At 45.2% G+C, this 115,343-nt stretch carries 92 protein-coding genes, 4 tRNA genes and 2 pseudogenes (2 of these 98 only partly in view); 74 read left to right on the forward strand and 24 right to left on the reverse strand.

Annotated features, from left to right (window positions below):
• The 6 genes from RUMAL_RS02945 to RUMAL_RS02970 form a co-directional block, all read left to right on the forward strand.
• On the forward strand, window positions 1–456 hold the final stretch of the coding sequence (locus tag RUMAL_RS02945; RefSeq protein ID WP_013497320.1) for a serine/threonine protein kinase. The gene continues 888 nt to the left of window position 1, outside the view; 456 of the gene's 1,344 nt are visible here — the last part of the coding sequence; its start codon lies beyond the left edge, outside the window; the stop codon is at window positions 454–456.
• A 32-nt stretch (window positions 457–488) separates the two neighbouring features.
• Complete coding sequence (locus RUMAL_RS02950) at window positions 489–1,304, forward strand: vWA domain-containing protein (protein WP_013497321.1); 816 nt, start codon at window positions 489–491, stop codon at window positions 1,302–1,304.
• Between the two features lie 33 nt (window positions 1,305–1,337).
• Entirely contained in the window at window positions 1,338–2,243 is a 906-nt protein-coding gene (locus RUMAL_RS02955; RefSeq protein ID WP_013497322.1) for a PP2C family serine/threonine-protein phosphatase, read from the forward strand.
• 49 nt (window positions 2,244–2,292) lie between these two features.
• Entirely contained in the window at window positions 2,293–3,279 is a 987-nt protein-coding gene (locus RUMAL_RS02960; RefSeq protein WP_013497323.1) for a GGDEF domain-containing protein, read from the forward strand.
• Between the two features lie 28 nt (window positions 3,280–3,307).
• Window positions 3,308–4,780, forward strand: a complete 1,473-nt coding sequence (locus tag RUMAL_RS02965; protein ID WP_013497324.1) for a hypothetical protein — start codon at window positions 3,308–3,310, stop codon at window positions 4,778–4,780.
• 235 nt (window positions 4,781–5,015) lie between these two features.
• Entirely contained in the window at window positions 5,016–5,483 is a 468-nt protein-coding gene (locus RUMAL_RS02970; protein ID WP_013497325.1) for a hypothetical protein, read from the forward strand.
• A 156-nt stretch (window positions 5,484–5,639) separates the two neighbouring features.
• Here the strand turns inward: RUMAL_RS02970 and RUMAL_RS02975 are convergent, their stop codons facing one another.
• The 4 genes from RUMAL_RS02975 to glmU all read right to left on the reverse strand — a co-directional run bounded on the left by RUMAL_RS02975 (window position 5,640) and on the right by glmU (window position 10,819).
• Entirely contained in the window at window positions 5,640–6,173 is a 534-nt protein-coding gene (locus RUMAL_RS02975; RefSeq protein WP_013497326.1) for a hypothetical protein, read from the reverse strand.
• Between the two features lie 236 nt (window positions 6,174–6,409).
• Entirely contained in the window at window positions 6,410–7,876 is a 1,467-nt protein-coding gene (locus RUMAL_RS02980; protein WP_013497327.1) for an SGNH/GDSL hydrolase family protein, read from the reverse strand.
• Window positions 7,877–8,282: 406 nt separating this feature from the next.
• Window positions 8,283–9,239 carry a hypothetical protein gene (locus tag RUMAL_RS02985; RefSeq protein WP_013497328.1) on the reverse strand — a complete coding sequence of 319 codons (957 nt, stop codon included), beginning with the start codon at window positions 9,237–9,239 and terminating at the stop codon, window positions 8,283–8,285.
• A 164-nt stretch (window positions 9,240–9,403) separates the two neighbouring features.
• On the reverse strand, window positions 9,404–10,819 hold the full coding sequence (gene glmU / locus RUMAL_RS02990) for a bifunctional UDP-N-acetylglucosamine diphosphorylase/glucosamine-1-phosphate N-acetyltransferase GlmU (RefSeq protein WP_013497329.1): 1,416 nt from the start codon (window positions 10,817–10,819) through the stop codon (window positions 9,404–9,406).
• A gap of 480 nt (window positions 10,820–11,299) precedes the next feature.
• On the opposite strand from glmU, the gene RUMAL_RS22665 reads away from it, so the two are divergent.
• From RUMAL_RS22665 to RUMAL_RS03015, 6 genes are all read left to right on the forward strand, one after another.
• Window positions 11,300–11,428: a hypothetical protein gene (locus RUMAL_RS22665; protein WP_013497330.1), complete on the forward strand. Its 129-nt coding sequence runs from the start codon at window positions 11,300–11,302 to the stop codon at window positions 11,426–11,428.
• Between the two features lie 200 nt (window positions 11,429–11,628).
• Complete coding sequence (locus tag RUMAL_RS02995; RefSeq protein ID WP_013497331.1) at window positions 11,629–12,072, forward strand: hypothetical protein; 444 nt, start codon at window positions 11,629–11,631, stop codon at window positions 12,070–12,072.
• 34 nt (window positions 12,073–12,106) lie between these two features.
• Entirely contained in the window at window positions 12,107–12,514 is a 408-nt protein-coding gene (locus RUMAL_RS03000) for a hypothetical protein (RefSeq protein ID WP_013497332.1), read from the forward strand.
• Between the two features lie 141 nt (window positions 12,515–12,655).
• The gene (locus tag RUMAL_RS03005; RefSeq protein ID WP_013497333.1) at window positions 12,656–13,018 is read left to right on the forward strand and encodes a GntR family transcriptional regulator; all 363 of its coding nucleotides are present in this window, start codon (window positions 12,656–12,658) and stop codon (window positions 13,016–13,018) included.
• Window positions 13,015–13,947, forward strand: coding sequence for an ABC transporter ATP-binding protein (locus RUMAL_RS03010; RefSeq protein WP_013497334.1), 933 nt, complete (start codon window positions 13,015–13,017; stop codon window positions 13,945–13,947). Before RUMAL_RS03005 ends, RUMAL_RS03010 begins: the two co-directional genes overlap by 4 nt.
• Complete coding sequence (locus tag RUMAL_RS03015; RefSeq protein ID WP_013497335.1) at window positions 13,919–15,505, forward strand: hypothetical protein; 1,587 nt, start codon at window positions 13,919–13,921, stop codon at window positions 15,503–15,505. Before RUMAL_RS03010 ends, RUMAL_RS03015 begins: the two co-directional genes overlap by 29 nt.
• 64 nt (window positions 15,506–15,569) lie before the next feature.
• Here RUMAL_RS03015 and RUMAL_RS03020 read toward each other — a convergent pair whose 3' ends face one another.
• From RUMAL_RS03020 to RUMAL_RS03035, 4 genes are all read right to left on the reverse strand, one after another.
• Complete coding sequence (locus tag RUMAL_RS03020; protein WP_473241517.1) at window positions 15,570–17,063, reverse strand: sodium:solute symporter family protein; 1,494 nt, start codon at window positions 17,061–17,063, stop codon at window positions 15,570–15,572.
• A 387-nt stretch (window positions 17,064–17,450) separates the two neighbouring features.
• Complete coding sequence (locus RUMAL_RS03025) at window positions 17,451–19,127, reverse strand: glycoside hydrolase family 36 protein (protein ID WP_013497337.1); 1,677 nt, start codon at window positions 19,125–19,127, stop codon at window positions 17,451–17,453.
• 2 nt (window positions 19,128–19,129) lie between these two features.
• Window positions 19,130–20,518 (reverse strand): MFS transporter, encoded by a 1,389-nt coding sequence (locus RUMAL_RS03030; protein WP_013497338.1) that lies wholly within the window; start codon window positions 20,516–20,518, stop codon window positions 19,130–19,132.
• A 39-nt stretch (window positions 20,519–20,557) separates the two neighbouring features.
• Window positions 20,558–21,214 (reverse strand): TetR/AcrR family transcriptional regulator, encoded by a 657-nt coding sequence (locus tag RUMAL_RS03035; RefSeq protein WP_013497339.1) that lies wholly within the window; start codon window positions 21,212–21,214, stop codon window positions 20,558–20,560.
• A 158-nt stretch (window positions 21,215–21,372) separates the two neighbouring features.
• Between RUMAL_RS03035 and RUMAL_RS03040 the strand changes: the two genes are divergently transcribed.
• The 6 genes from RUMAL_RS03040 to ilvB all read left to right on the forward strand — a co-directional run bounded on the left by RUMAL_RS03040 (window position 21,373) and on the right by ilvB (window position 28,835).
• Window positions 21,373–22,827, forward strand: coding sequence for a DUF6937 domain-containing protein (locus RUMAL_RS03040; protein WP_013497340.1), 1,455 nt, complete (start codon window positions 21,373–21,375; stop codon window positions 22,825–22,827).
• A gap of 201 nt (window positions 22,828–23,028) precedes the next feature.
• A complete protein-coding gene (locus RUMAL_RS03045) occupies window positions 23,029–24,084 on the forward strand; it encodes a M15 family metallopeptidase (protein ID WP_013497341.1) in 1,056 nt (351 codons plus the stop codon).
• Between the two features lie 60 nt (window positions 24,085–24,144).
• A complete protein-coding gene (locus RUMAL_RS03050) occupies window positions 24,145–24,633 on the forward strand; it encodes a hypothetical protein (protein WP_013497342.1) in 489 nt (162 codons plus the stop codon).
• 112 nt (window positions 24,634–24,745) lie between these two features.
• Window positions 24,746–25,420: a response regulator transcription factor gene (locus RUMAL_RS03055; RefSeq protein WP_013497343.1), complete on the forward strand. Its 675-nt coding sequence runs from the start codon at window positions 24,746–24,748 to the stop codon at window positions 25,418–25,420.
• Complete coding sequence (locus tag RUMAL_RS03060; protein ID WP_157865469.1) at window positions 25,404–26,873, forward strand: sensor histidine kinase; 1,470 nt, start codon at window positions 25,404–25,406, stop codon at window positions 26,871–26,873. The genes RUMAL_RS03055 and RUMAL_RS03060 overlap by 17 nt, the downstream gene beginning before the upstream one ends.
• Window positions 26,874–27,137: 264 nt before the next feature.
• Window positions 27,138–28,835, forward strand: coding sequence for a biosynthetic-type acetolactate synthase large subunit (gene ilvB, locus RUMAL_RS03065; RefSeq protein ID WP_013497345.1), 1,698 nt, complete (start codon window positions 27,138–27,140; stop codon window positions 28,833–28,835).
• Window positions 28,836–28,939: 104 nt separating this feature from the next.
• Here the strand turns inward: ilvB and RUMAL_RS03070 are convergent, their stop codons facing one another.
• From RUMAL_RS03070 to RUMAL_RS03080, 3 genes are read right to left on the reverse strand one after another with little or no spacing between them, the layout of a single operon-like run.
• On the reverse strand, window positions 28,940–29,584 hold the full coding sequence (locus RUMAL_RS03070; RefSeq protein ID WP_013497346.1) for a potassium channel family protein: 645 nt from the start codon (window positions 29,582–29,584) through the stop codon (window positions 28,940–28,942).
• A gap of 35 nt (window positions 29,585–29,619) precedes the next feature.
• Window positions 29,620–30,267 carry a hypothetical protein gene (locus tag RUMAL_RS03075; protein ID WP_013497347.1) on the reverse strand — a complete coding sequence of 216 codons (648 nt, stop codon included), beginning with the start codon at window positions 30,265–30,267 and terminating at the stop codon, window positions 29,620–29,622.
• A gap of 20 nt (window positions 30,268–30,287) precedes the next feature.
• A complete protein-coding gene (locus RUMAL_RS03080) occupies window positions 30,288–31,685 on the reverse strand; it encodes a TrkH family potassium uptake protein (RefSeq protein WP_013497348.1) in 1,398 nt (465 codons plus the stop codon).
• 452 nt (window positions 31,686–32,137) lie between these two features.
• Between RUMAL_RS03080 and RUMAL_RS03085 the strand changes: the two genes are divergently transcribed.
• The 12 genes from RUMAL_RS03085 to RUMAL_RS03140 all read left to right on the forward strand — a co-directional run bounded on the left by RUMAL_RS03085 (window position 32,138) and on the right by RUMAL_RS03140 (window position 47,450).
• Entirely contained in the window at window positions 32,138–33,181 is a 1,044-nt protein-coding gene (locus tag RUMAL_RS03085) for an ABC transporter substrate-binding protein (RefSeq protein WP_013497349.1), read from the forward strand.
• Window positions 33,138–34,682: a sensor domain-containing diguanylate cyclase gene (locus tag RUMAL_RS03090; RefSeq protein ID WP_242837697.1), complete on the forward strand. Its 1,545-nt coding sequence runs from the start codon at window positions 33,138–33,140 to the stop codon at window positions 34,680–34,682. The genes RUMAL_RS03085 and RUMAL_RS03090 overlap by 44 nt, the downstream gene beginning before the upstream one ends.
• Before the next feature lie 126 nt (window positions 34,683–34,808).
• Window positions 34,809–40,556: a DUF3320 domain-containing protein gene (locus RUMAL_RS03095; RefSeq protein WP_013497351.1), complete on the forward strand. Its 5,748-nt coding sequence runs from the start codon at window positions 34,809–34,811 to the stop codon at window positions 40,554–40,556.
• On the forward strand, window positions 40,543–41,025 hold the full coding sequence (gene lepB / locus RUMAL_RS03100) for a signal peptidase I (RefSeq protein ID WP_013497352.1): 483 nt from the start codon (window positions 40,543–40,545) through the stop codon (window positions 41,023–41,025). Before RUMAL_RS03095 ends, lepB begins: the two co-directional genes overlap by 14 nt.
• Before the next feature lie 118 nt (window positions 41,026–41,143).
• Entirely contained in the window at window positions 41,144–41,926 is a 783-nt protein-coding gene (locus RUMAL_RS03105) for a transporter substrate-binding domain-containing protein (RefSeq protein ID WP_013497353.1), read from the forward strand.
• Window positions 41,927–41,991: 65 nt separating this feature from the next.
• The gene (locus tag RUMAL_RS03110) at window positions 41,992–42,681 is read left to right on the forward strand and encodes an amino acid ABC transporter permease (protein WP_013497354.1); all 690 of its coding nucleotides are present in this window, start codon (window positions 41,992–41,994) and stop codon (window positions 42,679–42,681) included.
• The gene (locus RUMAL_RS03115; protein ID WP_013497355.1) at window positions 42,668–43,396 is read left to right on the forward strand and encodes an amino acid ABC transporter ATP-binding protein; all 729 of its coding nucleotides are present in this window, start codon (window positions 42,668–42,670) and stop codon (window positions 43,394–43,396) included. The genes RUMAL_RS03110 and RUMAL_RS03115 overlap by 14 nt, the downstream gene beginning before the upstream one ends.
• A gap of 344 nt (window positions 43,397–43,740) precedes the next feature.
• A complete protein-coding gene (locus tag RUMAL_RS03120; RefSeq protein ID WP_013497356.1) occupies window positions 43,741–44,214 on the forward strand; it encodes a glutathione peroxidase in 474 nt (157 codons plus the stop codon).
• A gap of 1 nt (window position 44,215) precedes the next feature.
• A complete protein-coding gene (locus RUMAL_RS03125; RefSeq protein WP_013497357.1) occupies window positions 44,216–45,325 on the forward strand; it encodes a radical SAM/SPASM domain-containing protein in 1,110 nt (369 codons plus the stop codon).
• Between the two features lie 137 nt (window positions 45,326–45,462).
• A complete protein-coding gene (locus RUMAL_RS03130) occupies window positions 45,463–46,098 on the forward strand; it encodes an epoxyqueuosine reductase QueH (protein ID WP_013497358.1) in 636 nt (211 codons plus the stop codon).
• Between the two features lie 208 nt (window positions 46,099–46,306).
• Window positions 46,307–47,287 carry a dockerin type I repeat-containing protein gene (locus RUMAL_RS03135; protein ID WP_013497359.1) on the forward strand — a complete coding sequence of 327 codons (981 nt, stop codon included), beginning with the start codon at window positions 46,307–46,309 and terminating at the stop codon, window positions 47,285–47,287.
• A 90-nt stretch (window positions 47,288–47,377) separates the two neighbouring features.
• Window positions 47,378–47,450, forward strand: a tRNA-Thr gene (locus RUMAL_RS03140).
• Between the two features lie 113 nt (window positions 47,451–47,563).
• Here the strand turns inward: RUMAL_RS03140 and RUMAL_RS03145 are convergent.
• Window positions 47,564–47,652: transfer RNA gene (locus RUMAL_RS03145), tRNA-Ser, on the reverse strand.
• Between the two features lie 186 nt (window positions 47,653–47,838).
• On the opposite strand from RUMAL_RS03145, the gene RUMAL_RS03150 reads away from it, so the two are divergent.
• The 3 genes from RUMAL_RS03150 to RUMAL_RS03160 are packed head-to-tail and all read left to right on the forward strand — an operon-like array spanning window position 47,839 to window position 51,787.
• Window positions 47,839–49,566 (forward strand): ABC transporter ATP-binding protein, encoded by a 1,728-nt coding sequence (locus RUMAL_RS03150; RefSeq protein ID WP_013497360.1) that lies wholly within the window; start codon window positions 47,839–47,841, stop codon window positions 49,564–49,566.
• On the forward strand, window positions 49,566–51,401 hold the full coding sequence (locus RUMAL_RS03155) for an ABC transporter ATP-binding protein (RefSeq protein WP_013497361.1): 1,836 nt from the start codon (window positions 49,566–49,568) through the stop codon (window positions 51,399–51,401). The genes RUMAL_RS03150 and RUMAL_RS03155 overlap by 1 nt, the downstream gene beginning before the upstream one ends.
• Window positions 51,402–51,433: 32 nt before the next feature.
• Window positions 51,434–51,787 (forward strand): hypothetical protein, encoded by a 354-nt coding sequence (locus tag RUMAL_RS03160; protein WP_013497362.1) that lies wholly within the window; start codon window positions 51,434–51,436, stop codon window positions 51,785–51,787.
• A 50-nt stretch (window positions 51,788–51,837) separates the two neighbouring features.
• Here RUMAL_RS03160 and RUMAL_RS03165 read toward each other — a convergent pair whose 3' ends face one another.
• A complete protein-coding gene (locus tag RUMAL_RS03165; RefSeq protein WP_013497363.1) occupies window positions 51,838–52,728 on the reverse strand; it encodes a DUF445 domain-containing protein in 891 nt (296 codons plus the stop codon).
• Window positions 52,729–53,025: 297 nt separating this feature from the next.
• Between RUMAL_RS03165 and RUMAL_RS03170 the strand changes: the two genes are divergently transcribed.
• The 4 genes from RUMAL_RS03170 (at window position 53,026) to gap (ending at window position 57,553) form a co-directional block, all read left to right on the forward strand.
• Window positions 53,026–54,396, forward strand: coding sequence for a carboxyl transferase domain-containing protein (locus RUMAL_RS03170; RefSeq protein ID WP_013497364.1), 1,371 nt, complete (start codon window positions 53,026–53,028; stop codon window positions 54,394–54,396).
• A gap of 31 nt (window positions 54,397–54,427) precedes the next feature.
• Window positions 54,428–54,799 carry a biotin/lipoyl-containing protein gene (locus RUMAL_RS03175; protein ID WP_013497365.1) on the forward strand — a complete coding sequence of 124 codons (372 nt, stop codon included), beginning with the start codon at window positions 54,428–54,430 and terminating at the stop codon, window positions 54,797–54,799.
• A 44-nt stretch (window positions 54,800–54,843) separates the two neighbouring features.
• Window positions 54,844–56,241, forward strand: coding sequence for an oxaloacetate decarboxylase subunit alpha (locus tag RUMAL_RS03180; protein WP_013497366.1), 1,398 nt, complete (start codon window positions 54,844–54,846; stop codon window positions 56,239–56,241).
• A 271-nt stretch (window positions 56,242–56,512) separates the two neighbouring features.
• Window positions 56,513–57,553 carry a type I glyceraldehyde-3-phosphate dehydrogenase gene (gene gap / locus RUMAL_RS03185; protein ID WP_013497367.1) on the forward strand — a complete coding sequence of 347 codons (1,041 nt, stop codon included), beginning with the start codon at window positions 56,513–56,515 and terminating at the stop codon, window positions 57,551–57,553.
• A gap of 58 nt (window positions 57,554–57,611) precedes the next feature.
• Here gap and RUMAL_RS03190 read toward each other — a convergent pair whose 3' ends face one another.
• The gene (locus RUMAL_RS03190) at window positions 57,612–58,460 is read right to left on the reverse strand and encodes a hypothetical protein (protein ID WP_013497368.1); all 849 of its coding nucleotides are present in this window, start codon (window positions 58,458–58,460) and stop codon (window positions 57,612–57,614) included.
• An 85-nt stretch (window positions 58,461–58,545) separates the two neighbouring features.
• On the opposite strand from RUMAL_RS03190, the gene RUMAL_RS03195 reads away from it, so the two are divergent.
• From RUMAL_RS03195 to RUMAL_RS20490, 5 genes are all read left to right on the forward strand, one after another.
• A complete protein-coding gene (locus RUMAL_RS03195; protein ID WP_013497369.1) occupies window positions 58,546–58,752 on the forward strand; it encodes a helix-turn-helix domain-containing protein in 207 nt (68 codons plus the stop codon).
• 85 nt (window positions 58,753–58,837) lie between these two features.
• The gene (locus tag RUMAL_RS03200) at window positions 58,838–59,656 is read left to right on the forward strand and encodes a serine carboxypeptidase (RefSeq protein WP_013497370.1); all 819 of its coding nucleotides are present in this window, start codon (window positions 58,838–58,840) and stop codon (window positions 59,654–59,656) included.
• The gene (locus RUMAL_RS03205; protein ID WP_013497371.1) at window positions 59,650–60,240 is read left to right on the forward strand and encodes a dipicolinate synthase subunit B; all 591 of its coding nucleotides are present in this window, start codon (window positions 59,650–59,652) and stop codon (window positions 60,238–60,240) included. The genes RUMAL_RS03200 and RUMAL_RS03205 overlap by 7 nt, the downstream gene beginning before the upstream one ends.
• Window positions 60,241–60,337: 97 nt before the next feature.
• On the forward strand, window positions 60,338–61,423 hold the full coding sequence (locus RUMAL_RS03210; protein ID WP_013497372.1) for an AAA family ATPase: 1,086 nt from the start codon (window positions 60,338–60,340) through the stop codon (window positions 61,421–61,423).
• 832 nt (window positions 61,424–62,255) lie between these two features.
• On the forward strand, window positions 62,256–68,744 hold the full coding sequence (locus tag RUMAL_RS20490) for a dockerin type I domain-containing protein (protein WP_013497373.1): 6,489 nt from the start codon (window positions 62,256–62,258) through the stop codon (window positions 68,742–68,744).
• Window positions 68,745–69,070: 326 nt separating this feature from the next.
• Here the strand turns inward: RUMAL_RS20490 and RUMAL_RS20495 are convergent, their stop codons facing one another.
• The 3 genes from RUMAL_RS20495 to RUMAL_RS03230 form a co-directional block, all read right to left on the reverse strand.
• Window positions 69,071–70,525, reverse strand: coding sequence for a S1C family serine protease (locus RUMAL_RS20495; RefSeq protein WP_013497374.1), 1,455 nt, complete (start codon window positions 70,523–70,525; stop codon window positions 69,071–69,073).
• A 102-nt stretch (window positions 70,526–70,627) separates the two neighbouring features.
• Complete coding sequence (locus tag RUMAL_RS03225) at window positions 70,628–70,918, reverse strand: hypothetical protein (RefSeq protein WP_013497375.1); 291 nt, start codon at window positions 70,916–70,918, stop codon at window positions 70,628–70,630.
• Between the two features lie 126 nt (window positions 70,919–71,044).
• Window positions 71,045–71,518: a C-GCAxxG-C-C family protein gene (locus RUMAL_RS03230; RefSeq protein WP_013497376.1), complete on the reverse strand. Its 474-nt coding sequence runs from the start codon at window positions 71,516–71,518 to the stop codon at window positions 71,045–71,047.
• A gap of 272 nt (window positions 71,519–71,790) precedes the next feature.
• Between RUMAL_RS03230 and RUMAL_RS03235 the strand changes: the two genes are divergently transcribed.
• A complete protein-coding gene (locus tag RUMAL_RS03235) occupies window positions 71,791–72,483 on the forward strand; it encodes an iron-sulfur cluster assembly scaffold protein (protein ID WP_013497377.1) in 693 nt (230 codons plus the stop codon).
• Window positions 72,484–72,497: 14 nt separating this feature from the next.
• Window positions 72,498–73,496: a GGGtGRT protein gene (locus RUMAL_RS03240; RefSeq protein ID WP_013497378.1), complete on the forward strand. Its 999-nt coding sequence runs from the start codon at window positions 72,498–72,500 to the stop codon at window positions 73,494–73,496.
• Window positions 73,497–73,606: 110 nt separating this feature from the next.
• Here RUMAL_RS03240 and RUMAL_RS03245 read toward each other — a convergent pair whose 3' ends face one another.
• A complete protein-coding gene (locus RUMAL_RS03245) occupies window positions 73,607–74,197 on the reverse strand; it encodes an AAA family ATPase (RefSeq protein ID WP_336470109.1) in 591 nt (196 codons plus the stop codon).
• Between the two features lie 677 nt (window positions 74,198–74,874).
• On the opposite strand from RUMAL_RS03245, the gene RUMAL_RS03250 reads away from it, so the two are divergent.
• The 24 genes and pseudogenes from RUMAL_RS03250 (at window position 74,875) to RUMAL_RS03350 (ending at window position 103,428) form a co-directional block, all read left to right on the forward strand.
• The gene (locus RUMAL_RS03250) at window positions 74,875–75,528 is read left to right on the forward strand and encodes a DUF4349 domain-containing protein (protein WP_013497379.1); all 654 of its coding nucleotides are present in this window, start codon (window positions 74,875–74,877) and stop codon (window positions 75,526–75,528) included.
• A gap of 52 nt (window positions 75,529–75,580) precedes the next feature.
• Window positions 75,581–77,266 carry a hypothetical protein gene (locus RUMAL_RS03255; RefSeq protein ID WP_013497380.1) on the forward strand — a complete coding sequence of 562 codons (1,686 nt, stop codon included), beginning with the start codon at window positions 75,581–75,583 and terminating at the stop codon, window positions 77,264–77,266.
• 40 nt (window positions 77,267–77,306) lie between these two features.
• Complete coding sequence (locus tag RUMAL_RS03260; protein WP_013497381.1) at window positions 77,307–78,833, forward strand: tetratricopeptide repeat protein; 1,527 nt, start codon at window positions 77,307–77,309, stop codon at window positions 78,831–78,833.
• Entirely contained in the window at window positions 78,820–79,140 is a 321-nt protein-coding gene (locus RUMAL_RS03265) for a hypothetical protein (RefSeq protein WP_013497382.1), read from the forward strand. The genes RUMAL_RS03260 and RUMAL_RS03265 overlap by 14 nt, the downstream gene beginning before the upstream one ends.
• 111 nt (window positions 79,141–79,251) lie before the next feature.
• On the forward strand, window positions 79,252–79,605 hold the full coding sequence (locus RUMAL_RS03270; RefSeq protein ID WP_013497383.1) for a hypothetical protein: 354 nt from the start codon (window positions 79,252–79,254) through the stop codon (window positions 79,603–79,605).
• 24 nt (window positions 79,606–79,629) lie between these two features.
• Entirely contained in the window at window positions 79,630–79,944 is a 315-nt protein-coding gene (locus RUMAL_RS03275) for a hypothetical protein (RefSeq protein WP_013497384.1), read from the forward strand.
• A 251-nt stretch (window positions 79,945–80,195) separates the two neighbouring features.
• Window positions 80,196–81,359 (forward strand): hypothetical protein, encoded by a 1,164-nt coding sequence (locus tag RUMAL_RS03280; RefSeq protein ID WP_013497385.1) that lies wholly within the window; start codon window positions 80,196–80,198, stop codon window positions 81,357–81,359.
• Window positions 81,346–84,876, forward strand: a complete 3,531-nt coding sequence (locus tag RUMAL_RS03285; RefSeq protein ID WP_013497386.1) for an FtsK/SpoIIIE domain-containing protein — start codon at window positions 81,346–81,348, stop codon at window positions 84,874–84,876. Before RUMAL_RS03280 ends, RUMAL_RS03285 begins: the two co-directional genes overlap by 14 nt.
• Window positions 84,877–84,879: 3 nt before the next feature.
• A complete protein-coding gene (locus tag RUMAL_RS20500; RefSeq protein ID WP_013497387.1) occupies window positions 84,880–86,754 on the forward strand; it encodes an FtsK/SpoIIIE domain-containing protein in 1,875 nt (624 codons plus the stop codon).
• The gene (locus tag RUMAL_RS03295; protein WP_013497388.1) at window positions 86,754–87,092 is read left to right on the forward strand and encodes a hypothetical protein; all 339 of its coding nucleotides are present in this window, start codon (window positions 86,754–86,756) and stop codon (window positions 87,090–87,092) included. The genes RUMAL_RS20500 and RUMAL_RS03295 overlap by 1 nt, the downstream gene beginning before the upstream one ends.
• 9 nt (window positions 87,093–87,101) lie before the next feature.
• A complete protein-coding gene (locus tag RUMAL_RS21645; protein WP_013497389.1) occupies window positions 87,102–87,272 on the forward strand; it encodes a hypothetical protein in 171 nt (56 codons plus the stop codon).
• Window positions 87,273–87,295: 23 nt separating this feature from the next.
• A complete protein-coding gene (locus RUMAL_RS03300; protein ID WP_013497390.1) occupies window positions 87,296–89,215 on the forward strand; it encodes a serine/threonine protein kinase in 1,920 nt (639 codons plus the stop codon).
• 13 nt (window positions 89,216–89,228) lie between these two features.
• The gene (locus RUMAL_RS03305; protein WP_013497391.1) at window positions 89,229–89,588 is read left to right on the forward strand and encodes a hypothetical protein; all 360 of its coding nucleotides are present in this window, start codon (window positions 89,229–89,231) and stop codon (window positions 89,586–89,588) included.
• A gap of 17 nt (window positions 89,589–89,605) precedes the next feature.
• Window positions 89,606–95,470, forward strand: coding sequence for a hypothetical protein (locus RUMAL_RS03310; protein ID WP_013497392.1), 5,865 nt, complete (start codon window positions 89,606–89,608; stop codon window positions 95,468–95,470).
• Between the two features lie 199 nt (window positions 95,471–95,669).
• Window positions 95,670–96,662 carry a LacI family DNA-binding transcriptional regulator gene (locus tag RUMAL_RS03315; protein WP_013497393.1) on the forward strand — a complete coding sequence of 331 codons (993 nt, stop codon included), beginning with the start codon at window positions 95,670–95,672 and terminating at the stop codon, window positions 96,660–96,662.
• A 189-nt stretch (window positions 96,663–96,851) separates the two neighbouring features.
• Window positions 96,852–97,971: pseudogene (locus RUMAL_RS22810) on the forward strand (PTS transporter subunit EIIC); the annotation flags it as partial.
• A gap of 87 nt (window positions 97,972–98,058) precedes the next feature.
• A complete protein-coding gene (locus RUMAL_RS22815) occupies window positions 98,059–98,685 on the forward strand; it encodes a PTS sugar transporter subunit IIA (protein WP_336470110.1) in 627 nt (208 codons plus the stop codon).
• A 29-nt stretch (window positions 98,686–98,714) separates the two neighbouring features.
• Window positions 98,715–99,641 (forward strand): annotated as a pseudogene (locus RUMAL_RS22325) (glycoside hydrolase family 32 protein); the annotation flags it as partial.
• 171 nt (window positions 99,642–99,812) lie between these two features.
• Window positions 99,813–100,055: a GH32 C-terminal domain-containing protein gene (locus RUMAL_RS22330; RefSeq protein ID WP_242837788.1), complete on the forward strand. Its 243-nt coding sequence runs from the start codon at window positions 99,813–99,815 to the stop codon at window positions 100,053–100,055.
• Window positions 100,048–101,010, forward strand: a complete 963-nt coding sequence (locus tag RUMAL_RS03330; protein ID WP_013497394.1) for a carbohydrate kinase family protein — start codon at window positions 100,048–100,050, stop codon at window positions 101,008–101,010. Before RUMAL_RS22330 ends, RUMAL_RS03330 begins: the two co-directional genes overlap by 8 nt.
• Window positions 101,011–101,024: 14 nt before the next feature.
• Window positions 101,025–101,285, forward strand: a complete 261-nt coding sequence (locus tag RUMAL_RS03335; protein WP_013497395.1) for an HPr family phosphocarrier protein — start codon at window positions 101,025–101,027, stop codon at window positions 101,283–101,285.
• 23 nt (window positions 101,286–101,308) lie between these two features.
• A complete protein-coding gene (gene ptsP / locus RUMAL_RS03340) occupies window positions 101,309–102,943 on the forward strand; it encodes a phosphoenolpyruvate--protein phosphotransferase (protein ID WP_013497396.1) in 1,635 nt (544 codons plus the stop codon).
• Between the two features lie 313 nt (window positions 102,944–103,256).
• Window positions 103,257–103,333 (forward strand) — tRNA-Met (locus RUMAL_RS03345).
• Between the two features lie 20 nt (window positions 103,334–103,353).
• A tRNA-Glu gene (locus RUMAL_RS03350) sits at window positions 103,354–103,428 on the forward strand.
• A gap of 118 nt (window positions 103,429–103,546) precedes the next feature.
• Here the strand turns inward: RUMAL_RS03350 and RUMAL_RS03355 are convergent.
• The 5 genes from RUMAL_RS03355 to RUMAL_RS03375 all read right to left on the reverse strand — a co-directional run bounded on the left by RUMAL_RS03355 (window position 103,547) and on the right by RUMAL_RS03375 (window position 108,594).
• Window positions 103,547–104,737 carry a tyrosine-type recombinase/integrase gene (locus tag RUMAL_RS03355; RefSeq protein ID WP_013497397.1) on the reverse strand — a complete coding sequence of 397 codons (1,191 nt, stop codon included), beginning with the start codon at window positions 104,735–104,737 and terminating at the stop codon, window positions 103,547–103,549.
• A gap of 114 nt (window positions 104,738–104,851) precedes the next feature.
• Window positions 104,852–106,384, reverse strand: a complete 1,533-nt coding sequence (locus RUMAL_RS20515) for a plasmid recombination protein (protein WP_050793253.1) — start codon at window positions 106,382–106,384, stop codon at window positions 104,852–104,854.
• A gap of 164 nt (window positions 106,385–106,548) precedes the next feature.
• Window positions 106,549–106,731, reverse strand: coding sequence for a hypothetical protein (locus RUMAL_RS03365; RefSeq protein WP_013497399.1), 183 nt, complete (start codon window positions 106,729–106,731; stop codon window positions 106,549–106,551).
• 3 nt (window positions 106,732–106,734) lie between these two features.
• Window positions 106,735–107,031 carry a helix-turn-helix domain-containing protein gene (locus RUMAL_RS03370; protein ID WP_013497400.1) on the reverse strand — a complete coding sequence of 99 codons (297 nt, stop codon included), beginning with the start codon at window positions 107,029–107,031 and terminating at the stop codon, window positions 106,735–106,737.
• Between the two features lie 102 nt (window positions 107,032–107,133).
• Window positions 107,134–108,594 (reverse strand): YfjI family protein, encoded by a 1,461-nt coding sequence (locus RUMAL_RS03375; RefSeq protein ID WP_013497401.1) that lies wholly within the window; start codon window positions 108,592–108,594, stop codon window positions 107,134–107,136.
• A gap of 278 nt (window positions 108,595–108,872) precedes the next feature.
• On the opposite strand from RUMAL_RS03375, the gene RUMAL_RS03380 reads away from it, so the two are divergent.
• The 6 genes from RUMAL_RS03380 (at window position 108,873) to RUMAL_RS03400 (ending at window position 114,501) form a co-directional block, all read left to right on the forward strand.
• The gene (locus tag RUMAL_RS03380; RefSeq protein ID WP_013497402.1) at window positions 108,873–109,868 is read left to right on the forward strand and encodes a hypothetical protein; all 996 of its coding nucleotides are present in this window, start codon (window positions 108,873–108,875) and stop codon (window positions 109,866–109,868) included.
• Window positions 109,869–110,020: 152 nt separating this feature from the next.
• Window positions 110,021–110,899, forward strand: coding sequence for a DNA adenine methylase (locus RUMAL_RS03385; protein WP_013497403.1), 879 nt, complete (start codon window positions 110,021–110,023; stop codon window positions 110,897–110,899).
• A gap of 16 nt (window positions 110,900–110,915) precedes the next feature.
• Window positions 110,916–111,089, forward strand: coding sequence for a hypothetical protein (locus RUMAL_RS21525; RefSeq protein WP_013497404.1), 174 nt, complete (start codon window positions 110,916–110,918; stop codon window positions 111,087–111,089).
• Between the two features lie 93 nt (window positions 111,090–111,182).
• Window positions 111,183–112,040 carry a type II restriction endonuclease gene (locus tag RUMAL_RS03390; protein ID WP_013497405.1) on the forward strand — a complete coding sequence of 286 codons (858 nt, stop codon included), beginning with the start codon at window positions 111,183–111,185 and terminating at the stop codon, window positions 112,038–112,040.
• Window positions 112,040–113,758: an AIPR family protein gene (locus RUMAL_RS03395; RefSeq protein ID WP_013497406.1), complete on the forward strand. Its 1,719-nt coding sequence runs from the start codon at window positions 112,040–112,042 to the stop codon at window positions 113,756–113,758. Before RUMAL_RS03390 ends, RUMAL_RS03395 begins: the two co-directional genes overlap by 1 nt.
• Window positions 113,758–114,501, forward strand: coding sequence for a TRM11 family SAM-dependent methyltransferase (locus RUMAL_RS03400; protein ID WP_013497407.1), 744 nt, complete (start codon window positions 113,758–113,760; stop codon window positions 114,499–114,501). The genes RUMAL_RS03395 and RUMAL_RS03400 overlap by 1 nt, the downstream gene beginning before the upstream one ends.
• A gap of 177 nt (window positions 114,502–114,678) precedes the next feature.
• On the opposite strand, the gene RUMAL_RS03405 is transcribed toward RUMAL_RS03400, so the two are convergent.
• A protein-coding gene (locus RUMAL_RS03405; RefSeq protein WP_013483548.1) for an IS1595 family transposase crosses the window boundary here: on the reverse strand, window positions 114,679–115,343 show its 3' portion. It continues 211 nt past the right edge of the window; only the last 665 of its 876 coding nucleotides appear in the window; the start codon falls outside the window, past its right edge; it ends in the stop codon at window positions 114,679–114,681.

Here is a 115,343-nt window from a genome sequence, read left to right on the forward strand (position 1 = left end):
CAGGGTATAACCGATCCGAACAAGCGTATAATCGAGAATGAATGGCAGAAGCTGTTTATTCGCCTGAGAAGTGAGATAATCATGTGCGTATGCGGCAGGACGAATTTCACTTCCATGTTCTCAAAAGTTGATGAAAAGACTTTCCGCTGCCCCAAGTGCGGTGCTGAGTTCCTGACACTCGGTTTTGACAACAGGGATAACAGGATGCCTTTGTATGTCGGATGCAGATTCTACAAGTGTGAGATCGATCCTGACTGCGATGATTTCCTGACCGTGGCGGGTGAACTGGTGGAGAACAAGCTGAAACCCGGTGTGCTCGGTATAAAGAACTGTACCGAGGATACATGGCAGGCTAAGCTCCCTGACGGAAAGTACTATCCCATACAGCCCGGTAAGGGCTTCCCGATCTGGAAGGATCTTGAAGTCGACTTCGGTAAGGTCAAAGCCGGTATGTAACAAAATTTAAAGGAAAGGGCGTATAAAGATCTATGAATAATAATCTGAATTCTGATGTTAAGGAAAACACCACAGTCGACGATCTGCTGGATTTCGATGACGATGATCCCCTGGGTGCGACTGCGGTATCTAAAAAGAGCCTCGTAATATTCTTCCTGATCGATACTTCAGGAAGCATGAAGGGCAAGAAGATGGGTCAGCTCAATACCGTTATGGAGGAGCTTATACCCGAGATAAGAAAAGTCGGTGAGGCTGATACCGATGTTAAGGTAGCAGTACTGACTTTTGACACTGATGTAAAGTGGATGTACTCCGCTCCTATCTCCATTGAGGATTTTGAGTGGGCAAGACTTGGTGCACAGGGCGTTACAAGCATGGGTGCTGCATTTACCGAGCTGGCAGCCAGAATGTCAAGAAACAGCTTCCTGAATTCGCCTTCGCTGTCATTCGCACCTGTAATGTTCCTGATGACAGACGGTTATCCTTCGGATGACTACAAGTCGGGTCTGAAGGCACTGCAGACCAACAGCTGGTACAAGTTCGGTCTGAAGGCTGCACTGGGTATCGGTGATGAGGCTAACGATGAGATGCTGGCTGAATTCACAGGTTCCAAGGAAACTGTTGTTCATGCTTACACAGGCGGACAGCTGGCTTCGATGATCAAGATCATCGCGGTAACAGCTTCGCAGATAGGAAGTAAGTCGATGACGCTTTCCGATGAAACTAATGAGGAGCTCAGTGAGGAGGATGTATACGCTGCAAAGCAGAAGATGCTCGGTCAGCAGATACAGGAACTGGTAGGCGATCAGACGGACGGCAGTGACGTTCCTTACGATACGGGCTGGTAAAGCGACGGTCATCGGAAGGAGTGTAGTTTAGAAATGTCTTTTAATGGCTTTAGCCAATCTGTTATGGGTGCCAGCCATGTGGCAAAGGGTATAGTTTGCCAGGACAGCTCGGCACACAAGATAACAGACCGTTACGCTATAGCTGTGGTGGCTGACGGTCACGGAAGCAAGAAACACTTTCGCAGCAACATAGGCTCGCAGTGCGCTGTTGAGGCTACTATCGAGACTATTGAAAGGTTCTATGAGAAAGCGGACGAGTTTGAAGCTAATATGCCAAAGAACCACAAGATGATAATCAGAAATATCGAAAGGCAGATAATCGCAACATGGAACAACAAGGTGATGAAGCATCTTGAGGAACATCCTGTTACGGCTGTTGAAAAGAAGCCCTTTACTCCCGAAGAGTTTGAAAACATCAATCCCGAGCAGTACTACGGTACTACGCTTATCGCTGCTGTTGCGGGTGTGGATTTCACTTTCGGTGTACAGATAGGCGACGGCAGCTTTGTTGCGATATTTGAGGACGGCGAGGCTATAATGCCCATGGAGTATGAGGAAGCGAATCCCGCCAACATAACATCCTCTATGTGCAACGCCAATGCAGCTTCGATGTTTGAAAGTTTCTATGTAGACGACAAGCGTCTTATAGCGATGTTCTCATCTACCGACGGACTTTATACCTCCTTCGGAAGTGAGTACGACTTCAGGGATTATCATGTGATACTGGCATCTCAGCTCAGCTCGCCTGTGCTCGAGGCATCGGTAGTAAAGAATATAACAAAAAGGTCTCATTTCGGTACAGAGGATGATATATCCCTGGCTTGCGTATATGATGTTGAATTCGCGGCTGAGAAGGAACCTCTGCTGAAGGAAATGATAGACAGAAATAAGAGGCTTGCGGCTGAAAGAAAAGCAAAGCTTCATACCGCAAACTTTTGACCGGGATATCGGTTAACTAAATTATAGGTGGATACAGGAGTAATTTGAAATGGATAAGAAAAAAGAAACCAAAAATTGGATAATTGTGATCGTAGGTATAGTAGCATATCTGTTATGCAGTGTATTACAGGCAATGCTGAGCCGTAAAGGTGCGATGGCAGCACAGGAAGCTGCTAAGAAAGCAGGCGAGGCAGCAAAGGCCGCTGTACAGAGCGGAAATAACCCGATAGCCGGTGTTATATCACAGATACAGGTCGTTGTAACAGTAGTTCTCGTACTGTTTGCTCAGAAGAAGGGCTTCATAACAGCTTTGGTACTGAATTCTATAAATACATTGTACACACTGATATTCCAGATGATCATTCCTGGCAGCACAAAAGCAATGCCCGGTGTTGTAGTAACACTGATCTCTATCGGTATCGCTTCGGTCATCTATTTTTACACAAGCAAGACAGAGAACATGAACGAGGAGCTCCAGAAGAGCTATCACGAGGCTATTGAACAGAATCGTATCATAGAGGAGCAGGGCGAGACCCTCAAGCACATGGCTTACTATGACAAGCTGACAGGTATGCCCAACAGAGAGAGCTTCATGGAGAATCTTGAAAGACAGATCAGAAACAGCGGCGACTGTGTTATGATCTATATTGATCTGGACGATTTCAGACGTATAAACGATAACTTCGGTCATGCAATAGGTGATGAACTGCTGAAGCAGTATTCCGAAAAGATCAAGAACTACTGCGGCGACAAGGCATTTGCAGCAAAGATCGGCGGCGATGAGTATGGTATCGTTCTCGGCAGCGGAATGACCAATGAGGCTATATACCAGTACGCTGCAGGTATAAGTGGTATCTTCGGCGATCCTATCACTATGGGCGGTAATGTTTATACAGTTGCAGCAAGCTACGGTGTAGCAAGCTTCCCCGAGAGCGCTATGACAGCAGACGATGTATTCAGATGCGCTGAAACTGCAATGTTCAACGCTAAGGAAAGCGGTAAGAACCAGCTTTGCTTCTACACTAACCGCGGTTGATTTTTAGGCAAGTTCACAGGAAAGGCAGTTGAATACGATTATGGAAATCAAGGAGCTTTACGATCTTGCGAAACAGTATGCTGAGCTTATAACAAATAATAAGCCCAATTATGTTTCGGAAAATGAGTCGGCTATATGCGTTATAGTTGACAATAACGACCAGCCAATCACAGGTATCACCACTGTTACCGTAAGAGGCGGCATGGTCGAGGTTATCCCCGCAGAGACAGTTGCAGTAAAGAGATTTATCGATCACTGTGGTGATGCGCCTGCAAAATACATTGTTACAATGCTCTTCAAGAACTACGAGGTCATTGAGACAGGAAAGGTCAGCCTGCTTATGCTTGGACAGACCAATGCTGCCAACGGTGAATGCGTTGTTATGACCTCAGCTGAAGACAGTGTTAAACTGAAGGAAGTAGTACTTGTTTCGGCTGTAGATAAGTCATCTTCTTCCGAAGGTTCTCTTGTTGCAGAAGCTACTGCGGCAGCAGAAGAAGCACTTGCGGCTGGTGAAGCTCCTTCCGTTGAAAATGCGGCTGAACCCAGCATGGAAGACCTGATGAACGGCTTTGATGTTGATACTACTTCGACAGAACAGGCTGCATCTGAGCCAATGGGCGCACCTGCAGAATTTGCTGACGGATTCAGCGTAGATTCAAGTAATCCTTTCTTCGAGGAAGCAGCTACTGCTCCCGATTCTGAAGTTAAAACTATCGACAGCGGTGTTAAGTCAATGTTTGACCAGCCCGAGGATGCTACAAGACAGGGCGCTGCAGGCTTCAATATCCCTCAGGGAGGTTATCCTCAGCAGGGAATGACAATGCAGGGCGGCTATCCTCAGCAGGGCATGGGCTTCCCTCAGCAGGGTATGCAGCAGAGCGGCTATCCTCAGCAGGGCATGGGCTATCCTCAGCAGGGTATGCAGCAGAGCGGTTATCCTCAGCAGGGAATGCAGGCAGGCTATCCCCAGCAGGGTATGGGTTATCCTCAGCAGGGAATGCAGGCAGGCTATCCCCAGCAGGGTATGGGTTACCCCCAGCAGGGAATGCAGGGCGGCTATCCCCAGCAGGGTATGGGCTATCCCCAGCAGGGAATGCAGCAGGGCGGCTATCCTCAGCAGGGCGCAGGTTATCCCCAGCAGGGAATGCAGGGTGGTTATCCTCAGCAGGGTACAATGTTTAATACCGGTACAACTACCACAGGCGGATTTCCTCAGGCAGGCGTAATGCAGTCCATGATGAAGATGCCCGGTGTAGGACAGACTTCGATACAGGTATCTGAGTCTGCAACATCTATTCCTGTAAGCCAGAACATCAAGTCTTTGAACACTGATGAAATCTCAAAGTATTCATCAAGTGCAGCTGAGCCTGATGATGACGAAGATGAGGATGACGGCACTATGAGCAGAGAAGATATGCTCAAGGCTGCCAAGCAGAAAAAGAAGAATGCCAAGCTAAATGCCAACTTCAAAAAGAAGATGAGAGATTCAGGATTCTGATACCAAAAATATAAAGCCATAGTATTTCCGATGTTTGGTCGGAAATACTATGGCTTTTTTGTTGACAATACATGAATAATGTGATATAATCATATTCGGCTGTCCTGACGGCACTCCTTTTTATTAGCTATACGATAATAAATGTATATCGTTATACCGGCATAAGAAGTGATGTTCTATATGGATGACCATAATTATTAATACAGTCGGAATACATTACACGGAGGAGATCGTTATGCCACAGATGAACAAAGGTGGAAAGTTTATATTCGGAAAATCGTTGATAAGGGAAGATGGTGTTATCAGGCTTCCGGAACAGGCAATAAGTGAATACGACATAACTTCGGAAGGAAGGGTCTATCTGTTTACCGGCAGCAAGAGCACAGGCGGATTTTGTGTGACACGAAAGGGTCTGCTTGAACCGTCTTTGCTTGGACACATACTGAGAGAAACTGACGGACTGAAGGATTATACAGCTGAACAGGGTAAATTCATCAAGTATAAAGGACGTTCATATTCATGGACGAATATCACTGATGACGGAAAGATCATTTTGTCAAAAGAGATGATGTCATTTCTGAAGATCGAACCGGGTATGAAACTACTATCTATACGCAGCAGTGACATAGCTTTCACGATGGGTGCATATGGTCGGCTTTTAGAGGAATCCATGAAACACGAGGATGAGATACCGGTGTTCTGAGCAAGATGTACTTATGTTTTGAAGCTGATCTGACACAGTATGATCTTTTATTGTAACTGATCGTTGAACGTTAACAGACTTTATAGTGCGGTGTTAGTGGGAATATTCAAACAGGCATAAAAAAGCCATGCAGCATATATCTGCATGGCTTTAAGTTTACTTGAATTGTACGCCCCAGTCGGAACTGATCTTGCTGTAAAGATTCAGCTTAACGCGGCTCTTCTGCCAACGGAAGAAGTAGGATACACCGCAGAATACGATAACAGTACCGATAGCTGCAATGACGATACCCAGTACAGGCTTGATAACGAATATACCAAGACCCCACAGTGCCAGTGTCAGTACTACGATTATAGGCAGAGCAGAAGTGATAAAGCTTCTGTCAGTTACCTTGATGTAATTCTGTATCTCCTTGAGATCGAAAGCCTCATAGTGTCTTGCTATGAAATTGTCAGGTCTTGCCCAGGTGCAGAATTCCTTGACGTTATTGAACTTTGCAGCGTAATCTCTGAAAGAGTAACCCTTACCAACGTCGGTAACACGGTATTCTACCAGATAACCATCCTTCTTACGATCCTTAACATCAAGAACGTGAATAATACTTCCCGGCTCAGCCTGAGCTTTCATGGGTTTAGTCACAAGAAACTTTCTGTCAACAGCTTCATCCAGATTGTTGAGCATATATGTCATAACTATCTTCCTTCCCTGATCATATACTTGCTATAATTCACATGGTCTGAGCCACGATAAATTCTATATATATCCGTATATATATTATAGCACATTATTTTCTAAATTGCAAGTAATTTTGAAAATTTTTCACAATTATTATTATAAAGAAACGTCGTTTAAAAGACCCGCGGTATATGTGCAATTTGATTGCATATATACAGCAGAGTGAATACTGTGATTTGATCTGTGATCATTTATTTTTTACGCTTTGATGCTATAACAGCGCCTCCCATCAATGCGATCATAGCCATTCCTCCTGCCATGCCTGTGGTGGGGTTATCTTCGGATTGAATCGGGTTCGTGGTTGTTCTGAAGCTTGAAGTACTTTCAGAAACTGACGAAGCTGAAGATGTGGAACTCACAGCAGATGAAGTACTGCTTTCGGATACATCGCTCTCAGGATCACTACTCTCGCTCTGATCGGAAACATTATCTGCGGGCTGTTCATGATACTCACCTACCGTAAGATCATCCGGGGTATGTGTAAGTGTGCCGTCATCGGGCATAGGACCCAGATCCCAGCCCATGATACCGGCGATGAACGGCCCGAGTTCGTTTTCTGCAACGCGGGTATTGCTTGCCGCCAAAGGGTGATAGTCAACACCATAGCCTTCCTGTGCAGGATCTATCTGCCCAAGCTTTAAGGTATATACCTCCTTATCACCTGTATCCGACTTATACTCATCTACAGCATTTTTGATCTGTGGGTAGAGTTCAGCACCCATCATGCCAAGTGTACATACGATCTTCGCATCGGGAGAACATTCTCTTACAAGCTTCAGAAGATCGGTATAGCTGTCTTCAAATTTCTCCTTCTCATTTTCGTGGCTGTCAAAATATGTCCAGTCGTTAGTACCCAGATCTATAACGATACAATCGGGCTGATACTGTGAATGATCCCAGTCAAAATCCTGTATGGGCACATAATCCTGTGAGGATATACTGTTCCAGGTATTAAGGCTGGTCTTTCTGTAGTACTTTTCCATGGTATGATCCCTGCTGCCGCCGTAGTTGCACCATACTCCGCAGCCGCTCATTGAGAACAGATCAACATCGGAATCAAACATCGATGCGATCTGATAAGCATAGGTCTTTGAAGCATCCTCGCTGAGGGTGGAGAACTTGTTGTTCTCACCTGTTGAGGGATCCTTCAGGGGAAGATCTATACCGTATCCGCAGGTTATGGAATCACCGATAAATTCAAGCTTACGCTCTTTGGCGGAAGTGGGTTTTATGGTGGATCCGGCATCAGTTTCGATACTGTCTATACCCAGTTCGGATTGCATGGATTCGGATAGTTTTATCAGCCTGACTGTATTCTCACCCTCTGCAAGAGGCACAGTCACGCTGCCCTTTTTGGAGGATCCCCCTATAAGACCTCTCTGATAAAGCTGACCGTTCAGGTAAACACCGATACGTGTAGGGTCACCCGAAACATTCAGGTTGAAAGTTACCTGAGTGCCTGTGACGGTAAATTCAACACCTGAAACAGAATTTGCCAGCCACAGTGAGTCATCATTATAAACTGTTCTGCCCAGTATCCTTACATTATCCGGCACTGCCTCACAGAATGCTGTCTTGCTTTCTTCGGCAGATACGGGGAGGATGCTTGCTGCAAGTGCTGCAGAGCATAGTCCTGCGAAAAATCTGCTTATTTTCATATCCTTATTTCCTTTCTTGAAGTGCCTGACAGCGGGACTTCCGGTACCCGCAGCCGAACACACTGCACATCATACAAATGCTACGATAACAAGGGTATATCTTTCTATTTCATATTATACCATACTCCACAGAATAATCAAGAGGTTTTAATTAGATTTGGTTAATTTCACATCATTCTTGTGCACATCTTACAAATTCAAAGCCTGACTTTTATCAAATAAATATTTAAATGATCAAACTAATATCGGCTTGAAGAATAGCTTGAAAGCAGACAGATACTGCGTATAAGTAAAGATATCAGCTGCCCATATTCCTATATTATTACCAGAGCGGATAAAATAATACTGCCTGCTCTATACTCAGTATAAAGCAGGCAGAAAAGAATCGACTATGCTGTACAGACCTTTATTCGCTGAGGTTTATAACACCGTTGGCGCGAAGCTGTCTGAGGAAGGTCAATCTTGCGATATCCTTACATTCGGGTCTTATCATATAATACATATAGTGTTCAAGAAGATTGAAGGTCTCATATGTTCTGCCCTCTATCTTGAACTGGGTGAATCCCATGGGAACGTATTTGTTCCATATATCATCGGGGGTGATATGGGTGCTGAGGTCTTGTATATCAAAAACAGTCCTGCTAACGCTGGGACATTTATCGAAGCGCTTTATTTCGGGGTGCTGCTTATAGAAGCTGTCGGGGGAATAAGCGGCATTCGGGTGCTTTTTAACATGGTTAGCGTAATCTATCTGCTGCAGACCGATAGCCCTGTAATGTTCGGAACGATTGACACAGCCCGGGTCACAGCAGGCATTGACGAGTATCTCGCACTTATCCTTATCGGGTATCTTTTCAAGCACATCGAATTTATTGTTAAGGTCATAGTCTATAACGACTATATGATAATCCTTTTCAACTTCGGAATAAAGTGTGTCGGGGTCGGTTATACGCTTGCAGGTGGAGCTTGTCAGCTTGTATTTGGGATACTGTTTTCTTATATACTCCTCAAGTATCGGAGAAAAAACGATAGCCTCATTAAGTCCGTTGTTGGCAACGTTCATCACCATATTGCAGAAATCATCGCTGAGGTGTTTTTTCTCGATCATAGGATTTGTAAAAGTGAATCTGAGAGGGATGCCCCTGTCATTGAAAGCACTGAGAACAGTTTTGACATAATCCTTGTCACAGTAGCCGCCGCAGAACCTGCCGCCGTTCCAGAGGGAGGGTGGGAAACATCCGTATACAGAAGCTATCTCCACGCCATCACGGAAATACTGCGGACATCGTTTTAGCATCTCCGCAAAGATAAGATTGAATCTGAAATGACCGGCAAAATCAGGTAAATGGAATCGTACTCTCATAATAATTTCCTTTCATACTTTTTTTGATATGGCTATCCCACGCTTTGAATAACATTATACCATATCTCAAAGGAAAAGTAAAGACATCTGCGGTAAAGGATCACTATGCAAAAAGCGCTCACGAACGGGCGTGAGCGCTTAGGATATGCATTTTACCGCATTTATCAGTCTTTATGAGCATCCTCGAATTTCTTGGTGCGGGCTGCCAGCTTTTTCTTGGCATAGTCTTCTTTAATGACAGCCTGACCGCGTTCGATAGCAAGTGCATCTGCCGGGACATCGCCTGTAATGGTTGAACCTGCAGCTGTATACGCACCTTTGCCGATGCATACGGGCGCAACCAGATTGGTATTGCAGCCGATGAATGCATTGTCCTCAACTACTGTGCGGAATTTTTTCTCGCCGTCATAATTGGCTGTAGCCACACCGCAGCCGAAGTTAACGTTGCTGCCCACATCGGAATCGCCTACATAAGTAAGGTGGGATACTGCAGTGCCTTCACCGATAGTGGAATTTTTGATCTCCACAAAATCGCCTATCTTTACGCCCTTGCATATATGAGAATCGGGGCGCAGCTGAACGAAGGGACCTATCTTGGCATTGTCATCAACTATGGCATCGTAAGCCTGAACATTGTTGAGTACCACGCCGTTGCCGATCGTTGTGTTTTCAAGTATACAGTTCCTGCCGATAATGCAGTCTTCACCGATGACGGTATTGCCGCGAAGTTCAGTACCGGAGTCTATGCGGGTGCCTCTGCCGATGGTAACGTTCCTTCCGACGGATACACCGTCAAGACAGGTAAATTCTATGCCGTCATCGAGCCACCTGTTGATGATCTCCATCCTTGCGATATCGTTCAGTTTCAGCAGACCGCGTCTGTCATTAGCACCGAGAGCCACGTTGGGATTGAGGGATATGAAGGCATCAGCTGCCTTGCCCTTGTTTATCATAAGCTCAACGCAGTCTGTCAGGTAGTACTCGCCCTGGGAATTATTGGGCTTGATCTCGAACAGCACTTCCAGCAGATCTGAGGTCTTGAACCAGTAGCAGCCCGAATTGATCTCCTTTACAGAGAGCTGGTCGGCGTTGCAGTCCTTATGTTCAACTATACCCGATATCCCGTGTTTGGTGCGGATAACCCTGCCATAGCCTGTTGCATCTTCTACTACGGAAGTAACTACAGTAACACCGCAGTTATTCTGGATATGAAGCTTGAGAGCGCCCTCGATGGTAGCTGCATCGACAAAGGGAGCATCACCGCAGAGAACAAGGGTATTTCCGTCATAATTAGCACGAAGGAATTCCTCAGCCATCATAACGGCATGACCTGTACCAAGTCTTTCAGACTGTAGTACGGTGCACACCTTTGCTTTTGATGATCTGTTTTCAACAAAAGCATCTATCTGCTCGCCTGCAAATCCTTTGACTATACATATCTCATCGAGTCCTGCTTTTTCGCAGGCGCTCATTACCCATTCTATCATGGGCTCGCCAAGCACACTGCAGAGTGCTTTGGGCGAATTTATCTTCATGCGCTTGCCCTGGCCGCCTGCCAGTATGATAACGTTATTTGACATATTCAATCACCTTCTCCTGATTTTTGCCGTCAACCACCCTTTCACGGACGGCATATCACACATCTATTATAATACTTTCAAACTGTGAAGTCAATATTAAATTTTATCGAATTTTGTGCCTTATAAGCCCATGTTTCCGTTATAATAATGCTTTGGTACAGTACACTGCAGGGTGGTGTACTGTGGGTGTACTACATGGTGTACTATGCTGTGGGCGGTGCAGTACACCTGTGATGAGGCAGAAATGTTTGATACGAGGTATAACTTTTGTGCGATGTGCTGTATTGTTCAAAGTTTACAACATTGTCGATTGTGTGTAGTGCTGAAAATGCATGAAGGGTATTGACAAATTGAGGCAGTGGTGGTAAACTCTAAGTGTACTACTACAGATAATACACCTAGTACACGCAGGACAAATGAAACGAAACAACAAGACAGCGCCCTCTATAAAAAGATGACAGGGCAGAAAGGCAGGACAACATGAGAGAACTTATGATATTTGCAGTGAGCGTTCTGGGAGTTTGCATACTTCTGGCAGGACAGGAATTCAGAAAGGTACGCGAATGGAAGATGACGGAAGAGGACAGCGAAGAAGAAATGGGGATATGACATACTGATGTTGAACACGGTATACTGAGAGAAAAAAAGAGAAAAGACACAAGCGCCGATGTGACAGAAAATAAAGATAACAGCATTACATCGGCTTACAAGACGGGAGACAACAAAACGAAAAATAATGTGAGCATGAGAAGACAGAACTCATCAGCGATGAAAGCTGAAGGGTGCAGAATGAAAGAACGGAGATAAGTATGAAAATAGCAGCATTATCAGCAGCAGTGATCATGGCGTTCACGCTTACAGGTTGCGGAGAAAAGACCAGTGTTGATATAGATGTATCATCTGAAAAATATGTCGGAAATGAATTACCGCATACGGTACACAGTCTGGAGGTCACTCTCGAAGCACAGGGCAAGATACCCGACAAGATAAGATATTTCGGGGATAAGAACTGTGATGATGAGATGCTGAAGAAACTCAAGGAAGAAGGAGCACTTGAGGAGGACAGCAAAGCTGTGGAATGCATAGGCTACGAGGTGGATTATCATTACTCCAAAAACCCGATAGTGATGCTGAGGGGAACATTGGGCGGAAAATATGATACTGATAAGCACGAAGGCACGCAGTTCTGGTTCGCGAGAGAAAAAGACGGCGAATGGGAGTGTGTAAGTTCGGAAACAGTTATTTTGGAATGATGCCCGGCAGGCGGCTGATAAGGAGAAAAATGATATGAAAAAAGTAATGCGATATGTAAAACTTTACGCGCTTGTGATGGTAATGATAACGGCAGTACTTATGACCGGATGCTATGCAGACGGCAGGGGAACATATTTTCCTGACAGCGCTGAGATGCAGAAAAATCTTTCAGGCAAAGGGTATGATGTGAGCGTGGAGAAAACCGACAATGGCGAACACCTTATTGGCGGCAGGAAAGACACGTTCATAGAGTTCTACTGGCTTGATTCTGCTGATGATGCAAAAACGCTCTCCGATGAACTGGCATCGCGTCACTCCGACTATAAGGAGCTTCGCAGTATCACCAACAGCCAAGAATACGGCAACATAGTGTTCTGCTCAAATGGTTCGGCGATGGACGATGCAGGCATACAGATAATTGAAGTTAAAGTGGATGACTGAAGTCACCGATATAAGGATCAACCTGAGTATACACTATATAAAGAGATCGCTGAACGCAATAGTTATATCAGTTCGGCGGGCGTGTACGCAGGTGTTAAAATGTTAACAGACAACAAAACATAAACGAGAGGAGGAAAGCTCTTGATAAATATAGACCTTACAGGCAGAGTGCCCATATACGAGCAGATATGCAACGGCTTCGCGGAACTTATAGGAAACGGAGCTCTGCAGGAGAATGACAAGCTGCCCGGGGCGAGAACGCTGGCGAAGGAACTGGGATTGAATCCCAATACCGTAGCTAAGGCTTACAGCAGGCTTGAGCATGACGGGATAATCTATTCCGTTGCGGGCAAGGGCTGTTTTGTAGCCAAGCAGAAAGGGCATATAGAAAGAAAGCTTTTTGAAGATTTTGATGCAGCGGCATCTGCGGCACTGAGGGCGGGTGTGACCGTCGTAGAGCTGAAAGACAGACTGGACGCTTTGCAGAAGGAGGATAACAAATGATAGACATTAAAGATGTCACGATGGTATTTGAGAAGGGCAGGGATGATAAAGAAAATTTTGTTGCCCTCGATCATATATCCATCGAGATACCCGAGGGGTGCATATACGGATTTCTCGGTTCAAACGGCGCAGGCAAATCCACGCTGATGAGAATGATGTGCGGGGTATACCCCTGCAGCAGCGGAAGTGTCAGGATTGATGATACTGAGGTATACGACTCCCCTGAAGCCAAGGGAAAGATATTCTTCGTGAACGATGAAACGATACAGTATGCAAACTTCACCCTTAAAGACCTGAAAAACTACTACGCGAGCTATTATCCTGAGTTTTCCGAGGAAGTGTTCGACAGACTTACAAGCAAGCTGGAACTTCCGCTGAACAAGAGAATGTCACAGTTCTCAAAGGGTATGAAAAGACAGGCGGTAGTTGTGGCGGCACTTAGCTGCAAGACCAAGTACATAATGCTGGACGAAGCTTTTGACGGACTTGACCCTGCTATGAGAAAGATAATCAAGACCATGATAGTCGATGAGCTTATGGACAGGGGAGCTACGATGATAGTATCTTCCCATAACGTAGCCGAGATAAACGAGCTTTGCGACAGGGCGATGCTGATACATAAGGGACACCTGATATTTGCCGATGAGATAGATGAGATCAAGAGTGGTTTCTGCAAGATTCAGCTGGCGCTGAAGGACAGGCAGATGACAAAGGAAATGGCGGAGCAGTCAGGGCTGGAGATAATGCAGTTCTCTTGCATCGGCAGTGTGGCACAGATGATAGTGCGCGGCGCTGCGGATGAATGCCTTGCAAAGCTGAAGGGACTGTCACCCATACTGCTTGAAGCAGTACCGCTGACATTAGAGGAGATATTCATATACGAGCTGGAGGTGAGAGGCTATGGCGCAGACATACTTAAAGAAAATTGAGCTGGCCTCAAAGGCGGAATACCGCAACGGACGCAAGATAAGGCTGATGATACTGATAATCACTATTGCTGCAGCATTGTTTGAAGCAAGTGATTTCACGGTAAGTAATAATTATGAATATGGTGCAGTGACAAAGTATTCTCCCAATTTTGACGGATTTTTCGGACTTTTCCTGATGTTCGTTGCAGCAGCCTTCGGTGCGTTTGCGGTATTCGGAGTTTTCAGTGATCTTACCAACAAGCAGACCGCGGATGTTCAGCTCTCACTGCCCATGAGCGCTAAGGACAGATATCTTTCAAAGCTGCTGGCTGTGGCAAAGCTGCATATACTGCCTTTGCTTGGTGCGGGTATATTCGTTATCATAGCAGGTGCGATAAAGGGCGACGTGATAATGGGTCAATGTATATCGTATCTGTTACAGCTGCACTGTGTGATACTGGCTGAGGCACTGTTCGTTGATGCGATATGCATATTCTGCATGAGCTGCTGCGGCGCTAAGGCAGAGGGTGTATATACCTCGATCATAACAGGACTTTGTGCGAGCATGACCCCGTTTTTGGTATTCAATTTCACGATAGAAAGATTTTCGGGCGTATATCTGGGCGACGATGAAAGCGGAAAATATTTTGCATCCTTCGGCGCACTGGTAGGAATGTGCATACCTGATACGGGGATATTTGATGCAACGGCTGAGCGTATAACTGTTCTGTTTATCAATATTTTACTCAGCTGTCTGCTGATATTTGTCACATTCTTTATTTACCGCAAGCGTGACGGAAGACATGTCGGTAAGCCTATGGTATATGACTTGTTCATGGAGCTTTTCATGTTCACGGGTCTGTTCACACTGTTTACCATGTTCTCGTACGCAAAAAAATGGGGCATCGGACTCACTGTTGCGCTGATAATCTATCTTGTGATAAGGATCGTTGCTGCAAGGGCTAAGATAACTCCCGTGACATTCTTGACATGGCTTCTAAAATACGGTGTCAGTCTAGCGGCGTTCGTGATAATAATGGCTGTGGGCTTTTTCACAGGCGGTTTCGGACACTATAAGCTGCGCATAAAGAACACATTGAACGATACTGTAAGGCTCAGTGCAAATTACTACTCAGACGATATTTGTTCATTCTATCAGTCATATCATATAGAAGAGAAATACAGAGAAAACATGGGCTCGAACAATAATGTCGTTATCGATGGTGAGCCTTCTGATATGATAAGTCAGGCTGAAATGGATGAGAAGATCACTAAGCTGAATGCGCTGATAGACAAGTATTACGACATCACCGACAGAGATTTTGAAGATTTCAAAGGAGTGATGTTAAATGGAAGTAATTACTATGACGACAGACTGAGAGAAAGGACTAATGTAAATATAAGCATAAGTGATGACAGTGACTTTGATTCTAGAAGAAAAATTATTCACCGAAATGATTTCAGTGTTTTATTCGATATCCCTGAGGAGAAGCAAGATGAATTTATCAGAGAGGTCGGAGAGATAATACCTCAGACAGAGGTTGACTCCAACCGGCGTATTTACGAAGATGAGTATTGATAACAGCATATAAAGATACCCCCGCGGTCTGCTGACCACGGGGGTATTAGCATTTAAGTTATCATTACTTGTAGCACTCGAATGCAGCTTCGGCAGCTTTCTTGTCCTCGTCGTTGGACTTAGTGATAAGGCTCACAACAGGAACAACTATCAGACCGAACAGCATCGCAAATGCACCTGCGTTAACAGGTGAAGCCAGTGCAAGACCGCCAAGTGTCTTGGGTGCATCGGGGATAACACCGAAGGTGTAGATCATCATGTGAACAACAGTTATGCCCACGCCGCAGATGAAGCTTGCCATAACAGCCGCCTTGGTAACGCCTTTCCAGAACAGACCGTACATGAAAGGTGCAAGGAATGCGCCTGCCAGTGCGCCCCAGCTTATGCCCATCAGTGAGGATATCACCAACTCGTCCTTCTTCTGCTCTGAGTATATCGCGATAGCAACGGATATTATCAGGAACACTGCGATGAATATACGCATGATGCATACTTCGCCCTTTTCGCTCATTTTCTTTTTCATGGGCTTGATAAGGTCGATGGTCAGTGTCGAGCTGGAAGTCAGCACCAGTGAAGACAGTGTAGACATTGAAGCCGAAAGTACCAGCACGATTATCAGTGCGAAAAGTGCACTGGGCAGAGAATCCATCATAGCAGGAACGATAGCGTCAGAGCCATCAATGGGTTCACCATTCTCTTTCTTCTCCATGAACAGTCTGCCGAATCCGCCCAGGAAATAGCAGCCGCCTGCAACCACAACAGCAAATATGGTGGAAACTACAGTACCTGTAACAATGGCCTTGTTATCCTTGATAGCATAGAACTTCTGTACCATCTGAGGAAGTCCCCATGTACCGAGAGAAGTCAGTATAACAACGCCTATCAGGTTTATGGGGTCGGGACCTATTATAGAGTTGAACACACCTGTGTTGCCCTTTGCATCGGGGATAGCGCCCATAGCCTCCATGGAGCCCGAGAATCCGCCGTTTACTTTAAGCACAGCCACAACAACAGCTGCAATTCCTATCAGCATGATTATGCCCTGAATGAAATCGTTGAGGGCAGTAGCCTTGTATCCGCCCAAGATAACGTATATCGCGGTGAACACAGCCATAGCCACAATACACCATTCGTATCCGATATTGAAACTCTTCTCGAACAGTCTTGAAAGACCTTTGTAAACAGAAGCGGTGTAGGGGATAAGGAATATGAAGATTATCAGTGCTGACACCGTTTTCAGGGTCTTTGAGTTGTATCTCAGTTCAAAGAACTCCGGCATTGTCTTAGCGTCCAGATGCTTTGTCATCGTACGTGTGCGCTTGCCGAGTATCAGCCATGCCAGAAGTGAACCGATAAGCGCGTTGCCTATGCCGATCCAAGTCGAAGCCACACCGTAAGCCCAGCCGAATTTTCCTGCGTATCCCACGAATATAACCGCCGAGAAATACGAAGTACCGTAAGCGAAAGCTGTGAACCAAGGGCCCAGACCTCTGCCGCCGAGGACGAAGTCATTAACATTCGCTGTCTTTTTGCGGTAGTACGCGCCGATACCTATCATCAGCATAAGGTACACCACAAGAATGATCCATCTTAATACCAATATGAACACTTCCTTAAAAAAATTGACGGCTTCGATATGGTACATCAACGTTTTAACGCTTTTATGCTTTTACCCAATAAAGCCGACTTTTATATTATATAACATTTTCCTGTTGCTGTCAACCGCGGCAGAGTTTTTTGACTGAAGAATACCAAACAAAATTGATCCGCGGCTTTTATGCAAATTTACCATAGCAAACTCGGGGCTTCCACAATATGTAAATATGGCTGCCCCTTCAACACATCACAGCAAAAAGTTGCCGCCCGCAGATGTATCCGTAAGGATAACGCCTGCGGGCGGTTTACCGAGAAATTTAGGAGGTGAGGAATTAGCAATACATTAGTGTTACGGCAGAAGCTTTTTCACGGGCAGCGAAAGGATATCCCTCATATCATAGGTGAGAATCTCCTTTTTGTCGTCACGGAGTATCTGCAGTACGAGTTCCTTTCTGTTGAGCTCGGCGGATATCACCTTGCAGCCAGAAAGTGCGATCGCATCCTGATACATCTTTTTCTGCTCATCGCCGTAGTCTTTGGCATTGTCAGAAGTGAACCATACACTGCCTGTAAGAGCATTTATCTCCGCGAGACAGCGCCGCTGTGCCGCGGTCATGGTGTTTTCGGTATCGCGAAGAAGATATACATCCGGGTCACAGCCGAAGGCTCTGCCATTCAGCTGTCTTCTGAAGACCGAGTTGAGTATGCAGTTCATTGTGCTGGGACGTTCGCGGTGCATCAGCTTCATATATGGCTTGTCGTCCCAGTCAAGGCTGACATCGCAGCCCACACGACAGTACTCAACTTTGCCGAATACAGATGCGAGAGGCACGCCGCAGCCAAGTATAGCCGTATCACCTGCCAGTTCACGAAGAAGGTCTATTGCATCTGCCATTATCATGCCGCGGGTCTTGTCCCTGCGGGGAACTATGCAGGCGGCATAGAGAAAGTCCAGTTTCAGCAGTCTGCCAAAGCCCCATTTGTTTATAATAGTATCAAAAACTTCTTTCAGATAAGCGCGGAATCCCTCATTGTAGATATCCAGCGCATAGAATCCTGACCAGTTGCTTCCTCCTTTTACGACTCTGCCGTTCTTGTCTTTCAACAGCCAGTCCTTGTGACTTTTGAAAAGTTCTGATTTCTCCTCGCATACGAAAGGTGCCAGCCATATCCCGGCTTTGCCTTTACCGAGTTCAGCTATCCTGTCGGTCACAGCTTTCAGACCGCTCGGGAACTTTTTTTCATCAATGCTCAGCCAGTCACCCACGGCAGTCTGCCAGCCGTCATCTATCTGGAAAATATCATCTTCACCGATGTCGCTCTGTTCAAGGTCTTTTATGAGTATCTCCTCGCTGATATCCTGATAATGTCTGTACCAGCTGGTATAGCCGTGTATTTTTGGGATATCACGCTTTGGTATATCCATCAGCTCAAACCATCTGTCGAAGACTTCTTCTTCACTGCCGCTTCCGATGTAAAGCTTCAGACCTTCAAAATGATCCTCGATATGCAGCTCACTGCATTCCTTGAAAGCAAGGACACGTCCGAAGCCGCAGTCGGTGCGTATAGTTGTAAAGCCGCTGTTTTCATTCAGCGAACCTATAAAGTCATACATATCATAGCTGCGTATATACCCGTAGGTAAAGCCATGCATAACGCCTTTTTTGGAACTGTATCTTGTGAAAGTGTAGTCACCGTACTGCGAGAAGGCGTATTTGTCGGCTATGGGCTTGGGGATATGGTCAACACTCCGAAGCCTGCCGTTTATCGGATGTTCAACACTGTCTGTCCATGACTGATAACCATTCAGGTATACGCGGCTGACACTTTTGAATTCGTACTCAAATTCTGCTGACAGCCTGAGAAGCTCTATGGGTGTTGCCGAGGAAACGGATGCTGAGATGACCCCGTCCTTGTTGGTGACCGTCAGCTTTACGCGCTGATTTTCCACTGTCTTGTCAGTGGTTACGGAATACACCTTTCCGCCTGTGATGTAGGCGAATTTTATATGTCTGAACCTGAGCATGGTCAGTCCTCCTTATTCGCACTTTCAAGCTTAGCTATAATGTCCTTTTCGTTGTAACGGAAGAATATAAATCCACCGATAAGACAAAGCACAGTAGCCAGTATCGCAGTGATCCTCAGACCGAGACCGTAACCGCTCTCGCCCGAGGGTACGTCCGAATTGATGGTCTTTATACTGGTGAACAGCAGCATAGCCAGCGACTGTCCCATTTTGAAGGCGAAAGTTCTTGCCGCGTAGAACATACCCTGACGGCTCTCACCTGTTTCTATCTTGTCAGCCTCGGATATATCAGCTACCACTGCCTGCGGAAGTATGCCGAGTATTGCCATAGGTATAGCTGCCAGTGCTGCTATGATGAATCCGTAAGCCACACCCGGTATGGGCAGTATGCCTGCCAGTGCAGTTACAAGGAAAGTCACGGAGAAGAACATGAAAGCGAAAGCGATAAGTTTCTTCTTGCCCATCTTCTTGGCGAAGATATTAACGGGCGCATAGCACAGCAGCGAGAAGAAAGTCATAGCCGCAAACATGGGGAATGCCCATGTATCTTTAAGTCCCAGCAGAGTAGTGATGTAGAAGGGGAGTCCTGTCTGGAACATTGTAAGTCCTATCCAGTAGAATATATCCGAAGCCACAAAGGTACGGAAATCGCCGTTTTTAAAAGTTGCCATCAGAGATGAGAAAGCTGTGCCCTCGGTAGGGGTGGTGTCGGCATAGGTATTCTCGTCTATCAGGAAAGCGGGTACCAGCATACACACAACGGCTATGGCTGAAAGGATGCCCACCGTCAGCCTGAAGCTGTTTGTGTAGCCCATAGACCCCGAGAATATCCCTGCGATGTTCGGTACAAGATAAGATATGCCCGAACCGAAGAAGTAAGTCACGGAAATATAGGTGGAAAGATTTATCCTCGTTTCCTGTGTTCTGCCAAGTTCGGGGATAAGTGCGTTGTAGGGTGTGCAGTAAGCAGTCATACACAGGTAGAACAGCATACAGAACAAAAACAGCAGTCCGAAATTGCCATAGCTTTCACCCTTGAAGGGCAGAGTGAATATCAGCACTGTCATTACTCCGAATGGTATCGCTGCAACTCTCATAAAGGGTATGCGTCTGCCGAGACGATGCTTGAAGCTGTCGGATTTTCCTGCGATATACGGGTCTGTCACTGCATCGAATATACGTCCTGCAGCGGCTATAACTCCCATTGCCGTCAGAAGTCCAAGTACTATCCTGCCCTGGGGTGTAAAGTAGCTGTGACCCTCTGGAAGTTTATCGGGTTCGTAGAATTTTACCATCCAGTTTGTGATTATGCCTGCCAGAGTTGACCAACCCAGCTGACCTATTGCAAATATCCATAGTATCTTGTTTGAAGCTATCTTTTTGTTATCCATATCCGCACCCCCTTGTGGGAATATTCTTTATCTCATCTATTATGCTCTTAGATAGCTGACACCCGAGTCTATCAGTATCTGCAGCTCTTTGACAGCGTATGCACGGTTATCCGATGGAAGTATCTCTCTGCCGACAAATTTCTTACACAGCTCAAGAAGTGCATGGGCGTATGTCAGGTAAAACAGCTTGAAACTTTCTATCCTGCGTACAGTACCGTCTTTAAGACCCTTTTCGTAAGCGCGTACCAGTACGGGATAGAAGTTTATTATAGCCTGCTCGTATTTAACAAGCTCTTCCTTGGGTATCTGTTCACGCACTATATAATTGTCAAATTCTCCCAGTAAACGCATGAAATCGCTGTGTGCCTCATATAGCACTATGAACATACGCATAAGGTCATTTATCTGCTTTATGCCGGGCTGCTGCATGAATTCCCTTGTATCGAACACTCCTGCAAAAAGCTCGTTTATCTCCTCCCAGAGATATGTCATCACTTCTGTTACCATATGGGGCTTAGTGCCGAAGTAACGGTATAGAGTAGCCACACCGACACCGCTTGCATCTGCTATGTCTGTCATCTTGATCTCCTCGATGCCGTGTTTGAGAAAAAGCTGCGAGGCTGTGATGACTGCACGGTCGGTGCGCTGAAGTTTTAAACTTTTTCTGGAAAGATCTGAATATATCTCATTACCCACTTGACAAACCTCCTAAAATATGATAGACTATCTATCAACTGATAGTTAGTCTATCATATAAATGGTCATTTGTCAAGAGTTTTTTGATAATATTAAAAGTTACGACACAATTTTTAGCATCAGACACAAAGGGTTCAGGATACAATGGAGGTACAGATATGGAAAGATCAAAGGTAATATTCGGTAATAAGATGTCAGATTCAGCTTACAGGAAGGCAGTGAAGGGGAAGGAGAAGTTCATTAAAAAGTACGGCAGTGATATGGACAGGGTATACCACCTGAGTGCTGCCCCCGCACCTGCAATAGGCGATATCCTCGGGGTGCAGGAACTGAAGATATCGGGAAAAACAGGTGTTACATTCAATGACAGGAGCCTTGTGATCGGAAATATACGCATGGGCTTCGGGCACTACCGCATATCTATGGCGATAGCATCTGCGGCAAGATCTATGGGGTATGATCCCTATTGGTTCGATCTGTGCTCATTCAGCGATACCACCTGCGGCAAGATCATAGCAGGTCAGAATCAGCTGTATTCACTGGGCTCGCGTATATCTCAGAAGTCTGCGCTGTTCAACAAGCTTGTATGGGAGCCTCTCAACAGCGAGGGATTCCGTCAGCTGACCTACAACTGCTCCGACCAGAAGACTGCGGAGCTCATGACCCCTGTGTTCCGAGATCTTCCGAAGGATATACCCTATGTTGCCACACACGTATGGCCGTCACAGGCGGCAGTTCATGCAGGGCTGACCCATGTTGTCAATGCTGTTCCCGATAACTGGCCTATGGCGCTGCATTTGTCGGAGGGTGCTGTACATACTGTACAGACTCCGTCATCCTATCTTGGTTATCGTGCTCTCCGCGGCATGGACAAGCACCGCTTGTTGAAGCCCATGCCAAAGGATTCCATAGTGTATACCGGTCATTATATCGACCATGAGCTGGTTAGCAATATTGAGTACGATTGTGCAAAGCGTATCGAGAGGGTGCGAAACGGAAAAGCCGTCCGCTGGATGATGTCAGTCGGCGGTGCGGGCGCACAGAAGGATATATTCGTTTCACTGATACGCAGGATGCTCCCCGAGATAAAAAAAGGAAAGGCAGTGCTTTTCATAAACGTTGGGGATCACAAAAAAGTCTGGGAGCAGCTAAGGACCGAGCTGCCGCATATTGCTGAGTATGTTACCGAGCATATAGATGATCTTACGGAAACAGCAAGGTTTGCGGCTGATGCAATAGACGGTGAGGTGAGCGGTATACACGTTTTCTGTCACAGCGATATATTTGCGGCGGTATACTCCACCAACCTGCTAATGCGCTGCTCTGATGTGCTTATCACCAAGCCCAGCGAGCTTGCATTCTATCCCATACCCAAACTGATGATAAAGCGGGTGGGCGGTCACGAAGCCTGGGGCGCTGTGCGTGCAGCGGAGGTCGGTGACGGTACCTATGAATGCACTTCTACCTCAGAGATCTGCGGAATGATGAAGCTTATACAGCATAACGGTGATATCATTGAAAAGATGTGTGGGAATATCATGACCGCTAAGAATGCAGGTATATATGACGGTGCATATAAGGTGGTCAGACTGGCAGTTCTTGGCAATAAATAGTAATTCACTATATATTATGTTAATATATAATGAACAAATAACTAAAAAATATCAGTACTTGCTGCCATTTACAGCTTTCGACTTGATTTTTTACGAGGGGTATGTTAAAATAATCAAGTATAGGTTATGTAAAATGATAACGCTGCATTAAATATACTGCAGATATTGTCTTGCAGATGCAGCGGAAACAGTGAGGAAGATATGATCGAAAACAATAACAGGGATGTTCCCGGCGAGGAGCAGACTGTTAATAACAATGTACCTGTCATAGACTACGATCTGTCCAGGTATGAACTGACTCCCGAAGAAAAAGCCTACGAAGAAATGATAAGGCAGCGTATCAGGGACAGAAGGCGTGCAGCTGAGCGCAGACGCATCAAGCGAAACCGTACCGTTCTGCTGATAATAGTTGTTGTGATATTGTTTATCGTATGCAGAGGCTGCTACGCATCACACAGAAAAAAGCGTGATGAACAGAAGGCAAATGCCAAGACGACGGAGAGCAGAGCTGAGATCCCGGCAAAGAAGACCGAAGATGAGGAAAGCTCCGTGGAGGAGCAGCAGGAAGTAGGTCACAAGATACAGCAGGTGGATGGTCTTACTTATGTGGACGGTATACTTATCGTAAACAAGACCTATTCTCTGCCGCAGGATTATGCACCCGGCATAAACTCCGCGGCACAGGCTGCATTTGATGATATGGCAGCGGCTGCTGTCAATGACGGACTGTATCTTTATGTCAATTCGGGATACCGCAGCTATGATGAGCAGTATATGCTGTATTATAACTATGCCCTGGAAAGAGGTGTGGCTGAGGCGGACAGAGTTTCTTCACGTCCGGGACATTCTGAGCATCAGTCAGGCTTGTGCTTTGATGTGAATTCTACGGATTTTTCTTTCAACGGTACCGCCGAGGCGAGATGGATAGCAGCAAACTGCGCGGATTACGGTTTCATCATACGCTTCCCGAAGGGAAAAGAAGATATCACCGGGTATGAGTATGAGTCATGGCACATAAGGTATGTGGGCGTTGATATCGCAAAGGATATGACCTCAAAGGGATTGTGTCTGGAGGAATACCTGGGTGTGACATCGAACTATGACGATGCAGCTGACGGGATATCCCAGCAGGACTATGCTGCACAGCTGGGTGTAACAGTAGATGCCCCCGACGGCAGCAGCGATAGTGATGAGAGCAGTGATGATCAGGGCGGATATGATGATACCGTCTATGACGATCAGGGCTACGGATACTGACAGCTTTTCGCCTCTGCATAACTGCGGGGGCGATTTTTAAACAGATGGCAGGGGTATATTATGAAGAAAAAGTTTACCTTCAAAAGCGCATATTATTTTACCATTGCTATGGTTGGTGCCGCAGCAGTGGTGCTTTTGCCTGTCATTGCGGCTGTATCAATGGGTTCTACGGTGACGGGACTGATAGTGCTTGTATTTGCACTTGCACTGCATATATCCTCACTGCATCTGGCGGCGTGTGTCCCATGCAGTATAAGTGCGGATGACAATGAACTGCGCGTCAGGGTGCTGTTCAGAAAATATGTTTTTCCGTATCAGGATATAGAGAGTGTCGCAGTCGGTCATGAGTTTGTGGAAACGCTTATGCTGAGGGAAGTTCCGTATTATATCGAAACGCTGACGATAACCGCAAAGTCGGGTACATACAGCTTTATGAGCAAGACCCGTGCTTCAATGCAGGAGGACGGCAGACCTCACCCCTTCGAGGACGGCAGATTACAGGAGATAAGGAACTATATCGTACCGCGGATCAATGGCGGCGAAAAGTAAAATTTATTCCGTTTACAATGATCGGTCACTCAGAATACACATTGTGGTATTAATATGACAAGTGGCAATTATTTCCGCGTCAGGCGGAATTATGAAAAGGAGCTGAAAACTGATGGCAAAGATACTGGCAGTGGACGATGAGGCGAAGATACGCACTATCATCAGGGAATATGCTGAGTTTGAGGGCTACGAGGTAGCTGAAGCGGCAGACGGCATGGAGGCTGTTGAAATGGTCAAGAACGACGATTTCGATATCATCGTAATGGATATCATGATGCCCAGACTCGATGGATATTCTGCCTGCAAGGAGATACAGAAGATCAAGAAGATACCCGTGATAATGCTTTCAGCAAGGGGAGAGGAATACGATAAGCTTTTCGGCTTTGAGATAGGTATAGACGATTATATGGTCAAGCCCTTTTCACCAAAGGAGCTCATGGCGAGAGTAAGGGCTGTTCTCAACCGCGCAAAGGCTTCGGGCAATACCGAGGATATCATAAAGTATCAGGGTCTGGAGATAAACTTTACCGCAAGGGAAGTAAAGATCGACGGTGAAAAGGTATCCATGACACCAAAGGAGTACGATCTGCTGTTCTATCTTGTGAGAAATATGAATATCGCTCTTTCAAGAGAGAAGCTGCTGGAAGAAGTTTGGGGCTTTGATTTCTACGGTGATGACAGAACGATAGATACTCACATAAAGATGCTGCGAAACTCTCTGGGACCGTACCGCAACCTTATAGTCACCCTCAGAGGAATGGGGTATAAGTTTGAAAAGATCCAGTAAGAAGCGCAGAGGCTTCCGCAGGGGAGTGTCTGATATCGCAAAGGGCAAGCGCAGTATGCAGACCTATGTCTGGATATATTTTGTGCTTTTTGCTATACTCATACTTGTGGTTTTATGGCTGGGACAGTACGTATTTTTGTACAATTACTATAAATCTGCTAAGGTGAACAATATAAGCCACGAGGCAAACCGTATCATACAGGCATACGGTACTGAGGAGCAGGGTCACGTTAACAGGACGGTCGCATACGAAAACAGTATGTGTATAGTCATAACCGATGCAGACGGAAATCCCCTGACCTCGGAGAACAATCTGGGATCCTATTCAAAGCTTTACGACGATATCGAGCATAACTATTCGATGTATATCTATGAGCTTAAAAGCGATCTTGAAAAGCAGGATGATAACTGCTATACTGTCACCTTTGACAATGATGATCTCCATGTTAAGGAGATGATATACTGCGCAAAGGTCTATACTGACGATTCACCTGTGCAGGCATACCTGTTCATCGAATCAACTATCGAACCTATAGATTCAACAGTCAAGATCATCAGGGAACAGCTTGTGTTCATTTCCATAATACTGTTCGAGCTTGCGATAATCGTGGGTACCCTTGCGGCTATGAGGCTGTCGCGCCCCATAGTCAGCATAACCAAAACTGCAAAACAGTTCGGTGAGGGTGACTTCGATGTTAAATTCAGGGGCAAGGGCTACAAGGAAACCGAAAAACTTGCAGAGGTACTTAACGATGCCAAAAATGAGATACGCAAGGTAAGTGACCTCAGAAAAGACCTTATAGCAAATATCTCCCATGATCTGCGCACACCCCTTACAATGGTTAAAGCCTATGCCGAGATGATACGTGATCTTTCAGGCGATAACCCTGTAAAAAGGGCTGAACACGTTCAGGTCATAATAGACGAGGCGGACAGACTGTCGAACCTTGTTAACAATCTGCTGGAACTCTCAAAGCTGGAAAGCGGCAATATGGAGCTCAACAGACGCAAGTTCTCTATTGTCGATAAGATCAATGACTACATGACAAGATATCAGCTGGTCATCGAACAGAACGGCTATGATATGAAGTATGAACCCGATGAGGACAGGCAGGTGGATGCTGATCCCGATAAGCTTGATCAGGTGATATATAACTTCATAAACAATGCCATAAACTATACGGGCGATAACAAGGTCATCCGCATCAAACAGATAAATACCGAGAAGTCGGTTCGCATTGAAGTATCCGATAACGGCAAGGGTATCGCCAAGGAACTTCTTCCTAAGGTGTTCGACAGATACTACCGTGATGCCAAGATAAAAAGGGATGTTGTCGGTACAGGACTCGGTCTTGCTATATGCAAGGAGATACTGAAGTGTCACGATTTTCCATTCGGCGTTCGTTCAGAAGAAGGCAAAGGCTCCACCTTCTGGTTCGAGATACCGCTATGATCGTTATATGATATCGCTCGGAAGTATGATCTGAAAATAATTTGGCGGAGGATAGCTGTACTCTTACAGTGCGGTCATCCTCCGCGTTTTCATGTCAGAAAAGGTGTGTTATGATAAGGCGGATAAATATGTGTGAGGGATAATTGGCAACTGCCCACATATACCCCGATGCTTTTGATCTGACCTCTTGACAACCGCGTTACAATATTGTATAATAAGTAATTGGTTACAATAATTTTTGAGATCATAAAGGAGAGATCCATCATGCAGCTTAACGGTTCTGACGTTATCGTTGAATGCCTTGTAGAACAGGGTGTTGACACTATTTTCGGTTACCCGGGCGGTGCAGTGCTGAATATCTATGATGCACTTTATAAAAATTCCGACAGGATAAGACATATCATTACAGCTCACGAGCAGGCAGCCTGCCATGCAGCGGACGGTTATTCACGTACCACAGGTAAAACAGGCGTTGTTCTGGCTACCTCAGGCCCCGGTGCCACAAACCTTGTTACAGGTATCGCTACCGCTTATATGGACTCTGTTCCCATGGTAGCAATAACAGGTAATGTAACAAGAAATCTGCTGGGTCTTGACTCTTTCCAGGAAGTGGATATATGCGGCATAACTATGCCTGTTACCAAGCATAACTTCATCGTCAAGGATCCCGAAAAGCTGCCTGACACTATCAGAGAAGCTTTCCGAATTGCCAATGAGGGCAGAAAGGGTCCTGTGCTTATAGATATCCCCAAGGATATAACTGCAGCGATGATTGAATATGAGAAGAAAGAACCTCTGAAGTCCGAGTATAAGGATCCCGATACTTTTGAGGCTGAGATAGCTGAGGCTGCTGAGCTTATCAAGAAGTGTGAAAGACCTTTCATATATGCAGGCGGCGGTGTGGTAGCTGCTGATGCAGTTGATGAGATGAAGGAGTTCGTCCGCAAGTGCAACGCACCCGTAGCTCTGTCGCTGATGGGTCAGTGCGCTTATGATAATACCTCGGAGAATTATATCGGTATGCTGGGTATGCACGGCACAAAGGCTGCAGCAAAGGCTGTCAGCGGCTGTGACCTTATGATAGTGCTGGGCTCACGTTTCTCTGACAGAGTTCTCTGCAACCCAAATACATTCGCTAAGAATGCACATATAATCCATATAGAGATAGACCCTGCCGAGATAGGCAAGAACATCGAAGTGTACCACCATGTAACAGGAGATGTTAAAAAGGCGATCGCAAGGCTGAATGAACTTCTGCCCGATATGACCCACCCCGATTGGTTCGAGGAAGTTATGGGCTGGAAGAAGAAGTACGCACTGCGTATGGTACCTATCGAGAGTGAGGATGAAGTACTTCCTGACCAGGTTATAAGTACTCTGGACAGACTGACTGACGGCAAGGCTATAATCTCTACCGAAGTTGGTCAGCATCAGATGTGGGCTGCACAGTACTACGATTTCAAGTGCGCAAGAAGCTTTGCTTCCAGCGGCGGACTTGGCACTATGGGCTACGGACTTGGCGCAGCTATCGGCTGTAAGATAGGCAACCCTGACAGAACAGTAGTCAATATCGCAGGTGACGGCAGTTTCTTTATGAACTGCAACGAGCTTTCAAGTCTTGCAAAGCATAAGCTGCCCCTTATCGAGCTTGTGTTCGAGAATGACGTTCTCGGCATGGTTCGCCAGTGGCAGAGACTTTTCTACGGCAAACGTTTCAGCCAGACGAATATCGAGCGCGGAACAGATTTCATGAAGCTTGCAGATGCTTTTGGTATTGAGGGCGTTCGCATAACCAAAAAGGATGAGATCGAACCTCAGCTGAAAAAGGCTCTTGAATACGCAGCAGCAGGCAGACCTGTACTGGTAGATGTTGTCATCAACAAGGATATCAACGTACTGCCAATGGTACCTGCAGGTGCAGATGTAAGCCAGCCTATCATGGAGATCGACCTGGAAAGCTAAATAAAAGATCAACAGCCCGTGAGCGTGAACTCACGGGCTGTTTTCATATCAAAAAAGCGAGAGTGATACAACTCTCGCCTATGACTATTATTTTTACTTGTGAATTACTTTCTCATCTTGCGTATGTTCTCCATAGTACCCATAACGAGAAGTCTTTCGTCTTCTGTAAAGCGGTGGTCAATAGTCGCCATCTTGAAATCGTTGTCCTGCTTTACCGCAAGCACGTTGATATGGTACTTCTGACGAACGTTGCTTTCAAGCAGGTTCTTGCCTATCCAACTGTCGGGAACGCTTATCTCGTAGATCGCGTACTTATCATTCAGGTTGAAATAGTCAAATACACCCTCCGAGCCGAAACGCACCGCGAATCTCTCAGCAGTTTCTTTCTCTGCGTATATTACTTCATCAGCGCCGTTGCGAAGCAGGAATTTTTTGTGTATATCCCTGTTTGCTCTTGCAAAAACATAGCTGGCACCGAGTTCGTGCATAAGGCAGGTGGTTTCAAGCGAAGCCTGAAAATTATCACCTATGGCACATATACATACATCGAAATTGTTTATACCCAGCTCCTTTAAAAACTGCGCATCGGTAGCATCGCCTATACGTGCATCCGTAACGTATTTCAGCGCAGCGTTAACTCTGTCCTCGTTGATGTCTATTGCCAGTACCTCATTACCCATGGCTGTAAGTGATTTAGCCATGTGCTTTCCGAAACGACCCAGACCAACTATCAGAAACGATCTTGCCATATATATTCTCCTTTTTCATATCTTTCCTTGCATTACTATATTTCGGCTTCGTTGAGCACCCATTCCATCAGTTCTTCATACTCACTTCTACTTTTTCCGTTTTGAGCTTCTACTCTTTCCTTGTGTTCTTTGTCTCTGTAATATAATCCGATCGCTACATCTGCTGTTACCAGCATATTGTCTTTAAGAAGGTAAAAGCTATGAATGGATGCATCTAAAACTCCTGTTTCCCAGCCGGAAATAAAGTTGAACGGTTCCTCGTCATCGGTGTCTTTGCCGAAAATATAGTCGTATATCCCTTTTGTATCCTCTTCTTTTTTATATATGGAACTTTTACGTTCAAATACTTTACGTGCGGTTGCAGGTGAGTCTAACAGCATATATTCTAACCGCTGATAATTGTTCTGCGAAGTTGCCGGATTTGAAGGATAACATTGCGTGTATTCTATGTCATATATCTGGTCCGTCCTTACGATCATGGTAACACCGGTAGTGTGTTCGTCGATCTCTTTTCTTGGAGTCAGGTTAGTGCCGGTCAGGCGTTCAATGTCCTCTTCGGTGTACACTCTATTGCTTTCTGAATCCCTGTATTTCAGAAAGTCTATCTTTGAAGGGATGAGTGACACCATTGTGATAACCAGTATAGTTATCACCGATGTTTCAAGGATCTTGTTTATATTCATATATCTGTCCTTTTTATGATTTACAGCATTATCTTCTCCTCAGGCAGCTGGCTCCTGTTCGATGCATAGTTGTTGTGCAGGGATACTATAAACGATATGCCGCCTATACGCCCGAAGAACATTATCATTATGACTATTATAATACTTATATCCGAAAGGGAAGTGGTTATCCCCATGGAAAGTCCTGTAGAACTTATGGCGCTCACCAGCTCGAATACCACAGGGGTAAGCGCAAGTCCGTCAACGCCCGTTATTATCATGGCTGATACTATGACAAGTACCAGGTAAAGGGTAGTTATGCAGCAGGCGTTTCGCACCGTGGTATCGTCTACACGTCTGCCAAAAAATTCCACGCTTTTTTTCTTCCTGAATACAGTGGATATTGTCATCATCATTACCGCGAATGTGGTGACTTTTATACCGCAGGCGGTAGATCCCGGAGAACCTCCCACGAACATGAAGCATATAAGCAGCATTATGGAAGTCTGTCTGAGATTTGCCACTGTAACAGATGCAAAACCCGCATCACGGCCGGATGTTACCAGCATGGATGAAGCTATGATCTTGCCGCCTGTACCCAATTCTCCCATAGTGCCGCTGTTTTTCCACTCAAGCAGAGCCATATCCAGCATACCGAATACATAGAATACTATTGTCACGACAAGTATTATTTTGGTCTGTGCAGAGTATTTTTTTATGTGATGTTTGTGGTCAACGATATCCGACCACGTGAAAAATCCTATGCCGCCCACTACCAGCAGTATTATGATAGGCAGATTCAGCAAGACACTGTCATTGGCTGTTACCAGTGAGCTTCCGGGTTCAAAGTATCCCATAAGGTCAAGTCCTGCAGTGCAGAAAGCTGATATGGAATGGAAAAGGGAGAAATATATACCCTTAGCCCAGCCGAGCCGTGGTACGAACCAGAAGCAGAGCGCTGCCGTACCCAGTGATTCAAACAATACCGTACCTTTCAGTATGAATCTGGACATCTTCACTACGCCGCCCGATGATACGCTTCCTATTGATTCTCTCATGGTCGCACGCTGTTTAAGACCTATCTTCTTTCCCATGAAGCTCAGAGCGAAAAGTCCGATGCTCATGAAACCTACGCCGCCGATCTGGATTATTATGAGTATCACTATCTGCCCGAAAAGTGACCAGTAGGTGTATGTATCATGGAGTGTCAGTCCTGTGCCGCTGAGTGCAGATGTGGTAGTAAAAATGCAGTGGTGCAGTGGGGTGTATACTCTTTCCGTGCTGCTTACCGGCAGGCACAGCAGTGCTGCACCGATAAGTATCACCAGAGAATACCCGAACATAAGGAACTGAGAGAATGACAGCTTTCTCAGTATACTGTGTCCGAACAAATGGGGAAAGGGAGTGTCATCGTTTTCATTTTTTCTAAATATCTTCATTCTATTCTTTCCTCAGTAAAGCATCTTCTGCCAGTCCCATTAACGGACAGAAGGCAGGATGTAAAAAACGATATGGTCATCCCTTTGGTATACCATATTATGGTTGACAATAATACATCGGTATAGATCATCACCGGTCATTGTCCGTCGAAAGACTGCCTGATGTGGTATGTCATGAGGATAACCATAAAAACTAATATATTGTAGCATATTATTATGTATAAAGTATTACCTTTGATGAATATTCCATTAACAATAGAAGTGTGGCCTTTGTTGGATTATGTTAAAAATACTTCAATAACTGAACGGTTGGTCAATTTTTCAGAACAATAAATACATAATAAATCAAAATAACTGAAAAAACTCTTGAATATTGGAGAATAGTATGATATAATATAAACAACTTTGAGATAGTATATTTCAGATATCTTAATTACGGGGGGCGACAGTTTTTGAAAAGGATCATATCCACAGTACTGTGTGTATCGGTTCTGTTATGTATGACAGGTTGTGAAAAGAAAAAAGAATCTGCCGTTGCTTTTGATCCTGCTCCGCCATTCTCGGCACTTACTGAGATCAAGGAAGGCAGAAAGGACGTATATCTCATAATCAAGGATCTTGAAAGCAGCTATTGGCGTATAGTGGTAGAAGGTGCAAAGGCAGGCAGTGTCGATTTCGACTGCAACCTGTATTACAGCGGCTGTAATAATGAGAGCGACTGGGAATCCCAGAGCAGACTTATGGATGAAGCAGTTACCGCAGGTGCTGATGCTATACTCCTATCACCTAATGATTCCGTAAAGCTTTCGGAAAAGATAGATGAAGTGTACTCAAAGGGCGTAAGGATAGTACTTGTTGATACAGCAGCCAATACCGAGCACTATGATGTGTGCTATATGACTGATAACCTGATGGCAGGTCAGCTTGCTTCGGAAGAGATGATGAGGCAGCTTCGCAGCAAGGGATATTCCGATGATGAGAAGCTGGAAATAGGTGTGCAGGTAATAACCACCACATCCCAGACCATCAATGAACGTCTTGCAGGATTCCTTCAGTACTGGGCAAGATATGCCCCTGATAACTGGACGATCATATCCGATATAAAGTATAATGACGGTGATATCGAAAAAGGCTATGAATGTGCGGAAGAACTTCTCAGGGATTACCCTGCTATGAAAGGTGTTTTCGGGACCAATAACAGCTCTGCCTTTACGCTTGCATCCGTACTTAAAAAACATAACAGGAAGGATATCGCCCTGGTGGGATTTGACTATTCCGCTGAGATAGCCGAGCTTATAGAAGACGGTGATTATGCTGTATCTACTGTACTGCAGAGACAGTATGAAATGGCTTATGAGGGTATTAAGACAGCCCTTGAACTTACAGAAGGCAAAGAGATCGAACAGAAATTTGTCGATACTGGTATAGTTGTTGTAAACGCAGAAAACTACAATGATCCTGATGTTCTGGAAGCACTGGATCATAACCGAGGATAATATGAATAAAACGATCACGGAGACAGGTGAACTTAAAAGCACAGGTTCTTTTATCAGGATGATGATCGTATACTTTACAGTATGTCTTTTGGGACTGGCTGTGATGATAACTGCTATCAATTCACTGATGAGGGAGCATGATAAAAAGCTCACAGGACAGATCTGCGACCTGGTCGCAGAAAAGATGAACAATTCAATAAAATATATGACGACCTCAGCGCAGAATATGTCTGCCATGCTGACAGCGCAGAAGCACAGTGATATACAGCTGCTTTATAACGAGTTCAGCGATCTTAAGGGTGACGGATATATAAGTATGGGACTTATTGACAGCAGGGACAAGGTGTATGCCACAGATACCGAGCTTGATGAGTTCAGGAAATGGAGACTTCTCGAGATCGCCCGCAAGGCCGATCCTGTGTCCATATCCTCACCTTACCGTTCGGGATTTTCAGGTGAACCTGTCATAACGCTGTTTGCCGAATTCAGATACGGCAAAGAAGAGAAAGGCTGCCTGTTCCTGACATATCCGCTGAAAGAGATACAGAATATGGCATCTACCGAAACTCTTGCGGATGATACGGAGATATGGCTGATGGATTCGGAGTCCGATAATGTTATACAGTGTGCAGGAAAAAACAAGTACGCTATAGGCAGCTGGGCAAATGCCATGCTTATCTTTGACAGCAAGATCGAGAAAAAAGATGTTGTTGCATTTGAAAAATGGAAGGAATCCATGCACAATGATGAAAGGGCTACGGGTGTGGTATACAGGATAGGAGATGTCACCTATTCACAGGTATATGCAGATATAAATTTCATGCATGGCTGGAACGTAGTTGTAAGGATGCCGAGCAGTGCTATGTCATCTGCGATGGAGCGTTTCAGGAGTATAGTGATACTGTATATAGTACTTCTTCTGTTAGCTACTATTGTAATGTTCCTGCTTACCCACAGACGTGATGTGGCAGACAGAGAGATACTCAAAAATCTTTCCATACATGATCCCCTTACGGATGTAATGAACAGACGTGCTCTGGATGTTGCGGCAAATAATTATTTCCAGCGTATGCTCAGACCAGAATGTGCAGTGCTGTTCATAGATGTTGATTACTTCAAGCAGGTAAATGACCGTTACGGACATGATGCAGGTGACAAGGTGCTCAAGGAGTTTGCTGCACTGCTGAAAGATCTGTTCGGTGATATCGGACTTATATCGCGGTACGGCGGTGATGAGTTCCTTGTGTTCATAAAGAATGCGGATAAGCAGAAGATAGAAGAAAAGCTTGCAGAACTGACATTAAGGGCGCATGAGATCCGTCCTATCACCCGAAGGGAAGATGATTATTACAGTTTGAGCTGCAGCTGCGGCGGTGCTATGTGCTCGGATAATGCAAAGAACTTTGAACAGCTCAAAGCCTGCGCGGATGCCGCACTATATGAAGTCAAGGATCATGGCAGAGACGGCTATGGCTGGTATGAGAGCTCGGGCAGCAGATAATAGGATCCTCAAAACGGCGCATTGATGCGCCGTTTTTTATGTTTTCAAATCGTTGACATTTTCTTAAAATAGTGGTATAATCTTAACTAAGTATAAATAAATTGTATCCTTGGAAGGAGCAGCTTTATGGAACAGCTAGTAACATTCAGCGCAGCCATGACAGCGCATATCAATTATGCCATGCAGCAGAATGCTGTACCTGTCATACGCAGTATAATAATGACCAATATTTCGGACAGAAAACTCAAAAATGTATTTTTAAGACTTACCTTCGACCCTGATTTTGCTGAGGGGTATGAGTCTGCTGTTATAGACCTTGAACCTGATACCCCCGCTGAGATATCGCCTGTAGGGGCTGTTATGCGTCCGGAGGTCTTTCTTGCCATTGACGGGAACTCCGAGGGCTATGTACGCATAGAAGCTGTTACACTCACAGATGAGGGTGAAGTCATTCTCGGCAGAGAGGTCAAAAAACTTGAACTGCTGGCAAGGGATACGTGGACAGGTGTGAACTTCATGCCTGAACTGGCTGCAGCGTTCATAACCCCTAATCATCCCGCGGTACGCGAGGTGCTGTCAAAGGCTTCGGCGATAATGGCAAAGCAGGGAGGAGAGCCTTCGTTCACAGGATATCTGACACGTAATCCGAATATCGTCAGACAGCAGATAAATGCCATATATACGGCTATATCGAATGAGAACATCACCTGTATACAGCCTGCCTCAGGCTTTGATAAGGTACAGAAAGTCACCATGCCGAATGAGGTGCTTTCAGGAAGAAGCGGTACATCCCTTGATCTTGCACTGCTGTTCTGTTCGTGCTTTGAAGCCGCAGGTCTTAACAGTCTGCTCGTTATGACTTCCAACCATGCTATAGCGGGGTGCTGGCTTGAAGAGGATTCTTTTCCCGACAGCCTGCAGTACGATATGACCGCACTTACAAAGCGTATGGCAAACGGTGTGGATGAGATATCACTTATCGAATGTACGGATATTTGTACAGAAAATGATGGTGAGGCATCAGCTGTGCACGCAGCTGATGTCCTGGCAAAGGCGGCTGATTTCTGTTTTGCCATAGATGTGAGCCGTACCCGCAGCAGCGGTATAAAGCCGGTACCTTCATTTGAACCCGACGGGAACGGTGGGTTCAGGATCGTGGATCACGGTCTGCCTGAAAGGCGTGATACTCCTGCTGACGGTGTTTCACCGGATAATATCCCTGATGTCGGCAGTCCGCGGGAGATAACCAAGCAGATGGTCTGGGAGAGAAAGCTCCTTGACCTCAGCCTGCGCAACAGCCTGCTTAACTTCCGCCCCACCTCATCGAATGTGCAGCTTATGGTGAATGATCTCGCATCACTTGAAGACGAGATAGCTGCAGATGAAACTTTCAGGATAATGCCTGTCCCCTCTGATCTCAAAATGGAGATGGACGAGAATAAGATATATGAAACAGATACTCAGCGCGAGAAGATATCTGAGATAGCAGCGGGAGAATTCCGCTCAAAGCGCCTGCGCACCTTTATGACCGAAGCCGAACTTGAAAAGACCATGAAGAAACTGCACCGTATGGCAAAGGTCAGCATGGAAGAAAATGGTGCAAACACTGTGTATCTTGCACTCGGTTTCCTGCGCTGGTATGAAACCGACAAGAGCGAGCGTCCGCGCTATGCGCCCCTTGTTCTGGTACCTGTGGATATCATCAAAAAGGTTCAGGACAAGAGTTTCTCCATACGCGTCCGCGATGAGGATACCCAGGTAAATATTACTTTGCTGGAAATGCTCAGGCAGTCCTTCGGCATAGATATAAAAGGTCTTGACCCTGTCCCGGTGGATGAGAGCGGTGTGGATATCCCTCAGATATTCAGCATTGTACGCAAGGGCGTTATGTCCCGAAGCCGCTGGGACGTTGACGAATACGCATTTATCGGACAGTTCAGCTTCAACAGGTTTATAATGTGGAACGATATCCGCAACCGTGCAGATGAACTGGCACAGAACAAAGTTGTTGCAAGCCTTATCTCGGGAAGAACAGAATGGGAGGGCAGAGATATCACCGTTTCGCCCAATGATCTTGATGAGATAGCCCCATCGGATATGGCAGTGCCTGTTGCGGCAGACTCATCTCAGCTTGCAGCGGTGGTAGCATCAGGTCAGGGTCAGAGCTTCGTTCTCCACGGTCCTCCCGGCACAGGCAAGTCCCAGACCATAACCAATATGATAGCCAACGCTCTCTATCACGGACGAACTGTCCTGTTCGTAGCGGAGAAGATGGCTGCGCTGTCGGTGGTTGAAAAAAGGCTGGCAAAGATAGGTCTCGGACCTTTCTGTATAGAACTGCATTCCAATAAATCCCAGAAGCGTGCTGTTCTTGATCAGCTGAATGAAACGCTCAACGTTGGCAAGATCAAAAAGCCCGAAGATTATCAGGCTCAGGCGGATAAGCTGAAAGCTCTCCGTGCAGAGCTGAATGGTACCATGGACGAGATACATAAAGTACGCAATTACGGGATCTCCATGTACGATGCAGCTGTGCGCTACGAACAGAACAGAGCATTTGACGGCAGGATGTCGTTCACGGATGCCCAGATAAGCGCCATGACCTCCGATACCTATACTGTATGGAAAGAACTGGCAGAAAGCCTTGCCAACCTCGGCGGACAGTTCGGTGAGATAGGCGATACTCCCCTCAGATACTGCCGCCTTACTGAGTGCGGCATATCCACAGCGGATGATTTCCGCACAAAGCTTACAGAACTTGATACTGAACTCACAAAGCTGGAACAGGGCGGCGTTTCAGCCCTTGCGGGCATAGATGAACCAACCTTTGAACAGCTGATGAGCCTTATGGATATATGTGCTGCTGTCGGGAATGACGAGGGATTCGTTCTGCCTGCAGTGCTTACAGGCAATAAATGGGATATGTCAAGACCCGCGATAGAAAAGACTATGGCTTCGCTGAACAGCCTGCAAAGCTGTAAAGCGGAGATATCTGAAATATTCGAGGATGCCGTTTTCGGTTACGATGCCGCAAAGGCACAGACCGAGTGGAAGACGGTACAGGCTAAATGGTTCATACCCAAGTATTTCGGCAGCAAAAAACTGGTAAGGGAACTTGCGGTTTACGCAAAGAAAGCTGATGCTGTCACCAAAGAGAATATCACCGATTATTATACCAAGCTGATAAACGCATCACAGCTTAAAGCCGAAATCGAAAACGGTCAGACGGCTTCGCAGGAGATATTCGGTGCACTATGGCAGGGTGAGGGTACGCAGTATAACACACTATCAGCCTCACTTAATAAGTCCCTGAACGTGCGTGCTAAGCTCGATTCAGCTCCCCTTGATGCAGAACAGAAAGCTTCTGTTGCTGCAAAACTCGGTGCAGGTGAACTTCCTGCATACAAAAAAGACAGTCTGGCAAAAGTACTGGATGAACTTGAAAAGAACTACAAAACAGACACCATGAGCCTTGCTAATGGTACTCTGAACGATGCACGCGGACGTATCTCCGCACTTATTGCAGAACTTCACCGCCTGAAAGATTGGTCTGTCATAATGAGTTTCATTGATAAGCTGGAAAAAGCAGATGCCGCCAATATAGCGAAAGCTTATCTGGGCGGAAAAACGGACAGCAGCGAGCTTATCCCTGCTTTTGACTGCGCAGTGGCAAAAGCCGAAGTCAGCCTCACTGTAAGAAACAGCAAAGCGCTGACCGCATTCACAGGCACGTTGTTTGAAGATACTGTACGCCGCCTTAATGATGCCCATGAAAGCTTCAAAAAGCTGACTATACAGCAGCTGGCGGCAGAGCTTTCTGCAAAAGTACCTGCGCCCGGTGACGGAGCAAAAAGCAGTGAGCTTGGCATTCTTCAGCGTGCTATCAAGAGCGGCGGCAGGATGATGAGCATACGAAAACTCTTTGACAGCATACCGAATCTGCTGCGAAGGATATGCCCCGTCATGCTCATGTCACCTATCTCAGTGGCGCAGTATATCGACCCTTCATATCCCAAGTTCGACCTTGTTATATTCGATGAGGCTTCTCAGCTGCCCACCTGCGAAGCTGTAGGCGCTATTGCACGCGGTGAGAACGTCATAGTTGTAGGTGACCCCAAGCAGATGCCGCCTACCAGCTTTTTCTCCTCAAATCAGGTGGACGAGGAAAACTACGATAAGGAAGACCTTGAAAGTGTGCTGGACGACTGTCTGGCTCTCTCCATGCCCCAGAAGCATCTGCTGTGGCACTACCGTTCCCGTCACGAGAGCCTTATTGCGTACAGCAATTCAAAGTATTACGAAAACAAGCTTTATACTTTCCCCTCGCCTGACGATCAGATAAGCGAGGTGAGCTGGGTGAACGTTGAGGGCTTCTATGACAAGGGAAGCACCAAGACAAACCGCGCCGAAGCGGAAGCTGTTACAGCCGAGATATGCCGACGTCTGCGAGATCCTCAGCTGATAAAGCATTCCATAGGTGTGGTAACTTTCAGTCTGCCTCAGCAGAATCTGGTGGAGGATGTCCTGGCAGACGCTTTCCGCGCAGAACCACAGCTTGAAGAACTGGCAAATTCCATGTATGAACCTATACTCATCAAGAACCTGGAAAATGTTCAGGGCGATGAGCGTGATGTTATACTATTTTCTATCGGCTACGGTCCGGATAAGGAAGGCAAAGTCAGCATGAACTTCGGTCCTCTCAACCGTGACGGCGGCTGGAGAAGACTCAACGTTGCCATATCCCGTGCAAGAGAGAAAATGATAGTATACTCTGTTATACGTCCCGAGATGATAGACCTGTCCCGAACCCGTTCCGAGGGCGTTGACGGTCTTAAAGGCTTTCTTGAATTCGCTGCAAAGGGAAGGGCGGCACTTCCTGTGCGTGCAGGCAGCGGAAGTCTTGGTACGGGCTTTGAAAAGCTCGTTGCAGCCGAACTTGAACAGCGGGGCTACAGGGTGAAGTGCAGCGTGGGCTGCTCCGATTATAAAGTAGATGTAGCAGTAGCAGATCCCGAGGACGAAAATACCTATATCATCGGCATCAACTGCTGCGGAAGAAAATACTATGAGAACGGTACTGCCTATGACCGTACAATATCTCAGCCCGGTGTGCTGAAAGGTCTTGGCTGGAACGTTGTGAGCGTTTATATACTCGACTGGCTCACGGATAAAAACAAGTGTATGACCTCTATAATAAACGCGATAAATGAAGCTATAGAAGCTAAGAACGCTCCTGCTCCCGCTGAAGAAGAGCCTCCCAAAAAGGCTGAGCCGCTGCAGTTTGAGCGCGAAGAGGTTTCCTCACTTGCCGATGAATGCGCTGAATATGTTCCGTTCATACCGCCTGTTCAGGGCAAGTCTGAGGACTTCAACGAGCTTGCCTCCGATAAGATAGCAGCCTGCATAGATACCGTCCTTGAAGCCGAAGCTCCGATCAGCAGGGAAGTGCTTCAGAAGCGCATACTGACAGCCTGGGGCGTGGCAAGGCAGAGCAATCTCACTAAAGCAGCATTTGATATAGCTCTTGTTAAATCAAACGGAAAGTCTGTGGTTTCGGGTGATAACGAATTTATATGGCGCCGTGATCAGGATCCTGCTGCCTATGATATCTGCAGGGCAAAGTGCGATCACGATTCACGACGTGATATCAAGGATATCCCACCCGAAGAGCTTGGCAGCGGTATCATACTTATACTGTCAAGACAGATAGCTATGCAGCGTGATGATCTTCTGCGTGAAACTGCTCATCTGTTTGGCTTTACAAGGGTGACTCCTGCACTGGAGGTCGCAGTATCTCTTGGAATAAAGGCGGCAAAGCAGCGTGGCAGGTTAGCTTTTGCCGAGGATGGTAAGGTGACTTATGTTGAAGAATAAAGCATTGATAAAGCTGGGCGCGTTGCTGCTCCTGGCAGCTGCCATAAGAACGAAACTCTGCGTATACAGGGTTACTGGCAGCAGTATGGCACCCTCACTGCATGACGGTGATCTTGTGATATGTATGAGATCGCACCGCCCCGGAAAGGGCAGCATAGCGCTGCTTCACCGCGGCAGCAGCCTGATGATAAAACGTGTGATAGCTATAGGCGGAGAGCATCTGCGTATCGATGGCACAGGCAGGGTCTATGTGGATTCTGTCCTTTTGAAAGAACCATATCTGCGCGGAAGGCGCACACCTGATATACCGCTGTCACTAACTGTGCCGAATGGATGTGTATTCGTCATGGGCGATAACAGGGCTGACTCCGTTGACAGCCGTTCACCGCTGATAGGATTTCTTCATCACAGCCGTACATTTGCCGTTGCATTTGCTGTGCTTTCCCCGAAAGGGCTTGATCTTCTGTGATATTTGATAAAAGGCAAAAAATGATTGCAAAATTATTAAACTTCTTCTAAAAGGTTGAATATCATATCTTTGTGTGCTATAATAGGCGAAGTAAAAAATATTGAAAGGAAATGGTCAAATGAAGAAGATATTTGCGACAATGGCAGCGGTAGTTATTTCAGCAGCTGTGATGACAGCCTGCGGCGGTAAAGTTCCCGAGAATACAGTACATTCCATTGATGACCTTAACGGCAAGACGATAGGTGTGCAGCAGGGTACAACAGGTGATACTCTGGCAAGTGATATCGATGATGCTAAGGTGGAAAAATATAACAAGTATGCAGATGCTGTACAATCACTCAAACAGGGCAAGGTGGATGCAGTCATAATCGACAGCGATACGGCTTCGGCATTTATAAACAAAAACGATGATATCGAGCTTCTGGACGAGGGCTTTGCCGATGAGGAGTACGCTATTGCCATGAATCTGGATAATACCGCTCTTCAGGCTGAGATAAATACCGCTCTCGATGAGCTTAAAAAAGATGGCACACTTGATGCTATCAAGAATTATTACGACGGTGAATCCGCAGGAGAGAATAAATTCACTCCCGATGCGAATGCCGATACAAGCAAGGGCAAACTGGTAATGGCAACTAACGCCGAATTCCCGCCTTATGAGTATAAGGAAGGCTCGGATATCGTCGGCTTTGATGTTGATATGATGACCGCTGTCTGCCAGAAAATGGGCTATGAGCTTGAGATAGAAAATATGCTTTTCAATTCCATTATACCCGCAGTCAAGTCGGGTAAGGCAGATGTTGGCGTTGCAGGTATGACAGTTACCGAGGACAGACAGCAGAATGTTCTGTTCAGCGACTCTTACACAACTACTCATCTTGTGGTTATGGTAAGAAAGTGATCCGTAGATAAATACAGCGGGCTGTCCCGTAGATCGGGGACAGCCCTTGAAATTTGGAGGAAAAAATGGACTTCGTACAAAGCTTCAGGCAGAACTTTATAGAAGGTGATCGCTGGAAGTATCTTACTGACGGTCTGGTGGTCACACTGGAGATAACAGGCGCAGCAGTGCTGCTGGGTCTGCTGCTCGGATTTATAGTAGCTATAATAAGGTGTACATATCTTAAAACAGGCAAGATGAAGATCGCGGATGCCTTGTGCCGATTATATCTCACGGTAATACGCGGCACGCCTATGATGGTTCAGCTGCTCATAATATACTTTGTTGTATTTGCCAGCGTGAACGTTTCAAAAACGCTGGTGGCGATAATCGCATTCGGTATAAACTCGGGCGCCTATGTGGCTGAGATAGTCCGCGGCGGTATAATGAGCATCGACAACGGTCAGATGGAAGCAGGCAGAAGCCTTGGTCTGAATTACAGGCAGACTATGACCAGTATCATCATGCCCCAGGCACTAAAGACAGTTCTTCCCGCACTTGCCAACGAGTGCATTGTGCTGCTGAAAGAAACATCTGTTGCAGGTTATATCGGTATCTATGACCTTACAAAAGGCGGAGATGAGATCCGTGCACAGACATATTCACCGTTCCTGCCTCTGATCGCGGTGGCAGTGATATATCTGGTGATGGTCATGTTCCTGACATTCCTTGTCGGTAAACTTGAAAGGAGGCTGTCTGCAAATGATAGACGTTAAGGGTCTTAAAAAGAATTTTGGTGAGATAGAAGTCCTCAAGGGTATCGACGAACACATCGAAAAGGGCGAGAAAGTGGTTATCATCGGACCTTCGGGTTCCGGTAAATCAACTTTTCTGCGTTGCCTTAACCTTATGGAAAAGCCTACCGCAGGTGAGATACTTTTTGAGGGAAAGGATATCACTAAGCTGAAAGAAAAGGAGATAGACCATGTCAGACAGCGTATGGGCATGGTTTTCCAGCATTTCAATCTGTTTCCGCATATGAGCATCAGAAAGAATATCACTTTTGCTCCCGTAAAGCTGGGTCTTATGACAAAAGACGAGGCTAATGCCAAGGCTGAGGAGCTTTTGAAAAGAGTAGGTCTGCCTGATAAGGCTGACGAGTACCCCACTAGACTTTCCGGCGGACAGAAACAGCGTATCGCCATAGCAAGGGCGCTTGCCATGAATCCCGAAGTCATGCTTTTCGATGAGCCTACCTCGGCACTTGACCCCGAAATGGTGGGCGAGGTGCTTGAACTAATGAAACAGCTTGCTGATGCAGGTATGACTATGGTCGTGGTAACTCACGAGATGGGCTTTGCCAAGGAGGTTGCATCCCGTGTGATGTTCATGGCTGAAGGCTATGTAATGGAGCAGAACACCCCGAAGGAGTTTTTTGAGGATCCAAAAAATCCCAGACTGAGGGAATTTCTGTCAAAAGTTCTTGCCTGACAGCGAAATATTGGCAAAAAATAATTGTAAGCAGTCACAATTAGTGTGACTGCTTTTTTGATGAATATATTATTTTTTTCTTACTTGTAACATATACAAATAATTTAACATATCGTATTATTAATTAAACGCGGTTTTTGTTTAAGATAATTGTCAAAGTTATACAATTATCAAGAACCAATTAGATCATATCAACCTTACTCTCAGGCTAATGTCGCGATTATTTAGAGAAAATTCACAATTGGGTATCAATACATACTTGAAAAACAAGCAGTTGTCCGCTATAATCAAAATTGAAGGGAAATGAATGAATATAACGATTACTCGCGAATGGAGGTCTTGCTATGGGGATATATGATATTACTGTTAAGGACGCTAAGGGTAATGACGTTGCATTGTCTGAGTACAAAGGCAAGGTGCTGCTGATAGTAAATACCGCCACACGCTGCGGCTTTACTCCTCAGTATGAAGGTTTGGAGAAATTGTACAAAAAGCATAAGGATGAGGGTTTTGAGATACTTGGTTTCCCATGTAACCAGTTTGCAAATCAGGCGCCTGAATCCGAGGATGAGATCATCGCTTTCTGCAAAGCGAATTACGGTGTTACTTTCCGTCAGTTTGCCAAGATAGATGTCAACGGTGAGAACGAATCGCCGCTGTATACTGCTCTTAAAGCAAAGCGCGGAGGCGTACTTGGAAATAACATCAAGTGGAATTTTACTAAGTTTCTGGTTAACCGCGAGGGCGAAGTGGTAGAGCGCTTTGCTTCCGCAACGACCCCCGAAAAATTGGAGAAAAAACTTCTGGAGGTGCTTTGACATGGATCGTTTTGCGCTTGAAAGTTATCTTGCCCAGGGCGTAGAGCGCATGGTTCGTGATATGATACGTGTGGCTGCACGCGATCCTAAGACGAGTGCTTTCGTATTGAAATTTTCAGCGGAATGTATGAAAGCTTCCAAAAAAAGAGAACGCTCAAACAGGAACGGCAGCCATGTGCCGCCGTTCCTTATATGCAGTCTTACCGAGGATTGTCCTCTGCATTGTGCAGGCTGCTATGCCAGAGCAAATCACTGTCACGGTTCGGATGAAAATAACCTTAGTGCCAATGAATGGCTGGATGTTTTCAATCAGGCGGCTGACTGTGGCATAAGCTTTATACTACTGGCAGGCGGTGAACCTCTGTTAAGGCGAGATGTTGTATTTTCAGCGGCAAGATGCCAGAACTTATTCTTTCCTATATTTACCAATGGTACGGTCATAGATGATGAGTATACCGAGCTTTTTGATAAGCATCGCAATCTGTTCCCAGTAATAAGTATAGAAGGCGGCAAAGCATCGACTGACGGCAGACGCGGCAGCGGAGTTTACGATACCATTATGGACAAGATGACCGCACTGCAGAAAAAGAGGATACTTTTCGGTGCGTCCGTCACCGTGACTAAGGCTAATATGGACGAGGTGCTTGGCGAGGAATTCATTTCTATGCTGAGGGATAAGGGCTGCAGAGCTGTATTTTATGTTGAGTATGTGCCTGTTGACGGCAGGGACGAACTCGCACCCGATGAAGCAGCGCGTGCTTCCTTTGATGCCCGCCTTGCTGAACTGAGGAAAGATCATAATGAACTTCTGTTCGTATCCTTCCCGGGCGATGAACATTCATCAGGCGGATGTCTGTCTGCGGGCAGAGGATTCTTCCATATAAACTCCCACGGCGGTGCCGAGCCTTGTCCGTTTGCACCGTATTCAGACAGTAATGTGCGCGATAAGTCCCTGACCGAGATAATGGAATCCAGGCTGTTTGCTGAGCTTCGTGAATTGGGCGTGCTTGAAAGTGAACATAACGGCGGCTGTGTCCTGTTTGAAAAACGGGATGTCATACGTTCATTGTTCCCGCAACACTCCGGTTCAGAAAAAACTGACCGCACATAATTCTATATGTCATTTATCCGCAGAGGCGGTGCGCTTATACGGCGGCCTGCCCCTGCCTTTTTATGTCTTGACACCAGTACACGGCGGTGATATAATCAGTAGTGGATATTGCTATAATAATTGGATGAGGTGAAAGGATGGAACAGCAGATCAAGATCAACTACCAGCGCAGACTAGATGATATTATACGCGGACTGGATGAGGCTTCGCCTCCGCCGAAGCTTCTCCTGCACAGCTGCTGCGCTCCCTGTTCGTCATACGTGCTTGAATATCTGTCACAGTATTTCAGTATAACTGTTTTTTACTATAACCCTAATATATATCCCCCCGAGGAGTATGACCACAGGGTAAAAGAACTTGAACGTCTTATCGCTCAGCTTCCTGTTAAGAATCCCGTCACCCTTATTGAACGCGGTTATGATCCGCAGGAATTCTATACCGCGGTGAAGGGGCTTGAGAATATTCCCGAGGGCGGTGAGCGCTGCTTTGCCTGCTACCGTCTGCGGCTGGAACGTACTGCTCAGCTGGCAAAGGAGCTGGGTGCAGATTACTTCACTACCACCCTGTCTATATCGCCGTATAAAAATGCCGCAAAACTCAATGAGATATCCGAGGAGCTTTCAGAAGTCTATTCCACAGCTGCACTGCCTGCCGATTTCAAAAAGAAAAACGGCTATAAGCGCTCTATTGAGCTTTCCGCTCAGTATGATCTCTACCGTCAGGACTACTGCGGCTGCATTTTTTCCAAACGCGAAAGGGAACAGCAGACCTGATACCGATCATGTAACTGCAGATGCAGCTCCGTACTTTACGGTTCGGGGATGTATTTTATGCCAATTTCTGTCTGGCGGTTGACAAAGTGCCTTATATGTTGTAAAATATAACGTAGTTATAAGATGACATCTCTCTGACCAATAAAAAGATATCTGTCAGCGGGATAAATGTATACCAAAAGACAAAGTGTAAAAATGGAGGAATAACATGAATATCAAAAAAATAACAGCTTTGCTCTCTGCTATGGCGATCTGCGCTAATACCGCTGTATGTGTTTCCGCTGAAGAAAACAGGGTCTATAATGTCCGCAGTGTGATCTCCAGCGAAGAATTCGATTATCAGTCATGGAACTGGGATTATATTTCCGAAGGCACAAATACCGTGACTCTTATATCCCCTAAGGACAGCAAGGGAGAGTATTCCGGCTTGAAGGGTATCGGTATGCTGGCTATAGACCTGGAAGACTGCTATTTTGATATAGGTACTGTCAGGGTCGATTCCATTAAAGTTGACGGCAGACATCTTGATTTTGATCCCTCTGCAATAGTGTACGGCGCAAATGACGGCGAGGATAACGATAATTTCCGCATCGAGCTGTTCAATAGCTTTGGCGAAACAAAGGATCGTCCTCCTTTCGATGCTTCTTCAGTAAATGTAAATGAAAAGGTGGAAGTCACTTTCACGTTCAGTACCGAGGGCTACAGCGGCGGAACCCGCGAGTTCAGCGGAAGTGTTGTAGAAAAGAAAAAGTCCAATAGCCCACAGCCAATTACCGGCTTCAATGTTAAGATAGGCAGGTATACCGAAAACCGCTCACCTGTATTTGACAGCAGTATCAAGTGCGATATCACCGGAAATAAATTTACTGCTGATCTTGAGCGAGGACACTATGATGTCTCCATAAGCAAGGAGGGCTATGTTGAAAGGGTCATCAGGAATGTTCCTGCCGGCAAACGTGTTCCCTCTGAACTCAGCAATGTTGATCTGAGAGTGTTCGGCGATATAAACGGCGACGGTGCTATAAACGTTACTGATATCTCTTCGGCAGCAGCGTATGTCAAGCGTGCGAAGTCATTCAGTGAAGAGTATCAGTCCAAAGTTGCGGACTGTTCACATGACGGCAAGGTGAATGTTGCGGATATTTCAGCGATTGCGGCTGCTGTTAAGGGCGTCAGAAAAATAAAATAAAAAAATTGAAAAAAAGACTTGACAAATCAGGTTTTATAGTGTATAATATATAAGTCGGTTGACGAGAGTACTCAAAACGACCGACTGTTAGCTGCTATGGCTCAGGTGGTAGAGCACATCCTTGGTAAGGATGAGGTCCCCAGTTCGAATCTGGGTAGCAGCTCTTTTATATGACCGATATCCGTGAGGGTATCGGTTGTTTTTTTGCCTTGAGCAGTGATATGATAATAAAAGTCCCGCATCATATACATGATACGGGACTTAATAAATATCAAGCGCAGATGGAGAGATTTGAACTCTCGCGACGGTATTCCCGCCCTACCGCATTTCGAGTGCGGACCCTTCAGCCACTTGGGTACATCTGCGTACTGTTCAGAACAGCTTATTTATTATAGCACACTTTTTCAAAAAAATCAAGGGGTTTACGAAATTTTTTCTGTGCAACCATTAATATGAATTGACAACCGCCTGCTGTGATGATATAATCAAATTGTATACTGTCTGACTCAGTACAGAAAAATTCGTGCAGATATATTATAGGAGGAAGATGAGTGAAGCTTTCAAAATATATAAGACCCTACCTGCTGTTCGTGCTCCTTGCACCGTTCTGTATGGTTGGTGAGGTATTTATGGACCTTCTACAGCCCAAGCTCATGTCAAAAATAGTCGATGACGGAGTTCTCGCAAGCAACTACGGACTCATAATCAGGACCGGTATAATCATGCTGTGTACCATCATATTCGGAGGTATCTGTGGTTCAGCATCTGCGTTTTTCGCAGGCTGTGCCTCTCAGGGCTTTTCGCGCGGTGTGAGGAATGACCTCTTCAGAAGGGTCATGGGTCTTTCATTCCAGCAAACTGATAAATTCACAACAGGTTCCCTTGTTACCAGGATAACTGCCGATGTTACGGCTGTCCAGCAGATGGTGGATTTTCTTATCCGTGGATTTGTCCGTAATATAATAATGTTCATAGGCGGCATAATCATGATGCTTAACCTTGCAAAAAGCTTTGGCATGATAATCGCAGTGGCACTGCCTGTCGAGGCAGCTATAGTCATATTCATAATGCTCCGCGCGAACCCTCTGTATGCCATAGTCGCAGGGCGGCTTGACAGTGTCAATTCAGTCATGCAGGAGAATGTCACAGGTGCAAGAGTTATCAAGGCATATGTCCGCGAAAAGCATGAGCAGCAGCGATTTGAAGGCGCTAATATGGGGCTCACCGAAGCCAACCTGAAGGTTCAGGAGCTCATGGCACTGCTGTCGCCGCTTCTCATGGTGATAATGAATCTCTCTGTCATAGCCGTCATATATATAGGCGGCTGGCAGGTGCAGGCTAAGAAGATGGAAGTAGGTGAGGTCATGGCTGCCATAACCTACCTCACATATGTGCTGCACGGCATAATGATGATATCCATGATGTTCCAGACAATGGCAAGGGCAGGTGCATCCGCAAAGCGTATCAGTGAGGTGCTTGATACAGAGCCTGTCATAAAGGACGGCGACAAAAGCTTTGCTAGTACTAAAAAAGGTACAGTTACTTTCAGGAACGTCACTTTCGCTTATCCCACTTCAAGCGGTGAACCTGTACTGACAGATATCGACCTGGATATCAGGGCAGGGGAGAACATAGCGATACTCGGTGCAACAGGCTCGGGAAAATCCTCCCTGGTCAATCTTATACCCCGTTTCTATGACCCCGATAATGGCGAGGTGCTGGTTGACGGCATAAACGTCAGGGAATATAAGCTCGATGAGCTCCGCCGACGTGTGGGTATAGTTCTGCAGAAGAGCGAGCTTTTCTCTGCCACCGTTGCCGAGAATATCCGTTGGGGCGATGATGATGCGACGGATGAAGATGTCATCAAAGCCGCAAGTATAGCACAGGCGGATGAATTCATAAGCCGTATGCCCGATGGCTATGAAAGCATCATAGCTGAAAAAGGCGCATCACTTTCAGGCGGACAGAAACAGCGTATGTCCATAGCAAGGGCTGTACTGAAGAAGCCCGATATACTTATATTTGATGATTCCACTTCAGCACTCGACCTCGGCACCGAGGCAAAGCTGCGTGAAAATCTCAGGAAAGAACTGAAAGGAACGACTGTTATAACTATAGCTCAGCGTATCGCCAGTGTGAAAAACTGCGACAGGATAGTTGTCCTCGACCGCGGCAGGATAGTTGGCTGCGATACCCATGACGAACTTCTCCGCAGCTGTGAGGTCTATAAGGATATCTACAGTTCACAGGTAAAAACACAGGGAGGTGAAGTGTAATGCCTCCTATGCCCCAGAATCCCAATAACAAGCAGCAGCCGGGCGGAAGACATGCTGCACTGATAAATGCCGAAAAACCCAAGAACGCCCGATTGACTCTGGCAAAACTGCTGAGATATATAGGAAAGAGCAGATACCTTTTCTTCGTGCTTATGGCTGTCATGCTCGTGATGACCCTGCTGGGTCTTGCCGCACCGTATATACAGCAGATAGCAATAGACTGCATAACACTTGATAAAAAGAAGCTCGATGTTGACACCGGAAGGCTCGTTAAAATACTCATTGTGCTTGGCATTGTATATCTGCTCAACTCGGTATTTTCCTATCTTCAGGGGATATTCTCCGCAAGACTTTCCCAGCGCACAGTATCTACCATGAGACGTGATCTCTTCGGTGATCTGGTAAAGCTTCCCATAAAGTACTTTGATACCCACCGCCACGGCGACATCATGAGCCGTATGACCAACGATGTTGAAAATATCTCAAACACCGTTTCACAGTCCATAGGCTCGCTTATATCGGGTGTGCTGACTGTCATCGGCTCCATAATAATAATGTTGACCTATTCGCCTCTGCTCACACTTATATCTCTTTCCACCGTGGCACTGACGATATTCGTATCGGGCAGGATGACCAAGTATATGCGCCGCTATTTCATTAAACAGCAGATAATACTCGGCAAGCTCAACGGCCATGTTGAGGAGATGGTAACAGGCTACCGCACTGTAGTGTCATATTCCAAGGAAAGCGCTGCTGTGGCAGAGTTCAATGCTATGAGCGATGAGCTCCGCAAAACGGGTATCCGCGCCCAGATATGCGCAGGTATCATGGGACCTCTCATGAACTGCATATCGAATTTCGGTTTTGTTATGATAGCTGCATTCGGCGGCTGGTTCAGCTATAAGGGCTGGATAACCGTAGGTACTATACAGGCGTTCATACTTTACTCAAAGCAGTTCTCACGTCCCATAAATGAGATAGCCAACCAGTACGCTAATATTCAGACAGCTATCGCGGGTGCTGAACGTATCTTTGAGGTAATGGAAACTCCTCCCGAGCCCGATGAAGGTACAGCAACAGTCACTGCTGAGGATATACGCGGCGATATCCGCTTTGAAGATATCCATTTCAGCTATGACCCCGAAAAGCCTGTGCTGAAAGGTCTTGACCTTGATATCAGGCAGGGAAGCAAGATAGCTATCGTTGGTGCAACGGGTTCAGGCAAGACCACCGTTGTAAATCTGCTCACAAGGTTCTATGAAGCGGACAGCGGACGCATGACAGTAGACGGTACGGATATCAGGGATATACCAAAGGATGAACTTAGAAAGTCAATAGGCATAGTTCTTCAGGATACAGTGCTTTTCAAAGGCACTGTGGAGGAGAATATCCGCTACGGCAGGGAGGATGCACCCGATGAGGATGTACGTCGTGCCGCTGCCCATGCCAATGCCGACGGCTTTATAAAACATCTCCCCGAAGGCTATAAAACACAGCTTGCCGAGGGCGGCTCCAATCTTTCTCAGGGACAAAGACAGCTCCTTGCAATAGCAAGGGCGATACTGGCAGACCCGAAGATACTCATACTTGACGAAGCGACTTCAAGCGTTGATACCCGAACCGAGATGCATATACAGTCCGCTATGGTGGCACTGATGAAAGACCGCACATCTCTGATAATCGCCCATCGTCTGTCAACTATCCGCGATGCAGATATGATAGTGGTGATAGACGGAGGAAAGGTTGCCGAAAAAGGCAGACATGAAGACCTTATCGCACAGAAAGGCTGCTACTACGAGCTCTACCGCACCCAGTTCGCAGGCAGTAAGACCTGATAACTGACTTTTACCCGAAATGAGGAACAACTATGAATGTAACATATATCCACGAACCCACCGACCTCCAGTGCGGACAGGCGGTGCTGGCTATGGTGCTTGGTCTGCCTGTGGCACAGGTAGCTGAGGACCTTCAAAACGATCGTGAGACTGATCTGAAAGAGATGAAGTCGTATCTGCGTGCCCACGGTGCATGGGTATCCGATGTACGTGTGCAGGTCACCGAAAAGTCATCTCTGCCGCCTGTTTGTATGCTCAGTCTTGAAACGCCCCGATGCTGGCACTGGTCACTGTACTGCGATGGCACGTTCTATGATCCCGAACACGGTGTTCTTGACGATTTTCCTGATTCAGCCCGACGCTATTACTGGGAGATCAGATTATAAAATAACGGGAAACAGCCCGATCGTGAGCTGTTTCCCGTTTTGTTTATCCGCTATTTGATTATCAGGTTGAAAAGACCAAGTACAAAGCCTATCAGCGCACCCAGATTGACTATGGTGCCAAGCTCCTTCTTCATTACCGTCTGTACCAGCTGTTCCATCTTTTCTACAGACATACCATTGATCTTGTCCTCTACCATAGCCGCAAAATCCAGCTTCTCAAAAAGCTTGTCCACGTAATTGTTCACAGCACTGCGGTAGATCTTGCCTGTCAGCTCGCCAAGACGTTCCTCGTCAACTTTGATGAGTTCCAGAAGCTCCATGCCGCTCTTTTCACCGAAGTCAGTCAGCTTGTTTTCTATCACAGGCTTCACGAACTCCATGCCGTCGCGTTCTATCATCGAACGCATCTTACCTGCCAGCGGTGCGGTGAATGACTGTATCTTCTCCTCGGGTATCAGCTTTGCGAACATTGTGGTGCTAAGTTTTTCTTGTATAGAATCGTTGCACTTGCTGACAACTATCTCGGGCAGCTGTGAAGCCGTAAGCTCATCGACTATCTGTCTGCTCAGCATCTCGCTGAGTTTTGAACTTCCGTCAGCGTAAGTTTCCTCCGAACATTTTGTCAGCTTGCATATCTCATCCTTCAGCTTGTTTGAAAGCTCTGCAGTTATCGTGTCGGTTATGCGTTCCTCTATCTCGCCGCCCAGCAGCTTAGCTTTGATATCGTCCTTTGTCACAAGCTCCGTACCCACAACTCTGCCCACTGCTTTCGCCAGCCTCGGCTTGCCCTTTGGAATGGCGCCCGGTGTGAATGGTACCCTGTGACCCATGAAGTAAACCTCATGCTGCGGGAAGAACAGCATCTTCACCGCGATGTAGTTAGTAAAATATCCTATGACCGCACCTATCAGCGGTGCAGCCAGCATTTTAAGTATTTCCATTATTCAGCACTCCTCGTTTGTTGTCTTTTTTCTGTCTTTAGTTAGTATAGTATAGCACTTATTTGAGCCGTTGTCAATAAATCAGATGTTACCTGTGTAACTTACCCTGTTAGTATGCTTTGTATTTGTATTATCATTTATCAAAATGTGAACAAAAAGTAAAAAGACACTAATTTCTTGATACGGGCTTGAAATATCTGAAGAAAAATGTTATAATGGTAAGCGTGTAATTATGATAAAAACTATGTTATATCTAAGTTTTTTATCCTGCAAAAATATTTGAATGGAGGAAACTGTATGTCTGAAACGAAAAAGTCTCTGGCAGAGCTCCAGGCGCTTATTGCTGACAGCGCTGCAAGAACAAGGCTGACATATCTGTTTGATGAAGGAAAATTTACCGAGCTTGATGCTTTTGCGGGTGAGGCTGCCGGCGTTGTAACTGCCTACGGCTATGCTGACGGTGAGCCTGTATATGCGTTCTCTCAGGACGTTTCCGTAAAAAGCGGCGCTATGACCGAGGTCGGTGCGCGAAAGATAGCTAAGGTTTATGACCTGGCTGCCAAGACGGGTACACCCGTTGTAGGTATTTATGATTCCTACGGTGCTGATGTTAATGACAGCGCAGCTGCACTGAGGGCTTACGGTGAGCTTATGCTGTGGACAGCAAATCTTTCGGGCGTAGTACCTCAGATAGCTGTTGTTGCAGGTGTATGCTCGGGTACTGCCGCACTGCTGGCTGAGGCTGCTGATTTTGTTGTTATGGCAAAGGATGCCAGCCTGTACGCAGTTCCTAATGCAAAGAGCAACGGCTCTGCTGAAAATGCTGCTGCAAACGGAACAGTATGCGCTGTATGCGATGATGATAAGGCTGCTGTTGAAAAGGCAAAGGATATTCTTCTGAAGCTGCCTTCCAACAACCTCTCACCCGTACCTGTGTATGAGTATGAAGAACCCACAGCTGCTGCAGGCAGCGATATAGATAGCCTGACAAAGGCTGTGTTCGACGCTGACAGCGTTATCGAACTCAGCGCGGGCTTCGGCGGTGCTGCTTATACCGCTCTGGCAACTGTCAACGGTGAAACAGTAGGCGTTGCCGCAACAAACAAGACCAAGGATAGGCTGACCGAGGACGACTGCGCTAAGCTGGCAAGATTCGTCCGCACCTGTGATGCTTTTGCCGTTCCCGTAGTTACCTTCGTTGATACCGAGGGCTTTGCAGGAAATGACGATACCGAGGCTGCAGGCGCTGTAAAGAGCATGAGCAAGCTGGCTCACGCTTATGCTGAGGCTACCACCGCTAAGGTCAGCGTAGTTACAGGCAAGGCTTACGGTGCAGCATATATAGCACTGGCAGGCAAGGGCGCAAATGCTGATGTTGCATACGCTCTGCCCACAGCAGTTATATCCGCTCTCGACCCCGTTACCGCTGTCGAGTTCATGGAGCATGACAAGCTGGCAGGCGCTGAAGACCTGACTGCTGCAAGAAATGCTCTGGCTGATGAGTTCGCTAAGACTCAGGCAAGTGCTGCAAATGCAGCTGTGAACGGTCTGGTAGACGGCATCGTTGATGCTTCACAGCTCAGAAGTGCTGTAGTTGACGCTCTGGCTATGATGAGCGGCAAGAGGATTTCCAGACTTCCCAAGAAGCACAGCAATATCCAGCTTTAATATGTAAATAATTGTAAAGGACGGTATAGTTATGAAAAGATATAATATCACTGTTAACGGTAAGGCTTACGATGTAGCTGTTGAGGAGGTAGGCGCTGACGCTGCTGCTCCTGTAGCTGCTGCTCCCGCACCTGCTGCAAAGCCCGCTGCTGCACCTGCACCCGCTGCTGCTCCCGCAGCTAATGTTGAGGGTACAAAGGTAACTGCTCCTATGCCCGGCAACGTACTCGATGTAAAGGTATCTGTAGGTGATACAGTTTCCGCAGGTCAGGCTATCGTTGTTCTTGAGGCTATGAAGATGGAAAACGATATCAACGCACCCGTAGCAGGCAAGGTACTCAGCATAACCGCTACTAAGGGCTCACAGGTAGATACAGGTGCAGTACTGGCTGTTATCGGCTGATGCCCCTTATCAGACTTACCAATAAGTGAAAGGAACGATATATAATGGCTAAGCTTAAAATAACCGAGACAGTTCTCCGTGACGCCCATCAGTCTCTGCTGGCAACGAGAATGTCTATGGACGATATGAAGCCTATCCTCTCAACAATGGATAAGATAGGTTTTTATTCCGCTGAATGCTGGGGCGGTGCTACATTTGATTCCTGCATCCGTTTCCTGAATGAAGATCCCTGGGAGAGACTCAGAACTCTCAGAAAGGAAATGCCCAACACAAAGCTCCAGATGCTGTTCAGAGGACAGAATATGCTGGGCTACCGTCATTACGCTGATGACCTGGTAGAGTATTTCGTACAGAAGTCCATCGCAAATGGTATCGATATCATCAGAATATTCGATGCACTTAACGATATAAGAAACCTCCAGACAGCTATCAAGGCTGCCAATAAGGAGAAGGGTCACGCTCAGGTAGCTATCTCCTATACTCTTGGTGAAGTATTCACTCATCAGTATTATATGGATTACGCTAAGCGTATCCAGGAGGCTGGTGCTGATTCTATCTGTATCAAGGATATGGCTGCACTGCTCACTCCTTATGAGGCTGAAACACTGGTAAGAGATATCAAGTCTGTTGTTGATATCCCTGTACAGCTCCACACTCACTATACCTCAGGTCTGGCTTCCATGTGTATCATGAAGGCTGTTGAGGCTGGTGTTGATGCTGTTGATACCGCTATGTCTCCTCTCGCACTGGGTACTTCCCACGCTCCTACCGAGTCTATCGTGGCTACATTCCAGGGCACAGAGTACGATACAGGTCTTGACCTCGTAAAGCTCAACGAAGTAAGAGATTACTTCATGGGTCTGAGAAAGAAGTACATCGACAATGGTCTGCTGGATCCTTCCATGCTGGCTACAAACACAAATGCACTCCTGTATCAGGTACCCGGCGGAATGCTCTCCAACCTGCTCAGCCAGCTGAAGCAGGCAGGCAAGGCAGATCAGCTTGAGGACGTTCTCAAGGAAGTTCCGAGAGTACGTAAGGATTCAGGCTTCCCGCCTCTGGTTACTCCTACTTCCCAGATCGTTGGTACACAGGCTGTGTTCAACGTTATCATGGGCGAAAGATACAAGACTGTTACCAAGGAGTTCAAGGGTCTTGTCAAGGGCGAATACGGTAAGACTCCTGTTGATATCGACCCTGCATTCCGTAAGAAGATACTGGGCGATGAAGAGCCTATCGACTGCCGTCCCGCAGACCTGCTCAAGCCTGAGTTTGATACAATGAAGAAGGAATGCGCTGAGTGGACAGAGCAGGAGGAGGATATCCTGACCTACGCTATGTTCCCGAAGGTAGCTCCAAAGTTCTTCAAGGACAGACGCGATAAGAAGTACGGCGTTGACGGTGCTCATTCCGATGCTGACAACAAGGTACATCCTGTTTAATTTATAATTGTTTTCATTAGCGGATGGCACGTTGTGCTGTCCGCTTTTTGTTGGTGCGAAGTGGGGAGGATATAAGCCGAAGAGTCCACTTCCAATGCCCAAACCGATATACACCATGCAAATTTTGTATGCTGTACCGAAAAAAGCCGAAAAAACCGAAAAATTCGGGAAAAGATGTAAAAAATAATAAGTTTTTTCTGAAAAAGACTTGAAATATCTTCTGAAATGGTGTATAATAGATTCAGAAATTTTTTCTAGGAGGTACAATACAATGGCAAATGTAAAAGTTGCAATTAATGGTTTTGGTCGTATCGGCCGTCTGGCTTTCAGACAGATGTTCGGTGCAGAGGGTTATGAGATCGTTGCTATCAACGACCTGACAAAGCCCTCCATGCTGGCTAACCTGCTGAAGTTCGATACCGCACAGGGCGGTTACTGCGGCAGAATAGGTGAGAATACTCACACTGTATCCGCTGATGATGAGGCTAACACCATCACAGTTGATGGCAAGACTCTTCAGATCTATGCAAAGGCTAACGCTGCTGAGCTGCCTTGGGGCGAGCTGGGTGTTGACGTTGTTCTCGAGTGCACAGGTTTCTACTGCTCAAAGGCTAAGAGCCAGGCTCACATCGACGCTGGCGCTAAGAAGGTAGTTATCTCTGCTCCTGCAGGCAACGATCTGCCTACAATCGTTTTCTCTGTTAACGAGAAGACTCTGACTAAGGATGACAAGATCATTTCTGCTGCATCCTGCACAACTAACTGCCTCGCACCTATGGCTAAGGCACTGAATGACTACGCTCCTATCCAGAGCGGTATCATGAGCACCATCCACGCTTACACAGGCGATCAGATGATCCTCGATGGTCCTCACAGAAAGGGCGATATGAGAAGAGCTAGAGCTGGCGCTGCTAACATCGTTCCTAACAGCACCGGTGCTGCTAAGGCAATCGGTCTGGTTATCCCTGAGCTGAACGGCAAGCTGATCGGTTCTGCACAGAGAGTTCCTGTTCCTACAGGTTCTACAACTATCTTGACTGCAGTTGTTAAGAAGGCTGACGTTACTGTTGACGGCATCAACGCTGCTATGAAGGCTGCTGCTTCCGAGAGCTTCGGTTACAACACCGATCCTATCGTTTCTTCTGACGTTATCGGCATGAGATTCGGTTCTCTGTTCGATGCAACTCAGACAATGGTTTCCAAGATCTCTGATGATCTGTACGAGGTACAGGTTGTTTCTTGGTACGACAACGAGAATTCTTACACATCTCAGATGGTAAGAACTATCAAGTACTTTGCAGAGCTGGGCTAATCCCAATTAATTGCAACGATATATCCCCCGAGGTCGTCAGGATCTCGGGGGATTTTTGTCAGTTATCCCAGCTTCTTGAGATATTTCTCTTTTCTTCTTCGTTTATTATTTCATTTAACACTGAAAAATATGGAATCATGATAGCGTCCCAATATTCACTTGCAGCATCTATATCCAAAGAGTCGTTTTCATCTACTTGATATTTATGATTAATATCAGGATATAGTAACTTCCAACAATCTATTATTATTCCATGATTGCAAGTTATTTTACAGGTAGTATAATCGTCATTACGTTCAATCTTTTCAACAGAAATATCTGCACCAGTGTACCTTGATAATATTTCAGAGAAAGTAAGTTCCTCTTTTTCAGATGCAAATCCGTTTGGTGAATATTCACTTTCATAATATATGTATTTATCGTTTGAAAACATTCCTTCTGTTGGTCTAATCGTTAATGTGCTTACATCAACTAAGGCGTTATCATCATAAAGCATTTTACCCAAATTTGATAGACTTCCATAATTATAGAACTTATATAAGTAAGTTTTTCCACTTTCTGTCATAGCAACTTTCCAAGGAGCGTCAGATTCTGATATTTCGCTATAATCGACTATTTTCGTAACTTTTTCTTGTGCATCATTTTCAACAACTTTTATAAACGCTTCCTGCATTGGCAGTTTTTCATGCTCAATTATTGGCTCGATGACAGGTGCGGTCGTTGTCGTTTCAGCTGTAGTAGTTGTTTCTGTAACAGTTGTTTCAGTGGGCTGTTCAGATTCAGCTTCGTTGGTGTTTGCAACGGTTGTTGTGGTCGTGGTTTCTTTTGCTGTGCTGTTTGCAGTTTCACCACATGATGACATAACTGCGATCACAGCAAGGATAAATGGGAATATCCGTTTTTTCATAATGATCACCTCATTTTATAAAATATCCCGACTTGGGATATTTCTATTATACCATAATGGTATAATAGTGTCAAGAGGTGGTAGCATGAGATTGAAAGAACTGCGAAAGAAAAAGCACATAACTCAGCTCAGGCTAGCTATGGATCTGAACATGAACCAGAATAGCATAAGCCGTTACGAAACTGGTGAGCGTGAAGCGGATTATAAAACGCTTATCCTTTTTGCTGATTATTTCGGAGTTTCCATAGATTACCTCTTAGAACGCACTGACGACCCCACCTTTCACAAATGACTTTCTGCCTTCGGGCAGTTTTTTTATTCACCCACCCGTCTTCTCCCGCATAAAATATGATAAATTAATAAAGGGAGGTCACATAATGAAAAGTACTGTATTCCTGTGCGTGGAGGGAGATACGCGGCAGGCGTATGTGTGTGAAAGCCTAAGGGCTTTCGGAAATGTATATATCATTGGAAAAGACGGTGCGGTTCCCGAGAATATGCCCGAAAAAGCTGACGTTCTTGTGCTGCCGATGATGACGGGCGAAGAATATGATATTGACCCGGCTATGGTCACATCACATTTAATATCTGGAGGACTTGTTCTTGGCGGAAGACTTTCACATGGTCAGAAAAAGCTTTTCAGTGATATGGGGTTTTCTGCAGAAGATTATTTTTTGCGTGAAAGTCTTGCGCTGAAAAATGCTGTCCCCACTGCTGAAGGTACACTTATGACGGTCATGGCGAATACCACCGGCACTGTTTATCAAAGCAGGATCCTCGTTCTGGGTTATGGCAGAACGGGAAAGTCTTGTGCGCGACTGTTCAGCGCGGCTGGCGCTGATTGCACCGTTGCCGCGCGCCGCCCCGAAATCCTTGCACAGGCGTGGTCTGATGGTCATCATACCGTTCATCTTTCCGATATAGCCAATAGTGCGGACAGCTTCGATACTATTATAAATACAGTACCTGCTGTGGTGCTCACGGAGGAAATACTGTCATGTGTCCAAAAAAACTGCCTTATTGTGGATCTGGCATCAATGCCTGGCGGCACAGACTTCTTTGCTGCCGAAAGGCTGGGCATAAAAGCCATTCATGCCCTGGCACTGCCTGCAAAAGCCGCACCTGCCGCATCAGGAAGGTATATTGCTGAAACCATTATTGAGATGTTAGAAGAAAGGGGGATGACCAATTGCTGACAGAGAACAAACTGAATGGCATAAGGATAGGCTATGCCCTGTCAGGTTCGTTCTGTACCTTTGAGAAAAGCCTTGCTGCAGCTGAGGTGCTTCGTTCAATGGGTGCCGAACTGCTTCCGGTCATGTCATTCAATGCCGCTTCACTTGATACCCGTTTCGGCAAAGCTGAAGATTTCATCCGCCGCCTTGAAGCTATCGCAGACAGACCCGTAATAAAAACTATCGCTGATGCCGAACCAATAGGTCCCCGAAAGCTGTGCGATATAATGGTTGTTGCACCCTGTACCGCCAATACAGCCGCCAAGCTGGCACTTGGCATTACCGATACGCCCCTGACTATGGCAGTAAAGAGCCACCTCCGAAGCGGCCGACCTGTTGTTGTGGCGATATCCACAAATGATGCCCTTGGCGCTTGTGCAAAAAATATAGGCATCCTTCATAACTACCGCCATTACTACTTTGCTCCCTATTCTCAGGATGACCACGCAGGAAAGCCTGCATCAATGGTTGCAGATCTTTCTCTCCTCCCTGATACTGTCGCCCTTGCACTTGAGGGCGTGCAGATACAGCCCGTGATACGCTGAAAGTATTGACTTTTCAGCGCTGTTGCTTTATAATATATATGCGAAGAACGGTGCGTAACGTCCCGTCCTTAAAGTAACAGCATCGGGAGGTCATACTATGGATATAGTAAAGATCGTCATCACGGGCGGACCGTGTGGAGGAAAATCAACGGCTATGAGCCTTATCATGAAAGAGTTTGATAAACTCGGTTATACGGTGCTTTTCGTGCCTGAAACAGCAAGCGAGCTCATAGGCGGCGGAGTAGCCCCCTGGACCTGCGGCAGAAATGTTGATTTCCAGAAATGTCTGTTTGCCCTGCAGCTTGAAAAAGAAAGGGTATTCCGTCAGGCAGCTATGACTATGGGCAAGGATAAGTACCTGATAGTGTGCGACAGGGGAGCTCTTGACAATAAGGCATATATGTCCTCTGATGAGTTTACCGAAGTGCTTGACAGTATCGGCATGAAAGAGGTCGAGCTCCGCGACAACTATGATGCGGTGTTTCACCTTGTTACTGCGGCAAAGGGTGCTGAAAAGTTCTATACCCTTGATAATAATACCGCAAGGACTGAAACCCCCGAGCAGGCACGCGAGATAGATGAAAAGATAATCGCCTCATGGACTGGTCATCCTCATCTCAGGGTAATAGATAATTCCACCGACTTTGAAGGCAAAATGCAAAGGCTAATGGCTGAGATAGCTTCGTTCCTTGGGGAGCCTGAGCCCCTTGAGATAGAGCGTAAATTTCTTATCGAATATCCCGACACTGCTATGCTGGAGGCACTGCCCAACTGCTCGCGTGTGGAGATAATACAGACCTATCTGAAATCAGATAACGGCGATGAAGTCCGCGTGCGCCAGCGCGGCACAGGCGGAAGTTTCGTATACTACCTCACCCGCAAGAAAAAGATATCCGAGATGAAGCGCGTTGAGATAGAACGCAGACTTACTCAGGAAGAATACCTTGCCATGCTTATGGAAGCCGATACATCCAGAAGACAGATACGAAAGACAAGGTATTGTCTTTCCGAGAACAACCTATATTACGAGATAGATGTCTATCCCTTTTGGGATGACAAGGCTATCGCAGAGATAGAACTCAGTAACGAGAGCACCGAGATAGTGTTCCCTGATTTCATAAAGGTGATAAAGGAAGTCACCGATGACGAATCCTATAAAAACGCTGCACTTGCACTGATATAATAAAGCACAAAGCCCGAAAGAGGAACATCCTTTTTCGGGCATTTTTTATGGTTATCCCGCTGACACACTCAATTAAATGGTGTTATATCGGAACTTGAAATACTTGGCGGTTATCCTTTTTCCCCACCTGCGGCGTGGGAAGGATAACTTCAACACGATGTTCTGTTATTATATAGTACTTTGTGGTGGCGTGCTAAAGGGATACCCATGTTTTTTTATCAGGATCATTATTTAAGCACATCATTTCATTGTACGATCTGCCAATGCTTCGCTGACGGGCTTTGTATAAACAAATGATTTTATATTTAACTCGGACATATTTCTGCAAGAGTTGTACAAAAACGTACAACTTTTTGAGGTTTTTCGCTGTATATAGAGGGACATGAAAATCCCGGCACATCAAAAGTGCCGTTTACATATATCGACCTCGGCACGCACGATGGCAGGCTGACGCTGACTATGACTGCGGGATATGAAGCGACGTGCTATACTGTGCAGAGGACAGCAGCTTGACAATTCTCACGGAGATACATTTCGCATTAAAGGCACAGCATGATCAGAAATCTGCTGCTGTGTATTTCCATGAGTTCATAATTAATTTGCAGTAAGTTTTATCTTCATCGAATGATTCGGGCACACCGAGAAAAATGCGTAAAATAGGCTTTGTATTTAGTAAAATACGATGAAAATATCACGATATATTTGAATAATAATATTGAAAAGGATATGGGAATGTGATATAATAAAATATTGAAAGAAGATTTATTTGTTAAGGGCGCAGGGCGCGTCCTGTTGGGTTAGAAAACGTGTATAATTAAACGGAGGTAATCGTATGAAAAAAGTGTTGGCTGGTGTCTTGGCTGTCATGATGACTTTTTCGGGTACAGCTTTGCCCGAAAATCAGTTCTGGAAAGGTGCAGGTGTTATAAGTGCCTCTGCTGAAAACTGGACTTCGGTAAGATCTCTTACATCAGATATGACTGTGTCAGGCTCAGTAGAAACCAATAGTGATATCATCCTAAACGGACACACTCTTACTATCAACGGAGATCTGTATATGACAGCAGGTATGCTGGAAATGGGTACAGGTAAACTTGTAGTAAACGGAAATCTTTATATAGGCAAATATAATGCGAGTTCGTATGCACACATCAGGATGCAGGACAGCTCAGCATCCATAACCGTCAAAGGTGATCTGAATTGGAATGTTGCAAAAAGTGAGTATATCGGAGAATATATTACAGCAGGTACTATAAATCTTGCCGGTGATGTGCGTGATTATGTGACATCGTACGTGAATCCGAATGCATTTAGAATGTCAGGTACTGGAATTCTAAATCTCAATGGCACAGGGATCCAGACTATACAAGGCGGATACTGTTCTATTATAGCAAAGCTTAACATCACAAATAACCGTACAGTTGATTTGGAGGGCTTTTTTGATTCTGCTACCCCTCTAACCTCTGATCTGAATATCGTAACTCAGAATGGTATTAAAATAACCCGTATGGTCATGGGCGGAAAGAATGTTACGATAACCGGAAAGGTCATTCAATTTGAAAAGGATATCGAACTTGGCGGCGGTACGCTCACTATCAACGGTGATTTTATTGCTGAAGGCGGTGAAACAAAACTCGAAGGCGGAAAGCTGAACGTCAGCGGAGATTACAGTATAGGAAAGTTTACCAGCTTGGGTGAACTCGGATCCTCGGATGCGGGACTTGATATGTCGAACAGCAGTGATGTTGTTAACGTAGGCGGAAATTTCGCTATTAAAAACTGGGCAGGTTCTTCTCATTGTTCCACACAGATGACTGCAGGCAAAATGTATGTCGGCGGAAACTTCAGCTGCAGTTCAAGCCATGTAACATTCGGCTCGGGAAATACTGTTTATATGAACGGTAACGGCCCTCAGACCGTAAATCTTACCCTTGGAAAGAAGATATATAATCTCGTACTGGTACAGGATCTTGATAAATATAATTCGGATATAGCTAATTATGCCGTAAAGCTTGTGACAAATCAGCCTGATATTTCCAACGGTACAGTGACTCTCAGTTCGTCTTCCTATACCTATGACGGCACTGCCAAGCAGCCTGCTGTAACTGTAAAGTTAGACGGAAAAACACTCATCGAAGGTACTGATTATACCGTTACGTTTTCCGACAATACAAATAAAGGTACTGCTTCAGCCACGGTTAAAGGCAAGGGCAGCTATACAGGCACTGTCACAAAAACTTTCACCATCAATGCCGCAAATATCGGCAGTGCGGCACTTTCACCCTCAAGCTATACCTATGACGGATCGGCAAAAACTCCCGGACTGACATATAATTCCAGAACTTTGGTGAAGAATACTGACTATACCGTAACCTATTCCAATAACACCAATGCGGGTACTGCTACTGCATCTGTTACGGGCAAGGGGAATTTCACAGGCACCGCCACCAAGACTTTCGCCATAAGTGCCAAGAGCGCAAGCACCCTGACAATGACAGTTTCGCCAACCAATTACACTTATGACGGTTCAGCGAAAAAGCCAACAGTTACGGTAAAGGACGGTTCTAAAACTCTTGTCAGCGGCACTGATTATACTGTTTCATATTCCAATAACACAAATGTCGGCACAGCAACAGCGACAATAACCTGCAAAGGCAACTACACAGGAACAAAGTCCGCTAACTTTACAATAGGCAGTGCGGCGGCAACTCAGATAAGCACCTGCACTATCACCCTGGGAACAACATCCTATACCTACGACGGCACAGCAAAACAGCCTGCTGTCACTGTAAAGAACGGTTCTACTACTCTTACAAAGGGTACGGACTATGCAGTTTCATATTCAAACAATACTAATGCAGGAACAGCAACAGTGACCATTACAGGTGCAGGAAAATATACAGGCACCACTTCAAAGACTTTCACCATAAGTGCCAAGAGCGCAAATTCCCTGACAATGACAGTCTCACCAACCAATTACACTTATGACGGTTCAGCGAAAAAGCCAACAGTTACGGTAAAGGACGGTTCTAAAACTCTTGTCAGCGGCACTGATTATACTGTTTCATATTCCAATAATACTAATGTCGGCACAGCAACAGCGACCATAACCTGCAAGGGCAACTACACAGGAACAAAGTCTGCTAACTTTACAATAGGCAGTGCAGCGGCAACTCAGATAAGCACCTGCACTATCACCCTGGGAACAACATCCTATACCTACGACGGCACAGCAAAACAGCCTGCTGTCACTGTAAAGAATGGTTCTACTACTCTTACAAAGGGTACGGACTATGCAGTTTCATATTCAAACAATACCAATGCAGGAACAGCAACAGTGACCATTACAGGCGCAGGAAAATATACAGGCACCGCTTCAAAGACTTTCACCATAAGTGCCAAGAGCGCAAGCACCCTGACAATGACAGTTTCGCAAACCAATTACACTTATGACGGTTCAGCGAAAAAGCCAACAGTTACGGTAAAGGACGGTTCAAAAACTCTTGTCAGCGGCACTGATTATACTGTTTCATATTCCAATAATACTAATGTCGGAACAGCAACAGCGACCATAACCTGCAAGGGCAACTACACAGGAACAAAGTTCGCTAACTTTACGATAGGCAGTGCGGCAGCAACACAGATAAGCACCTGCACTATCACCCTGGGAACAACATCCTATACCTACGACGGCACAGCAAAACAGCCTGCTGTCACTGTAAAGAACGGTTCTGCTACTCTTACAAAGGGTACGGACTATATCGTTTCATATATCAATAATACCAATGCGGGTACAGCTGCTGCGGTTGTTTCCGGCGCAGGTAAGTATACCGGTACCGTCAACAAGACTTTCACCATAAGTGCCAAGAACGCAAATTCCCTGACAATGACAGTTTCGCCAACGGGTTATACCTATGACGGCAAGCCCAAAACTCCGTCGGTGACTGTTAAGGACGGCAGCGTTACACTTGCGAATGGTGTGGACTACACTGTTTCATATTCAAATAATACCAATGTCGGCACAGCTACTGCAAAGATAACCTGCATGGGCAACTACACAGGAACAAAGTCCGCTAACTTTACCATAAGCAAGGCTGCTCCTGTGGCAATAAGCAGCGGTACTGTTTCGCTCGGAACTACTTATTATATTTATGACGGCACAGCTAAGCAGCCTGCGGTCACTGTTAAGTATGGTACTGAAACTCTTGTGAACGGTACTGATTATACAGTTTCATATACCAATAATACCAAGGCAGGAACAGCTTCTGTGACCATTACAGGCAAGGGCAGCTACACAGGTACTGTAACCAAGAGCTTCACCATAGAGCCTAAGAATGTCAGCGGTCTTGACATATCTGTTGCACCCACAAGCTACACCTATGACGGCAAGGCAAAGACCCCTGTGGTTACTGTGAAGAATGGCAGTACGACACTCGTAAAGGATACCGATTATACAGTTTCATATCTCAATAATACTGCGGTGGGTACTGCAACGGTGACTGTAACGGGCAAGGGCAATTACTCGGGTTCCAGATCTTTGAACTTTACCATAAGCGAACCTGCGGCAATATCCCTGACCGGCTGCACTGCATCACTTGGAACTTCATCATATACCTATGACGGTGCTGCAAAGCAGCCTTCTGTTACTGTTAAGTATGGTTCTTCAACACTTGTTAAGGGTACTGATTATATAGTTTCATATACCAATAATATCAATGCGGGCACAGCAACTGTTACCATTTCGGGCGCAGGAAGATATACGGGTACTTTGACCAGGACATTCACTATAAATCCCAAGTCTGTAAGCGGACTCACTGCAGTGGTATCACCATCAGGCTATACCTATGACGGTACTGCCAGAAAGCCCGATATTACCGTGTCTGACGGCTCAAGGACACTGACGGCAGGTAAGGATTACACCGTGGCTTATTCAAACAATGTGAATGTTGGTACTGCAACAGTCACCATAAAGGGCGCGGGCAACTATACGGGTACTCTGAACAAATCATTCAGGATAAGCGCAAAGCCTGTCAGCGACCTTGAGGTGACACTGTCAGCTACTTCTTATACCTATGACGGCAGTGCAAAGCAGCCTTCGGTAACTGTTGCTTACGGCACAAGGAAGCTTGTGAACGGTACTGATTATACTGTATCCTATTCAAACAATACAAAGATCGGCACAGCTACAGTGACCATTACAGGCAAGGGCAATTTTACAGGCACCAAGGCAGCTTACTTCACTATAAACAAGGCTGAGGCTGTAAATATTACCAATTGTAAGGCTGTACTTGATTCAGATTCATTCGTATACGACGGCATGGCTAAAAAGCCTTCCGTGACTGTCAAAAACGGTGACAAGACACTTCGCAGCGGCATCGACTATACCTATGCCTATGACAATAATATCAACGCAGGAAAGGGTAGCGTCATCGTTACCGGCATGGGTGATTATGCAGGTACGGGCATACTGAGATTCACCATATCTCCTGCAAGCGTTGACAACTTTATAGTAAATGTGCTGAAGAATAATTACATCTATGACGGTACTGAGAAGAAGCCGGGAGTTGTAGTTACCGAGGGTATGAATACCATGACGGAGGGCGTGGATTACATACTCACATACGGAAACAATATCGCTGCAGGCATAGGTCACGTTTACGTAAACGGCATAGGTAATTACCGCGGTATAAAGCAGGCTGACTTTGCTATAACCGCCAAGGATGCAAGTTCAAATGATATATCCGAATGCAGCATTCAGCTTACTGAGAATAAGGCAGTGTACACAGGCAAAGCTGTGACACCTGATGTGATAGTAAGAGATGGTGTTACAGTGCTGACAAAGGATGTTGATTATACTGTTGGATACATAGCGAATGTCAATGCGGGCACAGCTAAGGTAGTTATAACAGGTATGGGTTCGTATACGGGTATATATGAGGACAGCTTCGAGATAATCCCCAAGTCATCCAAGGGACTTGACATAACCCTGACACCATCGGGCTATGAGTATGACGGTAAAGTAAAGAAGCCTTCGGTTACAGTTAAGGACGGCAGCAGAGTACTGACGGAAAAGAACGACTATACTGTTACGATATCAGATAATATGATAGCAGGTAATGCAGTTGTCAAGGTAAGCTTTACAGGCAATTACAGCGGCACTGAGACCGGCAGCTTCAAGATAGCGGCAAGCGATATCTCAAAGGCATCGGTGGTACTGGAGAAGTACTGCTATGATGCGAACGGAAGCGAGAGAAATCCTTCGGTAACAGTGGAAAAGGACGGCAGGACACTGGTTCAGAACAGGGACTACCGTGTGGAATATTCTTCAAACGTAAATGCAGGTACTGCTTATGTTACCATAACGGGACAGGGCAATTACTACGGTACCGTAAGACAGCGTTTCGCTATAGGTTCGGCATCCGCCAAATCCATATCAGGTTTCAGAGTGACCATGGATAAGAATACGTTCGTATACGACGGCACTGCAAAAAGACCGACGATAACTATCACAAACGGTACTGTTACCCTTTATGAGGGACAGAACTTTGAAGTGATTTGCGAGAACAATATCGAAGCAGGCAAGGCTAGGATCATCGCCATAGGCAAGAACGGCTACAAGGATCAGGTCTCGGCTGAATATACCATATCGCCAAAGAGCATAAGTTCAGCTCAGGCTGCACTGTCAGCAGATACCTACGAGTATGACGGCTATGCAAAGACTCCTGCTGCTGTAGTTACCTTGAATGGTGTGAAGCTTGCCGAAGGCAGGGACTACACTGTTGCGTATGTTAATAATACTGCTGCAGGTACAGCTTCTGTGAAGATAACAGGCAAGGGCAATTATTCGGGCTCGTTCGTGAAGAATTTTGCGATAAAGGGCAGGAATGCGGCTTGCCTCGGAGTTCAGCTTGAAAAGAATAAGTATGCGTTCAGCGGCAAGGAGATACGCCCGGCGGTAAGGGTCACCGACGGCAGCAAGGTGCTGACAGCAGGCACTGATTACGAAATGACCTATGAGAACAACAAGTCGGCAGGCGCCGCAAGAGTTGTAATAAAGGGCAAGGGAAACTATGTCGGCGTGACCGCTGCAAGCTTCTCAATAACAGGTAATAGTACTGCCGGTGTGATGAAGGGCGATGTCAATGGTGACGGTGTTGTAAATGTTACTGACCTTTCAAAGATCGCGGCACACATAAAGTCAAAGAAGTCCCTTACGGGTAATGTATTCGTCGCAGCAGACGTTAACGGTGACGGCTCTGTAAATGTCGGTGACCTTTCACGTGTTGCAGGCCATGTCAAGGGCAAAAAGAATATAAAATGATATCATAAAAAACAGCTCCGCTCATGGCTGGTACGTATATAGACGTTTGTGATCATTATTGAGGGAAACCCTTTTGAAAAAGGGTTATCCCTCAAACTCCCTTCCCAAAACTTTTAACTCTATTTGGCAGGGGCAGATATTCTCTCAAAGAACAGAGAATGTCTGCCTTTTGCTGTGCTATAAAAGTATAGCTGCCCCTGCCAAATAGAAATAGAAGTCTTTGGAAGGAGGTCTGGAGGATAACCTTTCTTCAGAAAGGTTTCCTCCAGTAGTGTTCATAAATACTCTATATAAGTACTGCCCTTAAGCGCAGCTGTTTTTTGTTATCAGATGAAATTCATGATAAATGGTTCGATGAGGCGGCAGCTTACGGCGAGGTTTATGTTCTGACCTTCCTTGGCACCGCCAGTACACATACCTATTATCTCGCCGCAGGTATTGAGCAGTGCACCGCCTGAACTTCCGTGGGATATCGGTGCTGTGAACTGTATCATATCGGTATCGCCTACAACTCGGAAACCTGAGATTATTCCGTCGGATACGGTATTGAAAAGTCCCAGGGGGCTGCCTATGGCGATGACCTTCTGTCCGCGGACGAGTTCATGATGTGCCTCTCTGTAAAGAGGGATGGGCTTTGTGCTGCGGTTTATTTTCAGCAGTGCCATATCATGGACATTGTTGTACTTTACTATCTGGACAGGATAGGCTGTCCTGTCGTTCTCAAAGCGCACAAGGAAGTAGCTGCCATTGGATATGACGTGGTAGTTGGTGAGAATATACCCATTGTGGTTTATGGCAATACCCGAGGCACTGCCTGTCATATCACCGTATTTATCGCATATAGTTATCATGACTACGGACTCGGCAAGTCTTGCTATCTCCTCTGAGGAAAGCTCACGGCGGGCAGTATAGGTCTGCGGGGCAGTAGTGCTTCTCTTCCAGGGGTCGGACGGGTATTTTGTATCTACCTCCGGTATATCGCTGTGGGTATCGAATGCGATATTTTGAGCGGTAGCAGTGTTTGTCTGCCTTGGTACGTTTGTATTGCCCTTGCTGCGCTGACGGGGCGGTATCTTTACTTTGATATTGCCCTCATCGCCGCGGATGGGCGCATTTGGACGGGGACCGTTCCTGCGCTCACGGGGAGGTATGGCAACACGGATATTATCCGTATGCTGAGGACGCTGAGCCGGACGGGTATATGACTGCTGTGAAGCTGCAGGCTGTCTTACCGGAGGGGGTGGTGCAGGTCTTGGCGGAACGTATGGGGGGATATCTGCTGAATATGGCATACCCAGTGTGATAAGCTCGGACTTATCTGTAAGCACAGGTGAAAGCTTGCCTTCTCCCTCAGGCATCAGCATAAGGACACGCCAGCCTTTCATATAAGCAAGGTAGCAGAAGAGGTATTCCTTATAGCCTGTTTTTCCGCAGTACACAAGTACACCGCCTGTACGGCTGCCCATGAGCCTGCTCCAATGGAGAAGGCTTATTATAAGGTTGGTTTCGATGGATGTATTGATGCCTGTCACGCTTTCGCGGTAGAGTGCAAGCAGTCTTGCGCCCTCAAAGCTTTCGGCGAAATCAGCAGATCCCCTCCTGAGCCTTTCCACTTCATCCGTACTCTGTGGTGTATCCAGTTTATCAAGGCGCAGATAGCCCTCGCCGCCAAAACGGCGGTCAAGCTCCAGTATATCATTGATATAGGTGTCAGATACGCCTACGCAGCGTAAAAAACAGCCTCCGCCTGAATTCTCAAGTCTGTCAGTCATGATCGACATATCATCACCTCAGATTTATTTTATCATGCCCGCGGGACTTTGTCAATATGAACTGAAAAAAGCCCGCGGAAAACATCCGCGGGCAGTAAAGACACAGTTGTATCAGCTGTTATATTTCATGTATTGCAACAGGATATGCCCCATGCCTATGAGCGCATAGATCGCAACAACAACACCTATGAATCTGAACAGCCAGCCAATGTAGGGTATCGCACCGAGTAAAACAAAAAACAGAGCGCAGAAAATCAAAGCGGCAAGATAGATGCCGATGAAGAATATGACACTCCTGATATCACGGATGTCACACTTCTTGTTCTGCGGGAAGAGGTCACTGAATTCCATGTATGCTAATTTATCACGCCATTTTTGTATAAAAGCCTTGATCGGTTCCATAAAATATCCCCCTGTTTCATAAAATGATTTAATGATATAATTATAACTCATTGTGACGGCTATTTCAATATTTTCTTAATAATTTCAGCGGTTTGCATAAATAACTGTAATTTGTGTTGTCTGATTTTACTTCTTATCTTTTTCGGGTGGGTTTTCGCTTATATATCTGTCCAGTATCTCAGCAGCTGTTTTGACGAATTTGATACACGGACGCACCTTGTAATACTTTTCGGTGCGTTGTTCCGGAATGGGATCTGATGTAACTTTCAGTCCTTGCAGAAGTTCGCGGCAGACGATCGTTCCGTGTTTTTCCTTGAACTGCTCAGCTGCTGCCTGTATGCGCTTATAGTGGTCTGCTTTGTCATCAAAGGTGAAGTTCTCGCCGGTGCCGTAAAGAATGCTCAGCACCATGAACATAGCTGAGCAGGTGCCGCATACCTCGCGAAGCCTGCCCATGCCGCCGCCGAAGCCTGATGAAAGTTTAAGGGCAGCCTCTTTATCCATGCCTGTGACATCTGAAAAGGCAGCGAATACGGACTGTGCACAATTGAAGCCGCCTGCGAAAAGTTCACAGGCTTTATCGGAATGATCTGTTGACATAATCAAGCTCCTTTTGGGTGGTATAGTACCGTGTGTTTTTTTGCGGTATATATTATACACCATTTTGAATACAATTGCAATAGCCAAAACGGAGTTAGGATGTACTAATCTAACTTTGCCCGAAAAGCTTATAAATCGGGGCTCGGGGGCAGGTGAGAAAATTATCGGTAAATTAAAAATTTTTGTAAAAAGACTTGAATTGTGAGAGAAAATGTAGTATTATATTATAGAGGCAGCATGGTCTGCCAAATAACCGAAAGGAGTTATTATCAATGATCTATTCGCACGAAGTTGAAACAATGTGCCCTATCGCACAGGGCGTTGCTCACGGCGCTGCTCCTATCCCTGAGGAGGCTAAGTGGGTCAAGGCAAAGGAGATAAAGGATATCTCGGGCTTTACACACGGCATCGGCTGGTGTGCTCCCCAGCAGGGTACCTGCAAGCTCACCCTGAATGTTAAGGAGGGCGTTATACAGGAGGCTCTCGTTGAGACTATCGGCTGCTCCGGTATGACACATTCCGCAGCTATGGCTTCCGAGATCCTGCCCGGCAGAACAATTCTGGAGGCTCTGAATACAGACCTCGTTTGTGACGCTATCAACACCGCTATGAGAGAGCTGTTCCTGCAGATCGTTTACGGTCGTTCGCAGTCTGCATTCTCCGAGGACGGTCTGCCAATCGGTGCAGGTCTGGAGGATCTGGGTAAGGGTCTGCGTTCTCAGGTTGGTACAATGTACGGTACACTGGCTAAGGGTCCTCGTTACCTGGAGATGACCGACGGTTATGTTACTGATATCGCTCTGAATGCTGACGATGAGATCATCGGCTACAAGTTCGTAAACTTTGGCAAGATGATGGACTTCATCAAGGCAGGCGACGACGCTAATACAGCTTTTGAGAAGGCTAAGGGTCAGTACGGCAGAGTTGCTGATGCCGTTAAGTTCGTTGACCCCAGAAAGGCATAAGGAGGATCAGTATCATGGCATTATTTGAATCTTATGAGAGAAGAGAAAAGCAGATCCTGGCTGTTATAAAGGAATACGGCATCAACTCTATCGAGGAGTGCGCTGATGTATGTAAGGCTAAGGGTCTGGATATATACAAGCTCGTTGAGGGCATCCAGCCTATCTGCTTCGAGAACGCTAAGTGGGCTTACACTGTAGGCTGCGCTATCGCTATCAAGAAGGGCTGCACAAGAGCTGCTGACGCTGCTGCTGCTATCGGCGAGGGTCTTCAGGCTTTCTGCATCCCCGGTTCTGTTGCTGACCAGCGTAAGGTTGGTCTGGGTCACGGCAACCTGGGCAAGATGCTTCTGGAAGAGGATACCGAGTGCTTCGCATTCCTGGCAGGTCACGAGTCTTTCGCTGCTGCTGAGGGCGCTATCGGTATAGCTGAGAAGGCTAACAAGGTTAGACAGAAGCCTCTGAGAGTTATCCTGAACGGTCTGGGCAAGGACGCTGCACAGATCATCGCTCGTATCAACGGCTTTACTTATGTTGAGACCGAGATGGATTATCACACCGGCGAGGTTAAGGAAGTATTCCGCAAGGCTTACTCCGAGGGCCTGAGAGCTAAGGTTAACTGCTACGGTGCTAACGATGTTACCGAAGGCGTTGCTATCATGTGGAAGGAGAACGTTGACGTTTCCATCACAGGTAACTCCACCAATCCTACCAGATTCCAGCACCCTGTTGCAGGTACTTACAAGAAGGAAAGAACAGACGCAGGCAAGAAGTACTTCTCTGTTGCTTCCGGCGGCGGTACCGGCAGAACTCTGCACCCCGACAACATGGCAGCAGGCCCTGCTTCCTATGGTATGACTGATACTATGGGTCGTATGCACTCTGACGCTCAGTTCGCAGGTTCTTCTTCTGTTCCTGCACACGTTGAGATGATGGGTCTTATCGGCATGGGCAACAACCCCATGGTTGGTGCAACAGTTGCTTGCGCAGTTGCTGTTGAAGAGGCTATGAAGTAATAGCTAAACGGCTATAAATCGCATAAAAACGAAATCCTGACAGGTTTTACGACTTGTCAGGATTTTACTTTTTTTAAGACGATAATGTGTATTGTCACCCATTTGTCACCCTAACCGATACGGGCGATCGTTCCTGCCTTATCGAAAATGAAAGTGAAATAGAACCGCATCAGGTTATCCACGATCTCATAGAACTGCTTTTTCTTGTCGTTTCGTCGGTTGATCGGGTCGGTCTTTTGAATGATCTCCATGTCGAGCAGTTCCTTCATCACTGTGATATATGAATCGCAGAGCACCAGTTTGACATTTTCAGGCAGTCTGTCGATGACCGCCTGCATATACGAATCTACTTCGTTCTTCTTTTTGGTCTGCTTGAGGTAGGGGTATTCGTCGATGATGAGAAGTATCTTTTTGTCAAGCGTTTTCAGGTGATCCATAATCTCAAAGAGATCGCCGAAGCGGATATTCGGCAGTCCGAGCCCCTCCGAAACGCTCCGGTAGATCAGCTCCATATTGCCCTCAAAGGAGCTTGTCACGCACATATGGTTGATGACAACACCCTCAAAGCGCTTTGCAGCTTCGCTCAAAAGCGTGGATTTTCCGACTCTGCACTTGCCGTAGACCAGCACCGCCGTCCTGCGTTTCCATGAGGAAAGCTCGGCGTTTAACTGCCTGAGTTCTTTTTCTCTGCCGGATATTATGCTACAGTGCTTTGCTGTTGTTAAGTTTCTGAATAAAAATTCAGTGAAAAGTTATTCAGAAAGCAATAGCTTTGATTTGATGACCTGTTATTAATAGTATGCCACAGGTAAGCGATACTATCACTCACGTTATTTTGCACCGGGGAAAGTGTTGGTATTGCTGCGCTTTTTACAGGAATAGTTACGGATCTTTACAGAGCTGGAATATTGTTGCCTTATCATCTATAATGGAGTCATATATAATATAGGACTGGGAGAGGCGAGCAAAATACGATCGTATTGATCAAAAAATTGCGGTTTCTGAGATGATTTCGTAAAATATATACATTTATAAATGTATATTGAAGTAAGTTTATGAGGTGTTAAATAGACAGAAAAGTTTGTAAAAATCGATGCAATTAATTGATAAAGAAAATTAACATAAAATTAAGGCATGATTTTGAATGCGTACCTGCGTGCTTTACTCAAATGAATTGTACTTTACGATAAAAGTTTTAAGGGGTTAAGAAGGTTTTTTGTAAAAAAAACAGTAAATAAGGTATTGACAAGAATTCACCGAAATGGTATAATCAAAAATGGAGAAAAATATATTTTGTAAAATAATTGTAATAATATCCAATTGCAGTGCGTGCAAATTTGACACGTTGCTGTAAAGTTTGAAGAAGGGAGAGTTGCTAATGACTTCGGGTGAAGCACACAGCTGTTATTTGAACGCTAAGTCAAAGTATGAAGATGCGATCGCAGAGAAAAATGCCTGCAGTGACAGCAAATACAGGCAGGAGATACTCAAAAGAGAAGCACAGGTAAGGCTTAATGATTTTACAGCTGACAAGACACGTTTTACCACTGCTAAGGATGCCCTTGTAAAGACAAATATCCGTGATAAGGTAGACGATGATCTTAAAAGTGTTCATACAGAAATGGACGATGCTACCGAATATTTCAAGACGCTGGGTGAATCCAGCACAGGCACTATCGACCTCACCAAGCACATAATGAATGAGGACGACAAGACACACAGAAAATCGGTAGTAAACAGGATATTCACTAATCTTGACAATGCAAAGAAAAAGGTGGATGACAAGATTACTGAGCTGGAAGCGAGCATCAAGAAGACAAACACAGAGATAGATGACGCTGAGGCAGAGATCAGGAGGCTTGAAAACCAGATAAGCTACTGGGACGGTGTCAAGAACGACAAGGCTAATGAGATGGAGATGTATCTGTCACTTGAACGCAGGCTTGCTGCGGAGGAAGAAGAAGCCCGCAGAAAGGCTGAGAGAGAGGCTGCTGAAGCAGCCGCTGCTGCAGCCGCTGCAAACGCAGGGTGAGAACGGATACTGAGATCTGCATATCTCAGAGAATAAATTTGGAGGCGATAACATGGCTAGTACTATAACGCTTCACAAGACGAAATTCGACGGTCTGGGAAGTGTACTTGACAAGCTTTGTTCGTGTTTTGGAAACTATGACTCTACTATGAAAGAACTCAAACGTTCTGCAAGCGGTGTTGACAGCACGACCTGCGACCTTGAAGCAGTGATTGATGATATTTCCAACTCTGAAGAAAGCAAAGAAGAAAAGGTCAAGAGGGCAAAAGAGTTAAAATCCAAGCTGGATACTTTTGTAAAATCTGCAGTACAGCATGAAAAAGATGCGGCTGATGAGATAGTAAAGAAGAAAAAAGATTTCTATAAGAAATACGATTATCTAAGACCTGACTCGGAAAAGAGCAGATGGGAGAGATTTAAAGAAAAGATCTCAGGTGTAGCAAAAGCTATCAAACAATGGATGTACGAACACCTTGATATGATCATAGCTGCACTTATAGTGATAGCTGCGATAGTCATCGTGATAGTGTGTCCTGCGGCTGTATGTGCTATACTTTCAATAATAGTAGGTGTTGCATCTGCGCTTATGGGTATAGCAGATCTGGTTTGCCTTGCTGCTACGGGTAAAGATGTTGCAACATGGATGGATGAAGACATGGGATGGCATACAGCTAGCAAGATTTGGAAAGGCGTTGGATTAGGTCTTGATATAGCGAGCGTAATTTTGCCGATCGGTGCCTTGCCGTCTGCGGGAGCGAACGCATATAAAACAACGTTCAAAGAATTAATAAGACATCCAATCAAATCACTCAAGGGACTTGGAAACAATATGGCGGTCAAGAATTTCGGAAATATGCTCAGACATCCGATAACGTCCCTCAAGGGATTAGGAAAAGCAGGACTTAATACTGTTAAAGAAGCTTTTAAAGACGGTGCTCTAAAGGGCTTTAAAAACCTTGGAGCAGGCGGCTTGAAAATGTTGACAGGCTATGATGATCTGAAGAAAGGTAAGGCGCTGTTCAACGCATGGAAGAGTGGGCAGCCTGTGGGTGAAACGGCGATCAAATTACTTGGATTGGACAATATTGCAAGACTTGCCGGTTCATCAAATATGGAACGCTATGATAATATGCTGAACTCAAATAGTGATACCCTTGCTGAAGCAGTGTCGGGCAACAATATTGCTACAGATTCGTTTACCCAAATGAAAGTAGATGTCACTACCGGTTCGGGTAATTCCGGTGATGCTTTATTCAATACTCTTAACGGCAATGATGAACTTTCAAGACAACTGCTGGACAGCACTGGCGTTGATATGAGAAATGTTTCAAATGGAGATGATCTCTGGGATGCACTGAGAAATAACGGCTTTACGCTTGATACCAGTGCCGGTGGAGCGGCAGGAACTTCTAATGTATCTGTTGTTCCGTCATGGGCATACAGGGCTACTGACGGCGGAAGTGGTTCATTGCAGCTCATGACTCACAACATCAGCGGCGTTAATCATGATTTCCGCCATAGCGTAATGCAGGACTATACAAGCTATATGAATACTATGAATAACATATTCCAGAATTCCTTTGCGAACAATTGTGCAGATAATATGTTCAAAAAAGGAATGGAACATTTAATGGATGATGGGATCTTTGGTAATTTAGCCCCTAAACCACATAACCGTGTAGACGATATTATTCAAAGGACGTTCTTCAAAACTGTGGAAGCACCATGGCTTGGATGATCCTTAATATAAAAAAACAGAACAACAGGAAGGTGATAAATTGGATTTTGATGAGTTGATGGCGGTCGGAAAAAATGCCTTTGTTACGGCAGATTTCAAAACGGCTGCTGAATATGGCGTTGAGGGACATAAGCTCAGACCTAAAGATCCCGAACCGCTTGAATTGGCAGCTAAAGCCTATCAGGCTATGGAAAACAGCAAAGAAGCTATATTCTACTTTCAGAAGGCTGCACAATGTGATATCGACAACGGCGACAGATATGTGGAGCTTGGTGTAGCTTACGGCAGTAACGGAGATACCATGAAGGCACTGGAGGCTTTTGCGGAAGCTGAAAGGCATGAGATATCTGAGGATCACCTGAGCGGTATGTACAGGACACTTGCTATGGTGGATCAGGAGCTGGGAAGGTATGAGGATGCTATTGTAAATTTCACTAAGGCTCAGGAATCCGGCACGATAGATATTGAACTGCTTATGTACAAGACTGTAGCTTGCTCGATGGCAGGAAAATACGGTGAGGCGCTCAGAACAGCCAACATGATCAAGCAGCTTGCTCCGACTTCGTATGACGGTTACGAACTGGCTTACACGATACTGGTCAATTTTGAACAATACGAGGAAGCCAACAAAGAACTGCTCAGAGCGAAGAAGTACGTCAAGGAACTCCCGATGGAATACTATTTCAGTGTTTCGGACTACGAGATGGAGATGTACAAGAACGACAAGGAAAATGATCATCTTGTGGCTGCACTGTGTATGCTGGATATGGGTCTTAAAGAAACAAAGCCTGATGTCGGAGAAGTTGTGAATGCTTATATAAAAAGCGCTGATATCTGTTTACAGGCAGGAAAATATGAGGAGGCACTGCAGATGCTGCAGGCTGCCGATCAGCCTGTGCAGTCTTTCAACGGCGGATTCTCGGTACTGCCTTGGGTAGAACCTCCCGAATTTGATTCACCGCTGAGTGATGCTTATTTTGCGGCGAATTCGGCTAAGTATGACGGCATGAGTTCTGAGGAACTGAACAGGGAAGCCGAGGCTATGGCGGCAAAGGCGATGCAGGAGAGTGAAGAACCTGTAGATCCCGATATGCTGACACCTATACCCGAGGACAAGCCTGAGGAGTACAAACTCCCCAATGAGCCGAGAGAGCTCAGTGAAGAAGTAAAGGACAGGATGAATCTGCTTTATGTTACCGCGTACACAGCTCTCAATAAATATGACAGAGTACTTGAATACGCTATAAAACTTCAGAGCAGCAAGGAAGCGACTCTGGTGAATACAGCGAGATACCTGGAAACAAAGGCACGTATCGACATGGGAGTGTCAGAACCCGAGAGGCTGTATGATGAGCTCATAAGGTATTACAACAGGCAGATAATCAAGGATCCTTCTGATATATCCGTACTTGGATACAAGGTTCAGTGCTATATAGATCAGGAAAAGTATGATGAGGCTATAAGCTACTGCAGAACGCTTTCCAATAACGTAAAAGAGCCGCTTATGAAACAGATAAGGGATGCTCAGAAGAAGTCTGAGGAGGGAGCAGAGGATGGCACGACTTAAAAAAGATGTTACGATAAATGATGAGGCTTTTGATAAAGCTGAGGATGAGCTGAATAAACTCATCACTCGTGCAGATCAGTTGAAAACTGATTTTAAAGATCTTTACGATGGATTTGCTAATGCACTTTTGTGCGAAACTGGCGACGAACTGAAGATCACCGGTGAGGAAGTAGTACTTAAACCCATCGAGAATCTGGGCCTTGTTCTCAAGCAAGTACATGATACCCTTGAACTCATAAAGGGTGGCGGTTATTACAAGGATATATTCGATGATTTCGAGAATTTGCAGAAAGGCATCACACCATAAGTGTGGTGATAGACAAGTTATTATTGCAGGAATATAAATACCTGCGATCAAATAAAAAACACAGCCGCTTATGCGGCAGAACAATGAGAGTTTTCAAGGAGGTATTTGAAAATGGCTGAAACAATTCAGGATGTAGGAACAATGGGTACTCAGGGTACTGTGAACATGTCAACTCAGATGATGACAGATGCGCTGAAGGCTATCGAAGCATACAAGGGAGCTATCGAAACTGCATTTAATAATCTGAACACACAGTACGCTAACGTTACATCAAACTTTACAGGTGATGCTGCTAACGGTCTGCAGGAATTCTATACAAACAAGATAGAGGCTATGCTGAAGCAGGAGGACGGCAGCGTATATCAGCTGCTGAACGCTCTGAAGGGCTTCTGTGAAGCTGCACGCGATCAGATCCCCGGCGAGACAGGCGTAGACAATGAGCTTGGTAAAGTCAACAGACAGTGATATAACGGAAAGGAGAAATATACTATGGATTGTATGATCAAAAATGCTGAGGTCAAGGACGCAGCTAACACTATCAAGACTACTATAAAGGATGAGTTTGCAACTGCAGGTTCTGCTCTCGTTACTTCTTTCAATGCAGCTATCGCTGATATGAAGGGTGAGACTAAGGACGCTCTGGAAGAGTTCTTCAATACCAATATCCGTGATCTCGTAAGCAGCGAGGAGAGCGGTATACCCGCAATGGTAATGGGATTTGGCGATCTGATCGAATCTAACCGTGTACAGTTCGCTTCTGTAGACCATACCATAGCTGAGAGCATCAAGGGCGGCGCACAGTAATATCCTTTTCGGATCTTTAAAGCATTCTTCCGCAGTATTGCGGGGACAGTGCTGAATTGAGCTGGTAAGCAGCAGGTATGTCCTGTGGACATACTGCTGCATACTGCTTTTCAATTATATATGGCAGTAATTTGTCTGATAGCTTTGAAGTTGTTCTGTTTTGTAAGCGGTGCTTTGTATTCATTAAAGTTATCAGTTTTTTAGTTTTTTGGATAGTATTTCTGTGTAGGCAAATAAATGAGGTGGAATTAATGGCTTTTCGGGTATTGAGTGAAGAAGAGATAGAGAGATTGACTCCCGATCAGAGAGATATCTATGAATACAATTTAGATATGTATCTTAAAAGAGTACGCTTTGTAGAGAATCTTGAGAGGTTGGCTAAAGTCAAGTTTGGCGAGATAAAACTGGATCTCAAGCCTATTCCGAAAACGCTCAAGCCGGCTGAAGTTAACTTCAAGGAGATCGAAAAGAAGCCTGTTGCTGCACCGAAAGTACCGGTACCGCAGGTGAGATCGGGAGAATATAAAGTGCCCGAAATGAAGAAACCCGAGGGTTACAAGGTGTTTGTGCCTTCTGTCGGTGCACATAAGTATATTGCACCGGAACCTGTAAAGGTCAAGGGCTTCAAGGTAGTGACTCCGGAAGTAAACAAGGGTGAGTATAAAAAGCCCGAGATGCCTGTGATCGGGGAGATAAAGAAGGTAGTACCCGAAGTAAGCAAGGTAGAATTCAAAAAGCCTGAGATGCCTGCTATCGGGGAGATAAAGAAGGTAGTACCCGAAGTAAGCAAGGTAGAGTTCAAAAAGCCTGAGATGCCTGCTATCGGGGAGATAAAGAAGGTAGTACCCGAAGTAAGCAAGGTCGAATTCAAAAAGCCTGAGATGCCTGCTATCGGGGAGATAAAGAAGGTAGTACCCGAAGTAAGCAAGGTCGAATTCAAAAAGCCTGAGATGCCTGCTATCGGGGAGATAAAGAAGGTAGTACCCGAAGTAAACAAGGTAGAATTCAAAAAGCCCGAGATGCCTGCTATCGGGGAGATAAAGAAGGTAGTACCCGAAGTAAGCAAGGTAGAGTTCAAAAAGCCTGAGATGCCTGCTATCAGGGAAGTAAAGACGGTAGTGCCCGAGGTAAGCAAGGTTGAATTCAAAAAGCCTGTTAGGGCGGCTGTGCCTCATGTTAAGGTGGTCGTACCCGAAATATCTCTCGGTGAGGCAGGCAAGATAGCGAGAATGCCTTCGGTACCAGCAGTAGAACCTGTAGTACCCGAAGTGGCATCGGTAAACTTTGTTAAGCCCGAGATAGCAAAACCGGTGGGCGTAAAAGTAGTAGTGCCAAAGATAAGCGCCGATATCGAGTCGGAAGCTGCAGAGATCCTGAAAAAATTGCGGAGTGAGTTAGCGAATGAAAAACAATGAGATAATGGTTTCGGCACGATTTTCAAAGAAAGACGGAGATGCTTTTGTAAAGTCGCGCGAGCTGACATTTCTTGTATTGAAAAGCATAACCCTGCGTGAGCTGACAGAGGGAATATTCTACGGTCTGAGGAAAAAAGCCAAAAGTGGTTTCGACTTCGGTGATGTTGAGCTTTCAATGACTGAGTGCTATGAGATAATGAAGGAGTATTTGCAGAAATATCCTTTTATCAATATTAAGTACAAGTCCATAGGATTTACTGATTGCAAGGATATCAAGCAGGAGCTGATCACGGAAAGCTGTATTGATTTCAACAGGATCATCGCAGATTATGACGGCGAGGAGAATGTTAAGATATACGATCTTACGCTGGAAGAACTTGGTATAGTTACGGCTTCGGTGCTTGATTTCAGGCTTGATGCTGTTAAAGCGGCAGGACCATATATATTTACAGACAGTGATGATAAGCAAATGACATCGCCGTCTTATGTTGTAAAGGAGAAGAATCTGGAATACAACATAAGTACACGTGATATAAACGTTGTTGAGCCTTCGGTGATAGAGATAGCACCTGCGGGAGAATATCCCAAGATAGAGGGCGGCGCGCTGGGCGGTTCGATGCTTACATCTATGATATCCATTATGATGGGTGTCGGTATGCGTGTCGGTATGCGCTATATGGGCGGAAACTCTATGGCAACAATGGGTAATTCCATGATAATCATGTCGGTGGGAATGGGTCTTGTATCCGCCACGACCATGCTTGTAAACGGCATAAGCCAGCGAAGGAAGTCCATACGCAACGCTGATGACTGGGTGAGCAACTACGAATCTTACGTACTGAAAAAACTCAAGCAGATAGAGGATTATCAAAGACAGGATATACAGTACATGAAAACTGTATACCCAAATGTGGACAAGCTATTTGACGGTGTGCGAAATGCTTCGGATGCTATATTCTCACGTTCGCACAATGATGATGACTATCTTATGATATCCCTTGGACAGTCAAGGCAGATAGAGCCTATGTTCACTATAAGTGCAGAGAAAAAAGATGAGGGTCTTTCTGAGCCTATAACTTACAGGCTGGAACAGATCGTAAATCCGACGAACGATACTCACTTTGTTTTCAGGATAGATCAGCCCGATGAAAAGGCAAGGACGAAACTGCGCAAGACACAGCGAAAGCTGCGCAAAAAGGATAAGAAAAAGGGTACGACGGAGCTTAAAAACATCGTTGATGTCAATAACTCTGACGAGCTGCTGCTTTCGGAGCTGGCTTATGATCTGGCGCACAATGATCCTGCGGACATAAGCACTACGGATAACAGCGCCAACACAAGAAACAGGGTAGGTTTCAGATATCTGAGGGATTACAGGAATCCCAAGAATCTGCCTCCACTGCTTTTTGAGATGAAAAACTGCGGTGCACTTGGCGTTATATATGATCCTGTCAGCGAAGAAACGGTGAAGAACGAAGGCGATCCTGCGCTTAATTTTATACGTCATGTGGTGTTTGAACTTTCGTATTATCATTCGCCTGAGAATCTGCAGTTCGTATTCTTTTTCAAGCGCACGAACGATATTGACGAGCGTGACCGCACTATCGAGAACTACAAGTACCTTCCGCATACAAACGAGTTGTTTGGAAATTCCCTTTCGCAGTTCGTATTCGATAAGAAGAGCGCCGGTGATGTGTACAGTGCGCTGTTCGGAATAATGAACGAGAGAAGCGGAAGCATAAAGACTGGTGATGATAACGGTGACGGCGGCGATGAAAAATCCGAGGATCCGAATTTCACGCAGATAGTCTGCATAATGTTTGACGACTACGATATCAAGGAAACGGTGTTTTCAAGATTTCTGCCCGAACCCCCGAAGCAGGGTGAGGATTTCAAGAACAAACTGGGATTGTCTTTTATATTCCTGAAAGACAAGAAGGGTATGCTGCCTAAATACTGCAGCAGTCTGATAGAGCTTTGCACAGGTCCGAGAGGTGAGCTGACAAGGCGCTACAACGTACTCTCCCGTGAAACACTGGCACACAACAGTAATGCTGCAGATACAAGCAGTATGGTGGATAAAAAGAGATTTGAGAGCGATTACCTTTTCAAGGATCATTTTCAGTATCTTGATCATAACAACAATACCTGCAGGGTCGATGTCAAGAAAGATTTCGGCACTGCTTACAGGCAGCTGAGTTCGCTGTACTACAAGCGTATAGCTGAAAACGGCAAGGTGCCTGATGTGGTATCACTTTTTGAGATATGGGGGATAGACCAGGAGGCTGTCACGGATGACCCTGCACAGAGCAAGGTGTACACTATGATAAAGGACTACTGGGATTCTCCGCAGAACGATATCACCAAGGGGCTCAGTGTGCCAATAGGCAAGAACGAGCATGGCGTCACTTATCTGGATATGCACCAGAACGGTGACGGACCTCACGGGCTTGTTGCGGGTACTACAGGTTCAGGTAAGTCAGAGACACTGATAACCTATGTTATCGGCTGCTGTATGAAATACAGGCCAGATGAGCTGAACTTCATGCTGGTAGATATGAAGGGCGGCGGCTTTTCTGACAGACTTGGCAATCTGCCGCATCTGGTCGGCGCTGTTACCAATACCACAGGTGAGGCTGAGGGTATCGCGCCCGAGTATATGCTGAAGCGATTCCTGGAAACGCTGAATGCCGAGATAAAGAGGCGCGAAGTAGTTCTGAAAGAACTTGATACGGATAATATAGATTCGTATATGAGGACTAGAAAGACCGTCCTGAAATACCGCGAGGAGATACAGAACGGTACAAGGACGCTGACCTCGATAAAGAAAGAATTCATAAACAAAGATAACAGGATAAAAGCTTGTGATCCCGAAAACCCCGAACCCAAACCGCTTTCACATTTGCTTTTGATAGTGGACGAGTTTACGGAGCTGAAAAGATTTTCAAGCGAGAGCAACGATATAGATTTTATCAAGGATATAACCACCATCGCCCGTGTGGGCAGAACTCTGGGATTCCATATCATACTGGTGTCACAGAACATTGAGGGTGCTATAACCGAAGATATACGTGTAAACTCCAAGGCGAGGATATGTCTGAAGGTGGCTACTAAGAGTGCATCAAAGGACATGATAGGTACGCCCGATGCGGCTGCGGCAACTATGCCGGGACATGGCAGAGCGTACATACTGGTAGGTACGGGAAGCAGATACGAGTATTTCCAGTCTGCATACACCGGTGCCAACAGGAACCTGTCCATCAAGGGAGATGTCAATATGACATTAGTGCCTGAATGCGGCGGATTTGATGACAGTTTCTATAATTCCAAAAAGGACAATATCAGAATGGCAAGACAGAACAAGAATGTCAATGAGGATGACAATCAGCTCAACTACATCATCAACACGATAAATGCGCTGAAAGATGATTATGAGCCGTCAATACAACTGTTCCTCAATCCGCTGAAGGCTGATGTTGATTCGGTGATGGACAAGACAGAATGGGAGGGTATCTGACAGATGACGGAAAGCATCATAGTTCAACTTGGAAAATACGATGTTCCCATTCTGCAGAAGCAGCCTGATTTTGAGGTCGATCTGCTGAAGTCGAACATACTCCTGTTCGGTTCACCCCAGAGCGGCAAAACTAATCTTATAAGGCTGATAATCAATATCCTTCACAAGAAGATGAATGTAGAGGACGAGCAGATATTCATACTCGATTTCGGCGGCGCACTGGCTGATTATCAGACTATGCCGCTGGTATCAGCGTATTTTGACAATTCCAATGAGGAGTACGTAAAGCGTGTTTTCAAGATACTGGAAACCAAGCTGAAAGAAAACACAAGGGCTTTGCAGGGTGTGGGATTTGCTGCTAAAAAGGAAGGTCAGCCAAGGCATATAACTTTTTTTATAGACAACTTCAATTCATTCCTTGATGAACCGAGATATCAGGGCTATCAGGAAAAGTTTGCAAGACTTTGCCGTGACGGTCTGTCGAAAGGTATCTCCGTAGTGGTGACTGCATCGGAGAACAAGGGAATGACTTCATACATCAATAACCTTGGGCAGAAGATCGCTCTCAACCTTTCTGATGACAGGTACGGTGAGATCTTCGGCGGAAAGGTATCAAGCATAGGAAACATACCCGGACGCGGTTTTGCGAATATTACCATGAGACTTCGCGAAAAGGACCGCAAGGGGAAGTATCACGAGATAACGGGTACCTACAACATAAACTCGCCCTATGAGATACACTGCAGCTTCGCAGAGGATATAAACAAGGGTGATTTCAGGATAAATCTCCACAAGAAATTTCAGTACGATGCAGATAAGAAGTGCTTCGGTAAAGAGGTGGAGAAGTACAAGATATTCCCGCAGACCTTCGGTGTGGCTGAATACTATCATCAGCTGGAGGGCGAACAGGATATAACCGATCCGCAGTATGAAGTTGCTGTTGGGCTGGACTATGTAGATTTCAAGCCTGTTGTGGTCAATTTCAAGGATTCACGTTTTCTGGCGGTATACGCTAAGCGAGGTGCCGGACAGGATCAGCTTCTGGACAGGATCGTTACTAACCTGATGGAACATGACACAAGAAAGCTTGTACTCTTTGATGACGGACGCGGTCAGCTGAAGATGCTCAAAGATAAGTTCCCGGCGGCAACGTACATATCACAATATGTGGCTAGGAGCGAGCTGGAGAAGGAAAAGCCGAAAGAGCCCGAACCTGTGGTGTCCGCGGCATCAGCTATGATGGGTGGTAGGACATCGGCAGGCGGAAGCTTTTTCAGCGGGCAGAAGGCTGAGCCGAGATTCGCGAAGCCCCCCGAGATAAGCAAGCCTGTGATACCTCAGGGATCAAAGCTTTCACCTATGCAGCAGCTTATAAAATACATACACGAGGAATGCGTGGATGTGGGCAACTTTGCGAGCCTGCTTTACACGGGCAAGGAGTATCTTTCCATGCTGGAGAGAAATCCGAATGTGCCTATAGGGTGCCTGGATACTTTCCGTGACCCGACGGTATTCGTGCTGCACAGCAAGCTGGTATACAGCTCGGTGCGGGAAAACAAGCAGTTCCTTGAATACATCATGCCGATACTTTCCGATATGGCGGAGGAAAGAGATTACATATTCATATTCTCAGACGTAAGGAAAATGTCGGACATCGAGATGAATGATAAGTTCAATACTCTGGTACACACGGCATTCGTGCTTGATAATATCGCGGAGTTCGTATCGGAGAAAGGACAGAAGACCATATTCGGTGATCTCGATGTAAAGATGCTGAAAGCAGATTACGCGCTCTGTGAAAAGGGCGATGGTTATTATTATGACGTAGAGGCGGACAGCCTGAAAAAGTTTAAGATGATACAAGAGGAGGATTTCTGATGGCAGACGAGTTTGTAGTAGATGACAGCGTATTCAAGTCCGTTGATATAACTAAAATTGCAGCTTTTATAAATAAAGCACCGGGGCTTGTAGATGAGTTTGAAAAGATCAAAGAAGACTTCAATAATGTCAATAGTGAGCTGCTGGCTATCTGGGTAGGCGAAGGCGCTGATGAGTACAAGCAGGAAACAGATCATATCCTTGAAAAGATAGGTGACCTGAAAACTACGATAGAAGCGATCAATTCGACTACTCTCGCGGATATAAGAAAGCAGTTCAGCGACGCTGACGATGAGCTTGGCAAGTTCAATAGGCAACAAGCCAGTGACGGGGAATAACATTCTGTTATGGCAAATGGTTTTGTGAACAGCACTGACAATTTTCAGCAGGAAGAGGAATTCGACCCGCAGGAAAAAGTTGTACAGGTGCAGAATAAGAAGTATGAGACCGAAAAGAAAGTCGAAGAGAAATTTCAGGTCAATATATTTGATCTGCTCGGATTTATAGACGAAGACTGATCGGATTGGAGCATCGCAGCTTTATGCAGATACACGGCACTAAATTCACTTACACGATAGATACCAGCTATGAAGATCTGTACAGATACGGCGATGGTTTTATCGCACGCGGTACAGAGAGTATAGTATACAAAGGCATAAGAGCGGCGGAGGGTATCTCCAGCGAGAACATCCGCATGAGCTGTGTGCTCAAATTCAAGCGCAGAGGTATCAATGACAGGATACTAAGGCGTTTCAAAAGCAAGGATCTGAAGATATTCAATGATCTTCAGGGCTGCCGTTCGGTCGTAAGGATATACGATCTTATAGAGGATCTTGGTGATTTTTCTATCAGGTTTGAACACGTGGCTGAGGGTGAGGAAGAATTCTACATAGACCGTCACGGATTTTTCTGTGTGGTCGAGGAATTTATCGAGGGCAAAACTCTTGAAGAATTCTGTCTGGAATACGGTGAGTTCCCTCTGGTCATGAGAACAAAGACGGCTGTTACGGGGTATGATGATTACAGCGATGAAAACAAGGAACGTACAAGAAAGTATGTTACGGACAATGATTTCTGTCTGCGCTTTCAGAGTGTGATATACAACTTCGCTGTAAAGCTGTGTGATGTGCTGGATTATATGCACAGGAACAGGATACTCCACATGGATATAAAGCCCGATAATATCATGATAACAAATGCGGGCGATGAGGTAGTGCTTATTGACTTCGGCAGGGCGAGCTACATGGATTACGGCAAGGATTACGTAACGGTGCAGTTCGGCGGAGAAAGTGCCGAGGAGTACGGTACAGTGGGATATGCAGCGCCTGAGGCGTATAATCCCGTGATGGTCCCTCATGCACACTTTACCTCTGAAAATATGAACGGTGAGCTGGAGAATGGCTGTCGTCTGACAGTGGAGAGCGATATCTTTTCACTTGGCGCGACGCTGTGGGAATGCATGAATATATTTGTACTCTACATGAACAATACAGAGTACCGCAAGAAATTCTCAAACGGTTATCACTATCAGCGTTTTTTTGATACACCGGCGATGCTTAATGAGGATGCATACTGCAACCGTGATCTTTCGCTGGCTTCGGTGCATTTTTATGAAAAACTGGAGCAGATAATCAAAAAGGCGACAAGATCCAGGACCCATGATTATTATGACAAGGACAACAAGAATTATTATCACGACTACGCATCGCTGAGGGATGATATAATAGATGCAAAGGAACGTTCACCTGCGGTGCTGAGGACTGATGATATAAAGGTGCGTAATTCCTTTACTGTCAGTGCAGTCTTTATGGGGCTGCTGACGACACTTCTGTGTTTTCTCGGATTTTTGTATTTCTTCGGCGGCTATTTTGCAGAGAAGAAGATAGATACCATTATGGAAAGCTATCAGGTCTCAAAGCATGATGCGCTGAGAAAGGCTGCAAAGGAGCAGATGAAGGCGACAGATCCTGAGGGCAGGAAGGGTATTTACGAGAAAATATACGATTTTTATTATAATGAAAATGACGGTGCTGATACAAAGGGCATGAGTGCTGAGGAGGCTGAGGATCTGGCACAGCTGCTGGATCTGATACCTGACAAGAGGTATTCACGGGAGAAGTTCGATGAGCTTCTTGGCAATACCGACAGGCAGGTACTCATGGTATTCTCGGAATATGCTGCAGCTGCAGATCTTGATATCAAGGATGACAGCGAATGTATCAGCTATGAGATACTGGAGAAGATATACGAGTCAAGACAGCCGCGATATGCAAATGATTGCTATGAGGTGCTTGTAAAGTACGGTGACAGGAATGAGTACCGCAATTTACTGGTATACCTTGCGAAGCAGCTGAATACTGACGAAAAGATCGACAAGATAGTTGAACAGCAGGAAAGTGACGAGCCTGATGCTATCGTCAGACGTGCTGTCAGGGATAATCTTGAAAGCTTTGAGGAATGAGAGGTGTGATAAATTGAGATTGGGTCTGTTATCGAAGCTGGCAGAACTGCTTGGAGCATATTTTAAGCATGGCAGGAAGCCGTTCCTGATAACGGTGGGCATTTCGATGTTCCTGCTCGGTTCGGCAATAGCTGCGTTAAGGTTCACAGGTAAACTTGAACGTATCATAAACGAATGGGATATTCGTTATAATTCCGCTGCATTGATATTGATGGTGAAGATATTCATCGGTGCGGCAGTTGTGTTTTTCTTGTATGCGGTGTACATCGGCTTGAAAAAGTACAGGAGGTATTCTTCTGTTGGCAAGCCTTACATGAAAGGCACATCTTACAAGGCATTCAGTAATATATTGTTCAATGAGAATAAAAATTGAAGGAGAGGGGAAGATATATGACTATCGCCAAGCGGATATTATCGATGGTGGCAGCACTTTCGATAATTTCTAACAACAGCATCCCTATGGGGCTGATCAACTCAAGCGGTGAAAATTCGTCGAACAGGGGATCGGTGGAGAATAACAACAGATTTGAATCTGATGAACTGACTACATCAGACGAGGTGACTACGGACGAACAGACTCGCAGTAAGTCTGTGCACCAAAACGCTCCTAAGTTCTATTGTACGCCCCATGTTTCGAGCAACTGGGTAAAGAAACTCTCTGGCTGGGAGATGTTAAAGACCGATGATGGTGCAAGTATTTATTTCAGACTGTCGGATGAATCTTTTTCGCCTGATGCATCTGATATAAGAACAGGTCTGGCAGCATCTTACAGCGACACTTCTAATCTTCAGCAGGGCAATAAGTACGTATGCTTTTATGCCAAGTGGAATGATACTGAAGATGAGAGCAAAATAGCGATATCACCTGTATTGAACTATAAGCTGGATAAAGATCCGCCTGACGAATTCAGAATCGGATACGGTACTATCGGATATTGGCCATATATCATGCCGATTATCAGAAATGGCTCGCCTATCAAAGATCAGGTTTCGGATATCGACAAGATCTATTATTCTGTAGGAACCAAATATGAAAAGGATAATGATATACAGGATCCGAAAAAAACCAAGCTTCTTGATAAGCACAATGCAGAAGGCGGCGGATATGATATCTGCATACCATGTACTTCGGATATCCTTTTCAAGAATGTATATGTCTATGCTTATGACATGAGCGGTAATCTTACCACTTCGGAAGTATTATTTGTTAATGATATTGACAACCCTGTTGTGGAATATAAGGGCGCTTGCAATATAATCAAAAAGACAGAAGATAAAGAAGAGTATACAGAAGAGGAACCCTTCAGACATGAGTACGGTGATGACAGGGTAAAGGATAACAAGCACACCGATTATACCTATGTCAGTGGTGTTTCCTACTTAAAGGTAAAGGTCACCGATTCAAACAGAGATAATTGCAAGGTGACAGTCAAATGGGGTTCAAAGGACGATGAGTTCAAAAAATTCAACATATCCGAACTTCATGTGCCCAAAGATATAGAGCCTGAAAAGGACGTGGTATACATACCGTTCTCAGAGCTGGGTCTGGAAGATTCCGCGAAGCATGGCATTTATCAGTTCACTATAGAGGCAAGTGACGGATGCTATCCCGCAGAACCTTGTCACACCGATGCGGATGTATTCTTCTGGTACTCAAAGTCAAATGACGGTGATGTTATCTCCACATTTAATATCCCGGGTGAACATAAAATAAGACCTTATGATTTTGAATCCAAACTTGAAGACAGTGTAACAGCATACCTTTTTGACAAGACCGAAACAGGCAACAAGCTGATATTTACTCTTAAAGATGATGTGGGTATCGCTGAGTATTCTGCACATATTACTAAAGATGGTAAGGAGTTTATGCCTGAGCGCCGGGTCGATCTGAGAGATGGTATTGTTACGAAGGGCGAAGACGAAACTACCGGTGAAGTTGTATATTACTCAGTGCCCAAAACTGAAATAAGATCGGAAGCGATCGATGTAGATCAAAACGGCACTTATGCGGTGCATATAGAACTTCTCGATTTTGAAGGAAACAAACAGACATACGATCACAGATTTATAGTAGATACAGAAGCGCCTGTGATTAAGGGTAATGATTACACTGCAAACAAGGAACTGAATTATACTAAAGACGGTATCTACGCAAACAATGAGTTCGATCTGACTATAGTGCCTGAAAATGATCTGAGCGGTATAGATCCTTCTAAGGTATTGCTCAAAATAGATGACATCACCAAGAGAACGGCAGAATTAGAAGAAGGCAATCTGGTATTCAAGGGAATAAAAGATGATTGCTGCGGTGAGATATCTATCGTTATCCCGGATAAGGTGGGTAATAAGAACACTTATTATTTTAAGACAGTTGATAATAATAAGACTGTGATGACCGGTGAAAAGCTTTCATTGAATGTTCCTACAGGTGTAGTTCTTCAGGTCGATAGTACTGCGCCTCAGCTGATCCGTAAAGCAGTGGGTGAAAAAGTAGAAATAGTTGATGGAGAAGATGGTTCAGAGATACCGTACTTTGGTGCCGGAGAGGGCAATTATTTTGAATTCACATTCAAGGAAGATAAGGGACTCAGATCACACAATATAGTTTTCCATAATGATGACGGCAGTGAGATAGATGGTCATGGTGATTCGGAAGACTATACCAATGAGGAAAAATATCCATCTCCTGTCATGGAGGCAGGTCCTGTGAAGATACCTGTTGATATGGAATCAGGCAGATATACCATAGACGGAAGTGTGACCAATCTGGCAGGTGCAACTGTTAATCTGAACAACGGAGGAACCAACAGCAAAGAAGTATTTGAATTCTATGTTGATAAGATTGCACCTCAGATCGAAAGTGTGGATTTCAGATCAAGTGATCAAGACGAAAATAAGAAAAGCCTGATGAATTTTACCAGGTTTGGTATTTTCGGCAAAGAAAAAGTCGATCTGGTAATAAATGCTAAGGATAATCCTTATGGTATAGGTGTTGATAGTGCTACGCTTATGTGGGGCGAGACCCTTGAAAGCAAAGATAAGGGCTATACTGTCAAAGCTGACAATAACGGCGTAATAGTATTTAAAGATCTTGCACCTATAAGAACAGGTGTACCTCATCTGGTAGTCAGAGATAGACTGGGTAATGAGAACAACTACTATTTCACAGCTAACTCATTAAACAAAGATCCGGGTAAGATCATAATGGAGGACCCTGAAAATGCTGAAGAGCATCTTTCCATGACACTTGAAAATGGTGCTCCTTTTGTAGATCTTATAGTTGAAAATAAAGAAGCCGTGAAGATCGGTAAAAAGATCTGGTACGTCGATAAAGCAGACTGTAAGGTGAAAGCTTATGACAAGGGCACACTTATGTCCGGTCTGAAGAGAGTAAAAATCCTTAACGGCGACAAAGAGCTTCTTAATGAAGATGAATATAATGGCAAGAAATTTAATGAAAGCAAATACACTGACAGTGACCCCGTATATTCATACAGTATAAAAGAAGAGGGCGAGTATAATCTGAAAGCTGTAGCAGAAGACAATGCGGGCAATACCGGCGAAGACTCTAAACATTTCTATGTTGATAACAAAGCACCAGAGATACTCAATTTCAATATCGGTGATAATAATGAAGAGGCGCCCTTTGTACGTGATGATAATTACGGCTACTTCTTCAAGGATGACGTTACAGCTATAGTATATGTAAAGGACCCCGGCTTTGCATCGGGCATATCACACGTTGATCTTTGTCTTAATGAGGCAGACGGAAACGAAACTACATGGTCTGTTGATGCTTCACTGCTGAATGATGAGGGAGACGGTGTCTATTCTGTTAATTTCCCGATACGCAAGGGATTCAAGGGATATATCACTGCTAAGGCATATGATAAGGTCGGCCATGATTCAGGCAATCAAACGCCTGACGGCGCTATTATCGAGGACGAGGCTCTCCATTCGGAGCACGCTTCTATCACGATAACACCTCTTGGTACTGAGAAGAACGGATTCTATAATCATGCACTCACACTGAATGTTTCTGTAAAGGATACATTCTCAGGTATATCCGATATAAGCTGGTCAGTAGGCAAGGATAACAAGAACGGTCATCTGACAGCTTCAACAGCAGATATGTCACTGTACAGCGACTATGATGTTGAACAGCAGATAGTAAACACTGATGCTAACCTTATCACCGAGGTATCATTCAAGATACAGGTGGAGAGTGATGTCAGCGACAACCCTGTTGAAGTAATAATGACAGACAATGCAGGCAATACCATACAGAGCTCTGCAGTATACTCCCTTGACCTGACAGCTCCGGAACTGAGTACAGGACTTGGAAATACAGATGCCAGAAACGGTATGTATTATGATAAGGATCAGTCTGTAAACCTTTCGATAGTTGAGCACAACTTTGATCCTAATGATGCAAAGGTGCTTGTAAACGGTGAGGAGCAGAAGGTATCATGGTCAGGTCAGGAAGGCAACGGCGATGTTCACACTGCAACTGTAAATCTGACTAAGGACGGCGATTATACTGTAAGTCTTGAATACAGTGACCTTGCAGGCAACCCCGGAACATACACACCTGATCAGCACTTTATTATAGACAAGACCAAGCCTGTGATAACCAACAACTTTGCAGATTTCAAGACAGGTACAGCTGATGATATCAGCGGAAGCACAGAGCTTTATCTGAACAATCAGGACGACAGAAAAGCAGCTTTTGAGGTAAACGTAAAAGATAAGAACTTCAATGAGGAGGATCTTAACATAAGGGTACTGACAAAGCAGCCCGGAAGCGCTCATGAAGATAAGGATGGGGAAGAATGGTACGAGAGCCGTCCTGATTACAACTGGATCCACGATACTTCAAAGGACAGCCACACACTGAATTTTGAACTGGATGAGGACAGTGTATACAGGATAGAGATAACACCTGTTGACCGTGCAGGAAATACGGGAGATATCGCAGAAGGTTCTGAGAGCAGTACAGATATATTCGAGGTAGATACAACTGTGCCTGTACTGGGTTCACGCAGCGAAGGCGATTATGCTGAGCTGACAGAGGACAAGTACAAAGCACTGGCTGTGTATGACATCGACAGATTTGAAGATGAAGCACCATTCGTTGAATTCAACGATCTGAACCTTTACAGACTTGATTATGAGCTTACATCCTTCAATCCCGTATACAGCGACGGCAGGGAAATAGGTAAGATAGAGCCTGTTGAGAAGAAGTCTGAAGAAGATTACAGCGACTACGCTAAGGACAAGTCACTGAAGATACAGAAAACTGAGTCGGCTATGTCACAGGATACTATCAGATACACGCTGCCTGAATTTGAAGATGACGGCGTATATTCAGTAAAGCTGTACGCAGTGGATCTGGCAGGCAACAAGAGTGAGATAAGCGAGAATACCTATGTACGTATGATGAACACTTCCATGCTTGCTTATATAGAAAACAGCAGCAAGGAGGAGGGCACCGGATGGTACTCCTTTGAGGATGATGAATATGGTCCTATCTCTAAACAGCCCACAAGCTTCAAGGATCTTGACATAGTAATGTTCTCTAAGGAAGGTACATCACCTAAGCTGCTTCTGGTCGATAAGGATACTGATGCTGAAACAGATACCTATGCTACAACTGTCAGTGAGAAGGTCATTGATAATGATATGTACATGGTGAACGCTGAAAGGTACAAGCTTACGGGTGATTATTTCGCTACCAACTTCACTGAGGATACTGATACAAGACTTTATCTGAGAGCGGAGAATGAGGGCGAATATGTTGATCTGGGCGAGATGTATATCGACAATACCAAGCCTGAGTGTGCAGTTCCGGATTACCTGAAAAACTGGGGCTGGCTCAAGGGCTCGGGTGAGCAGACCATTACATTCTCTAACATAAGTGAAGTGCTTGATGACGGTGAAACAGTGGTATACGTCAACGGCAAGGAGATAACAGCGAATGGTCTGAGCACTGAGGTAGATGGCAAGATCATCAGTGCAGCTTACAGCGTTAAGGATGATGAGCTTACAGTTACTCTGCCAAACGGAAGCTATTCCATTGGTGCAAAGCTGGTAGATAAGGCGGGCAATACACGCATAATCACTGAAGTTGAACACTTCTCTGTGGGCAACTCCAGGATCTGGATCGGTGCCGGCGGAGCTGCAAGTCTTATCATCGCGGTAGGCGGAATATCTCTGGTAGCAAGGAGCAAGCGCCGCAGAGCATCGGGAAACTGATGCAATAGTATGGCATAATAACAAATAACAAGACCTTCCGAGGCATTAGCTGAGGAAGGTCTTTTATGTTATGAAAATGAATGTGAAATAGTTTTACGACAGATGTAAACAAATTTACATCCGTATTGACTTTTGTGATAAAAAGTGATAATATATATGAAACCGATATCATATAGTTTTTCATAACAGGAGGTGCGGTATGAATATTTCTGAATTTGCAAAGGAAGCAGGAGTTTCGGTATCTGCTGTCAGCAGGTATTTCAATGACGGCTATCTTTCGGAGGATAAACGTGCCAGGATCGAAGAAGCACTTGAGAGAACGGGATACGTGCCAAGTTATTCAGCAAGGACAGTTCGCTCGAAGGTGACAAAGCTGGTGGGCGTTATAATACCTAAGCTTTCAAGTGAGAGTACGGCAAGGGTGACCGAGGGGATCGGTGAGGTGCTGGGAGAAGAAGGCTTTGAATTGCTGCTGGTAAACACGTCCAATGACAATAAGCGGGAGATAAGTTCTCTGGAGCTGTTCAGGCAGAACCGTGTGGATGGTGTCATACTCCTTGCAGGTGTTATCACCGATCTTCATCGTTCACTGCTTGCAAAAATGCGTGTGCCTACGATAATAGTCGGTCAGAGGCTGAAGGGATTCAACTGTGTATGTCATAATGATCTGGGGGCGGCATACAGTATGACAAAGCTGATGATCGACAAGGGCGCGAAACGTCCTGCATTCATAGGTGCGAACCCTGAAGACATGGCGGCAGGAAAAGACCGCAGGATAGGCTTTGAAAACGCTGTGCGCGATGCGGGGCTGATTCTTGAACCGAAGTTCTGTGAAATAGCCAGGTTCAGTATGGAATCGGGCTACGAAAAGGCAAAGCATCTGTTTTCGGGAAGGATCAAGCCGGATTGTCTTTTCTGTGCCACGGATAATATTGCTGTGGGTGCGATGCAGTACTGCCGTGAAAACGGGATACGCATTCCCGATGACCTTATGGTGGGCGCTGTTGGAGATTCGCGTATAGCTAATGTGCTGTATGTACCTCTTTCGTCGGTACATCTTCATTACAAGACTGCCGGCAGAGAAAGTGCGAATATGCTGTTGAACGAAATGAAGAAGGGCAGCGAGGTGCACCGTATAGTGCAGCTGGAGTATGATATTATAGAAAGAGAGTCAACCGGACGCATTGGATAAATTGTACAAAGAAGAGTGTGAAACTGTGTGAAATAAACCGAAAAGGAATCCGGAATTCTTATTATATGCCAATAGACAAGAAATGCAAACTATGATATAATGATGGTACAATATGAAAACGGTATCACATATTATTGTGATAAACTTTCAGCAAAAAAATGGTGATAAATTTATGAAAGGGTGGGTTCTATGGATTATAATAAGATCGCAGCTGAGATACTTGATGCGATAGGCGGAAAAGCGAACCTTGCAAGTGCAGCACACTGCGCTACACGTTTAAGGCTGGTGATAGCTGACAACAGCAAGGTAGAAAAATCTGTGCTGGAAGGCATTGAAGGTGTGAAGGGTGTTTTCGAGGCATCGGGACAGCTTCAGATAATCCTGGGAACAGGTACTGTTAATAAGGTGTATGCCGAATTCATACAGCTTGCAGGAATAGAAGCTGCTTCAAAGGAAGATGTGAAGAAAGCGGCAGCTGCAAAGTCTCCCTGGTATAAGAGGGGTATCAAGACACTTGGTGATGTATTCGTACCTATCATACCTGCGATAGTTGCAACAGGTCTGCTGTGCGGACTGTTTGGCGGTCTTTCAAGAGCGTTCCCGAGTATGGCGGACAGCCACCTGTATACACTGCTGGATATGTTCTCAAATGCAACGCTGACATTCCTGCCTATACTTATAGCTGTAAGTGCTGCAAAGGTATTCGGTGCAAACATCTATCTGGGTGCGGTCATAGGTATGATAATGATACACCCGAGTCTTGTAAATGCATGGGATTCAGTCAATCTGAAGACACTTTGGTCGTGGGGATTCTGGAAAATCAACAATTCAGGTTACCAGGGTCACGTTATACCCGTAGTCATCGCGATACTTCTTCTGTCAGTCATTGAAAAATGGCTGCACAAGCACGTACCCGAGATGTTCGATCTCTTCGTTACACCTCTGGTATCCGTTCTTGTAACAGGATTCCTTACAATGACCGTTATAGGCCCTGTATTTGCTCAGGTCGAATCTTGGGTACTTACCGGTGCACAGTGGCTCATCGCTCTGCCTTTCGGTATCGGTTCGTTCATTATGGGTGCTGTGTATGCTCCAACTGTAGTAGCAGGCGTTCACCATATGTACAACGCTATCGAGCTTTCCATGCTGGCTGACAGCGCCAAAAACATCTGGGATGCCAATCGCTACCGCTGCAAACGTAGCACAGGGTGCTGCTGCACTGGCGGTAGCAGTCAAGACTCAGAACAAGAAGCTCAAGTCTATGGCTCTCCCTGCATCTCTTTCCGCATTCATGGGTATTACCGAACCTGCTATCTTCGGTGTCAATGTACGTTTCGGCAAGCCTCTGGTAGCAGGTATGGCAGGCGGTGCCTGCGGCGCAGCAGTAGCTTCTATCATGAACGTTTATGCAACCGCAAGCGGCGTTACAGGTATATTCGGATTCCTGATCACTACGGATAGCTTCCTTGGTTATCTGCTCACATTTGCAGTAGCGGCAGTTGTAGCATTCGTTCTTTCGTGGATACTCTATGCTCCCACAAAGGAAAAAGTTCCTGAAAAGAATTACAAAGACAACTGTGTATACTCTCCTATGAGCGGCAGAGCTATCGCTCTGGAAGAAGTTCCCGATAAGACATTTGCATCAGGCACACTCGGACAGGGCGCAGCCATTGATCCTATGGATGGCAAGGTAGTTGCACCTGCAGACGGCAAGGTATCCACACTCTTTGATTCTCATCACGCTGTTGGCCTTACATTGGATAACGGAATGGAACTGTTTGTACATATCGGTATGAATACTGTTGAACTCGGTGGTGAAGGCTTTGATGCTTTTGTTAAGGAGGGTGACAGGGTAAAACGCGGAGATACCCTCATAACCTTTGATATCCAGACTCTGAAGAACAAGGGATACAGCGTCATAAGCCCTGTTATCATAACAAATTCCGAGAAATACAAGGATATCCGCAGAACAACTGACGGCGGAATAAACTACTTTGATGAACTGCTTGAAACAACCAAGTGATATATCCACACGGACGGTGATATCATTATATGAAAAACAATTTCAGACAGAAGCTTCATCTTGAAGCTGAAAGCGGCTGGATAAACGACCCAAACGGCCTTTGCTACTTCAATGGCGAATACCATGTATATTTTCAGTATTCGCCTGACAGCCCGATCGGGGAAGGCAGGAAATGCTGGGGACACTGGAAAAGTCCGGATCTTATAAAATGGAGATATGCCGGCATCGTTTTATATCCTGATACGCCTGAGGACAAGGACGGAGTATATTCGGGCTGCGGATTTGTGAAAGGGGATACTTTGTATCTTTTCTATACAGGCAACGTCAAGGAAGAAGGCGACCACGATTATGTAACATCGGGGCGCGGTGCAAATGTGATACTTGTTACCACGAAGAACGGACAGGATATGAGTCCGAAGAAGGTGCTTCTGCGTAATTGTGACTATCCAGCAGACTGCTCGTGCCATGTGCGTGACCCTAAGGTATGGGAAGAACACGGTAAATACTATATGGTGCTTGGGGCAAGGACTTTGCAGGACAAGGGCTGTGTACTGAAGTACGGATCAGATGATCTTGAACATTGGGCATAAATCGGAAGATATTCGGCTGAGGATATGGGTTATATGTGGGAATGTCCCGATGAGTTCACTATCGGGAAGAACAGGTTCCTGGGGTTATCTCCGCAGGGACTGGTACATAGTAAGTATATCCATCAGAATGTATACAGCTCCGGATATTTCAGTCTGGCGAACGGTAGAACAGAAAATTTCCGCGAATGGGACAAGGGATTTGATATTTATGCCCCACAGACCTTTGAAGCCCCTGACGGCAGAAGGATATTTATCGGCTGGGAAGGTATTGGTGATATACCTTACAGCAATCCGACTGTAGGATGCGGCTGGCAGCACTGCCTGACTCTTCCGCGGGAACTGACAGTAGATGATAATGGAGATATCCTTCAGAATCCTGTAAGGGAACTGGAGACTCTCCGAAGAAAAGAAAAAGAGATAAACAGCGGTGACAGTATACAGACAATTCTTCCGTTTGAACTCAAAGGGCGTACAGATAAGGAATTCAAAGTCACTCTTGAAGGCATACTAACTCTGGAATACAAGAACGGTGAGGTCATGCTTAGCTTTATTTCGGAAAATGCAGGCTGCGGAAGATATGTGAGGTATGCACAACTTGAAAGCTGCAGGGATATACGCCTGATAGCTGACACCTCATCGGCGGAGGTGTATCTTAACGGCGGAAAGATCGTATTTTCAACCAGGATGTATCCGGAGGATACCGATATATCCCTTTTGGTGGAAGGTGTAAGCGGTTCGGTGTATGAACTTGAGGGGATAGAGGTGATAAACGATGAATGATGTGCTTGCTGCCATAGGTGAGGCACTTATAGACTTCATACCGGATAAGAGCGGCTGCGGTTTCGGTGAGGTATCGGCGTTCTCACCGAAAATAGGCGGTGCGCCTGCAAATGTATGTGCAGCGTTCTCAAAGCTGGGCGGAAGGTCGAGGATGATAACTCAGCTTGGTGATGATCCTTTCGGGCATAAGATAATAGATGAGCTCAACGCGGCTGATGTTGATACAAGCTGTATCACTCTTACAGACAAGGCAAACACAGCACTGGCTTTTGTATCACTTGATAAGGACGGCGGCAGGACATTCTCCTTTTACCGCAAACCCTCGGCAGATATGCTGCTTGATGAAGACGGCATAAAGGAGGATCACTTTGATGATGTTTTCGCACTTCATTTCTGCAGCGTGGATATCGGTGATTTTCCCATGAAGCGTGCTCACATCAAGGCTATAGATACAGTAAGGCGAAAAGGCGGCGTGATAAGCTTTGACCCGAATCTTCGCTTTGCCCTGTGGGACAGCAGGGAAGCTCTGAGATCGGCTGTAAGTGAGTTCATACCTCTGAGCGATATAGTAAAGATATCCGATGAGGAACTGGAGTTTGTGACAGGCTATGATGATGCGGATACAGGTATAAAGGCTATCCTTGCAGAAGGCGTGAAGCTTGTGCTGTATACCTGTGGAAGCAGGGGCGCTTACGCATTCACTGAAAATGCAAAGGTATACGCATCGTCGATCAATGTCAAGGCTGTTGATACAACAGGGGCGGGCGACGGATTTGCAGGTGCATTTCTTTGGAAATTAAAAGCTATGAGTTCGGGCGATGATCTGCTCGCACAGCTGACGGAGGATAAGCTGAAGGAATGTCTGGAATTCGCAAACAGATTCTGTGCGCTGAGCGTTCAGCGTAAAGGTGCTATAGCATCCTATCCAACACTTGAAGAAATACCCGAGATATGAAAGGAAGATGAAGCATGAAAGAATTCAGTTATACTATCAAGGATGAGATCGGTATCCATGCAAGACCTGCAGGAAATCTAGTAAAGCTGATAAAGAGCTTTATGAGTACTGTAACTATTGAAAAAGAAGGTAAAGAGCCGATAAACGGCACAGCACTCATGAAGCTGATGAGTCTTGGGGTCAAGCGCGGTGATACTGTCAGGTTCACTGTTGAAGGTGATGACGAAGATGCAGCAGTAAAGGGCATTGAAGAATTCATGAAAGAAAACCTTTAGTATGCGAAAGGTCGGTGAGAAATATGACAGTATATCATGGCAGGGGCGTTTACGGGGCTTACAGTATCGGCAGGATCAGGGTGTTCAGCAGAAGATCGGCAGAGGTACGCCGTGAAACTGTCAGCGATACCGAAAAAGAGCTTGCCCGTGTGGAGGCTGCAAAGGCTTTGGCTGTAAGTCAGCTTGAAGAGATATACGAAAAGGCACTCAGAGAAGTCGGTGAAGTAAATGCAGAGATATTCGGTATACACATAATGATGCTTGATGACGATGATTACAACGATTCCATAAAAAGCATGATCATGACCCAGCGGGTCAATGCTGAATATGCAGTTGCTGTTACATCGGATAACTTTGCACAGATGTTTGCTTCTATGGATGACGCATATATGCAGGCGCGTTCGGCGGATATAAAGGATATTTCCGACAGGCTGATCCTGTGCCTTTCGGGTGGTGGAGCGAATAATAATGATCCGTCCGAAAAATATGTGATATGTGCGGATGACCTTGCACCCAGCGAAACTGTATCTCTTGACAAAGATAAGGTACTGGCATTTGTTACAGCCTTCGGATCTCCGAATTCTCACACGGCTATACTGGCACGAAGCATGAACATACCTGCCGTTATAGGTGTGGGCGAATCTTTTCTTGATGCTATCTGCGACGGAGATACGGTGATAGTTGACGGCCATACCGGGGATATAATAGTATCTCCCGATGAAGCGACTATAACGGAGTATACCCGCAGGCTGGCAGATGACGAAAAGAAAAAACAGCTTTTGCAGGAACTCAAAGGCAAGGAGAATATCACCATTGACGGCAGAAGAATAAATATATTCGCGAATATCGGCGGCACAGAGAATATAGGTTCTGTACTTGCCAACGATGCGGGTGGGATAGGGTTGTTCAGGAGTGAATTTCTCTACCTTGAAAAAGATGGATTCCCGACGGAGGAACAGCAGTTTGCGGCTTATCGTAAGGTGCTTGAAAGCATGGCAGGCAGGAAGGTCATAATCCGTACACTCGATATCGGAGCTGACAAGCAGATCGACTATTTTGGTCTGGATAAAGAGGATAATCCGGCTCTGGGTCTTCGTGCTATCCGTATATGTCTTACCCGTCACGAAATATTCAGAACTCAGCTGAGAGCGTTGTTCAGAGCATCTGCTTTCGGTGAGCTTGGCATAATGTTCCCGATGATAACAAGTACGGCTGAAGTGGAAAAATGTTTGTCAATGTGTAGCTCGGTCAAGGACGAACTGAAAAGTGAGGGTATCAGATACGATGAAAATACCGAGATAGGTATAATGATCGAAACTCCGGCTGCAGCAGTTATAAGCGATCAGCTGGCAACTATGGTGGATTTTTTCAGCGTAGGAACTAATGATCTGACACAGTATACCCTCGCCTGCGATCGTCAGAATGCCAAACTGGATCCATTCATTGATACTCACCACAAGGCAGTGCTGCGCCTTATAGAGATGTCAGCGAAGAATGCTCATGAAAATGGTGTGTGGATAGGTATATGCGGAGAACTGGCTGCGGATCTGACGCTAACGGAAACGTTTTTGCGAATGGGTATTGACGAATTGTCGGTATCGCCTTCCTATGTGCTTCCGCTTCGTGAAAAGGTGAGAAGTCTGGATCTGAGAGACTGATGTTAGTCGGACTTATTTCTTTGCGGAAGATATCTTTATTTCTGTTGTAAAATTTCCGTGAACAGAGTGCGCCCCGTTAAATTGTAATTGTTATGATACGATCACAGATCCATAATCATAATGATACAACTAAGAAAAAGTGGATAAAAGCAGCAGAAATATGCAAGTTTATAAGCATATATGCACAATAATATCGCTTTGATTTCATATCTAGCTATGCAAGTATACAAATGAGGATTTTTTTGAAAAAAACTATTGACAATCGCGTGAAATTGGTGTATAATAATTAAGTCGTTACGGGAGATAACCAAACGGCGGTATAGCTCAGTTGGCTAGAGCACTTGGTTCATACCCAGGGTGTCACCGGTTCAAATCCAGTTACCGCCACCACTTATCTCCCGTAAAAATATGGCCCGTTGGTCAAGAGGTTAAGACGACGCCCTTTCACGGCGTAATCATGGGTTCAATTCCCGTACGGGTCACCATTCAACGTTCTCGGAAACAGCGTAATATCGCCGTTTCCGAGTTTTTCTTTTATAGTGAAAATCCGCTTTGTTCTTTATCTGTTCTTTATTTTGAAAATGCGGAGGTCTGAGCCGTAGGTCAAGCACCTTTCGGCTCTTTTTTCTTGCCTGAGAAATCGAGTGCCGAGCTGACAGCATCGGAGACTTTCGCTCTGGATTCTTCCAACATATGACAATAAATATTACTTGTTGTAGAAACCGTCGAATGTCCTAACGCTCCCGAAACGGTCACGATGTCCACTCCCTGATTGACGAGGAGTGAAGCGAACAAGTGACGGAAGCTGTGCAAGCCGTAGAACGGAAGGTCGTGCTTCTCGCAAAACTCACCGAGCCAGAAATAAGGAGTGCCGTTCTGCATAGGTTCGCCGTTCCATTTGACATACAGACGGTCTGTTTCCACCCACTTGTCACCGCATTTGAGCGCCTGCTCGTCCTGTTCTGCCTTGTACTCCCTCAGCATATCCATGATCGCCTGCGGAAATTTCAGCGTTCTCTGCGACTTGCGTGTTTTGGTTGTGTCGGTGTAAACGCCTTTCTTCGCCGTGTAGTTGCTTGTGCGGCGGACGCTGATGATGTTGTTCTCAAAATCCACATCTTTCCATTCAAGTCCCAGCATCTCGCCACGTCTGAAACCGCTGTATATCATCAAGTTAAAGAAAGTGCGGTACTTCAAGGGTTCATCGTTCAGCAGAGAAAGAAATCTCTGTACCTGTTCGGGCGTATAGATCTTCTTTTCCGTCTGTTCGTTCTTGGGGAGCGTGACCTTTGCACAGGGATTGTCGCTGATTACACCCATTTTCACGCCATAAGCGAACACATCGGACACGAAGCTGAGGTTATGCCTTATCGTCTTAGGGGCGAGTGGCTTGCCCGTGCGCTCGTTTGCACCCTCTTTCGAGAGCGAGTTCACGAAAGCCTGAATCTGTCTCGGCGTGATCTTGTCCATTCGGAGATGACCGATAGCGGCATACACCCTCTTGCGGAGTTGAAGCATACGTTCATATGTTGTGTTGCGGAGATTTGGCTTTGCATACTCCTCAAACCACTGTTCAGCAAACACCTCAAACTTGATAGCCTTGCTCTGATAGCCCTTGTTGCAGGCTTCCTCAAACATGACCGCCTGACGGTTCAGCTCTTTTTCGATCTGCTTTGCTGTCATTTTCGGCTCGGGTTTCCACGTCATGGACCGGATCACCTGCTTGCCTTTGCTGTCGTAGCCACAGCTAACCCTGATAGAGTAGCTGTCGCCACGTTTCTGAATAGTTGCCATAATATGTACCTCCTCGGTAAATATCACAGCGTACCTTTTCAATACATATTGTAGCGCAATATATCGGCGTTGTCAAGGTACGCTGTAACATTTTTTCTCTTGTTCTATCTTGTGTTATTCAAGTCCCCACGATTTTTTCTTTTTAGTGGGCTGGTATTCTATCTGTTGTGCCTGCTCTCGCTGACGCTGTTCTTTTTCTTCCTGCACCAACGCTTTCGCCTGTCTGAGAATATCGGGTGCTATCCTTTCAAGCATTGAATACACCTCGCTGTATCTCCTGTTTTCGGACTTGACCGTTTTCAACTCGGAAGAAAGACCCGAATTTTCTTTTCTGACAGCATTCAGCTTCTCACGAGCTTCATCACGCTCGGCGATAAACTCATCACCACGCTTGTGCAGACTGAAAATGGTGCGGTCTGCTTTGCGCTGCCTCTCCATAGCTGTTTTCGTAAGGCTCTTCAAAGTGTCTATCCAACTGAGGATAGAATCCTTGTTCCTGAGTATTGACATACCGCTTTTCAGCAGTTTGTCGAGTTCCGATACGGCGACAAGATATTCGTGTTCATCATCAAAGTTTTTCTCCATATCAGGAAGATAGGTCAATGCCTTATTGACCTGCTCGATCTTTTGTGACAGCTTGGCATCTGCCTTTTCGGTTTCTTCTGTCACCGAGGACAGCTTTTCCTCGCTTTCGGAAATATCTTTCTTTGTGTCTTCCAGCGTGCTTTCAGCCGACTTCACTTTGTCCTCCACGGCACTCAGTTCGGACAGCTTCATATCTATCAGCTTGTCGGCTGCGTCAAGTTCCTCCTGACGCTTTTTCAGCTTGAATTCTTTCAGCGGCAGACCCTCTTTTGCTTCTTCCAGCTTCACCCATTCGATACCACGTTCCAGCATTAGCTGACCGATGTGAACCTTCTCCTGTTCGAGCCAGTCTATCGTGATCGTCCTGCTGATACCTTTGCTCTCACAGCCCTGCTGACGTAAAGCACCCGTCAGAGAGTTTCGGACACGCATTCCGTTCTTTCTTTTCTCGTCGGTCACAGGCACAAAGTCAAGGTGCAGGTGGGGCGTGCTTTCGTCCATGTGTATCACGGCATTGAACAACTTCAAATGGGGATTTCTCTCCTCAAATGAACGGGCATATTCTTCCAGAACAGCCGCCGCTTCTTTGCACATTTCGGAGTCCACACCCGTATCATCACGGTTGCCGACCTGGAACAGAACTTCATAGAATTCTTTCTCCTGTCGGCTGTGACGGATATGCTCCTGATAGTTTGCAATTTTCCTGTCACGCCTTGTCTGTCTTGCGTTGAATTCTTCCAGCGCTTCATCGAACAGATCGTGATAGAGTTGTTTGAGAGAACGCTGACAAATTATTATGTCATCGGCGATTTTTTCTTTATCTACATTCGCCGTGATTATCGAGCGGTTGTTGTGGTTCAGATCACCCTTGCCGATACAGCCGCTCAGGGTTCTTTTTACGATAATATCATCTCCTAAATCATTGATACCGCACAGCGGTAAAAGGCTATTCGCCAACTGCCGACGGAGCGGCATATATATTGAAGCCTGCACAGCAGGCAATCGGTGCGCAGCACCGAAAAATTCGGCAGGAGCCGAATTTGCTTCTGTTACTCTTGGCAAGAGTAACGCAAAGACACTTCCGACAGCCGAGCGACCGTCTATCAGAAGTGTCTATTGCGCCCTGCGGGGCTGAACGGCTGACAAAGCAGCCGAAAATGTGGACACAGTAATGCGAAAAACGCATTACATAAACTCAAAAAATGCGATCAGCAAAACTGCAAAAATCAGAACGTCGGCTCTTCCTCAACACCAAAAGTTTCGAGGAGATGATCTATCTCTTTTCTGTAAGTCGTAAGCTCATAAGAATTGAGATAGAAAAACGAACGAGCAACAGCTTCACGCACATCAAGACCGCTTCTTTCTTCAAGGATAGAAGTCAGCGCTTTTACCTTTTCCATATCGACCATATCTCACACCTCCCTCCCGTTGAAATAGGCGATCAAGTCAGCCTTGTTCACAAGGATTTTTCCATTCCTGCCCTCGCCTGTGCGGACAGACTTCACCTTGCCCTGCTTCACAAGCTGACGGACGGTGTGTTCGGAGAGTCCGCTGATGAATGCGGCGCTCTCCTTGATAGTCAGCATCTCCACCTTGTCGGTAGTCGGTGCTTTGGTTGTCTGCGGAGCGGAGTTCTCTCCGTCCTCGGTGAGCTGAATGAGCAGCTCCAGAATGTTGTCTACGATTGCTTTTTTCTGTGTTGTAGTCATAAATTAAACCTCTTTCTTTCTACGGTTTGTGTTTTATGGATTTTGGGATTTTTGCACCTTTTGCATCTCAAAAAGCCCAAAAGGTGCAAAAGACAGATTCCCTTAACTGAAAACGTGCGGATTGACCTCAATATCGGTCACGGTTTTGTTGTTTGAGCCCTTGCTTGTAAAACGGCGAAGATAGCCGTATTCTTCCAGCATATCTATCGTTTCGTTAAAGTCCTGAGCGTTTTTGAACAGGGTGCATCTGCAAAGGTGGTGCAGATTGTTTTGCCTTATCTTCGTGATATGTTTTGAGCGTATTTTGGCAAGTACCCTCTCGGCTTTGACGGTTGCAAAGTCAGTGTCACCCAAGCTGTAAGCATATATCGCCTGCTCTCTGAAATACTCGCCGATCTCAATTGCGTTGCAAAAGGTGTCCAGATCGACACGAACTTCAACAGGGTCAGAGCCGTTCAGCGCACATTTTATGCAGTGAATAATACCGCACAAACGCAGGATAAGTCCGTGATATTTTCCGCCCCAATCCTTGCAGAAAGCCATATCGGTGACAAGCTGAGGTTCAATGTAATTGTTGTAGTAGTCAACGAACTCGCCGTAAGCCTTGCCGTCGAAGTGGAGATATTTCTCCATGTCGCTGTGGAAAGTAAACTTATCCTGCAACAGCTTGTATGTCAGATTTTTGTAGTTTTCGATGACCGCTTCGGGGACAGCCTGCGTGTCATACTTTCGTGAGCCGATATTGCTTTTCGGGAAACAGTACAGAAAACGTGCAATAAGTCCGCTGCCACGAAATGCCGTGTTGTTTATCATGCTGTCGAACACATAGGGCTGACAAGCAAGGCAAACGCTCATGTAAGGCTTTTTGAGGACAATACTCGCTCGTGTCGCTCTGTCGCTGATGAACGTTTCGCCGTTCCAGCACTTCAAAAGCAGGTCAATGTTGGGAACGTTGTTGCTGTAACGTCCGCTGAAATTACCGAGCATTCCTGCTTCATCGGAGATCATCAGCAAGGTGTTATTTTCTTCAAGCAGACGTACCAGCGATTCAGGTGTAACATCGTCCACCGCTATCCTGCGGAAGTTGCTCTGAGGGATATTGCTGAGGTCGGTTTGCAGCTTGGCTATCTCCTCGGCAGTAACATCATCTTTCTTTTCAAGAGCGAGCATCTTGCTTTCCAACAGCTTGCGTTCAGCCTGCGACTTGAAAATATCCTGCTTGTTGCTCTCGTTCCAGTCGTGGGCGAATGTGGCGTAGGGACGCTTCACAAGAGAAATAACAGGCGATTTCTTAAAGCTCGGCTCTGCAACGGTTAGGGAGTAAAGCACCAGTGGCTCGGTGTGGTCACGCTTGGCAGACATTCTGTAAACTCCCGAAAAGCAGTAGCTTACCGCCGAGAGTATGGAAGTTCCTGCCATTGCAACGTCTGTTGAGGTTGTAGTCGCTATCGCCTGTGCCATGTCTCCTATAATAGGCGGCAGAGCGTTCACAGGGAACAGCAGGAGGTTTGTCCCGTCGGGACGGAGGGGTGTGGGGGTTGCCCACAGTGTTTCATTGTTCAACGATCGATCATCGTCCTTTCGTTTGATATTTTATAAAGCGCTTTATAATAGTTGCGGTCAACATGAGGTATGTTGTTCCGCTGTCAGCTTTCTTTCTCTTGCTGACATGAACATTGTACCATACGAAACGATAGCAAATCAAACGTAATTCGTATATACTGTAAAATATACGGTAAATTTTAAAAAAATACGCAAATAGTCTTGACAAGATACCGTATCAAGCGTATAATCAGTATATACGAATATATAAGTTATCGTATCAAGGGAGAGGTTGGAATATGCTGTTATACCGTATAAATGAAAAAGACCGCACCGTGAGTATCGTGTGGTCTATCAATAAAAATGAACTTCTGTCGGCTTCTGAAAAAGAAAAGGTCTATACGTTTGATGAGATACTGTCCCAGCTTGAAGATTTTCGCAACAATCGCAGTGAGATATTTGAAAATCTCCGTATCACTATGATGAGCGGTCTGAACGAGCGTATCAAGGTTCAGGATCTTGTAAAAAATGTCGGGTCTGCTGTTATCCAAAACAGTGACAACGTATTTTTCAAGTATTACAGTAATCTGCTTACGGTAGCTTATATGAACATCGGTGAGCCTATCCTGATGCCGAAGGACTATGTCAAGGAGAGATTCAACCATAAAAAGTTGGTGGAAACGGCAAGAGCTGAGCTTCAGAAGCAGTTTGACGAGATATTGCAGGCTATGAACGATGAGCGTAATTTTGACTACTCGGCTACGGGAGAAATACTGGTCGCTACTCAGAGGTCACAGCTTGCTGTCATTCGCACCGAGAACACCAACATCGTGTATCGTGTTGCCGATAAACCGCTGCTCACTTTCTTCTATGAATTCAGTTTCGCAGTGTTTAATGCCGGACTTAAAGTTTGTGAGTGCAGGTTCTGTCACCGCCATTTTCTTGGGACGGAAGAAGCTGTGTGCTGTGAACGTGAAGAATGTCTTGCTGAAAATAAAAGGCTGAAAAATCAGATGATAAGGGAGAAACGTAAAAACAGCGACTACACTCGTGACATGGATAATTACACCGCCTATGTCAGAAATAAGAAAAAAGATTTGAGGATAGCCAAAGTCAGCCCATACGTCATGGACGAGTTTGATGATCTGAAAAAGAAATGCAAGGCTGTCGTTGACAGCAAGCTGGCGGAATGTGTTGAATTCGGATTGCCTGTTGCAGAGCTGGCTCATACGATCGAAGAACAGGAAGCTGTTATCAAGGCTTTCAGGGATAAGGCGTTGGCGGAGAATAGGTGATGAGGGAGACTTTGATTCCGGTGGATCCAAAGTTACAATTTAATGAAAAATGGCGGAAATAATAGCCGAAAGCATTGATCTTTAGCTCTCTTTGTGCTATAATGTAAATTGGACATTGATAACTATAATTAGGCTGTTTTAGGGTGATTGAAATGTACACAACTGTAAAACCTTTTATAAAGTGGGCAGGCGGCAAAAGCCAGCTTCTTGAAGAAATAAGAAAGAAATACCCTGCCAAGATCGAACGTTACTGTGAACCGTTTGTCGGCGGCGGAGCAGTGCTTCTTGATGTGCTTGCAAATTTTCAGCCAAAGGAAGTGCTGATAAACGACATCAATCCCGAACTGACAAATACCTATATTCAGGTAAGAGATAATGCTGAAAGTATTATTGCCACACTTTCAGAGATGCAGGGCGATTTTTGGGATATGAATGATGAAAAGCGTAAAGAATACTTTTATTCTCAGCGAGAGCGCTTTAATGAACTTATAAAGCAAAGTGCATCGACTGAAGAAAAAGCTGCTTTATTTATTTTTATTAACAAGACTTGCTTTAACGGACTTTATAGAGTCAATGGCAAAGGGCTGTACAATGTTCCTATGGGGGCATATAAAAAACCGCCTATTTGCGATGCTGAAAATATTCGCACAATAAGCGAACTTCTAAAAAGAGTAGACGTTCACTGCGGCGATTATAGTGAATGCGAATCATTTATTACTGATAATGCTTTTGTCTACATAGATCCGCCATACCGCCCATTGAATGCAACTTCATCTTTTACCTCTTACGCCAAAACAGAGTTCGGCGATGAACAGCAGATACAGCTTGGACATTTCATTGAAAAGATTTCTGAAAAGGGTGCTAAGGTTGTAGCGAGTAATTCTGATCCGCATAATACAGATGAAAATGATAATTTCTTTGATGATATTTACAAGATGTTTTTCATCGACAGAGTTGCCGCTACAAGAATGATAAACAGCAAATCAAATGGTCGAGGAACAGTTAGCGAACTGCTGATTTGCAATTATTAAAGGAAGGAGGATTTCTATGCCTTACGGTGAGTACGCAGAGTGTCCTAATTGCGGAAAAACTGCTCATGGTGAAGATGAGATTGAGGAACTGTTTGGATACAGAAATATGGGCGACGGTCGCACAATACCTCAGTCGTGGTGCCGTGATTGCAGAAGCTCCGGTGGACATGATGACGATGATGATGAATAATCATCTGTTCGGATTTTGAAGTGACTGTTGGCAGCAATCATTTGATTCTGCCAACAGTTTACACCTTAATAACGTATAGGCAAGATAATCAAAATGAAAAGAGATTTTAACGAATGGCTCGGTAAATTCAGAGACAGTATAGCGAACTATGAATACTATATTGACTTTGCAAAGGTACATAAAAACGTTGACAGCATAAAGGTTGAACTTAATATTCTGAATGCCTTAATCGGCTCAAAGGATATTGAAAACGAGTTTATGCAGATAGTAAGCAAGTATCCCGAAACGCTGAAATGTATTCCTTTGTTGCTTGCTGTCAGGGCGAATGAAATATATGCAATAGACGGTGACGGGGAATTCTCTTATAACTTCAAGAAGATGAACTACTCTCCCGAACAGTACACTGTATTTATGCGTAAAACAGGCTTGTTTGAGCTTATGGAGAAGCATATTATCCACAGCCTGGTCGATTATGCAACAGGTGTGGAAACAGGTCTTGATTCCAACGGAAGAAAAAATCGTGGCGGACATCTCATGGAAGATCTTGTTGAAAGCTTTATTGTTAAGGCCGGATATATCAAGGGTCAGAATTATTTCAAGGAGATGTACATTCACGAAATAACCGAGAAATGGGGCATCGACCTTTCTGCTATATCCAATCAGGGCAAGGCGGAAAAGCGTTTTGACTTCGTTATCAAGACCGAAAATATGATTTATGGTATTGAAACAAACTTCTATGCAAGCGGTGGTTCAAAGCTGAATGAAACTGCAAGAAGCTATAAACAGATAGCACAGGAAGTTGATACCATTGACGGATTTACGTTCGTATGGTTCACCGACGGCAAGGGCTGGCAGAGCGCAAGACGTAACCTCGAGGAAACGTTTGATGTGCTGGATACGGTTTATTCGATTGATGATTTAGAGAAAGGAATCTTAAAAGAGGTGCTATAATGAACATTCAGGTTAATAGAGTTGCTGGAAAACTTAAAGAATTATTTGCTGGTAAAATAGATTTATCAGATGTTAATGGTGACAAAGATAAAGCGTTCTTATCACGGTCGTTAGCGTTATATGGCATAATGATGAACACAGACAGTGATGTAGACACTGTAATTCAGTCATTAACAGATGGATATCATGATAATGGAATAGATGCTGTTTATTGTGATGACGATCAAAAAACAATGTATTTAATTCAATCAAAGTGGAGTAATGATGGCAATCATTCTATTTCTCAAGGAGATACTTCTGTTTTTATTTCAGGCATTTCAAAACTCATAAATGGTGATTTTACAGGTTTTAATGAAAAATTTGAGCCGTTAAAAGTTTTTATAAATAATGCGATTTTATCTACAGATTATAAAATCAGAGCGATTATAATATATACTTCAAATCAAAAATTTTCAGATGAATGCCAAGAAGTTATGCGTTCGTTTGTAGATAATACTAACGATGGAATTGAAATAATAAGCTATGAAGTTATTCAATTGAAAGATATCTATCAATCATTGGCAGATAAAATTAACCGAACAATAATGTTGGAAAACGTCGGACTACAAGATTATGGTATTTTGGAAAGAAATGAACAAGAGATTGGGTATTATGGTAAAATACCAGTTAGTACAATTGCTAATTGGTGGAAGGAATACGGAACATACCTGTTTTCCAAAAATATTAGGTACTATAAAGGTGATACTGAAGTAAATGCAGGTATAAAATCGGTTTTGATGAATGAACCAGAGAACTTTTTACTCTTCAATAACGGTATAAAAATAGTTGCTGATAAAATAAATAAAGCCCCATATGGATCTAATGGACGTAAATTTGGAGTTTTTTCTTTAGAAAATGCAAGTATAGTTAATGGCGCTCAAACCACAGGGTCTATCGGTGAAATGCTTTCCAAAATGCAAGAAAGTATTGAAAATGCTTATGTTTTAATACAGATGATAAGCTTAGAATCATTAGCAACTGATATGAACGATAAAATCACAAAGTATTCAAATACACAAAATAGGATTGAGAACAAGGATTTTGTTTCTTTAGATCCTAATCAAAGAAAACTACAACAAGACTTTGCTATGGAAGGTATTGAATACTACTATAAATCTGGCTATACAATTAAAGACGAAGAAAAAAGCTGTAGTATTGATGATGTTGCCATTGCTATCGGTTGTGGCTTAAGTAATGTGGCACTTGTTGGTACAATCAAAAGCAATTATGGTAAAATCTTTGAAAAAATAGACAAACCCCCATATACTGAAATTTTCGGCACTAAATACTCCACATATTTTATCTGGAATAATATTCAAATATATCGTATTTTTGAATCAATAAACACAGATTATCAGAAAAAATCCAATAAATTACATAAGTTAATTAGTGTTCATGGAAATAGATTTTTATTGCATATATTTCTAAATGTTTTTTCGATGAAAAATAACTTAAATTCATGTTTCTTAACAGAAATAGCTCTTGATGATTTGAGAAATGATATTAGAAAGAACTTACCGCTTATCATAGACCAACTTGTCGAAATTAAAAACAAAGATTTTACTGATTCTTATCCTGCTAATATTTTTAAAAATGGTAAAAGATGTGAAGAATTGTTTGAGAAGCTTAGTCAAACTGATATATATATATCTATGCAGAAACAGGATGTAATGGTCTAATGAAAAAAATCAAAAAATGGGAGCCCGATGATTTTGAACTTGAAATGACTACTCACTGGTCATTTCCGAAGCGTGGGGATTGGGCAACCCACGATGCTAAGTGGCGTGGCAACTGGTCGCCATATATACCGAGAAATATCATTCTCAGATATTCGCAGGAAGGCGATTTAGTTCTTGATCAGTTTGCGGGCGGAGGTACAACCCTCGTCGAAGCTAAGCTGCTCAACAGAGATATAATCGGTGTTGACTGCAACGATGAAGCACTCACACGCTGCCGTGAAAAGATAGATTTTGACTATCCTCCTGCACATGGCAAAGTGTTTTTGTATAAGGGCGATGCTCGTGATTTATATTTTCAGAGTGACGAGTCTGTTGACCTTATTTGCACCCACCCGCCCTATGCTGATATAATCAAATACAGCGATGGAATACCGGAGGATTTATCGCAGCTCAAAGTAAAAGACTTTCTTGAAGCTATGAAGCCTGTTGCAGCTGAGTGTTATCGTGTGCTGAAAAAAGGAAAGTTCTGTGCAGTGCTTATGGGCGATACACGTCAAAAGGGCTGTATGATACCTATGAGTTTTGACGTGATGAAGATATTTCAAGAAGCAGGATTTACGCTGAAAGAGCTTATCATCAAAGAACAGCATAACTGCAAAGCAACGGGATATTGGAAAACCAACAGCGTTAAGTACAATTTTCTGTTGATAGCACACGAATACTTATTCGTATTCAGAAAGTAAATAATGGTTTTAAGCCGTATGTTTCACTATATGTGAAACATACGGCTTTTAGTTTTATGTTATAATTATCATAGAGAAAGGGTGAGCGATGTGTTGTTTGAATCGGACGAAAAATTGTATGCGGTTATCGGCAAAAATATAAAATATGGTTATCCCTTTAACACACCACAAGTAAGATCACTGCACCAAAGCAGCCAAAAGCCTTAAATACGCACTGTTTCCCAGCTTACGACGGTTGAATTTGTAGCAGTATTCGGCAGCATATAACGCTGTGTGGATCTTTTCGTTTCCGTGGTAAGTTCCCATGATCATTGCTTTGAAGTTTGATATAACTTTATGCATCCAGTTCAGCTGACCGCTTGTCGGATCATATGTTTCAAAAACATGGAAGTATTTCTGTGCCAACGGTTTCTTGTAACTTCGAGCATTATCACTCTCGATCTTCGAGCCTGCGCGGATATTATCCCTGGCAAATCTACCAACAGTTATACCCTTTAAATTCGGCACATCGCTCATTTTAACGTACTCGGGATTTCCTGCTGCGTTCTTTGACAAAGCTACTATCATCTTGACTTTTTCAGTTCCTCTGCCACGCTTTTTACCGTGAGTCGGAGCACCGAGATACGTGTCATCAAGTTCAACGATCCCGTCAAGCAAATAGCGTTCTTCACGGCATTTCATAGCTTTTCTGATGCGATGAAGGATGTACCATGCAGTCTTGTAGGTCACCCCCAAAGACCTCATCAGCGTAACAGCAGAAACGCTGCATTTGTTGCTCATAATGAGGAATGCGGTGACTATCCACAGTCTGAGCGGAATATGTGTTCTGTGCATAAAAGTTC

Origin of the sequence: Ruminococcus albus 7 = DSM 20455 (assembly GCF_000179635.2) — a bacterium.
Classification (GTDB): domain Bacteria; phylum Bacillota; class Clostridia; order Oscillospirales; family Ruminococcaceae; genus Hominimerdicola; species Hominimerdicola alba.

What these genes read in the sequence shown, in the direction of transcription:
- RUMAL_RS02950 (WP_013497321.1), top strand. Translation starts at nt 489, where the DNA reads ATGAATAATAATCTGAATTCTGATGTTAAGGAAAACACCACAGTCGAC.
- RUMAL_RS02955 (WP_013497322.1), top strand. Translation starts at nt 1,338, where the DNA reads ATGTCTTTTAATGGCTTTAGCCAATCTGTTATGGGTGCCAGCCATGTG.
- RUMAL_RS02960 (WP_013497323.1), top strand. Translation starts at nt 2,293, where the DNA reads ATGGATAAGAAAAAAGAAACCAAAAATTGGATAATTGTGATCGTAGGT.
- RUMAL_RS02970 (WP_013497325.1), top strand. Translation starts at nt 5,016, where the DNA reads ATGCCACAGATGAACAAAGGTGGAAAGTTTATATTCGGAAAATCGTTG.
- RUMAL_RS02975 (WP_013497326.1), bottom strand. Translation starts at nt 6,173, where the DNA reads ATGACATATATGCTCAACAATCTGGATGAAGCTGTTGACAGAAAGTTT.
- RUMAL_RS02980 (WP_013497327.1), bottom strand. Translation starts at nt 7,876, where the DNA reads ATGAAAATAAGCAGATTTTTCGCAGGACTATGCTCTGCAGCACTTGCA.
- RUMAL_RS02985 (WP_013497328.1), bottom strand. Translation starts at nt 9,239, where the DNA reads ATGAGAGTACGATTCCATTTACCTGATTTTGCCGGTCATTTCAGATTC.
- glmU (WP_013497329.1), bottom strand. Translation starts at nt 10,819, where the DNA reads ATGTCAAATAACGTTATCATACTGGCAGGCGGCCAGGGCAAGCGCATG.
- RUMAL_RS22665 (WP_013497330.1), top strand. Translation starts at nt 11,300, where the DNA reads ATGAGAGAACTTATGATATTTGCAGTGAGCGTTCTGGGAGTTTGCATA.
- RUMAL_RS02995 (WP_013497331.1), top strand. Translation starts at nt 11,629, where the DNA reads ATGAAAATAGCAGCATTATCAGCAGCAGTGATCATGGCGTTCACGCTT.
- RUMAL_RS03000 (WP_013497332.1), top strand. Translation starts at nt 12,107, where the DNA reads ATGAAAAAAGTAATGCGATATGTAAAACTTTACGCGCTTGTGATGGTA.
- RUMAL_RS03010 (WP_013497334.1), top strand. Translation starts at nt 13,015, where the DNA reads ATGATAGACATTAAAGATGTCACGATGGTATTTGAGAAGGGCAGGGAT.
- RUMAL_RS03015 (WP_013497335.1), top strand. Translation starts at nt 13,919, where the DNA reads ATGGCGCAGACATACTTAAAGAAAATTGAGCTGGCCTCAAAGGCGGAA.
- RUMAL_RS03020 (WP_473241517.1), bottom strand. Translation starts at nt 17,063, where the DNA reads ATGATAGGTATCGGCGCGTACTACCGCAAAAAGACAGCGAATGTTAAT.
- RUMAL_RS03025 (WP_013497337.1), bottom strand. Translation starts at nt 19,127, where the DNA reads ATGCTCAGGTTCAGACATATAAAATTCGCCTACATCACAGGCGGAAAG.
- RUMAL_RS03030 (WP_013497338.1), bottom strand. Translation starts at nt 20,518, where the DNA reads ATGGATAACAAAAAGATAGCTTCAAACAAGATACTATGGATATTTGCA.
- RUMAL_RS03040 (WP_013497340.1), top strand. Translation starts at nt 21,373, where the DNA reads ATGGAAAGATCAAAGGTAATATTCGGTAATAAGATGTCAGATTCAGCT.
- RUMAL_RS03045 (WP_013497341.1), top strand. Translation starts at nt 23,029, where the DNA reads ATGATCGAAAACAATAACAGGGATGTTCCCGGCGAGGAGCAGACTGTT.
- RUMAL_RS03050 (WP_013497342.1), top strand. Translation starts at nt 24,145, where the DNA reads ATGAAGAAAAAGTTTACCTTCAAAAGCGCATATTATTTTACCATTGCT.
- RUMAL_RS03055 (WP_013497343.1), top strand. Translation starts at nt 24,746, where the DNA reads ATGGCAAAGATACTGGCAGTGGACGATGAGGCGAAGATACGCACTATC.
- ilvB (WP_013497345.1), top strand. Translation starts at nt 27,138, where the DNA reads ATGCAGCTTAACGGTTCTGACGTTATCGTTGAATGCCTTGTAGAACAG.
- RUMAL_RS03070 (WP_013497346.1), bottom strand. Translation starts at nt 29,584, where the DNA reads ATGGCAAGATCGTTTCTGATAGTTGGTCTGGGTCGTTTCGGAAAGCAC.
- RUMAL_RS03075 (WP_013497347.1), bottom strand. Translation starts at nt 30,267, where the DNA reads ATGAATATAAACAAGATCCTTGAAACATCGGTGATAACTATACTGGTT.
- RUMAL_RS03080 (WP_013497348.1), bottom strand. Translation starts at nt 31,685, where the DNA reads ATGAAGATATTTAGAAAAAATGAAAACGATGACACTCCCTTTCCCCAT.
- RUMAL_RS03090 (WP_242837697.1), top strand. Translation starts at nt 33,138, where the DNA reads ATGATCCTGATGTTCTGGAAGCACTGGATCATAACCGAGGATAATATG.
- RUMAL_RS03095 (WP_013497351.1), top strand. Translation starts at nt 34,809, where the DNA reads ATGGAACAGCTAGTAACATTCAGCGCAGCCATGACAGCGCATATCAAT.
- lepB (WP_013497352.1), top strand. Translation starts at nt 40,543, where the DNA reads ATGTTGAAGAATAAAGCATTGATAAAGCTGGGCGCGTTGCTGCTCCTG.
- RUMAL_RS03105 (WP_013497353.1), top strand. Translation starts at nt 41,144, where the DNA reads ATGAAGAAGATATTTGCGACAATGGCAGCGGTAGTTATTTCAGCAGCT.
- RUMAL_RS03110 (WP_013497354.1), top strand. Translation starts at nt 41,992, where the DNA reads ATGGACTTCGTACAAAGCTTCAGGCAGAACTTTATAGAAGGTGATCGC.
- RUMAL_RS03115 (WP_013497355.1), top strand. Translation starts at nt 42,668, where the DNA reads ATGATAGACGTTAAGGGTCTTAAAAAGAATTTTGGTGAGATAGAAGTC.
- RUMAL_RS03120 (WP_013497356.1), top strand. Translation starts at nt 43,741, where the DNA reads ATGGGGATATATGATATTACTGTTAAGGACGCTAAGGGTAATGACGTT.
- RUMAL_RS03125 (WP_013497357.1), top strand. Translation starts at nt 44,216, where the DNA reads ATGGATCGTTTTGCGCTTGAAAGTTATCTTGCCCAGGGCGTAGAGCGC.
- RUMAL_RS03130 (WP_013497358.1), top strand. Translation starts at nt 45,463, where the DNA reads ATGGAACAGCAGATCAAGATCAACTACCAGCGCAGACTAGATGATATT.
- RUMAL_RS03135 (WP_013497359.1), top strand. Translation starts at nt 46,307, where the DNA reads ATGAATATCAAAAAAATAACAGCTTTGCTCTCTGCTATGGCGATCTGC.
- RUMAL_RS03155 (WP_013497361.1), top strand. Translation starts at nt 49,566, where the DNA reads ATGCCTCCTATGCCCCAGAATCCCAATAACAAGCAGCAGCCGGGCGGA.
- RUMAL_RS03160 (WP_013497362.1), top strand. Translation starts at nt 51,434, where the DNA reads ATGAATGTAACATATATCCACGAACCCACCGACCTCCAGTGCGGACAG.
- RUMAL_RS03165 (WP_013497363.1), bottom strand. Translation starts at nt 52,728, where the DNA reads ATGGAAATACTTAAAATGCTGGCTGCACCGCTGATAGGTGCGGTCATA.
- RUMAL_RS03170 (WP_013497364.1), top strand. Translation starts at nt 53,026, where the DNA reads ATGTCTGAAACGAAAAAGTCTCTGGCAGAGCTCCAGGCGCTTATTGCT.
- RUMAL_RS03175 (WP_013497365.1), top strand. Translation starts at nt 54,428, where the DNA reads ATGAAAAGATATAATATCACTGTTAACGGTAAGGCTTACGATGTAGCT.
- RUMAL_RS03180 (WP_013497366.1), top strand. Translation starts at nt 54,844, where the DNA reads ATGGCTAAGCTTAAAATAACCGAGACAGTTCTCCGTGACGCCCATCAG.
- gap (WP_013497367.1), top strand. Translation starts at nt 56,513, where the DNA reads ATGGCAAATGTAAAAGTTGCAATTAATGGTTTTGGTCGTATCGGCCGT.
- RUMAL_RS03190 (WP_013497368.1), bottom strand. Translation starts at nt 58,460, where the DNA reads ATGAAAAAACGGATATTCCCATTTATCCTTGCTGTGATCGCAGTTATG.
- RUMAL_RS03195 (WP_013497369.1), top strand. Translation starts at nt 58,546, where the DNA reads ATGAGATTGAAAGAACTGCGAAAGAAAAAGCACATAACTCAGCTCAGG.
- RUMAL_RS03200 (WP_013497370.1), top strand. Translation starts at nt 58,838, where the DNA reads ATGAAAAGTACTGTATTCCTGTGCGTGGAGGGAGATACGCGGCAGGCG.
- RUMAL_RS03210 (WP_013497372.1), top strand. Translation starts at nt 60,338, where the DNA reads ATGGATATAGTAAAGATCGTCATCACGGGCGGACCGTGTGGAGGAAAA.
- RUMAL_RS20490 (WP_013497373.1), top strand. Translation starts at nt 62,256, where the DNA reads ATGAAAAAAGTGTTGGCTGGTGTCTTGGCTGTCATGATGACTTTTTCG.
- RUMAL_RS20495 (WP_013497374.1), bottom strand. Translation starts at nt 70,525, where the DNA reads ATGTCGATCATGACTGACAGACTTGAGAATTCAGGCGGAGGCTGTTTT.
- RUMAL_RS03225 (WP_013497375.1), bottom strand. Translation starts at nt 70,918, where the DNA reads ATGGAACCGATCAAGGCTTTTATACAAAAATGGCGTGATAAATTAGCA.
- RUMAL_RS03230 (WP_013497376.1), bottom strand. Translation starts at nt 71,518, where the DNA reads ATGTCAACAGATCATTCCGATAAAGCCTGTGAACTTTTCGCAGGCGGC.
- RUMAL_RS03235 (WP_013497377.1), top strand. Translation starts at nt 71,791, where the DNA reads ATGATCTATTCGCACGAAGTTGAAACAATGTGCCCTATCGCACAGGGC.
- RUMAL_RS03240 (WP_013497378.1), top strand. Translation starts at nt 72,498, where the DNA reads ATGGCATTATTTGAATCTTATGAGAGAAGAGAAAAGCAGATCCTGGCT.
- RUMAL_RS03250 (WP_013497379.1), top strand. Translation starts at nt 74,875, where the DNA reads ATGACTTCGGGTGAAGCACACAGCTGTTATTTGAACGCTAAGTCAAAG.
- RUMAL_RS03255 (WP_013497380.1), top strand. Translation starts at nt 75,581, where the DNA reads ATGGCTAGTACTATAACGCTTCACAAGACGAAATTCGACGGTCTGGGA.
- RUMAL_RS03265 (WP_013497382.1), top strand. Translation starts at nt 78,820, where the DNA reads ATGGCACGACTTAAAAAAGATGTTACGATAAATGATGAGGCTTTTGAT.
- RUMAL_RS03270 (WP_013497383.1), top strand. Translation starts at nt 79,252, where the DNA reads ATGGCTGAAACAATTCAGGATGTAGGAACAATGGGTACTCAGGGTACT.
- RUMAL_RS03275 (WP_013497384.1), top strand. Translation starts at nt 79,630, where the DNA reads ATGGATTGTATGATCAAAAATGCTGAGGTCAAGGACGCAGCTAACACT.
- RUMAL_RS03280 (WP_013497385.1), top strand. Translation starts at nt 80,196, where the DNA reads ATGGCTTTTCGGGTATTGAGTGAAGAAGAGATAGAGAGATTGACTCCC.
- RUMAL_RS03285 (WP_013497386.1), top strand. Translation starts at nt 81,346, where the DNA reads ATGAAAAACAATGAGATAATGGTTTCGGCACGATTTTCAAAGAAAGAC.
- RUMAL_RS20500 (WP_013497387.1), top strand. Translation starts at nt 84,880, where the DNA reads ATGACGGAAAGCATCATAGTTCAACTTGGAAAATACGATGTTCCCATT.
- RUMAL_RS03295 (WP_013497388.1), top strand. Translation starts at nt 86,754, where the DNA reads ATGGCAGACGAGTTTGTAGTAGATGACAGCGTATTCAAGTCCGTTGAT.
- RUMAL_RS21645 (WP_013497389.1), top strand. Translation starts at nt 87,102, where the DNA reads ATGGCAAATGGTTTTGTGAACAGCACTGACAATTTTCAGCAGGAAGAG.
- RUMAL_RS03300 (WP_013497390.1), top strand. Translation starts at nt 87,296, where the DNA reads ATGCAGATACACGGCACTAAATTCACTTACACGATAGATACCAGCTAT.
- RUMAL_RS03310 (WP_013497392.1), top strand. Translation starts at nt 89,606, where the DNA reads ATGACTATCGCCAAGCGGATATTATCGATGGTGGCAGCACTTTCGATA.
- RUMAL_RS03315 (WP_013497393.1), top strand. Translation starts at nt 95,670, where the DNA reads ATGAATATTTCTGAATTTGCAAAGGAAGCAGGAGTTTCGGTATCTGCT.
- RUMAL_RS22815 (WP_336470110.1), top strand. Translation starts at nt 98,059, where the DNA reads ATGAACGTTTATGCAACCGCAAGCGGCGTTACAGGTATATTCGGATTC.
- RUMAL_RS22330 (WP_242837788.1), top strand. Translation starts at nt 99,813, where the DNA reads ATGCTTAGCTTTATTTCGGAAAATGCAGGCTGCGGAAGATATGTGAGG.
- RUMAL_RS03330 (WP_013497394.1), top strand. Translation starts at nt 100,048, where the DNA reads ATGAATGATGTGCTTGCTGCCATAGGTGAGGCACTTATAGACTTCATA.
- RUMAL_RS03335 (WP_013497395.1), top strand. Translation starts at nt 101,025, where the DNA reads ATGAAAGAATTCAGTTATACTATCAAGGATGAGATCGGTATCCATGCA.
- ptsP (WP_013497396.1), top strand. Translation starts at nt 101,309, where the DNA reads ATGACAGTATATCATGGCAGGGGCGTTTACGGGGCTTACAGTATCGGC.
- RUMAL_RS03355 (WP_013497397.1), bottom strand. Translation starts at nt 104,737, where the DNA reads ATGGCAACTATTCAGAAACGTGGCGACAGCTACTCTATCAGGGTTAGC.
- RUMAL_RS03365 (WP_013497399.1), bottom strand. Translation starts at nt 106,731, where the DNA reads ATGGTCGATATGGAAAAGGTAAAAGCGCTGACTTCTATCCTTGAAGAA.
- RUMAL_RS03370 (WP_013497400.1), bottom strand. Translation starts at nt 107,031, where the DNA reads ATGACTACAACACAGAAAAAAGCAATCGTAGACAACATTCTGGAGCTG.
- RUMAL_RS03380 (WP_013497402.1), top strand. Translation starts at nt 108,873, where the DNA reads ATGCTGTTATACCGTATAAATGAAAAAGACCGCACCGTGAGTATCGTG.
- RUMAL_RS03385 (WP_013497403.1), top strand. Translation starts at nt 110,021, where the DNA reads ATGTACACAACTGTAAAACCTTTTATAAAGTGGGCAGGCGGCAAAAGC.
- RUMAL_RS21525 (WP_013497404.1), top strand. Translation starts at nt 110,916, where the DNA reads ATGCCTTACGGTGAGTACGCAGAGTGTCCTAATTGCGGAAAAACTGCT.
- RUMAL_RS03390 (WP_013497405.1), top strand. Translation starts at nt 111,183, where the DNA reads ATGAAAAGAGATTTTAACGAATGGCTCGGTAAATTCAGAGACAGTATA.
- RUMAL_RS03395 (WP_013497406.1), top strand. Translation starts at nt 112,040, where the DNA reads ATGAACATTCAGGTTAATAGAGTTGCTGGAAAACTTAAAGAATTATTT.
- RUMAL_RS03400 (WP_013497407.1), top strand. Translation starts at nt 113,758, where the DNA reads ATGAAAAAAATCAAAAAATGGGAGCCCGATGATTTTGAACTTGAAATG.